At 60.2% G+C, this 110,030-nt stretch carries 110 protein-coding genes and 7 pseudogenes; 51 read left to right on the top strand and 66 right to left on the bottom strand.

What is annotated here, in order from left to right; all coding sequences use genetic code 11:
* Positions 1-166: 166 nt before the first annotated feature.
* The 7 genes and pseudogenes from LRS53_RS24085 to LRS53_RS22815 all read right to left on the bottom strand — a co-directional run bounded on the left by LRS53_RS24085 (position 167) and on the right by LRS53_RS22815 (position 6,314).
* Positions 167-892: a methyl-accepting chemotaxis protein gene (locus LRS53_RS24085; protein WP_442968543.1), complete on the bottom strand. Its 726-nt coding sequence runs from the start codon at positions 890-892 to the stop codon at positions 167-169.
* A 144-nt stretch (positions 893-1,036) separates the two neighbouring features.
* Positions 1,037-1,210 (bottom strand): annotated as a pseudogene (locus LRS53_RS24080) (HAMP domain-containing protein); the annotation flags it as partial.
* Between the two features lie 654 nt (positions 1,211-1,864).
* The gene (locus LRS53_RS22835; RefSeq protein ID WP_143075348.1) at positions 1,865-2,074 is read right to left on the bottom strand and encodes a hypothetical protein; all 210 of its coding nucleotides are present in this window, start codon (positions 2,072-2,074) and stop codon (positions 1,865-1,867) included.
* 367 nt (positions 2,075-2,441) lie between these two features.
* A pseudogene (locus LRS53_RS22830) lies at positions 2,442-3,701 on the bottom strand (DUF1173 family protein).
* 186 nt (positions 3,702-3,887) lie between these two features.
* Positions 3,888-4,457: a hypothetical protein gene (locus LRS53_RS22825; protein ID WP_093257850.1), complete on the bottom strand. Its 570-nt coding sequence runs from the start codon at positions 4,455-4,457 to the stop codon at positions 3,888-3,890.
* 157 nt (positions 4,458-4,614) lie between these two features.
* The gene (locus tag LRS53_RS22820; RefSeq protein ID WP_093257852.1) at positions 4,615-4,872 is read right to left on the bottom strand and encodes a hypothetical protein; all 258 of its coding nucleotides are present in this window, start codon (positions 4,870-4,872) and stop codon (positions 4,615-4,617) included.
* 279 nt (positions 4,873-5,151) lie between these two features.
* Positions 5,152-6,314, bottom strand: a protein-coding gene (locus LRS53_RS22815; RefSeq protein WP_231357418.1) for an IS3 family transposase whose coding sequence is annotated in 2 segments (ribosomal slippage) — positions 5,152-6,059 and positions 6,059-6,314 — 1,164 coding nt in all. Because the reading frame shifts where the segments join, the coding sequence is not laid out codon by codon here.
* A gap of 201 nt (positions 6,315-6,515) precedes the next feature.
* On the opposite strand from LRS53_RS22815, the gene LRS53_RS22810 reads away from it, so the two are divergent.
* Together LRS53_RS22810 and LRS53_RS22805 are read left to right on the top strand one after the other, a co-directional pair.
* Entirely contained in the window at positions 6,516-7,655 is a 1,140-nt protein-coding gene (locus LRS53_RS22810) for a glutathione-independent formaldehyde dehydrogenase (protein ID WP_093257841.1), read from the top strand.
* A 119-nt stretch (positions 7,656-7,774) separates the two neighbouring features.
* A pseudogene (locus tag LRS53_RS22805) lies at positions 7,775-8,052 on the top strand (transposase); the annotation flags it as partial.
* A 367-nt stretch (positions 8,053-8,419) separates the two neighbouring features.
* On the opposite strand, the gene LRS53_RS22800 reads toward LRS53_RS22805, so the two are convergent.
* The 8 genes from LRS53_RS22800 to LRS53_RS22765 all read right to left on the bottom strand — a co-directional run bounded on the left by LRS53_RS22800 (position 8,420) and on the right by LRS53_RS22765 (position 16,809).
* Entirely contained in the window at positions 8,420-9,799 is a 1,380-nt protein-coding gene (locus tag LRS53_RS22800; protein WP_093257838.1) for a heavy metal sensor histidine kinase, read from the bottom strand.
* A complete protein-coding gene (locus tag LRS53_RS22795; protein ID WP_231357417.1) occupies positions 9,796-10,482 on the bottom strand; it encodes a heavy metal response regulator transcription factor in 687 nt (228 codons plus the stop codon). Before LRS53_RS22795 ends, LRS53_RS22800 begins: the two co-directional genes overlap by 4 nt.
* A 55-nt stretch (positions 10,483-10,537) precedes the next feature.
* Entirely contained in the window at positions 10,538-11,470 is a 933-nt protein-coding gene (copD, locus tag LRS53_RS22790; RefSeq protein WP_074585335.1) for a copper homeostasis membrane protein CopD, read from the bottom strand.
* A 2-nt stretch (positions 11,471-11,472) separates the two neighbouring features.
* Positions 11,473-11,850 carry a copper resistance system chaperone CopC gene (gene copC / locus LRS53_RS22785; RefSeq protein WP_007163121.1) on the bottom strand — a complete coding sequence of 126 codons (378 nt, stop codon included), beginning with the start codon at positions 11,848-11,850 and terminating at the stop codon, positions 11,473-11,475.
* 53 nt (positions 11,851-11,903) lie between these two features.
* Positions 11,904-12,914 (bottom strand): copper resistance protein B, encoded by a 1,011-nt coding sequence (locus LRS53_RS22780; protein WP_017641153.1) that lies wholly within the window; start codon positions 12,912-12,914, stop codon positions 11,904-11,906.
* A gap of 5 nt (positions 12,915-12,919) precedes the next feature.
* On the bottom strand, positions 12,920-14,764 hold the full coding sequence (locus LRS53_RS22775) for a copper resistance system multicopper oxidase (protein WP_231357416.1): 1,845 nt from the start codon (positions 14,762-14,764) through the stop codon (positions 12,920-12,922).
* A gap of 94 nt (positions 14,765-14,858) precedes the next feature.
* Positions 14,859-15,086 carry a co-regulatory protein PtrA N-terminal domain-containing protein gene (locus LRS53_RS22770; RefSeq protein ID WP_074585333.1) on the bottom strand — a complete coding sequence of 76 codons (228 nt, stop codon included), beginning with the start codon at positions 15,084-15,086 and terminating at the stop codon, positions 14,859-14,861.
* Positions 15,087-15,402: 316 nt separating this feature from the next.
* Positions 15,403-16,809: an ISNCY family transposase gene (locus LRS53_RS22765; protein ID WP_231357415.1), complete on the bottom strand. Its 1,407-nt coding sequence runs from the start codon at positions 16,807-16,809 to the stop codon at positions 15,403-15,405.
* Positions 16,810-17,027: 218 nt separating this feature from the next.
* Here LRS53_RS22765 and LRS53_RS22760 point away from each other — a divergent pair, with 218 nt between their 5' ends.
* From LRS53_RS22760 to LRS53_RS22740, 5 genes are all read left to right on the top strand, one after another.
* Entirely contained in the window at positions 17,028-17,366 is a 339-nt protein-coding gene (locus LRS53_RS22760) for a hypothetical protein (protein WP_231357414.1), read from the top strand.
* 185 nt (positions 17,367-17,551) lie between these two features.
* The gene (locus LRS53_RS22755) at positions 17,552-18,082 is read left to right on the top strand and encodes a hypothetical protein (RefSeq protein WP_231357413.1); all 531 of its coding nucleotides are present in this window, start codon (positions 17,552-17,554) and stop codon (positions 18,080-18,082) included.
* Positions 18,079-19,140 carry a conjugal transfer protein TraF gene (traF, locus tag LRS53_RS22750; RefSeq protein WP_231357412.1) on the top strand — a complete coding sequence of 354 codons (1,062 nt, stop codon included), beginning with the start codon at positions 18,079-18,081 and terminating at the stop codon, positions 19,138-19,140. The genes LRS53_RS22755 and traF overlap by 4 nt, the downstream gene beginning before the upstream one ends.
* The gene (locus tag LRS53_RS22745) at positions 19,124-20,554 is read left to right on the top strand and encodes a conjugal transfer protein TraH (protein WP_231357411.1); all 1,431 of its coding nucleotides are present in this window, start codon (positions 19,124-19,126) and stop codon (positions 20,552-20,554) included. Before traF ends, LRS53_RS22745 begins: the two co-directional genes overlap by 17 nt.
* A complete protein-coding gene (locus LRS53_RS22740) occupies positions 20,554-23,640 on the top strand; it encodes a conjugal transfer protein TraG N-terminal domain-containing protein (RefSeq protein WP_231357410.1) in 3,087 nt (1,028 codons plus the stop codon). The genes LRS53_RS22745 and LRS53_RS22740 overlap by 1 nt, the downstream gene beginning before the upstream one ends.
* Before the next feature lie 32 nt (positions 23,641-23,672).
* Here the strand turns inward: LRS53_RS22740 and LRS53_RS22735 are convergent, their stop codons facing one another.
* The 3 genes from LRS53_RS22735 to LRS53_RS22725 form a co-directional block, all read right to left on the bottom strand.
* On the bottom strand, positions 23,673-24,467 hold the full coding sequence (locus LRS53_RS22735; RefSeq protein ID WP_231357409.1) for a hypothetical protein: 795 nt from the start codon (positions 24,465-24,467) through the stop codon (positions 23,673-23,675).
* A gap of 114 nt (positions 24,468-24,581) precedes the next feature.
* Positions 24,582-24,878, bottom strand: coding sequence for a hypothetical protein (locus LRS53_RS22730; RefSeq protein WP_231357408.1), 297 nt, complete (start codon positions 24,876-24,878; stop codon positions 24,582-24,584).
* Between the two features lie 338 nt (positions 24,879-25,216).
* Positions 25,217-25,579 (bottom strand): hypothetical protein, encoded by a 363-nt coding sequence (locus LRS53_RS22725; protein WP_231357407.1) that lies wholly within the window; start codon positions 25,577-25,579, stop codon positions 25,217-25,219.
* A gap of 297 nt (positions 25,580-25,876) precedes the next feature.
* Between LRS53_RS22725 and LRS53_RS22720 the strand changes: the two genes are divergently transcribed.
* A complete protein-coding gene (locus tag LRS53_RS22720; RefSeq protein ID WP_231357406.1) occupies positions 25,877-26,476 on the top strand; it encodes a hypothetical protein in 600 nt (199 codons plus the stop codon).
* 225 nt (positions 26,477-26,701) lie between these two features.
* On the top strand, positions 26,702-26,965 hold the full coding sequence (locus tag LRS53_RS22715) for a hypothetical protein (protein ID WP_231357405.1): 264 nt from the start codon (positions 26,702-26,704) through the stop codon (positions 26,963-26,965).
* A 9-nt stretch (positions 26,966-26,974) separates the two neighbouring features.
* On the opposite strand, the gene LRS53_RS22710 is transcribed toward LRS53_RS22715, so the two are convergent.
* Complete coding sequence (locus LRS53_RS22710; RefSeq protein ID WP_231357404.1) at positions 26,975-27,949, bottom strand: DNA replication terminus site-binding protein; 975 nt, start codon at positions 27,947-27,949, stop codon at positions 26,975-26,977.
* A 401-nt stretch (positions 27,950-28,350) separates the two neighbouring features.
* Positions 28,351-29,064, bottom strand: a complete 714-nt coding sequence (locus tag LRS53_RS22705) for a LysR substrate-binding domain-containing protein (RefSeq protein WP_074585321.1) — start codon at positions 29,062-29,064, stop codon at positions 28,351-28,353.
* A 242-nt stretch (positions 29,065-29,306) separates the two neighbouring features.
* Between LRS53_RS22705 and LRS53_RS22700 the strand changes: the two are divergent.
* Positions 29,307-29,779: pseudogene (locus tag LRS53_RS22700) on the top strand (tyrosine-type recombinase/integrase); the annotation flags it as partial.
* Between the two features lie 39 nt (positions 29,780-29,818).
* Here LRS53_RS22700 and LRS53_RS22695 read toward each other — a convergent pair.
* Genes LRS53_RS22695 through LRS53_RS22675 form a run of 5 tightly spaced genes read right to left on the bottom strand, consistent with a single transcriptional unit; the run spans position 29,819 to position 31,580 of the window.
* Complete coding sequence (locus tag LRS53_RS22695; protein WP_023294894.1) at positions 29,819-30,190, bottom strand: hypothetical protein; 372 nt, start codon at positions 30,188-30,190, stop codon at positions 29,819-29,821.
* The gene (locus LRS53_RS22690; protein WP_000091614.1) at positions 30,187-30,513 is read right to left on the bottom strand and encodes a hypothetical protein; all 327 of its coding nucleotides are present in this window, start codon (positions 30,511-30,513) and stop codon (positions 30,187-30,189) included. The genes LRS53_RS22695 and LRS53_RS22690 overlap by 4 nt, the downstream gene beginning before the upstream one ends.
* A gap of 23 nt (positions 30,514-30,536) precedes the next feature.
* Positions 30,537-30,872, bottom strand: a complete 336-nt coding sequence (locus tag LRS53_RS22685; protein WP_000741275.1) for a hypothetical protein — start codon at positions 30,870-30,872, stop codon at positions 30,537-30,539.
* A gap of 14 nt (positions 30,873-30,886) precedes the next feature.
* Entirely contained in the window at positions 30,887-31,222 is a 336-nt protein-coding gene (locus LRS53_RS22680) for a helix-turn-helix domain-containing protein (RefSeq protein ID WP_203788597.1), read from the bottom strand.
* Positions 31,203-31,580: a type II toxin-antitoxin system RelE/ParE family toxin gene (locus LRS53_RS22675; RefSeq protein WP_203788600.1), complete on the bottom strand. Its 378-nt coding sequence runs from the start codon at positions 31,578-31,580 to the stop codon at positions 31,203-31,205. Before LRS53_RS22675 ends, LRS53_RS22680 begins: the two co-directional genes overlap by 20 nt.
* A gap of 191 nt (positions 31,581-31,771) precedes the next feature.
* On the opposite strand from LRS53_RS22675, the gene LRS53_RS22670 reads away from it, so the two are divergent.
* From LRS53_RS22670 to LRS53_RS22655, 4 genes and pseudogenes are all read left to right on the top strand, one after another.
* A complete protein-coding gene (locus tag LRS53_RS22670) occupies positions 31,772-32,374 on the top strand; it encodes a recombinase family protein (protein WP_010465829.1) in 603 nt (200 codons plus the stop codon).
* Complete coding sequence (locus LRS53_RS22665) at positions 32,358-35,387, top strand: Tn3 family transposase (RefSeq protein ID WP_010799689.1); 3,030 nt, start codon at positions 32,358-32,360, stop codon at positions 35,385-35,387. Before LRS53_RS22670 ends, LRS53_RS22665 begins: the two co-directional genes overlap by 17 nt.
* A gap of 32 nt (positions 35,388-35,419) precedes the next feature.
* Positions 35,420-35,602: pseudogene (locus LRS53_RS22660) on the top strand (tyrosine-type recombinase/integrase); the annotation flags it as partial.
* A 104-nt stretch (positions 35,603-35,706) separates the two neighbouring features.
* Positions 35,707-35,958 carry a hypothetical protein gene (locus LRS53_RS22655; RefSeq protein WP_017638774.1) on the top strand — a complete coding sequence of 84 codons (252 nt, stop codon included), beginning with the start codon at positions 35,707-35,709 and terminating at the stop codon, positions 35,956-35,958.
* Positions 35,959-36,009: 51 nt separating this feature from the next.
* Here the strand turns inward: LRS53_RS22655 and LRS53_RS22650 are convergent, their stop codons facing one another.
* Entirely contained in the window at positions 36,010-36,786 is a 777-nt protein-coding gene (locus LRS53_RS22650) for a cation diffusion facilitator family transporter (RefSeq protein ID WP_017638775.1), read from the bottom strand.
* A gap of 68 nt (positions 36,787-36,854) precedes the next feature.
* On the opposite strand from LRS53_RS22650, the gene LRS53_RS22645 reads away from it, so the two are divergent.
* From LRS53_RS22645 to LRS53_RS22635, 3 genes are all read left to right on the top strand, one after another.
* Entirely contained in the window at positions 36,855-37,286 is a 432-nt protein-coding gene (locus tag LRS53_RS22645; protein ID WP_017638776.1) for a MerR family transcriptional regulator, read from the top strand.
* A 360-nt stretch (positions 37,287-37,646) separates the two neighbouring features.
* Entirely contained in the window at positions 37,647-39,053 is a 1,407-nt protein-coding gene (locus tag LRS53_RS22640; RefSeq protein WP_143008583.1) for an AAA family ATPase, read from the top strand.
* Positions 39,037-39,693, top strand: coding sequence for an HNH endonuclease (locus LRS53_RS22635; protein WP_074585320.1), 657 nt, complete (start codon positions 39,037-39,039; stop codon positions 39,691-39,693). The genes LRS53_RS22640 and LRS53_RS22635 overlap by 17 nt, the downstream gene beginning before the upstream one ends.
* A 325-nt stretch (positions 39,694-40,018) precedes the next feature.
* On the opposite strand, the gene LRS53_RS24075 is transcribed toward LRS53_RS22635, so the two are convergent.
* From LRS53_RS24075 to merT, 9 genes are all read right to left on the bottom strand, one after another.
* Entirely contained in the window at positions 40,019-40,189 is a 171-nt protein-coding gene (locus LRS53_RS24075) for a LysR family transcriptional regulator (protein WP_257706770.1), read from the bottom strand.
* Between the two features lie 1,059 nt (positions 40,190-41,248).
* Positions 41,249-44,215 carry a Tn3 family transposase gene (locus LRS53_RS22630; protein ID WP_001138070.1) on the bottom strand — a complete coding sequence of 989 codons (2,967 nt, stop codon included), beginning with the start codon at positions 44,213-44,215 and terminating at the stop codon, positions 41,249-41,251.
* 2 nt (positions 44,216-44,217) lie between these two features.
* On the bottom strand, positions 44,218-44,778 hold the full coding sequence (locus tag LRS53_RS22625) for a recombinase family protein (protein ID WP_003124096.1): 561 nt from the start codon (positions 44,776-44,778) through the stop codon (positions 44,218-44,220).
* 130 nt (positions 44,779-44,908) lie between these two features.
* Positions 44,909-45,898, bottom strand: coding sequence for a DUF3330 domain-containing protein (locus LRS53_RS22620; protein WP_231357403.1), 990 nt, complete (start codon positions 45,896-45,898; stop codon positions 44,909-44,911).
* Positions 45,895-46,131 carry a broad-spectrum mercury transporter MerE gene (merE, locus tag LRS53_RS22615; protein WP_003132004.1) on the bottom strand — a complete coding sequence of 79 codons (237 nt, stop codon included), beginning with the start codon at positions 46,129-46,131 and terminating at the stop codon, positions 45,895-45,897. The genes LRS53_RS22620 and merE overlap by 4 nt, the downstream gene beginning before the upstream one ends.
* Entirely contained in the window at positions 46,128-46,493 is a 366-nt protein-coding gene (gene merD, locus LRS53_RS22610; RefSeq protein WP_000995360.1) for a mercury resistance co-regulator MerD, read from the bottom strand. Before merD ends, merE begins: the two co-directional genes overlap by 4 nt.
* Before the next feature lie 17 nt (positions 46,494-46,510).
* Positions 46,511-48,196 carry a mercury(II) reductase gene (merA, locus tag LRS53_RS22605; protein WP_017518823.1) on the bottom strand — a complete coding sequence of 562 codons (1,686 nt, stop codon included), beginning with the start codon at positions 48,194-48,196 and terminating at the stop codon, positions 46,511-46,513.
* Positions 48,197-48,265: 69 nt separating this feature from the next.
* Positions 48,266-48,541, bottom strand: coding sequence for a mercury resistance system periplasmic binding protein MerP (gene merP / locus LRS53_RS22600; protein WP_003131987.1), 276 nt, complete (start codon positions 48,539-48,541; stop codon positions 48,266-48,268).
* 12 nt (positions 48,542-48,553) lie between these two features.
* Positions 48,554-48,904 (bottom strand): mercuric ion transporter MerT, encoded by a 351-nt coding sequence (gene merT / locus LRS53_RS22595; protein WP_003131974.1) that lies wholly within the window; start codon positions 48,902-48,904, stop codon positions 48,554-48,556.
* 71 nt (positions 48,905-48,975) lie between these two features.
* Here merT and LRS53_RS22590 point away from each other — a divergent pair, with 71 nt between their 5' ends.
* The 3 genes and pseudogenes from LRS53_RS22590 to LRS53_RS22580 all read left to right on the top strand — a co-directional run bounded on the left by LRS53_RS22590 (position 48,976) and on the right by LRS53_RS22580 (position 52,251).
* Complete coding sequence (locus tag LRS53_RS22590; RefSeq protein ID WP_003131969.1) at positions 48,976-49,410, top strand: mercury resistance transcriptional regulator MerR; 435 nt, start codon at positions 48,976-48,978, stop codon at positions 49,408-49,410.
* Between the two features lie 200 nt (positions 49,411-49,610).
* Complete coding sequence (locus tag LRS53_RS22585) at positions 49,611-50,906, top strand: OprD family porin (RefSeq protein ID WP_231357420.1); 1,296 nt, start codon at positions 49,611-49,613, stop codon at positions 50,904-50,906.
* A 196-nt stretch (positions 50,907-51,102) separates the two neighbouring features.
* Positions 51,103-52,251, top strand: a pseudogene (locus LRS53_RS22580) (IS3 family transposase).
* A 516-nt stretch (positions 52,252-52,767) separates the two neighbouring features.
* Here the strand turns inward: LRS53_RS22580 and LRS53_RS22575 are convergent.
* The 4 genes from LRS53_RS22575 to LRS53_RS22560 all read right to left on the bottom strand — a co-directional run bounded on the left by LRS53_RS22575 (position 52,768) and on the right by LRS53_RS22560 (position 58,779).
* Entirely contained in the window at positions 52,768-52,977 is a 210-nt protein-coding gene (locus tag LRS53_RS22575; protein ID WP_017638791.1) for a hypothetical protein, read from the bottom strand.
* 91 nt (positions 52,978-53,068) lie between these two features.
* Positions 53,069-56,206 carry a CusA/CzcA family heavy metal efflux RND transporter gene (locus LRS53_RS22570; RefSeq protein ID WP_017638792.1) on the bottom strand — a complete coding sequence of 1,046 codons (3,138 nt, stop codon included), beginning with the start codon at positions 56,204-56,206 and terminating at the stop codon, positions 53,069-53,071.
* 9 nt (positions 56,207-56,215) lie between these two features.
* Positions 56,216-57,490, bottom strand: a complete 1,275-nt coding sequence (locus LRS53_RS22565; RefSeq protein ID WP_017638793.1) for an efflux RND transporter periplasmic adaptor subunit — start codon at positions 57,488-57,490, stop codon at positions 56,216-56,218.
* Between the two features lie 41 nt (positions 57,491-57,531).
* On the bottom strand, positions 57,532-58,779 hold the full coding sequence (locus LRS53_RS22560) for a TolC family protein (RefSeq protein WP_231357402.1): 1,248 nt from the start codon (positions 58,777-58,779) through the stop codon (positions 57,532-57,534).
* A gap of 220 nt (positions 58,780-58,999) precedes the next feature.
* Here LRS53_RS22560 and LRS53_RS22555 point away from each other — a divergent pair, with 220 nt between their 5' ends.
* The 4 genes and pseudogenes from LRS53_RS22555 to LRS53_RS22540 all read left to right on the top strand — a co-directional run bounded on the left by LRS53_RS22555 (position 59,000) and on the right by LRS53_RS22540 (position 64,039).
* Positions 59,000-59,674 carry a heavy metal response regulator transcription factor gene (locus LRS53_RS22555; protein ID WP_026083573.1) on the top strand — a complete coding sequence of 225 codons (675 nt, stop codon included), beginning with the start codon at positions 59,000-59,002 and terminating at the stop codon, positions 59,672-59,674.
* Between the two features lie 5 nt (positions 59,675-59,679).
* The gene (locus LRS53_RS22550; RefSeq protein ID WP_169854974.1) at positions 59,680-61,086 is read left to right on the top strand and encodes a heavy metal sensor histidine kinase; all 1,407 of its coding nucleotides are present in this window, start codon (positions 59,680-59,682) and stop codon (positions 61,084-61,086) included.
* Positions 61,087-61,691: 605 nt separating this feature from the next.
* Positions 61,692-63,175, top strand: a pseudogene (locus tag LRS53_RS22545) (SulP family inorganic anion transporter).
* 12 nt (positions 63,176-63,187) lie between these two features.
* Positions 63,188-64,039, top strand: a complete 852-nt coding sequence (locus LRS53_RS22540; protein ID WP_017638799.1) for a universal stress protein — start codon at positions 63,188-63,190, stop codon at positions 64,037-64,039.
* A 1-nt stretch (position 64,040) separates the two neighbouring features.
* Here the strand turns inward: LRS53_RS22540 and LRS53_RS22535 are convergent, their stop codons facing one another.
* Positions 64,041-64,448: a hypothetical protein gene (locus LRS53_RS22535; protein WP_132833191.1), complete on the bottom strand. Its 408-nt coding sequence runs from the start codon at positions 64,446-64,448 to the stop codon at positions 64,041-64,043.
* A 60-nt stretch (positions 64,449-64,508) separates the two neighbouring features.
* On the opposite strand from LRS53_RS22535, the gene LRS53_RS22530 reads away from it, so the two are divergent.
* The 4 genes from LRS53_RS22530 (at position 64,509) to LRS53_RS22515 (ending at position 66,456) form a co-directional block, all read left to right on the top strand.
* Complete coding sequence (locus LRS53_RS22530; RefSeq protein ID WP_017638800.1) at positions 64,509-64,739, top strand: hypothetical protein; 231 nt, start codon at positions 64,509-64,511, stop codon at positions 64,737-64,739.
* Positions 64,740-64,766: 27 nt separating this feature from the next.
* Positions 64,767-65,315, top strand: coding sequence for a PBECR2 nuclease fold domain-containing protein (locus LRS53_RS22525; protein WP_017638801.1), 549 nt, complete (start codon positions 64,767-64,769; stop codon positions 65,313-65,315).
* A 545-nt stretch (positions 65,316-65,860) separates the two neighbouring features.
* Positions 65,861-66,115: a type II toxin-antitoxin system Phd/YefM family antitoxin gene (locus LRS53_RS22520; protein ID WP_017638802.1), complete on the top strand. Its 255-nt coding sequence runs from the start codon at positions 65,861-65,863 to the stop codon at positions 66,113-66,115.
* Between the two features lie 107 nt (positions 66,116-66,222).
* Positions 66,223-66,456, top strand: a complete 234-nt coding sequence (locus LRS53_RS22515; RefSeq protein WP_169854975.1) for a hypothetical protein — start codon at positions 66,223-66,225, stop codon at positions 66,454-66,456.
* Positions 66,457-66,613: 157 nt separating this feature from the next.
* Here LRS53_RS22515 and LRS53_RS22510 read toward each other — a convergent pair whose 3' ends face one another.
* From LRS53_RS22510 to LRS53_RS22500, 3 genes are all read right to left on the bottom strand, one after another.
* Positions 66,614-66,907 (bottom strand): hypothetical protein, encoded by a 294-nt coding sequence (locus LRS53_RS22510; RefSeq protein ID WP_132833192.1) that lies wholly within the window; start codon positions 66,905-66,907, stop codon positions 66,614-66,616.
* Positions 66,908-67,268: 361 nt separating this feature from the next.
* Entirely contained in the window at positions 67,269-67,751 is a 483-nt protein-coding gene (locus LRS53_RS22505) for a hypothetical protein (protein WP_017638805.1), read from the bottom strand.
* Complete coding sequence (locus tag LRS53_RS22500; protein WP_145156170.1) at positions 67,748-68,740, bottom strand: DNA-binding protein; 993 nt, start codon at positions 68,738-68,740, stop codon at positions 67,748-67,750. Before LRS53_RS22500 ends, LRS53_RS22505 begins: the two co-directional genes overlap by 4 nt.
* 382 nt (positions 68,741-69,122) lie before the next feature.
* Here LRS53_RS22500 and LRS53_RS22495 point away from each other — a divergent pair, with 382 nt between their 5' ends.
* Positions 69,123-70,355, top strand: coding sequence for a tyrosine-type recombinase/integrase (locus LRS53_RS22495; protein ID WP_231357401.1), 1,233 nt, complete (start codon positions 69,123-69,125; stop codon positions 70,353-70,355).
* A gap of 273 nt (positions 70,356-70,628) precedes the next feature.
* On the opposite strand, the gene LRS53_RS22490 is transcribed toward LRS53_RS22495, so the two are convergent.
* The 3 genes from LRS53_RS22490 to LRS53_RS22480 are packed head-to-tail and all read right to left on the bottom strand — an operon-like array spanning position 70,629 to position 72,318.
* On the bottom strand, positions 70,629-71,411 hold the full coding sequence (locus LRS53_RS22490) for a FlhC family transcriptional regulator (RefSeq protein WP_169854976.1): 783 nt from the start codon (positions 71,409-71,411) through the stop codon (positions 70,629-70,631).
* A 38-nt stretch (positions 71,412-71,449) separates the two neighbouring features.
* A complete protein-coding gene (locus LRS53_RS22485; protein WP_231357400.1) occupies positions 71,450-71,941 on the bottom strand; it encodes a hypothetical protein in 492 nt (163 codons plus the stop codon).
* Complete coding sequence (locus LRS53_RS22480; RefSeq protein WP_231357399.1) at positions 71,938-72,318, bottom strand: lytic transglycosylase domain-containing protein; 381 nt, start codon at positions 72,316-72,318, stop codon at positions 71,938-71,940. The genes LRS53_RS22485 and LRS53_RS22480 overlap by 4 nt, the downstream gene beginning before the upstream one ends.
* 600 nt (positions 72,319-72,918) lie before the next feature.
* On the opposite strand from LRS53_RS22480, the gene LRS53_RS22475 reads away from it, so the two are divergent.
* A complete protein-coding gene (locus LRS53_RS22475) occupies positions 72,919-73,614 on the top strand; it encodes a S24 family peptidase (RefSeq protein WP_169854978.1) in 696 nt (231 codons plus the stop codon).
* A gap of 575 nt (positions 73,615-74,189) precedes the next feature.
* On the opposite strand, the gene LRS53_RS22470 is transcribed toward LRS53_RS22475, so the two are convergent.
* Positions 74,190-75,197 carry a ParM/StbA family protein gene (locus LRS53_RS22470; protein WP_231357398.1) on the bottom strand — a complete coding sequence of 336 codons (1,008 nt, stop codon included), beginning with the start codon at positions 75,195-75,197 and terminating at the stop codon, positions 74,190-74,192.
* Positions 75,198-76,412: 1,215 nt separating this feature from the next.
* Between LRS53_RS22470 and mobI the strand changes: the two genes are divergently transcribed.
* The 6 genes from mobI to LRS53_RS22440 all read left to right on the top strand — a co-directional run bounded on the left by mobI (position 76,413) and on the right by LRS53_RS22440 (position 83,510).
* Entirely contained in the window at positions 76,413-76,886 is a 474-nt protein-coding gene (gene mobI / locus LRS53_RS22465) for a conjugative transfer protein MobI(A/C) (protein WP_017642837.1), read from the top strand.
* A 57-nt stretch (positions 76,887-76,943) separates the two neighbouring features.
* Entirely contained in the window at positions 76,944-77,267 is a 324-nt protein-coding gene (locus LRS53_RS22460) for a hypothetical protein (protein ID WP_026084055.1), read from the top strand.
* Between the two features lie 675 nt (positions 77,268-77,942).
* Positions 77,943-78,386, top strand: coding sequence for a hypothetical protein (locus LRS53_RS22455; protein WP_017642839.1), 444 nt, complete (start codon positions 77,943-77,945; stop codon positions 78,384-78,386).
* Positions 78,379-79,011: a translesion DNA synthesis-associated protein ImuA gene (imuA, locus tag LRS53_RS22450; protein WP_017642840.1), complete on the top strand. Its 633-nt coding sequence runs from the start codon at positions 78,379-78,381 to the stop codon at positions 79,009-79,011. Before LRS53_RS22455 ends, imuA begins: the two co-directional genes overlap by 8 nt.
* A 12-nt stretch (positions 79,012-79,023) precedes the next feature.
* Positions 79,024-80,439, top strand: coding sequence for a Y-family DNA polymerase (locus LRS53_RS22445; RefSeq protein ID WP_017642841.1), 1,416 nt, complete (start codon positions 79,024-79,026; stop codon positions 80,437-80,439).
* Entirely contained in the window at positions 80,436-83,510 is a 3,075-nt protein-coding gene (locus LRS53_RS22440) for an error-prone DNA polymerase (protein ID WP_017642842.1), read from the top strand. The genes LRS53_RS22445 and LRS53_RS22440 overlap by 4 nt, the downstream gene beginning before the upstream one ends.
* A gap of 194 nt (positions 83,511-83,704) precedes the next feature.
* Here LRS53_RS22440 and LRS53_RS22435 read toward each other — a convergent pair whose 3' ends face one another.
* A complete protein-coding gene (locus LRS53_RS22435) occupies positions 83,705-84,154 on the bottom strand; it encodes a hypothetical protein (RefSeq protein WP_017642843.1) in 450 nt (149 codons plus the stop codon).
* A gap of 331 nt (positions 84,155-84,485) precedes the next feature.
* Here LRS53_RS22435 and LRS53_RS22430 point away from each other — a divergent pair, with 331 nt between their 5' ends.
* Positions 84,486-85,418: a hypothetical protein gene (locus LRS53_RS22430; RefSeq protein WP_157225869.1), complete on the top strand. Its 933-nt coding sequence runs from the start codon at positions 84,486-84,488 to the stop codon at positions 85,416-85,418.
* A 333-nt stretch (positions 85,419-85,751) separates the two neighbouring features.
* Here LRS53_RS22430 and LRS53_RS22425 read toward each other — a convergent pair whose 3' ends face one another.
* Positions 85,752-86,018: a hypothetical protein gene (locus LRS53_RS22425; protein WP_017642845.1), complete on the bottom strand. Its 267-nt coding sequence runs from the start codon at positions 86,016-86,018 to the stop codon at positions 85,752-85,754.
* Between the two features lie 171 nt (positions 86,019-86,189).
* Positions 86,190-86,672, bottom strand: a complete 483-nt coding sequence (locus tag LRS53_RS22420; RefSeq protein ID WP_017642846.1) for a hypothetical protein — start codon at positions 86,670-86,672, stop codon at positions 86,190-86,192.
* 121 nt (positions 86,673-86,793) lie between these two features.
* Between LRS53_RS22420 and LRS53_RS22415 the strand changes: the two genes are divergently transcribed.
* Both LRS53_RS22415 and LRS53_RS22410 read left to right on the top strand, forming a co-directional pair.
* A complete protein-coding gene (locus LRS53_RS22415; protein WP_017642847.1) occupies positions 86,794-87,429 on the top strand; it encodes a hypothetical protein in 636 nt (211 codons plus the stop codon).
* Between the two features lie 208 nt (positions 87,430-87,637).
* On the top strand, positions 87,638-88,330 hold the full coding sequence (locus LRS53_RS22410; protein WP_231357397.1) for a thermonuclease family protein: 693 nt from the start codon (positions 87,638-87,640) through the stop codon (positions 88,328-88,330).
* Between the two features lie 7 nt (positions 88,331-88,337).
* On the opposite strand, the gene LRS53_RS22405 is transcribed toward LRS53_RS22410, so the two are convergent.
* Positions 88,338-88,889 (bottom strand): hypothetical protein, encoded by a 552-nt coding sequence (locus tag LRS53_RS22405; RefSeq protein WP_231357396.1) that lies wholly within the window; start codon positions 88,887-88,889, stop codon positions 88,338-88,340.
* Between the two features lie 11 nt (positions 88,890-88,900).
* Positions 88,901-89,134, bottom strand: a complete 234-nt coding sequence (locus tag LRS53_RS22400) for a hypothetical protein (protein WP_231357395.1) — start codon at positions 89,132-89,134, stop codon at positions 88,901-88,903.
* 58 nt (positions 89,135-89,192) lie between these two features.
* On the opposite strand from LRS53_RS22400, the gene LRS53_RS22395 reads away from it, so the two are divergent.
* Positions 89,193-89,576, top strand: a complete 384-nt coding sequence (locus tag LRS53_RS22395; protein WP_231357394.1) for a hypothetical protein — start codon at positions 89,193-89,195, stop codon at positions 89,574-89,576.
* A 71-nt stretch (positions 89,577-89,647) separates the two neighbouring features.
* On the opposite strand, the gene LRS53_RS22390 is transcribed toward LRS53_RS22395, so the two are convergent.
* The 7 genes from LRS53_RS22390 to LRS53_RS22360 all read right to left on the bottom strand — a co-directional run bounded on the left by LRS53_RS22390 (position 89,648) and on the right by LRS53_RS22360 (position 92,312).
* Complete coding sequence (locus LRS53_RS22390; RefSeq protein ID WP_231357393.1) at positions 89,648-90,220, bottom strand: hypothetical protein; 573 nt, start codon at positions 90,218-90,220, stop codon at positions 89,648-89,650.
* 4 nt (positions 90,221-90,224) lie between these two features.
* On the bottom strand, positions 90,225-90,494 hold the full coding sequence (locus tag LRS53_RS22385; protein WP_231357392.1) for a hypothetical protein: 270 nt from the start codon (positions 90,492-90,494) through the stop codon (positions 90,225-90,227).
* Positions 90,495-90,559: 65 nt separating this feature from the next.
* Positions 90,560-90,814: a hypothetical protein gene (locus LRS53_RS22380; protein WP_231357391.1), complete on the bottom strand. Its 255-nt coding sequence runs from the start codon at positions 90,812-90,814 to the stop codon at positions 90,560-90,562.
* 33 nt (positions 90,815-90,847) lie between these two features.
* On the bottom strand, positions 90,848-91,150 hold the full coding sequence (locus tag LRS53_RS22375) for a hypothetical protein (protein ID WP_231357390.1): 303 nt from the start codon (positions 91,148-91,150) through the stop codon (positions 90,848-90,850).
* A 213-nt stretch (positions 91,151-91,363) separates the two neighbouring features.
* A complete protein-coding gene (locus LRS53_RS22370; protein ID WP_231357389.1) occupies positions 91,364-91,525 on the bottom strand; it encodes a hypothetical protein in 162 nt (53 codons plus the stop codon).
* Positions 91,526-91,566: 41 nt separating this feature from the next.
* Entirely contained in the window at positions 91,567-91,854 is a 288-nt protein-coding gene (locus tag LRS53_RS22365) for a hypothetical protein (protein ID WP_231357388.1), read from the bottom strand.
* Between the two features lie 218 nt (positions 91,855-92,072).
* Complete coding sequence (locus LRS53_RS22360) at positions 92,073-92,312, bottom strand: hypothetical protein (protein ID WP_231357387.1); 240 nt, start codon at positions 92,310-92,312, stop codon at positions 92,073-92,075.
* Between the two features lie 451 nt (positions 92,313-92,763).
* On the opposite strand from LRS53_RS22360, the gene LRS53_RS22355 reads away from it, so the two are divergent.
* Complete coding sequence (locus tag LRS53_RS22355) at positions 92,764-93,333, top strand: hypothetical protein (RefSeq protein WP_231357386.1); 570 nt, start codon at positions 92,764-92,766, stop codon at positions 93,331-93,333.
* Positions 93,334-93,519: 186 nt separating this feature from the next.
* Positions 93,520-94,779, top strand: coding sequence for a DUF1173 family protein (locus tag LRS53_RS22350; protein ID WP_231357385.1), 1,260 nt, complete (start codon positions 93,520-93,522; stop codon positions 94,777-94,779).
* A 39-nt stretch (positions 94,780-94,818) separates the two neighbouring features.
* Here the strand turns inward: LRS53_RS22350 and LRS53_RS22345 are convergent, their stop codons facing one another.
* The 7 genes from LRS53_RS22345 to LRS53_RS22315 all read right to left on the bottom strand — a co-directional run bounded on the left by LRS53_RS22345 (position 94,819) and on the right by LRS53_RS22315 (position 98,470).
* The gene (locus LRS53_RS22345) at positions 94,819-94,989 is read right to left on the bottom strand and encodes a hypothetical protein (RefSeq protein ID WP_231357384.1); all 171 of its coding nucleotides are present in this window, start codon (positions 94,987-94,989) and stop codon (positions 94,819-94,821) included.
* Positions 94,990-95,093: 104 nt separating this feature from the next.
* Entirely contained in the window at positions 95,094-95,378 is a 285-nt protein-coding gene (locus LRS53_RS22340) for a hypothetical protein (RefSeq protein WP_231357383.1), read from the bottom strand.
* A 778-nt stretch (positions 95,379-96,156) separates the two neighbouring features.
* Positions 96,157-96,681, bottom strand: a complete 525-nt coding sequence (locus LRS53_RS22335; protein ID WP_231357382.1) for a hypothetical protein — start codon at positions 96,679-96,681, stop codon at positions 96,157-96,159.
* Positions 96,682-97,063: 382 nt separating this feature from the next.
* On the bottom strand, positions 97,064-97,333 hold the full coding sequence (locus LRS53_RS22330; RefSeq protein ID WP_231357381.1) for a hypothetical protein: 270 nt from the start codon (positions 97,331-97,333) through the stop codon (positions 97,064-97,066).
* A 67-nt stretch (positions 97,334-97,400) separates the two neighbouring features.
* Complete coding sequence (locus LRS53_RS22325) at positions 97,401-97,874, bottom strand: hypothetical protein (protein ID WP_231357380.1); 474 nt, start codon at positions 97,872-97,874, stop codon at positions 97,401-97,403.
* 33 nt (positions 97,875-97,907) lie between these two features.
* A complete protein-coding gene (locus LRS53_RS22320; protein ID WP_231357379.1) occupies positions 97,908-98,090 on the bottom strand; it encodes a hypothetical protein in 183 nt (60 codons plus the stop codon).
* Between the two features lie 38 nt (positions 98,091-98,128).
* Positions 98,129-98,470, bottom strand: coding sequence for a hypothetical protein (locus LRS53_RS22315; RefSeq protein WP_231357378.1), 342 nt, complete (start codon positions 98,468-98,470; stop codon positions 98,129-98,131).
* Positions 98,471-99,644: 1,174 nt separating this feature from the next.
* On the opposite strand from LRS53_RS22315, the gene LRS53_RS22310 reads away from it, so the two are divergent.
* The 9 genes from LRS53_RS22310 (at position 99,645) to LRS53_RS22270 (ending at position 109,446) form a co-directional block, all read left to right on the top strand.
* Entirely contained in the window at positions 99,645-101,510 is a 1,866-nt protein-coding gene (locus tag LRS53_RS22310) for a phosphoadenosine phosphosulfate reductase domain-containing protein (RefSeq protein ID WP_231357377.1), read from the top strand.
* Between the two features lie 203 nt (positions 101,511-101,713).
* On the top strand, positions 101,714-102,106 hold the full coding sequence (locus tag LRS53_RS22305) for a hypothetical protein (protein ID WP_231357376.1): 393 nt from the start codon (positions 101,714-101,716) through the stop codon (positions 102,104-102,106).
* 153 nt (positions 102,107-102,259) lie between these two features.
* Positions 102,260-102,502 (top strand): hypothetical protein, encoded by a 243-nt coding sequence (locus tag LRS53_RS22300; RefSeq protein WP_231357375.1) that lies wholly within the window; start codon positions 102,260-102,262, stop codon positions 102,500-102,502.
* Positions 102,503-102,504: 2 nt separating this feature from the next.
* The gene (locus tag LRS53_RS22295; RefSeq protein ID WP_231357374.1) at positions 102,505-103,065 is read left to right on the top strand and encodes a hypothetical protein; all 561 of its coding nucleotides are present in this window, start codon (positions 102,505-102,507) and stop codon (positions 103,063-103,065) included.
* Positions 103,066-103,148: 83 nt separating this feature from the next.
* Positions 103,149-103,412, top strand: a complete 264-nt coding sequence (locus LRS53_RS22290; protein WP_231357373.1) for a hypothetical protein — start codon at positions 103,149-103,151, stop codon at positions 103,410-103,412.
* 41 nt (positions 103,413-103,453) lie between these two features.
* Positions 103,454-104,176, top strand: a complete 723-nt coding sequence (locus tag LRS53_RS22285; RefSeq protein ID WP_231357372.1) for a hypothetical protein — start codon at positions 103,454-103,456, stop codon at positions 104,174-104,176.
* Positions 104,177-104,216: 40 nt separating this feature from the next.
* Positions 104,217-106,880, top strand: coding sequence for a DEAD/DEAH box helicase (locus tag LRS53_RS22280; RefSeq protein ID WP_231357371.1), 2,664 nt, complete (start codon positions 104,217-104,219; stop codon positions 106,878-106,880).
* A gap of 311 nt (positions 106,881-107,191) precedes the next feature.
* On the top strand, positions 107,192-108,421 hold the full coding sequence (locus LRS53_RS22275; protein WP_064306885.1) for an AAA family ATPase: 1,230 nt from the start codon (positions 107,192-107,194) through the stop codon (positions 108,419-108,421).
* Positions 108,422-108,426: 5 nt separating this feature from the next.
* On the top strand, positions 108,427-109,446 hold the full coding sequence (locus tag LRS53_RS22270) for a ParB/RepB/Spo0J family partition protein (RefSeq protein ID WP_231357419.1): 1,020 nt from the start codon (positions 108,427-108,429) through the stop codon (positions 109,444-109,446).
* Positions 109,447-110,030 lie beyond the last annotated feature (584 nt).

Raw genomic sequence — 110,030 nt, 5'->3', positions numbered from 1 at the left:
CACGGGCGGATTTATTCGACTACATCGAGCGGTTTCATAACCCACGAATGCGCCGTAGAGTCGCCCGGCAAGCTCTGAAGTTTTCAGCCCTTTTCAAACCGTCCGTGGAAATGGGGTAGAACCCGTAGAACCCGAGATAACTCCGCCTGTATAGGAGCTTAAGAGTTTAGTCCCGGAGTCGGCCGGCGAGGCTGGAGAGGCCCAGGGAAACGCCCTGTAAGCGCTCGCTGGCGCTCTGGGTCCGCTGCAGGTCCTCCTCATTGTGGCGAGCCACAGTGACAATTTCCACTAGGTTGCGTGCGATGTCCTCGGCCACCGAGGTCTGCTCCTCGGCAGCGGTAGCGATTTGCCGGTTCATGTCGCGGATGGCCTCCACCGCTTTGGTGATGCTTCGCAGGCGCTCGCCAGAAGCCACCACTTGGTCGCGGCCGGCAGTGCTTTCGGCGGCACCCGCTCGCACCGCTTCAGCGGCTTCGTAGGCCGCGCCCTGCAGCGTGGCAATTAGCTGATGGATCTCGCTGATAGAACTAGAGGTGCGCACCGCCAAGTTGCGTACCTCGTCGGCCACCACAGCGAAGCCACGGCCGGCGTCCCCGGCTCGGGCCGCCTCGATCGCGGCGTTGAGCGCCAATAGGTTAGTCTGATCGGCGATGCCGCGGATCACCTCCAGCACACTGCCAATACGATCGCTGTCGCTTTCCAGGCGGGCGATGACCTCTGCGGTGCGGGAGACTTCCCGATGCATCCGCTCGATAGTGGCGACGGTTAGAGTCATGCTCGCTTCGCCCTCCTGCGCAGCGCGATCCGCTTCGTTGGCCGCCGTCGCGGCGCTGCCGGAATGCCGGGCCACCTCTTCCGCCGTAGCACTCATCTCGTGCATGGCAGTGGCCACCTGATCGGTACGGGAGAACTGGTCACGGATGCCCGCGCCACTGCGCTGGGCGATTGCGCCTAGTTCCTGGGTGGTGGCGTCCAGCGCCTCAGTGCCCTGGCGCAGCTGCCCGCCTAGGTCGGTGAAGAAATCCCGCAGGCGGTTGGCGGCGCGAGACAACCGCCCCACTTCGTCGCGGCGCGTCTCGGCCAGCGGCTGACCGAAGCGTCCCTCACTGAGACGAACCAGCTGCTCGGTGACTAGGGCGAGCGGTCCGACGATGCGCCGGTTGACTAGCCAGACGCTTAGCAAGGCGATCAGGATGGCGAAAGCCAGCATGGCACAGACCACCACTAGGACGGTCTGGCGTGCCTCAGCGGCCAAGCGCTGGGCCTGGTCGCTGGCGCGCTGGTGTAGGGACGTGACCAGGCCGGACAGCTGCTCGCTGGTGGCCCGGTCGATGCCTTTAACCGCAGTATCACCCTGGGCGGCGACGAAGTTGGCCGCCACATAAGCTGCCAGTCCTCGGCGATAAGCCTCGCCCAGGTCACGGTGACTCTGGGCCAACTGATGCAGGCGCTGGCCCAATTCAGTGTCACCGGCGCTGCGCTGCAGCTGCGCCAGCAGGTCTTGGACGCCGGTCTCCTCATCCTGGAATTGCCTCCAGTAGCGCTCGCGCTGGTCGGCGGCGCCGCCACGTAGCAGCACGTTCTTCCATTCCTGTACCTGAGATTTGAATGCGAGGTTTGTGGCGTCCACCAGGCGCGCTTCCTCCAGAGGTCCCTGGAGCAACCGTTGATAGCCGTCCAGTTGCTGGGATAGCAAGCCAAAACCGGCTAAGGCGAGAATCAACAACAGCACCAGGCCGCTGCCAATGAGCATTAGCAATTGAACACGTAGGGAACGAGAAGGAGTCATAGGTAGCGCCTTATGGAAGACAGCGCCATAAACGTCTAACCGATTAGTTGTCGCAACACCTACTGGATGACCGCGTCATTCTCTGCAATGAGCGGGCACTCGATAGGCCACATATCGATCAACAAGCCTAACAGCCGAAAAACTTATGCTGATCAATCCTCGCGCCACGGCGATGCCATGCAGATCAGCAACGCCGTGAGCGTTTCTAGTCCCGCCATCCTGGATCGCGGAAAGCTGCATGTAATGAGGCGGCGTGGCTTCAAAGAAATTTTCACTCTCGCTCATGTCTTCAACCCCTGCGAAAGAGTGGGTAGTGGAGAGGGTTCAGCTGCCGCTTGCGGAGTTCAGGCTGCACCGTAGGTTGCAGACCTTGATGGTCAGGAGGCTATAGCCGGTCGGCCACAAGTGCCCCGCTTTGGACGCATAGTGTACCGAACCGAACCAGACGCGTATGCCCTTGTGCTCGACGGGATGTTAGGGCAGACGCTTATAGCAGCCCGCTTGGCCGGTAGCTGCTCACCGCCAGCGTCAGCTTTGGGTCGATTGCTGTCATTGGCTAATTTCCGTTCAATTGTTTCCAGAATTTCGCAGCAATTTCGGAAACCGACAGTGAGCCCGGACGTTTGCGCTGCTAGCCCGGTTTCACGTTGACCTATCTGGAAGACACGTATGCCGCGGGGAACGCCGGTATGTGTTCTCCCCGAGGATCCTGGGTCGCGTCCCAGCGCCACCAGCCCGTCTTGCCGTACTCGCTGCAGTACCAGTGCTCTTTGGTGCCGCGCCGCGCCAGGTACTGCGGCGTGGCCATGCCGAAGACCTCGAGAGCGAAGTCCTGCTGCATGTCGAGCAGCCAGAAGTTTGGGAAGACAGCGCACTCATCGGCGTCGTAGCGCAACGGCTTGTCGAACTTGCGCCCCTCATCCCGCAGCTTCTGCTCGACCTTGCCTTCCAGGTCTGAATCAAGCGGAATCCACTGATCGCTCACCTGCATCAGCGCGACCTCGAGCACATCCGCCTGGAGGGCTTTACCCGGGCGTTGCGCAAGTTGAGCGATAGCGATCACCCGACTTCCCCTGCGCCAGGCGCCCAGCTCCCGCGCAAATCGGCGAGAGGCGGTTTCCCATACGGCAGGGGGCAGGTAGAGCGTTGGCATCCCGAATGGCCCAGTCACCGGCAGTCTCTCCGGCGAGCCGCTGTGCCGCTCCTCGTCGTACCTGGCCAGGGGACTGACGACGACCAGCCGCCAGTTGCGTGAGGCCGCGTTCGTGGCGATCTCGCGGTTAGTGGCCTCGCGCCGCTTCTCTTTCTGAGCGGCCAGCAGCAACACCTGGTCGAGCTTGATGCGAGGGGCTACCGACACCCGCCCGGCGCATTCGTGGAGCAGGTGAGAAATGAGCTCGCCATTACGCTTTCCCGCCATTGCCGGGTATCAGGTGGTGAGCCGGCTTTCCGACCAGAGAAGATGCAGCAGGCCCAGGAGGGTCATGGCCGGCTTCTTCACGCCCGGGGCGGCCGGCGGGGAGGGCGCCGCATCCCCAGCTTCCCCAGGCGCTTGCTGCCGTACGCCCCGGGCGAGCCTCACCTTCATACCCCCGTCGGCGGTTTCTTCCACCACACCGACGGCATAGCCCTGCAGACCAGAGCGCTCGGGCGCTGCTGCATAGAAGCGACAGTCATTGGCATGCTCCGGGCCGCTGTGAGGGTAGCGGGCGAGGTGGTAGCCGTCCGATCCTTCGCGCAGCTTGATCGTCACCTTTCGCTCGCCGCTCCCAGGGCATCCGCACAGACCGTGTTCCCGGCCGTAGGCGCGTTCCAGGACGCGCTTCCAGGCCGCGGCGTACTGAGGATCCGTTTGGAACTCAGGGGAGTATGACTTCCCGCCCAGGGTGATCCGATAGCGGTTGTTGAGCATAGGCGTAGGCCTCCAAGCCAAGGTGGTAGCTATCTCCTCACCGCGGCCCGATAGCGAGTGTCGCCGGCCAGCCGCGCTGAGGGAGAGATCCCTGTCAGTACAGCACGGCAGCCGCCTAGGCAAACGCCGGATTGAGCACGCTCCGGGCGTGAACCCCGTAGATTTGGCCGGCGGCCGGCAGTCGCGCTAGTCCCGGTACTGAAGACCCACGGCGGATCGGCAGTTGCGATGCTCCAGGCTGCCAGCCTTATACGGCCAGCAGACGCGGTCCTTCATGCTTGGCGTCTGGTGCACCACCGTGACCTTCGTCGGCTGCGGGGGCGCCTCTTCTGGCACCAGGCTTCGAGGGGCTTCGCTGAAGCTCACCACGTTATCGGCCCCGCGTGGCGTGAAGTTTCGGTCGTTGAAGACGGTCTGCTTGCCAATCGCCGCTGCCGGCGGCGGGACGTTCGAGGGTGAGGTCGCCGCGGCTACCGCATTTCCTTCCACGGTTGAAGGCGTAGCGCGGCGGACCGTGCCGCGGACGGTATCGACCCGCTCTGGGGCAGGATGAGCTGCAGCCTCGGCGCCAAGGGCGAGGTGGTCAGTACCTACGGATGTCGGTGGACCTGGTAGAGCCCGGCTGACCAGCTGCACGGCAGCAAGTGTCGCGAGGCCGCCGACGGCAAGGCACACGACTAAAGCGACCGGCCGCGCCCTACGCGGCTTCTGCACCAGCCAGTCAGGCGCATCATCAGGCTCGGCACTCATTGCCATGTTCAAAAGTCCTTTTTCCTTCATCCAGGGTGGCCCCAGCGGTGCCGCTCTGCGGTGCTTGATCTCTTGGTGCCAGCGGTAAACTCCGCCGGCGCCTGTCATCGCCAATGAAGGCGATGACTAGGATTCTTCACTGTATTCGTGCTGATCAACTAGCTCACGACGCTTTCGAAGTCGTTCTACTTTCGACCGGTTTGAACAAAAACATCATCACCATAATTGGCAAGAGAACTCCTGGTGCTGCCATAAGCAGCAGCCACCACGGATTATCTTCGAGCGCGGGCACTGCAGCCTGCCAAAGATAATCAGCAGCCGCGTGCCCCATTCGGCCGGTAAAGAAGAGGGCGATCATTGCAATAGGGAAAAGAATGACCGCAAGCGAGAGCCGGGTTGCTGTTTTCAGCGGCCTGATCATGGATGAACTTCAACTCCATATGCTCAATGATTGGCGTCGGCAATCGTCGACTGATACGCCCAAAGTACCAGGCTTGCCCTATGCAGCAAACGCCCCAGACCCGAGCGGCGCAGATCTGGGATCGAGCTGTAGGCTTGAGGAGCTTCCTCACCGTAGGCCGACGAACCCTTCTGGTGCCAGGGTAAACGCAGCTGGCGCCCAGACCTGGCCATCCTTCGATGTGCGGTCCCTGACAAGCGATAAGGTGCCCGGTGTTTGCGTTTTCCAGAAGTGTAGTGGTCAACCCATCCCGGACAGTGGGTTAAGTTTTTCTTCGGCCACCGCAGGCGGTAGCCTATCGTTGAATTGATGCGGCCTGATCCAGTTGTAGCGGTGCATCAGGTAATGACTGATGTCCCGTTGGGCCTCCTGAGCTGTCAGGTAACCGGTCTGTGGAATCCACTCCGATTTCAAACTGCGGAACAATCGCTCCATCGGCGAGTTATCCCAGCAGTTGCCCCGGCGGCTCATGCTCTGTTCCATCCGATATCGCCACAACCGTTGCCGAAACAGGCGGCTAGCGTATTGGCTGCCCTGATCGGAATGAAACAGTACCTGCTGCGGTTTGCCACGCTGTTCGTAGGCCATGTCCAGCGCCTTGATCACCAACTCAGCATCCGGCTTGGCAGAAATCGCCCAGCCGACTACTCGTCTTGTATGCAGATCCAACACCGCCGCTAAGTAATGCCAGCGACCTTGTGCCCAGATGTAGGTGATGTCGCCGCACCACACCTGATTGGGGCGCTCAGTGGTGAACTCGCGGTTCAGCCGGTTCGGGATATCTGGTCGCTCAACCGTAGCCTGCTTGTATGCGTGCGAGCCTGGCTGCTTGCTGACCAAGCCCAACTCACGCATCAACCGACGCACACGAAAACGGCCAATGCTGACGCCATCCTCACGCAGCATACCCAGAATGCTGCGACTGCCAGCCGAGCCTCGACTCTGGTTGAACAGCTGGTTAACCTGACTGCGCAGTGCAACGCGGCATGCATCAACACGGCAGCGTCGAAGCCGATGGGCGTAGTAGCAAGACCGCACCACGCCGAAGGCTGAACAGACCACTTCCACCGACTCCCGCTCACTTAACTGGTCTATCAGCGCGTACGATTGAACTCGTCCGACATCAAGAGAGCGGTAGCCTTTTTTAGGATCGCTTTCTCCCGTTCCAGTCGGTCGATCCTGGCTTCCAGCTCCTGGATTTTCTGCTGTTCGGGCGTCAGTGCTTTGCTCTTCGGGGTAACGCCCACGCGCTCCTCTTGAAGCTGTTTTACCCAACGGCGCAGGGCCGACTCAACCACTCCCAGTGAACGAGCTGCTTCGATATGGCTGTAGCCCTGATCGAGCACCAGGCAGGCGGCCTCTCGTTTGAACTCGGGCGTAAAGGAACGACGTTGCTTGGTCATCAGACACCTCTCTATGGCGAGCATTCTCGCCCTAAATGGGTGTCCGGAATCAGTAGACCACTACAGGGCCGCCACGCGCGGGCGACGGCATCACCACTCGTCTGGTCATAGCTCGATTTGTGGAACATACGTTCGTAGAACTAGACAGATGTCCCGTAAGCAGACGAATTCCCCTCATCGTCGCTTGAACAGGAGAGTCTAATGAAGGCCATCGTTTACAACGGGCCACGCGACGTGAGCGTGCAAAATGTCCCAGACGCCAAGATCGAAAAACCTACCGACGCCGTAGTGCGCATCACCACTACCAATATCTGCGGCTCTGATCTGCATATGTACGAGGGCCGCACCTCGATGGAGACGGGACGTGTTTTCGGTCACGAGAACCTCGGAGAAGTCATCGAAGTCGGCGCCGGCGTAGATCGCATCAAGATAGGTGATCGGGTATGTTTGCCATTTAATATCGGCTGCGGTTTCTGCGAAAACTGTGAAAAAGGTTTGACCGGTTTCTGCCTCACGGCCAACCCCGGCAGTGCTGGTGCTGCTTACGGGTTTGCCGATATGGGCTCATACCAGGGTGGTCAAGCAGAACTGCTGCGTGTGCCATATGCGGACTTCAATTGCCTGGTGCTGCCAGAGGATGCCCAAGAGAAAGAAAACGACTACGTCATGCTGTCAGACATATTCCCCACCGGATGGCATGCCACTGAACTGGCTGGCCTGATGCCGGGTGAAAGCATCGCCATTTACGGTGCAGGGCCAGTGGGCCTGATGGCAGCTCATGCCGCGATGATCAAAGGCGCCTCGCAAGTGTTCGTGGTCGACAACCATCCGGATCGATTGAAATTGGCCGCGCAGATGGGGGCCACGCCAATCAACTCCCTGGAGAAAGAGGCGGTTGATCAGATCCTCAACCTGACACACGGCAAAGGCACTGATCGAGGTTGTGAGTGTGTGGGGTACCAGTGCTGTGACAAACACGGCCATGAGGTCAATCACCTGACGATGAACAACCTGGTAGCTTCCACCAAGGCCACGGGTGGCATCGGCGTCGTCGGGGTGTTTGTTCCTCAGGATCCGGGCGCGAAAAATGAACTGGCGAAGGAAGGCAAAATGGCCTTCGATTTCGGCGCGTTCTGGTTCAAGGGCCAGCAGATACGCACCGGGCAAGCCAACGTCAAAGCCTATAACCGCAGGCTTGCGGAGCTGATCCATCACGACCGCGCCAAGCCTTCGCAGATCATCTCTCACAGCCTGAAATTGGCGGAAGGGCCCGATGCGTACAAGCATTTCGATGCGCGAGATGAGGGTTGGACAAAGGTCATTCTGAAGCCGGCAGCCTGATCGAACGGCTGTATGGATCTGACGCCCTGACGATATCGCCGGGCGTCAGCCCAAAGACCCGCCTACTCGCGCTTACAGTATGGCCGCTATGTATTTACCGACCACATACCACCTGTCGTCCGCTCGAAATGCGAGCGCGGTTGTTGCGCAAGATGATCAAGGGAAAAATGGTAAGCGTACTGACTTCGATGGTCGACCCGCTGCGCTTTCCGGGTAGGGAGATCGTCGACCTTTACAGTCAACGCTGGGAAATTGAGCTGGGCTATCGGGCGATCAAGCAGAGACTGCTGGGCGGCGAATATACCCTGAGAAGCAAGACGCCAGAGATGCGTCGCTCAAGAGCTATGGGGTGTGCTGCTGGGCTACAACCTTTTGCGCTACCAGATGGTACTGATGTCCAGGCAGTGTTCCGATGTGTACCCCTGCGAAATGAGTCTCACTGCCTGCAGTCGGGCCATCTTGGGGTTGCTGCATAGCACGTCACTGAACCATCCCGGCAACTTGCCAGGATTTCTGAGAGATTTGCAGGCATCAGCCGCTCGATATGTTTTACCCCATCGGCGACCTGATCGATGGTTCCCACGCGCAGTCGTTGGACATGCTGTCGAAACGACACATAGACGGCCCCTCGTGCGAATTGAGACTCGCACGGGTCCCCATGTTCATTTGTCAAGGCTAAGTAGAGATGTCGCTCTGGCAGCTAAGTAAAAATGTCATTGATAGTTGGTTCCTGGCTCTGCATTTCTGAGAGTTAGATAAGCGCGTCACGTGCGCAGACTGGTCCGTCGCGTGAAGGTCAGGATGAATGCCGTTCGACCTCTTTGGGATGTACAGTAGATCGTGCCACCATGCGCCGTCATCAGCGACCGGGCTATGGCTAACCCGAGCCCCGCATTGCCATCACCTTCGCGACGTGCTGGATCCACCCGATAGAACCGGTCGAAAATCCTCGACAAGTGCTCCGATGGAATCTCGGGGCCGGGGTTTTCTACCCGAAGCTCTACACGGCTGCCATAGTCCTGGATGTGGACCCCAATCGTCTCCCCGGAAGGGGTATAGCGCAGGGCATTGGACAGCAGGTTCGACACGACACGGTCGACCATCACGCTGTCCGCGAAGATTGATGCCCTTCCCGATGCCCTGAGCTGGATCCCCTTGTCCTCGGCCAGAAGTTCGTAGTACCCGAACAGCTTGCTTATGACCCTACCTAGGTCCAGCTCGACCGGCTCGGGCACGATCAGCCCGTTGTCGGACTTGGCCAGGAACAGCATGCCGTCGATGATTCCCGACAGACGATTGAGCTCTTCCAGGTTGGAGGTCAGGTTCTCCTCGTACACGTCCGAGTCCCGCTTTTTGGCCAGGATCACCTCAGTATGAGTTCGCAGGTTGCTGATCGGAGTTCGTAGCTCATGCGCGATGTCGGCAGAGAAATTCGATAGCCGCATGAACGAATCGTCCAGGCGACCAAGCATTGAATTGAAAGCAATGATGAGCTCGCGCAACTCATCGGGCACGGGCTCCAAAGGAATGCGTTCCTTCAAAGAACCTGCGGACATCGAGGCGGCTGTCTGGGTCACCTTGGCCACCGGCCGCAGCCCACTCTTGGCGACCAGCCAACCGAGTGCGGCACTCAGCACAGTGCTGGCTATCAGTACGCCCCAAAACCAACGCTCCAGCATGGCGAAGAAATGCATATGCGTCGTGACGTCCAAGACCAGCCACAAGGTGAGTGGAGCAGTGGTCTCCGACCACGAGACCGGCGCCTTCAAGGCCCTGAACATGTGTCGGTCGCTTTCCCACTCCCACACGCCATCGTGCTCGGTCGCCTGAGCAAGGGATGGCACCGCTGACCTGGGAGGCTCCGCAAAAAAGATGCTTCCGTCAGCCTGGAGAAACACCGCGCTGAGCTCGGAATGTGCTCCCAGCAGCGTATGCCAGCGAATCTTGAGCTGGTCCGAATTCGCGCCGGGCTCTTGAGCAATCTGGGTGATCGCTTCAAGCTTTTCTTCCAGCACCTGGGCATCCAACGCACGAAAATGGTGGCGACTCAGCTCGTTGAAAGCGATGCCCACGATGATGAGGACAGCGACGACCGCGACCACAAACATGAGGCTCAGGCGGAAGGTAAGTGAACCTGGCTTCATCCTTCGTCCTGCACGTCTAGCCTGTAGCCCATACCACGGCAGGTATGGAGTAATTTCGACTCGAAGTCATCGTCGATCTTGGCCCGCAACCGCCGGATTGCTACCTCGATGACATTAGTGTCGCTCTCGAAGTGCATGTCCCAGACCTGGGCAGCAATGAAGGATTTGGAAAGCACCTCGCCGCGCCGGCGCATCAGCAGCTCCAGCAAGGCAAACTCCTTGGTCGTAAGGTCGATTCGGGTACCGCCTCGTGTAACACGGCGCGTGAGCAGATCGACCTGCAGGTCTCCGATCTGCAGGCTGGTCTGCACTGGCAGGCTGCCGCTTCTGCGCCTTAGCAGCGTTCGAACTCGCGCGAGCAGCTCTGAAAAGGCAAAGGGCTTGACCAGGTAGTCATCGGCGCCCAGCTCTAATCCTTTGACTCGGTCGTCCACGCCATCCCGTGCCGTCAGAAACAGCACCGGTACCGACTGACCGGCAGCACGCAGGCGTGTGACCACCCCCCAACCATCGAGGCCGGGCATCATCACGTCGAGAATCAGCAGGTCATAGGCTTCAGTCTGCATCTGATCGATGGCATCCGTTCCGGTGACCACTCGATCTACCGTGAAGCCAGCCTCTCGGAGGCCCTGCTGCAGATAGATTCCGGTCTTGGGTTCGTCTTCAGCTACCAGCAGCTTCATGCTCCATCCTCGGCTACACGATCTTTTCGGGACGGCACTACGGGGCCAGGCAAACTCACATCCCCGCTTCCATCTCGGGAGATAGCGTACCAAGCCAAGCAATCAACCCAAGCACCAAAATGGCGGAACCCAGTTCTAAGGCCATGCTGTAGCGAATAGACCGTGCCGCACGCGTGTAATCGCCTTGGTGGACTGCTTGCTCCAATGCCGGGCTCAAGAGAAAGCGGTTGGCCGAAGCCAGCCCGATCATCACGCCGAAAAGGCCCAGCTTTCCCAGCAGCAGCAGGCCATAGGTGCTTTGCGCCAGTCCCCTGATTTGGGGTCCGACGATGAGCAGATAGTTCATCACACCTGTGAAGACGATCAGCACCACGATCACCGCCCCGGCTCGCTCGAAGCCGGTAAGCGTGCGCGATAGGATCTGGACTGACGCCCGCGTTTCCACTTTGCTGGGCCGCAGCAATAAGGCAAAAGCCACCAGCGCGCCGAACCAGCCACTGGAGGCCCATAGGTGAAGTATGTCTGCGCTGAAGTGCCAGAAGCGGCGGGAGCCTTCGTCCATGGCGCCGTGCCCGGCCCACGCCAGTGTGGCCAGCGCCACGCCTGCCAGCAGCGAAACCACGGTCAGGCTCGCCATTGGCCAACGAGGATTGAAGGCAATGGCCACAGCAGCGGCCACGAGTGCGGCCATACGGATAAGCCAGGCGGTGCCAAGCTCCGTCTCGGCGATCATCATCTCAACGTGCGGCATGGCCTCGCCCCATTCCGCCACGCCACTCATAGCCTTGGCCATTTGCACCATAGACACGGCGGAGAGCAAGAGACCCGCCACCGCGGTTGTAGCCAGCAAAGGCAGGAAGGGCAACACCATGCCCGAGCGGCGCTCAGGGCCACGCAAACTATAGAGACCGAAGAGCGCCAGCCCGAACAGCATCATCAAATCGGCATACAACGCGAAGCGAAGTCCGATGCTGAACGGATCTTCCATGTCTATTTGACCTTGAACGTCACGCTACCGGTGATGGGGTGGGTATCTGATGACACCGCCCGCCAATCGACCTTGTAGGTGCCGGCCGTCAAAGGCGAGGCAGGTGCGATGACCATGGTCTTAGGATCACTGCCACCCGAAACAGCCGCTTTGACCGCCATCGGCGGATGCTCCATACCCGACATCGCCGTCATGACCAGCTTCGCGCCGGAAAACTGAGTGACCAGGTTTTCAGAAAAGTGCAGCTCGATCTTTGCCGGGGCGGCGCCTTCAGTTCCTTCGGCAGGCGTCGAAGACACCAGCTTGGGATGGGCTTGAGCCAGGGCGCTAAACAGCATTCCAGCGGCAAAGAGCGTGATGAAAGGTGCACGATTGAACATGCGAACTCCTACAGCCCAAGGGGCGTTCGTGGGGAATGAGATTTGGTGTCTGGTTAGAACCACATACGTACGCCCAGGACCAGGCGGGCTTCGCTGCGGTCTTCCCCTTCCTCCCGGGCAAAATCGGCAGTGTTGCCATAGGAGCGGTTCCAGCTAACGCCAATGTACGGGGCGAATTCCCGGTAAATTTCGTACCGCAAGCGCACTCCGACTTCCGTCTCGGACAAGCCTGAGCCGATTCCGCGTTTGGGGTCGTTCTGCCCGTAAAAATTAGCTTCGGCGGTGGGCTGCAAGATCAGGCGATTGGTCAGCAAGATGTCGTAGTCGCCTTCCAGCCTCAACGCAGTTTGGCCACCCTCTCCAAGGAAAGCGGTCGCTTCGGCCTCGAAGTTGTATAAGGCCAGACCCTGGAGACCAAATGCGGCCCACGTCTGAGGCGGCCCTGGTTTGAAGTCCTGCCGTACGCCACCCACCACGTCCCACCACGGGCCGATCGAGTGGCCCCACAACGCTTGTAGCTCGGCGGATTCGGTTTTGCCGTTGGTGCGCTCCCCCTCGGAGCGAATCCACAGCCGATCAATATCCCCCCCTACCCAACCGTTGACGTCCCAACTCAGCACACTGCCGTTATCAGCGTCCTGCCACTCAAGCTGATCGAACAACAGGAAGTAGTTGAGGGCATCGTCATGGACCGTGTGACCTTTGCCGCTTTGATAGACGGCCGCCCGGTTGGCATCCGTGATGGGCGGAATAGGTGTGCGGCTTTGAGCGAGGGCTGCCGGCTTGCTGGGCGCCATGGTGGTCATTCCAGAGTCCATGCCCTGCATCTTGGAATGATCCATCCCCTGCATCTGGCTGTGGTCCATGCCCTGCATCTTGGAATGATCCATTCCCTGCATCTGGCTGTGGTCCATGCCCTGCATCTTGGAATGATCCATCCCCTGCATTTGGCTGTGGTCCAGGTCAGAACTGCCCGCTTCGGCAGCAAAGGCACCAACCGAAGCGATGCTGAAGCTGGTGATGGCAAGCAGCGAACAAACGTGGAGTCGATTCAACGCGGTCACTAGCTTCACTCCTCTACCCGGACTTCGCGGAACATACCCATCTCCATGTGGTACAGCAGATGGCAGTGATAGGCCCATCGCCCCAGGGCGTCGGCGGTGACGCGATAGCTGCGCTTGGATCCGGGTGGCATATCGATGGTGTGCTTGCGAACCAGGAAGTTGCCTTCCTCGTCCTCCAGGTCACTCCACATTCCGTGCAGGTGAATCGGGTGCGTCATCATCGTGTCGTTCACCAGCACAATCCTCACCCGCTCCCCGTATTTCAGAACCAGAGGATGAGCTTCGGAGAACTTGATGCCATCAAAGGACCAAGCGAACTTCTCCATGTGTCCTGTCAGGTGTAGCTCGATAGTACGGCTTGGTTCGCGGCCGTCAGGGTCTTCAAAAGTGCTTCTGAGGTCGGCGTAGGTGAGTACCTTACGTCCGTTGTTACGCAGACCCAGGCCGGGGTCATTCAATTTGGCGGTAGGGGTCATCGCCTGCATGTCGACCAGCGGGTTGTTCTTCTCACTCGCGGGATGACTTTGCATGGTCATTCCGGCCATTCCAGACATCGAACCATGGTCCATCCCCGCCATAGCGCCATGGTCCATGCCCTGCATAGAGGACATCTTGCTGTGGTCCATGGCTGGCATGGGGCTGCCTTCCATGCTGCTCATGGTCTGCATATCATCACCGGCCGCCGAATCCATACCCTTCATGCTGCCGTGGTCCATACCGCCATGGTCCATACCGCCCATACCCATGTCGTCCATCGTGACCAAGGGGCGAGGATCAAGCGCAGGGACTGGAGCCACCAAGCCATCCCGCACGGCAAGGGTGCCACGGGCATAGCCGGTACGATCCATTGACTGGGCGAAGACCGTGTAAGCCTCGCCTGTGGGCTCGACGATGACATCGTAGGTTTCGGCCACGGCGATACGAAGCTCGTCGACCTCAACCGGATTCACGTAAAGGCCATCAGACGCTACGACGGTCATCTTCAGGCCTGGGATACGGATGTCGAAGTACGTCATGGCGGAGCCATTGATGAATCGAAGACGTAGCTTCTCGCCAGGGCGGAACAGGCCAGTCCAATTCGTGTTCGGAGCCTGGCCATTGAGCAGGTAGGTGTAGGTTGCGCCGCTTACATCCGCAAGGTCCGTGGGGTTCATCTTCATCTCAGCCCACATCTTGCGATCCGCCAGCGTCGCGGCCCAGCCCTTGTCAGCCACGTCGTTGACGAAGTCGCCAACGGTGCGCTTGTGGAAGTTGTAGTAGTCGGACTGTTTTTTCAGCGTGCGCATCAGCGAAGCCGGATCTTCATCCGTCCAGTCCGTCAGCATCACCACATGCTCACGATCGTATTTGAACGGCTCCGGCTCCTTAGCCTCGATGACCAAAGGCCCATACACACCGGCCTGCTCTTGGAAGCCGGAGTGGCTGTGGTACCAGTAGGTCCCGTTTTGCTGGAGCTTGAACTGGTAGACATACATGCCGCCTGGCTCGATACCCGCGAAGCTCAGTCCCGGTACCCCGTCCATATTTGGAGGCAGGATGATGCCATGCCAGTGTATGGAGGTAGCCGCATCAAGCCTGTTGCGCACGCGAAGCGTCACCGTGTCGCCCTCCCTCCAACGCAACAGGGGGCCCGGCAATCCGCCATTGATCACCATCGCCGTACGGCGCTTCCCGGTGATGTTCACCGGCATCTCGCCAATCGACAGATCGAACTCTGTACCCGTCAGTGTGCGGGGCGTTGTCGACCCAGCCGCCGCCCAACTGGGCGAACGCCACAGACCCAGCCCACCAAGCATGCCGGCGGCCGTGAGGCCTTTGACGAAGGTACGTCGAGAGGTTCTTGATTCCATACGAGCAGGTCCTGGTAGCGAGGACGGCACCGGTGCCGTGTACAGGAGTTAGAAGATTAGGCGGAAAGATGTCATAGCGCTTTGTAGGGCGCGATTACATTTCTGTAAGCATTGGGTAGGCCGCTTCGCTAGCAGCAAGCCTTGCCGTCTTCATCTTTTTTTCTGCAGACGTGCCAGCTAGCCTCGGCTCGGCTTTCTTGCTTTGCGCTGCTTGTTGGGCGTCCATCATGCGAGTGAAGACGCGATCGGCGCCCCCTTCAGCAAAAGCAGACGAGGAAAGGGTTAAAGCAAGAGCGAGGAACACAGCTTTAGAAACGTTCATGACGAAGCACCTTGGGCAAATACAGCGGCACATGCCGCGGACCACAAGGTAGCGCTGGAAAGCTTTCAGTTGACTGAGCCGAGGATTACAAAAGAGTCAGGTTTCGATCCTGAACCCTCGTATTCCAATACCCTGTGCATACCTATTGAGCGCATCGAGTGACCGAAACACCCTTATTAATTCGCGCCGGGAGCGGAGAGGAAAATGTCGGCTCTCTTTGCTATAACGCACCTGCAATTGCCACCCATGGCCCTCGGGACCTGGAATTGCGCGCACGTCGTATGCGGCCCCGGCCGCTACAAGCGCACTGAGCCCTTCAGCGCTGATTGACTGACGCATGACGGCTACGCTTCGGAGGCCGGCTTTTATCGAGGGCAGCCACGATATCCTCCGGCATGAAATCTTTGGCCTTCTTCTTCGGCGACTCTTGGCGCTGCGCTTTGGTTGGCTTTGGATTGCCAGGTACCGCTTGGGACCGACGGCTATCGCGCTGCTCTTGCATCCGCTGCGCGGCCTGCAAGACGTGGCCCAGCCGCTTGTTTTCCACGATGGTGCCTTGGCTGACCTCAGGCAACTGATCCAACGTCTCGTAGGAAAAGAGAATCCCTGCTGAACGGACCTCAATCCGGCCGTCAGGGTAGTGATAGATCTCTGCGTATCGGCCTGCTAAAGCTCGTGCTTGTAGCGTGTCGTGCAGGACATAGAGACGTCTGTCGTACTGCAGCGTGAGGCTTTTCGATACCCGCCGCGATTCCCGCCATGTGAAGGTTAGAGACAGGTCCTCGTCGTCGCGTACTGGCCGGTGCGCATCGAAATCCGAGCAGGCAATTTTACCGAAGCGGCGATTGTAATCGGCCATGAAAAGCGGCAGATAAGCGTTAGCGGCGTCGACAGTGCTGATGTTTCGTAGTCGCAATTCTTTGACCAGGCGATCCTGCAAGGTGAGATGGGCTCGCTCCACGCGGCCCTTAGCCTGGCTGGAGTTGGCGCAGAAGGTATCGATGTTCAGCTCGAACATGGCCCTGGCGAACTGCGTGTGGCCATCGCCACCCTGAGCATCTTTGCTGTTGACTCTAAACACACTGGCCTTGTCGCTGTAGAGCGCCAAGGGCTTACCGTGGTGCTCCAAGTAGGCCCGGGTAGCCTGGAAGTAGCTGAAGGTCGATTCGCTGCGGGTGAAGGCTAGGTGCATCAGGCGACTGGTGGCGTCGTCGATGTAGACCAGAAGGGTGCATGCCGGTGCTCGGTCCTCGAACCATCGATGATCGCTGCCATCGATCTGGATCAGCTCGCCCAGGCAGGCCCGGCGATTGCGTGGCTGGTACACCTTGGGCAGTCGCTGCCGACGCGGCGTCCATAACCCGGCATCCATCATGATGCGCCGGACGGTTTCCTTGGCCAGGCGTAAGCCGTGACATTCAACGAGCTTTTCGGCCGCAAGCGTGGGACCGAAATCCTGGTAGTGCTGCCGGATTAGAGCGGCGGCACGCTGCTCAAGGCCAGGCCGCAGCTGATGATTGCTGGGCTGGCCGCGCTTACGTGAGGTCAGGCCCGAAACGCCGGCGTCCCGGTAACGTTGCACCAGGCGGTGAACCTGCCGGGAACTCAGCTGCAGGCGCTGGGCGGCGCGTGTTGGCGTAAGGAACCCCTCGGTCACCGCCTGGATGACCTTGAGGCGACCAACTTCACGTAGGCTCATCGTGATCCGCTCGTAGGCTGACATCCTGATCGCTCCGCATCGGCTGCAAAGCCGGTAGGCTAGCTGCAATACGTGATCGGGACATTTCTATCTGGCTGGATCGCGACATTACTATTTGGCCGTAACACGTCCACTTCGCATAATACAACTTATGTTAAATCGACTGGTGCGCATCCGCCCTGTTTGGCCTAGAGTCGCCGGGAAGGTTTTCGAGGTAGAGAGACAGCGGATGGATGAAAACGATGACCCATGACAGCGGCACAGCCAACGGGCTGCGTTTCGGCCATGCCGTATGTATGCGGCACAGCGGTGGCCAGTTGATTACGCTCTGGTTTGCCGACAGCGAAGAAATCGCCGATGAGGCGGTGGTCAAGCTGCAGCAATACCATGCCCGACAGCCACAGCTGGGCAACATTGCTGAAAATGCTAGTGAGGCCTTTAAGCGGCGGGAGGAACTGAGGAAGTGGCGGCTGCTCCATCCGGTAGGCGAAAACCGGTCCTACGATGTGGCCGGCTTCGAGCGGCTATCACTGCCGTTCCTGGATCGTGCAAAGCTAGCCACCCTGGGCAAGCTGCCATGAGCGCCGCCATCGTATTCCTGGTGATCATTAAACGGGACCGGGTGGCTGATCGCTTATAGGTCAGACGGCTTCAATTTTTCCCGCCCCGAGCGCTGTTAGCGCCCTAAAAGGGAGTGAATCGAACGCTTTTGGTCCGCGCAAATCCCTAGCCTAGTGTGCATCTAATCAATACTCCGGATGCGCGCATGTCCTTGTCAGTGGCTACGCCCGAAGCTGTCACGAGCTCGTTCCCACCCACATCCAGCCTATCGGGCCTGCTGGACACCTACGGCGACGTGATGACGCCGGAGCAGATAGCAGAGGCGCTCGAATACAGCGTCGGCTATGTCCGTAAGAAGATCGGCTGCGCCAAATTCCAGCACCTCCCCTGGGTAGCCGCGATCGCGCCACACCGCCGGCGACAAGGCCTCATTTGGGTCTATGGCACGCACGGCGTCGCGTCCTTCTTGGACAGTCAACGTAGCTCGCTAGAGAGCGTTCGCGCCCCATCGAAACACCTTCCCAAGCTTCTCCAGGCGTATGGACCGTTGATGCCGGTCGCACAGGTTGCTGACGCGCTCGGCTACAGCGTTACCTATGTCAGCAAAAAAATTGGCAATGCCGACTATCAACACCTGCCATGGGTCAGTGCGATCGGATCGCACCGGCGCAAGCGAGGCTCGCGCTGGGTGTACTCAACCGTTGCCGTCGCCTTGTACCTGGACGGTAGGAAATGAGGCGCGCGCTCTTGGCTATAGCCGTTGCCGCAGCGCTTTGGCCGGCAGTCTTTTCAGCCCTCGCTAGCGCGGCGGACAGCGCTGCGGACGGCGTGAAAGATTCTTTCGCTGCACCTGGTAGTGAAAGCTTTTACCGCGGCAAGGCAGAGGGCTGGTTTTGGTACAAGGATCCGCCCGATGAGGAGCCTGAGCTGGAGGCAAAGGCGCCGCCCCCTCCTCCGCCCCCGCCTGCGCCCATCCAAAAGGCTGAACCGCCGGCCGCTCCGCCGGCGCCGCCAGGGCCGGAGTTGTTCAGCGTGGCCTGGATCAGGGACAACCTGCCGAAATACCGCGATCGCGCGATCGACAATCCGACCGATGCCAACGTGCAGGCCTATTACTACCTGCAGCGCGTGATGATGGACAAGTCGTCCAAATTCTCCGAGCGCTCCAGCCAGGTGATCATGCGTGATCCCTTCCTCGATGAGGACAGCCGGCGGCCGGTGGCCACCTATGCGGCCAATGCGCTCAATCGGGAGGTCTCGAACAACCGGGACAAGGTGCTCAAAGGCCTGGCCAACAAGGTCGGCCTGTTCTTCTTCTTCAAGGGCAACTGCGTGCTCTGTGCGGAGCAGGCGGCCGTGCTGCAGTCCCTGACCGCGGCCACCGGGATCCGAATCATCCCGGTCTCGCTGGACGGCGCTCCCCTCGACAACGGGCTGTTCCCGAACTACCGCACGGACGATGGCCAGGCCAAAAAGCTCGAGGTCTATCAGGCCCCTGCCCTCGCACTGGCGATCCCGCCGGGCCGCACCGAGATCGTCGGCTACGGCGCCATCACCCTGGACGTGCTGTTCAACCGGGTCCTGATCGCTGCGCGCGAAGCGGCGCTCATCGACCAGAAGACCTTCGCCTCAACGCAGCCGTTCTTCGACAACGGCCTGCTGACCCTGGAGGACAACGATGGGCTCAGCCAGGACCAGATCGACCAAGACCCCGCCGCATTCGTTGAGAGCATGCGCCGCAAGCTCGCCCGCAAGACCATAGATGGAGAGGTGCCCCATGAGGCGCAGCAGTAAGCAGTCGTTGTGCGCAGCCGTGCTGGTTGTGTCTCTCGCCCCCCTGGGCGCCTACGCCAACATCGAGAGCCAGCTGGACTCGATGTTTAACTCGATGTCCAACAGCACCGACCCGGGCATGTTCCAGACGGCGACGCGGGGCGTGGTCAGTGGCGGCTCGATGCGGATCCGCAATCAGATAGCGACGGCACCCGTCGTTTCCTTCCGACCGCCCTCCTTCCAGGCCGGCTGCGGCGGCATCGACATGTTCGCCGGCTCCTTCTCGTTCATCAACGCTCAGCAATTCGTGCAGTCGCTGCGCTCCATTGCCTCCAACTCGGTAGGCGTAGCGTCGGGCTATGCATTCAAGCTGGCGCTCAAGGCGATGGGGCCGACGGTGGAGAACACCATCGCCAACCTGCAGGAGACGATGCAGGACCTGAACGGCCTCATGTCCAATAGCTGCCAGCTCGCCCAGGGCCTGGTCACTGACGCGTTCTCTGCCTTCGAAGGTAAGGAGAACATGCAGACTGCCACCGGTAACACCATCAAGGGATTGGCCGATAGCTTCGGATCGCTGTTCTCGGGTAGCAGCAACTCCAAGTCGCCGATCGAGATGAAGACGGACGCCGGCAACGTAGTGAGCTGCGAGGACACGGGCAACGTCGTCTGGTGCGCGATGAAGCAGTACAACAGCCAGCAGTTCTTCAAATACGGCTCTCAACAAACTGACGAGCTGATCATGTCCTTCACCGGATCCGTGATCATTCCCGGGCTGGAGCAAGCCGAAGATGGAAAGGGCAGGGTTATCGTCACCAAGCCACTCATGCCCACGGGTATCTCGCTGCAGGACATTGTCGAGGGCGTCAAGACCGAGTCGGTGCAGGTTTATTCCTGCAAGGAAGATGCAGTCTGTTTGGAGCCCCAGCTCTCTAACCTGGCCTTCGACGGCCTGGCCCAGAAGATCATCAAGATCTTCAACGGTTCGGGAAACTCGGTTGGCATCGTCACGAAGTGGGCGACGAATACTGGCACCTTTGGTCCCGATGAGACCGGCTTGCTGAACATGATGCAAAAGCCAGGCTTCTCCGCGATGGTGCAACGCCTATCGCAAGGCAGCGAGTCGATGGCGAAGGGTTTTGTTACCGGCCATTCCAAGATGCTGGCGCTCGAGGGCGCCTACTCGCTCGTCAAGTCGTACATCGATACGGCCGAAGCCGTGATCACGAAAGGCAAGATGGTCGACAAGCTCGGCATGCCTGCCGGTGATTTCATCGGTAAGGCGAGGGAACGGCTGATGCAGGAATACCAGGTGCTGCTCACCCGGTATGGCAACGAGAATGACCTGCTGCTCGACTATCAGGCGCGCATGCGATCGCTTCCTCCGCCTGCGGCGTTTATCAACGTCGAGAAACCTGTGCAGGGGGCTGAGTGATGGAGTTCTCTATCTATTCCATTGGCTCCGCTACCTACCTGGAGAGCATCCTCAATGCCGTAGCCATGATCTCCGGGTCGGGCAGCATCGAGTCCCTCGCCAAGGTTGGGTTGTTGATCGGTACCCTGTTCCTGGGATTCCAGGCGGTCTTCAAAAACCAGGCTATTCCCTTCCAACAGGTTGGCGTGGCGCTGATCCTCTACATGGCGCTCTACGGGCCTACCGGGCGCGCCGTCGTAGAGGACGTCTATGACGGTACCGTTGTGGTGGTCGACAACGTGCCTATCGGCCCCCTCTTCGTGGGCTCCGTGGTCTCCAACATCGGCTACAAGCTCACCAAGGAGATGGAGCAGGCCTTCTCAACGCCGGCGATGACTACCTATGGATTTGCTGACCCCCTCACCACCCTGATGAAGGTCCGCGGCGCGACGCGCAATGTGTTGGCTATGCCGTCTGTGATGGGCGATAGCAACGCAGGCGGCGACTTCGTCCGCTCATGGACGAACTACATCAAGGAGTGCACCCTTGTCGGTGTTGGGCGCAACATGACTGCCTATGGCGCCCTCATGCGCAGCAATAGCCCGATCGACGCTATGCGCTTCGATAGCGAGGTTTACGGTACCGAGATTTACGAGGGCAAGACGGGCACAGGCACCTACTACAACTGTTCCCAGGCCCATACCCGCCTCAAGGCGCTCAGCGTCTCGGCTCAGCCGGGCGTCATGGATGATGTCTCGAAACTAGCGTTCCAGAAGCCTGGCAAAGTCGTTACAGGTGACGATCTGACCGCCCGCGTGGACGATGCGCTGCGCGGCCTGAATCTCCAGGTGGCGGATGCACGTGCCTTTACCATGGCGTCCATTCTGCTGCCGATTTTCGAGCGTGCACCCGCCCAGAAAGCGCTGGAAGACCAGCAGAGTGCCTACGCGATCATGCTCGCCCAGGCTCAGGCGCAGCAGGCCACGCAGTGGGCCGCAGAGGGCTCGATGTTCACCCGGTACGTTCGCCCGTTCCTGACCTTCTTCGAAGGCCTCATTTATGCGATCACCCCGCTCATGGCCTTCCTGCTCGTAATGGGCACGTTCGGCATGAATCTCATCACCAAGTACATCACCATGCTGTGCTGGATGATGCTGTGGCAGCCGATGCTCGCGATCGTCAACCTGTACACGAACTGGTACACGGGCACGGTCATGGAAGGTCTGCTCGCGACGACCAGCACGGTGACAGATGGCAACGCCCTGTCATTCGAGATGCTGAAGCAGATGCTGCCGGCCTTGGACAGCGCGATCGGAGTTGCGGGCCTGATGGCCTCCTCGGTACCAGTGATTAGCATGTTCCTGGTTTCCGGCAGCGCATTTGCGTTGACGAGCATGGCCCAGCGCCTCGGCGGCACGGATCAGATCAACGAGAAGATCGTTACGCCTGACGTCGTGAAGCCCACCGAAGGCTTGGCGACTACGCCCTACATGACGAACGACTTCGTCAATGGGACCCGCCAGACCGGTTCTGAGACTACCCGTGGCTCGATCAATATCGGCCAATCGCTGAGCAATGCCGCACAGTCGCAAAAGGCAACTGCAGAGAGCGCTTCTGAGAACTTCGCCAAGAGCCTAACTTCGTCCTATGGGCGCCAGATGGAACAGGCCAAAACACTGGGAGAGCAGGCTACTGTCGGTTCATCCTTCGCAAATTCCTTCGGTCTAACAAACAATGCCAGCTACGAAAAAGCGGTCGGCAACATGCGCAATATGGGGTATTCGCAGGCGCAGACTGACGCTGTCGTTGCCTCTCTGGCTACTGGAGGAAATGTAAGCGCAGGATTGGGCCTTGGCAAACTTGGGGCTGCCACTGGTGAAGACGGCAAATCCAAGGGTGGGGTCGAATTAGGCGGATCTGCAAACATCGGCGCTAATATGCAAAGTTCGTCAACGAGGAACGACAGCAAGACTGCTAGTGACGTGATGAACGATGCTCGGTCGGCTGGACTTTCCGAAGTTGTTTCGAATGCTCTGCGCAAAGAGAACTCTTCTTCGGTTGCACAGAATTTCCAGAATTCCGAGAAGTTAGGCGTATCACAAGCTGACCAACAGAGCCTTTCCAAATCTGCCCAAGAAGCAATATCCGCACAGAAACAGTATTCAGAGACCTCAAGCTATCTTCAATCCACCGGTATGCAGCTATCTATGTCCCCAGATGCTTGGGCAGGAAAGTTGCAAAGAGAAGGTAAAGCCGACGCCGTCGTTGCCGAGGCTATGAACAACTATGGGCAGGAATTCCAAGAAGCAAAGCGGATGTTCGATACGGTCGATCCTTCACGGCGAGATACTGCGGCGGCGTTGCATACGCTGGCCAAGCACAATGATCTAGGCGTGTTGACGGGCGGGACAGTAGATCGAGACATGTACAGCAATCCCCGTTCCGGTGGCGAGCTTGGTGCTAGCCCAACGTCGCTGGCGCACAACGAATTTGAAGGCCTCAAGGGCCCTCAGGTTGGTGACCTCCGCTCGGAAACGCGTGGTGCAGGCCACTCCGTGTCTTCCGGATCGTTTGAGAGCCGATACGACGCTGGAAATGCCGCAGCAAGGGATCACGGCAAGATCGCTGCGGAGCACGCGCGTCGAGGTGAGATCGTTGCCGGTGATGGCCAGGTATACGCCAACCGCGCTACCAGCGAGGCTGGTGAGCGTGCGGAGGGTCGTTTGGCCGACAAAGGCAAAAGGGTCAACGATATGGGAGAGTCGGTGTTAGGAGGCATACCGCAGAAAGCGATGAACCGGGCGGGGTCAGTCTTCAACGCCGGCGGTACGCATGCCGACTATGTCAACGAGGGTAAGCGGCTGAATCTCAACGATGCTCAAGCAGAAGTATTTGCTGCGGCGAGAATGGGCACAGTCGACAACAATACTTGGGGCATCTTCCGAGAAAGCGAAAGCAAAAGAGGTTATAGCGACGAAGTTGCCAGAGGATCGTTTGATAATCTTGTCCAGGCAGGGCTCTACGATAATGGATCTGGGGCTACCCTCGCTGACGTTGTTACGTTGAATCAACGTGACGATCACGGAGAAGGTTTCAAGCTGAGATAATTGCAAAAAAGGCCCGCATTGCGGGCCTTTTTTTAGTGGTAGCGGTTTGGGTCGCTGATGCTGTGATTACCCTCTAGGTTTCTCATAACTTCTTGAGGGGTGTGATACACGCTTATTTTGAATGGGTCCGCTGAATCTAATGGATCAGGATGTTGGGATGATAGGTCTTTGAATTTTGGATCGATAAGTACCGAGTGAACGGATGAACTCGACGAGTTTGACATTTGAAGCTGCGATACAAGCATTACCAGCGAAAGCAAGAAGTAAAGCATAAAAACTGCCGCTGGTGGCTGGAAGACCAGAAGGGTTTCCACTCCAATAATTGTCATTACCGGTATTGACACTAACGTCACTACACTTTGGACTCGGTGGGTTAAATGCATAGTCAGTGATGCAATCAGCAATGAAGTTAACGTGTAGAAGTAAACTAGCTGCGGGCCTGCTAAAACGTCTGCATTGCAATAGGTAATGCCGTAGAAAGAAAGGCCTATCAGTCCTAAGTGCCGGCATAGATTGGCAGCGGGGCGATTGATGATTGCGTTTTCTAGAGAGCAAAGTGGGCGAAAGGCCGGAGGAATGCGAGGCTTTTGTACTTCCTGCTCAATATAATCTGAAGCGTTGACTGCGAATGCAATATCTTCCTGGCTTACATTGGTCAGCGATGCTACGAACTTCACGCGCTCGACGGTTCTACGAATCGATGGGGCGACGCTGCTAAATCTATCGATCTGAAAGGTATATAGATCGATAGTGTCTGCTGGAAGGCCAAGATAGCCTTCTAGTAAAGCTTCGATCTTTCTGACTTCGCCAGCAATAATGGGGTGCATAGTGCGCCTCCTTGATTGATAGGCTAATGGTAACGCACAGTTCAAGAACGCAAGGGTCGCTTAGCCGCCGTTCGCGCCGCTGATGCGCCCTTCCCTCCGTGCTCTGAGCCGCCGCTAATGGGAGCCAGGCTCTGCGCCAGGCGTGGCGACTTGATCGCGTGCGAGAGGGTTCGCCTCGAAATGGCCGATAGCCACGCGTGTCGCTTCAGCAAAGCTTGCGATGGACAGCGCGATCCACTGAAGATGTGGCTCGACCTCGTCATCCAGATGATCGACTGACACCGCATAGCCGCCGCCCCAGCTAGAAGAGTCCTGGATCTGGATGCGTGTCGGCGCCCCGCAGTGCTGGAGCACGAACTCAGGGTCGCTGGCATCGGTCCCGATTCGCTTCTTGAAGCTGTACTTGGTCATGTGGTCGTCCGCTGGTTGGGGTGACTGTGTGCCTCAGCAGAACGTAGCCGACGTGGTGGAAATGCAACCCCGGCCGCGGCGCTAATCCTCCATGCGAGCGCCTAGCTCGCCCAGGGCCTCATAGGCGACGCCGCCGTGCCGATAGGTTGAGCGCAGTTCGCTCGCTGGCCTGCGGCCGCTGGCGTAGAGGTTGCGCTCTGTCCAGACTTCAGCCGCGCCTTCACATCGCCGCGCTGGCGGCCGCGCGCGGCACGATCACAGTTGTGAAGCGCGGATACCTTGGACTCCGCCTCGCCGGCGAGCAGGAACACCGACAGGTTGGCCTTGATGATGGCGTCTCACTTCTCGCCGCGCTCACCGAGCCAGAGCGTGCAGCGTGGATGTGGCGCCACGACCTGATGCTTAATCAGCACCTGGTCGTCCGCGAGGTTTGCGATCGTGCGCAGATCCTCGTACTCGGGCGTCTGCTTGATCGGTATCCCTTGCTGGTGCGCCCTACTTCCGGCCTGCTCCTGCAGCTGCGCACGCACGGTGGCCACCGGCACTCGCTGATTGCTAGTGGTGTGGTCAGTCCAGTTGAATAAGGTCCGCCGCAGCGCGTCATTGAATGCGTGGATGGTGCGCTGCAGCTGCTTGGTGATGACGCCGGCGCCCAGGGCGCGCCGGAGCAACCGCGGCCGCATCTCGGACGTGTAGCCCAATGCGCTTCAGATCGCTTCATTCGAGGCAGTGACCGCCTGCTTGGTGGCCCTTGCGCCCGCCGTTCGACCATCGATACTGGATTTAAAGGGGCTTTTGCATAGCGTTAGCGAGGTCCATCGCCTTTGTCGGGACATCCAACCAATCGAGTAAAAAAAACGCGCTTTATGATTCAATACATACGTGATACTGGTCGAAAGATCAGTCGTATGAAGCACTCAAGGGCAATAGCAACATCTAGAAGATTCGCGATTTTTGAGCAACTGCCCCTATTGAAAATCGCGCGAAAGGGATTCCATATGACCTTTAGACTGCTTTTGACAGCCGTCACCATCGCTTCAACCAGCCTGGCCTTTGCCGACTCAACCTTGTGGGTTGCGAGCGATCGCGCCGCCCGTCATACCTGCCCATCGGAAAAGTGCGGTACCGCCGGCGTGTTGATGTTTAGGGAAGGGGTAGAGGTCTTTGAGCGTAAGGGGGATTGGGTTCGGATCACCAAGCCATATTCGGCCTCTTGCTACTCAGGCGTCAGTGAATACGTGAAGAGTGGCAACAGCGCCTGCACACCTTCTAATGGCATAGTAAATGGGCAGTTCGCGGAGTGGGTCAACACGAAGGCACTTACTGCGAACCGTCCAGCCGATCCTGCCGAGGGTACCGAAGGTGATGACAAGTTGGTTAGTGGTTCTGACGACTATCGACGCTACGGTGAACAGTTCAGGAAGGCAGCGCGCGAGCTAATAGACCAGGGGACTTGCACTACATCTGACTTTCAAGAAACCGGCGGCTGGATGGCATCGAACTCGAAAGGTCAGAGCGTCTATTTCACCTATTGCGGGGGAATGACCGTAGCGAACCGTCTTTATCTTGATGCCAAGACCGGGCGGGTCTTCCGATAACCCTGATCAATAAAAAGGCTAGGGGTGTGCGGCGGCAGCTTCATCTGCACCTCCACCTGCATTGCTCGGTCGTCAGCTGGACGATGCGGTCTAAGGGCAGCCTCGTCCCCGTAGAGGGCACGCTGTGCTAAAGGAGCGCTCGCCAGTCACGCTGGGGCGTGAAGGATTTCTATTGCAGCGCTGCCCGCTGTCAGCGTCGTGTGGAAGCCGCAAAAGGATGCCCGCATGCTAACGAATCAAGAGATCAAACGGGCCGCGTTGCTCGTAGTGGTCGTGAGCGTTGCGAGGGCGCAGTTGCGAAAGCGGTGGCCTGATCAGGTGCGACGGTGGGAGCACCTGGTCGATCTCTCGATCTTCGTGATGGTGATCTTTTTGATGATGGCAGCCCTTTCCAATCTAGGCAGGGAGCCGGGCCGACCGATGCCTGCAGGGCCGACCCGGATTGCCTCCGTGGCGGTGACGGATATCTTGCTCGGGAGCCACGGCTGACCGCAGGCGCTAGGCCGGTGACTCGTAGGTGATGCCGCCCAGCCGATAGGTCGAAGGCGTCCTGAGTGGCACCCGATTACCCTCCACCACCTCCATCTTCTGGCCACCGGTGGGCAGATAGAGGTTGCGCTCCGCCCAGACCTCCGCCCGGGCCTTCACATCGCCGCGCTGCCGGCCGCGGGCGGCGCGATCAAAGTCCCGCAGTGCGGAGACCCTGGGCTCAGTCTCGCCGGCGAGCACGAACACTGGCAGGTTGGCCTTGATGATGGCGTCCCACTTCTCGCCGCGCTCACCGAACCAGAGCGTGCAGCGCGGGTGCGGCGCCACGACCTTGTGCTTGATCAGGACCTGGTCGTCCGCCAGGTTCGCGATCGTGCGCAGATCCTGGTACTCGGGCGTGTGCTCGATCGGTATTCCCTGGTGCTGCGCCCTGCTTTCGGCCTCCGCCTGCAGCTGCTCGCGGACGGTGGCCACCGGTACCCGCTGGTTGCTGGTGGTGTGGCCAGCCCAGGTGAACGAGATCCGGCGCGGCGCGCCGTCGAAGGCATGAATGGTGCGCTGCAGCTGCTTGGTGGTAATGCCGGCGCCCAGGGCTCGCCGCAAGAGCCGCGGCCGCATCTCGGGGGTGTAGCCTAGGGCGACGCGAAGCGCCTCGATCTCGTCGGTGACAACCTGCTTGCTCGCATTAATGGCCAACACCTGTGGCAGCACGCTCGCCTGCAGGCGGAAGTAGCCCGGCAGGCGCATGACGGTGCCGGCGGCTTGGCCAACGTCGCGCTGGTGGCTGGCCAAGGCCGCGGTGGCCAGCGCGATCGCAGCCTGGCCGTCGACCTCCTGGACCTCGAGGACGTCAGGCGTCTTCTGCTCATTCAGCAGCGGCACCTGCCACACGCGGCCGTCGACCACCAACCCTGGCCAGGTCGAATTGAAGCTGGCCAGCTGCTCGACGAGCACCTGGTGCGCACGCTGGATCCCTTCGTACATGGCGGTGCCCTCCTCACGGGCGACGTTTCCAACCACAGAAATATACCACCCCTGTACAACGCAAGCCCCTATCCAACCTCTCCCCCTTCCACCCCAGACCGCTCTGCCCCCTTTCCTTCCTTCTTTTCCTTCTCTTTCTTCCTTCCCTTTCCCTTCTATCGCGCGCGGGGCGCGGGCCGATAATGGGGGGAGCCCGGGTGGAGGGGGTGCAGGGGGGATTGGAGTAAGGGGCACGTGCAGGGGTGGTATATTTTCGGAAGCGAATCCGGTGCTTAGCTGTAGCTGCGCTGGTTACCTTAGAGAGGTACTGCCAACGAATAACGGGCGCGCTTCCTGTAGATTCACAAGAAAGGACTATCAGCTGTTACCGCTCCTATCACCCTCTTCATCCAGTGAGATATCTATAGATATCGCTTCACGAGCTTCAGGTCCCTCGCCAACTGGACCCGCATGAAAGCCAGCAGCTTTTTAGCCGACTCCGCGAGTGGTTTCCCTGGACGAAATAGGAGAAGGCTTCGCGTTCGAATATCGAGATCGAACGCCTTGACCACTACCCCGCGATCAATAAAATCCACCGCAGCCAAAGGTTTGATGAAGGCGATACCAATACCCTGCGAAACCGTACTGCAGATCGTGTGTGCATCGGCCGTCTCGACACGGACGTTGAGCGAAACGTTTTCCAGGTCGAGTGCCACTTCTAAGCAACGCCGGCCACTGTCCTCCGGATTGAGGGCGATAAAGTCGTAGCCACTCAGGTCCTTGGCACAAATCGAAGACTTGTCAATCAGCGGGTGCCCCTTAGGCAAAGCGATCACACCAGGTTCATTGATGAGTTCGGAATGTTCGAGCCTAACCACAGGCATTTCATCCGCCATCACCCCGAAGTCGCAAAGACCGGCGGATACCTCTTGATGTACCTCTCGCGAGCTTTGCACACGTAAGGACACGCGAATATCCCGCTCCGCTAGATCAAATTCCGCCAGCGCCCGAGGCGTGAAGGTATTGCCGACCACGGGATGCACCGCAATGGCCAGCCTTCCAGTACCGGATTGCTTCAGGCTCTTGATCCGGTGCTCGATGGCATCCATGCCCACGAACAGCTTATCGTCCACCATCAGGGCGTGCGCTTCCTCGGTTGCGACCAGCCGGCCACCCGTTCGGTGAAAGAGCTGGATTCAGTCGCTCCGACCATTCCCTTGTTTCTGGTTGCCCCAAGTGGTACTAAAAACAGCCTCAAAAGCCCGCCCAGTGCGGGCTTTGTTGTTTCTGGTGGTTCCATGTAGTCTCTGGTCATTCCACCGCACCGTGTATGCCGATGTGTATGCCGCGGGAAAATTCGAACCAAAGGCATACAAGGATGAAGCGCCAGGACATCAAGCGTCGCTCCCTCTCCGATACCACCCTCTCCAGCCTCGAGCCTGAAGCCGCTGTCTACCGCGAGCAGGATGGCAACGGCCTGTACTTCCGCGTCAAACCCAACGGCCAGAAAAGCTGGGAGCTTCGCTACAACAAGCCCGACGGCAAATGGTCTTGGCTTGGCCTGGGCGCCTACCCTGCCGTGACCGGTGCCGCCGCCGCACCAAGGCTGCGGAGCTGAAAGCCGAGGCCGCCAGCGGCAAGAGCCCTATGGTGACCAAACGTGAGCGCAAGGCCGCCGAGGCGCTGGCCGCAACCAACACCTTCGAGAAGCTGGCTCGCGAGTGGTATGACGCTCGCAAGCCGCGCTGGGAGGAAGGCACCGCCCGACGAATCATCGGCGCCCTCGAGCTGCATGTCTTCCCGGCCTACGGGCCGCGTCCCTTCACCGACATCATGCCCATCGAGTGGATGGGGTTGTAAGCCGGAAACCCAGAAATTTCCGTCAGCCGATCAACATGGCTTGTCTCGCGCTTGGTCGATGAGTTCCTGCATCGCCCGCATGACTTCTTCGTGGGTGTACGACTTGGCGTTGGGGTCGTCGGCCTCTCGGAGAGCTTCCTCGACCTCGCGGGTCATCCGCGCATATTCTTCCGGCCACAGCGCTTGCTCCATGCGCAGCGACGCCTGCCCAAGCAGGTGCAGCAGGCCGAACAGCCGCATGTCATTGGTGGCGACGACGTGCTCTCGAATCCGCTCCTGGATCACCTCGCAGGCCCGATGCGCCTCTGGCGTCGCCGTGCCCTCGTAGCCGGCTGGGAGTTCTGCTTCTTCAGCGATTCGCGCCCAAGCGATAGCCAGCGCCTCGATGGTGGACAGGTTCATTTGCTCATCCACTTGCGCAGCAGACGCTTTTTCAGGGAGGCGCGCTCTTGCGGATTGCGTCCCTTGTGGTTGGCAATGCGATCCGCCGTGGCGGCCTGGCGCTTGATGGGCCAGTAGGAGCGGCCATCCTTACCCATCGACCAGACGTTGCTGACCTGGTTTTCCAGTAGAGGCAGATGGGCGCATAGAGCTTCCGGCGACGCGCTGGCCAGCGCGGTGCGCTCGTGGGTTCGCCAGCGCTGATGCCAGAGTTTCTTGTCCTCGCGCTCGCTACGGCAGGTCGTGTGCCCAACGATGGGCGTTTTGCGGCGGCTGCGGCTCATGATGTGGTTGTCTCCAAGAACATTCAGGACAGGCTTTCTGGGTAGAGCGCCGTCAACCGGGACAGGGTTTCTTGCACTTGTTCCAGCGAGGTCATCAGATGATCAACCTGATCCTGAAGATCCACGGCGAGATCAAATAGCTCAGCCACTCGGCTGCGTGATCCCTCGTTGAACGCGGCCATTGCCAGTTGATGCAGCTTCAACAGGTCGGTGCGCAGTTGCGGAGGTGCGCCGTCTGCGCTGTCATTCAAATCGCCGCGCAGCACGTCCACGGCATCGACTGCACGCAGCAGTGCCGTGGTATCGAAATTCTCGGGAGTCAGTTCGTCCCATTCGTCGTCGGTGATGCGGGCTGCCATCAGGAGAGCTCCGATTAAGCGGTTGCGAGCGTTAGATGCCCGATCGGCTCGGCTGCTGGCCGTACCTTGATTTCGATGTCGTAGCCGAGGCGATTCAGACAATCCATCAGCTTGCGTTCGGATAGATTGGTGAAGTCGCCGCGCATCATGCCCGACACCTTCGGTTGCGGGATGCCCATGCGTTTGGCCGCCGCTTGTTGAGTCAGCCCAAGGGCGCGCATGGCCCTCCTGATCTCGACCACCAGGCCGGTCTTGATCTTGAGCTTTTCAGCGTCAGGCAGTCCAAGGTCGGCAAAGACGTTGCCCGAGCTGCGCTGAACCTCGACGCCTTCAATGATTCCTTTTTGCATTTCGTAGCTCCTGTGCCAATACCTCGGCCACCTTCAGCCGAGCGCGGATGATGTCCATGTCGGCCTTTGGCGTGGCGATTCCGCTCTTGCTCTTCTTCTGGAAGCAGTGCAGGACGAACATCGCTTCCGCAAACTTGACCGTGTATACCGCTCGATAGGTGCCGCCGGCATCGTCTTCGACGACCTCCAGCACGCCGGCACCACCGAACCCCTTGAGCACCTTTGCTGCGTCATCCTGATCGCCTATCTGCGCCAACGAGAGCGCGTAACCGAAACGGCGACGCACGTCGGACGGCAACGCCATCAAATCCTTGTGGCTGCTCGCGATCCATTCGAGCGGTTTTTCTTTGTTTGTCATGACGGAATTTTATACCTGTTCAGGTAATGATGTAAACGCGGCAACCTCAAGGAGGTGTCGTAAAACATTTGTTTTGCGACAGGCTGTCAGCCGCCGCTGTGCTACCTGTGCAACACCCCCTCAAAAATGTACGGAAAACTCTATCGCTATTCACTATTATGCGGAAACCTGTTTTTGATGGTTATCCGCCTATGTTGGTTGGCTACATGCGCGTGTCGTCGGACTCCGACCGCCAGAGCACGGACTTGCAGCGCGACGCGCTGCTCGCCGCCGGCGTCGATCCGCGTCACCTGTTTGAGGATCGTGCCTCTGGCGCGAAGGATGACCGTGCCGGCTTGGCGCGGGCGCTTGAGTTCGTTCGAGCCGGCGATGTGCTGGTGGTGTGGAAACTCGACCGGCTCGGTCGCTCGCTGTCGCACCTGCTCGCCATTGTGACTTCGCTCAAGGACAAGCGGGTGGCGTTCCGCTCGCTGACAGAGAACCTGGACACTACGACGCCCTCGGGCGAATTCCTGTTCCAGGTGTTCGGTGCGCTCGCGCAGTACGAGCGCGCCTTGATTCAGGAGCGCGTCGTCGCGGGCTTGGCCGCCGCACGCAAACGCGGCCGGATCGGCGGCCGGCCGCAGGCGATCACTGGTGAGAAGCTGGACGCCATCGTCGCCGCGCTCGATGGCGGCATGTCTAAGGCGGCGGTGTGCCGCAACTTCAATGTCAAGCGCACTACGTTGATCGAAACATTGACGCGAGCAGGTTGGCGTGGTGCGGGAAGGACGGTCGATGAGCAACAAGAATAAGCTACTCACCGTCTTTTCTGACGCAGAGCAGGAAGCCTTGTACGGCCTACCGGACTTCGACGATGCTCAGCGGCTGGAATACCTGGCGTTGACCGAATCTGAACTGGCGTTCGCCAGCAGCCGGCCTAGCCTGCAGGCCCAAGTCTATTGCGTCTTGCAGATCGGCTACTTCAAGGCCAAGCATGCTTTCTTCCGCTTCGATTGGCATGAGGTCGAGGACGATTGCGCCTTCGTGCTGAGTCGCTATTTCCACGGCGAAGCGTTCGAACGCAAGGCGATCACCAAGCATGAGCACTACAGCCAGAGGGGTCAGATCGCCGAACTGTTCGGCTACCGGTCGTGGGCGGCTAGCTTCCTGCCGCAACTGGCACAGCAGGCTGAACAGATCGTGCGGCGCGACGTAATGCCAGGATTCGTGGCCGCCGAACTGATCGTTTGGCTCAGCGAGCACAAAATCATCCGGCCCGGCCACACCACCTTACAAGAGCTGGTCAGTGAAGCCCTGTCCACCGAACGCAGGCGCTTGGGCGGCTTGCTGGCAGAAGTGTTGGACGAATCGGCCAAAGCTGCGCTGGGCCAGCTCCTGGTGCGTGACGACACCCTGTCTCAACTGGCAGCGCTCAAGCAGGACGCTAAAGATTTTGGCTGGCGTCAGATGGCAGGGGAGCGCGAGAAGCGCGCCACGCTGAAGTCCTTGCACGGGATCGCCAAGGCGCTGCTGCCCAAGCTCGGCATCTCGCAGCAGAACCTGCTGTACTACGCGAGCCTGGCGAACTTCTATACCGTCCATGACCTGCGCCACCTGAAGGCGGAGCAGACCCGGCTCTACCTGCTGTGCTATGCCTGGGTACGTTACCGGCAGCTCACCGACAACCTGGTCGACGCGATGGCCTTCCACATGAAAAAACTTGAGGACGAGAGCCGCACGGGTGCGAAACAGTCCTTTGTCGCCGAACAGCTGCGACGCCATCAGGAAACGCCGCAGGTTGGCCGCCTGCTGTCGCTGTACGTGGACGACAGCGTGGCCGATCCGACGCCGTTCGGCGAGGTGCGCCAACGCGCCTACAAAATCATGTCCAGGGAATTGCTGCAAAACACGGCGCAGCGCATGAGCGTCAAGCCACTGAACAAACTGGCGCTGCACTGGCAGGCGGTGGACGGCCTGGCCGAACGCATTCGACGCCATCTACGGCCGCTGTACGTCGCGCTCGACTTCGCCGGCACGGCCCCCGATAACCCATGGCTCGCGGCGCTGACTTGGGCCAAGAGCGTGTTCGCCAAGCAGCAGCGCCTATCACAACGGCCACTCGACGAATGTCCGGCGGCAACGCTGCCGAAACGCTTGCGTCCGTACCTGCTGATGTTCGATGCCGAAGGCACGCCGACAGGCCTGCATGCCGATCGTTACGAATTCTGGCTTTACCGTCAGGTCAGGAAACGCTTCCAGGCGGGCGAGCTCTACATTGACGACAGCTTGCAGCACCGGCATTTGTCCGACGAGTTGGTTTCGATGGACGAGAAAGCCGCTGTGCTCGCGCAGATGGACATCCCCTTCCTGCGGCAGCCGGTCAGTGCCCAGCTCGATGCACTGGCGGCCGAGTTGCGTGCGCAATGGGTGGCGTTCAATCGCGAGCTGAAACAGGGCAAGCTGACGCACCTGGAATACGACAAGGACACGCAGAGACTGACCTGGCGCAAGCCCAAGGGGGAGAACCAGAAGGCGCGCGAGCAAGCTCTCTACGAGCAACTGCCATACTGCGATGTCGCCGACGTGTTTCGCTTCGTCAACGGCCAGTGCCAGTTCCTGTCGGCGCTGACACCATTGCAGCCACGCTATGCGAAGAAGGTAGCCGACGCCGACAGTCTGATGGCGGTGATCATTGCCCAAGCCATGAACCACGGCAACCAGGTTATGGCACGTACCAGCGACATCCCGTACCACGTCCTGGAGAGTACCTACCAGCAGTACCTGCGCCAGGCGACGCTACATGTGGCCAACGATTGCATCAGCAACGCCATCGCCGCACTGCCGATCTTCCCGCATTACTCGTTCGACCTCGATTCGTTGTACGGTGCCGTTGATGGGCAGAAATTCGGCGTCGAGCGACCAACTGTGAAGGCGCGCTACTCGCGCAAATATTTCGGCCGCGGCAAGGGCGTCGTCGCCTACACGCTGCTGTGCAATCACGTGCCGTTGAACGGCTACCTGATAGGCGCACACGAGTACGAGGCTCACCACGTGTTCGACATCTGGTACCGCAACACGTCGGACATCGTGCCGAGCGCGATCACCGGCGACATGCACAGCATCAACAAGGCCAACTTCGCCATCCTGCACTGGTTCGGACTTCGTTTCGAGCCGCGCTTCACCGACCTCGACGACCAGTTGCAAGAGCTGTATTGCGCCGATGATCTGGCATTGTACGAGAAATGCCTGATCCGGCCGGCTGGCCAGATCGACCGGCAACTCATCGTCGGTGAGAAGGCGAACATCGACCGAATCGTCGCCACACTGGGCCTGAAGGAAATGACGCAGGGCACGCTGATCCGCAAGCTGTGCACCTATACGGCGCCGAACCCGACGCGGCGCGCAATCTTCGAGTTCGACAAGCTCATCCGCAGTATCTACACACTGCGCTACCTGCGCGACCCGCAACTGGAGCGTAATGTTCACCGCTCGCAGAACCGCATTGAGTCCTATCACCAGCTACGCTCGACCATCGCCCAAGTCGGTGGGAAGAAGGAATTGACCGGCCGCACCGACATCGAAATCGAGATCAGCAACCAGTGCGCCAGGCTGATCGGCAACGCGATCATCTTCTACAACTCGGCGATCCTGTCCCTGCTGCTGACGAAGTACGAGGCAGCTGGCAATGCCAAGGCGCTGGCGTTGATCACGCAGATGTCGCCAGCGGCCTGGCGGCACATCCTGCTGAACGGGCATTACACCTTCCAGACTGACGGCAAGTTCATCGACCTGGATGCGCTCGTGGCGGGACTGGAGCTGGGCTGACGGAAATTTCTGGGATTCCGGCGTACAACCCCTGGATGGAGTTTTTAAGGGGCATGGAGCGCAAAGGCATCATCGACCAGATGGGCAACGTGCGCCGCTTCTGCAAGGAGATCTACGACCTTGCCAGGGTCACCGGGCGGGCCACGCACAACCCGCTTGAAGGGCTGCACCGGTTCTTGCAGACCAAGCCGGCCAAGAACTACGCCCACGTCTCGCCGCCGCGTCCGCTGCGATGTTCGCAAGCGACGAGGGCCGCGCCTGGCTACAGCTGGCAGGACGTCAGCAGGCACGGCACCTCCGCGCAGTCCTAGGCGAAGGGATGGTCGCTAGCAGCGATTGCGAGCAAGCGGCCCGAGGACGCTTCGAACGTTTGCTGGCAAAGCTGGTGGACGCGGCTGGGATCGGGCTCGAGCCGGCCGACACAGATCCGCACGAACAGGCGCTGCAGGTGCTTCCCGCCGTAGCCTACGAACTCACGGGCCAGGAAGCATCGAGTCCCACAATGCTCGCCCGGAAGCGGGCCAACCTACTTGTGCTGCTCGAGGAGAAAGGCCAGCAGCGCACCGCCTAGCTCTTCCTGGCCAGCGACAGGCCGCCTACGGGCGGCCTTTCTCATTCGACGTCATTCGCCACACCTGCCATTGGAGGAGCAGCAAGCAGCTACCGAAGCGCGATGTTCAGGCTCAGCGATGACAGCTAGCGCCTTACTTCCGCAGCATGAAGGCGCAGGGTTATCTTGCATTGAAGCGGGTCGTGCCTCCTGTGGCCGTGCAACCTGCCCTTCCGCACCACGGCGCCATGCGCCGTAGGCTTCACGACTAACCTGCCAAGCCGAGTGCAGGAACAGCGCGGCGATGGCAAGGCCGACCAGGACGTCTGGCCAGAGGCTGCCAGTGACAGCCACCAGGACGGCGGCCAGCACCACGCTGGTATTGGCGACCAGATCGTTCCGTGAGCAGATCCAGGTGGACCTCATGTTGAGATCGTCCGCCCGATGGCTGTACAGCAGATAGAAGCAGTAGGTGTTGGCCAAGAGTGCAACAAGTCCGACAGTGCCCATCCAGTCAGCCTGGGGCACCTCCTGCAAGATCACCTTGCGCACCGCGTCCGCAATCACCAGCACGCCGAACAGCAGCATGAAGCCACCTTTCACCAGGGCAGCACCAGCGCGTGCTCTATCGCTCCGATGCAACACGAACAGCGTCAGGGCATAGACCGAGGCATCGCCGAACATGTCCAGGGAATCCGCTAGCAGCGCCGTCGAGCCGGCCAGCCAACCGGCAGTGAACTCCACCCCGAACATGACAGCATTGACCGTCAGCACGATGTAGAGGACTCGACTCTGCCGACTCCGCAGCTGAGCCAGCTCACCAGCCTTGTTTTCGCAGCAACTGTCCATGGCAACCTCTCTGCAACACTCAGGATTTGGCTTAGGCTGAGGGTTATAGTCACTATAAGGTCAATGCCATGAACGCTTCTGCCTACACCATCGGTCAGCTAGCGAAGGCCACGGATACCAAGACCGTCACCATCCGCTACTACGAAAAAGAAGGCTTGCTGCCGACCTCGATGCGCTCAGCATCTGGCTACCGGCTGTACGGCCCGGCCGAACGGGATCGGCTGCTCTTCGTCAGACGTGCCCGCACCCTGGGCTTCAGCCTTGAAGAAGTCCGTGAGCTACTCGGCCTGGCGGATCGGCAGCAGGCGCCTTGCGATGCCGTGGATAGTCTGGTTGCAGAACACCTACGACAGGTGCGGCAGCGCCTTGCCGACCTGCAAGCCCTAGAGGGCGAATTGCAACGTCTATTGGCGTGCTGCCACGGCGGGACCATATCGGAATGCCGGATCATCGAATCCTTGGCTGGCGTCTCGAAAGCAGAGGGTTTGGCGGTGCCCTGACGGCGGCCGACAAGCGTTGCGTTCCCAGGTGAACGCCACCGGCCACCACAGCCTTATCACCTGGCGCGCGCTGTTGTCCTCCCGCCACACCTGCGGGCTAAATGTGTCGGTTTTTCTGCACCCCTGCAGGACGAACGTTTCCACATGGGACGTGGCTTAGACTATTGTTTGATAGGCAACGAAAAACCTGCAAAACCCTGCACCACCATGGGATTTTCCGTCGCCGCTCACCAAAGCGGATTCAATCTGCACGATGATGAGCGCCTCGATGAAGCAACCGTATAGGCAGCTATCTAGGATAGACCTAACAGTTATCGAGAGGTACCAACGGCCCTAATATTGGCATAGCAAGGAATCAGAATGGGACGCATCATCGAATTCCCCTTTGAAGATAGGTTTATACCGCTAGCAGAGAAGAGCCTATTTGAAGATGAAAACTGCTTTTCAATTATTATTGGAAGAAATGGTACAGGAAAAAGCAGACTCTTAAGCGAAATCGTCTCTAATTACTCAAAAATGATTGACGAGAAAAGCACTTATTTTTTTCGTGCCAATGACTTTATTCCATCAAAGATTTTGGCCGTATCAACTAGCCCTTTTGATAAATTCCCCAGCGTACCCAGGAGCAAAACTACTAGCTTCCGCTCAATATATTCTTATATTGGCATGCGCAGCTCCGGCATGTATGCGACGAATGCCATGGCCTTGATGTCATCAGCCACCAAAGGACTAATAAACAAGTATCTAGAGTCTGAGAGACACGAAAATTTAAACGAAATATTCAGACTATTGAAAATTGAGGCAAAACTAAGCTTTGTTTTCAAATTAAACATAAACAGAAAAATTGCTATAAAGGATCCCGAAAACCCGGATCAAAGATACTTTGTCGACTACGAAGATGTAGGGATATTGCTTACGGACACCCGTGGCAACGCAATAGACGATAGTTTTGAAGAAATACTTGAAGATCGCATATTTGAAAACTTTAGATCTTTACCGCAAGAGATAAAAAACGACATAGCACATGCTCTGAATTACACAATGGAAAGGCTGGACACCAAGAGAGACAGCCTATTCAAACTAGACTTTGACTATATAAGCAGATACCGAGAAGGATTTATTGACAAGCATTTCGCTATGGCTGTGCTAACTTTGCTAAATCACAACATAGTAAAACTTTTTGATTTAAAAATCTGGAAAGAACACGAGCCCGGTGACACTCGAGAATTGTCCCTAAGAAGGGCCAGCTCCGGCGAACAATGCATGCTCGTAATGACACTAGGCATTGCCGGACAGATCGAACATCGATCCTTGATATTAATAGATGAGCCGGAGATCAGCTTACATCCAGCTTGGCAGGAACAGTTCATAAAAACTCTAACGACTGTTTTCTCTCAATACAAAGAGTGCCATTTCATAATAGCAACGCATTCACCCCAGATTGTTTCTCGACTTTCTGCCGAAAACTGCTTCATAACAGTGATTGACGAAAACAAACTCCATCGATCAAATGATTACCTAGAAAAATCCGCAGATTATCAGCTGGCAGAGCTTTTTGACGCACCTGGGATAATGAACGAGTACATCACCAGATTAGCGTTTTCATTGCTCACAAAAATCAGATCGGAAAAAACCATATCCGACCAGATAAAAGCCGAGATGAGAAAGCTACAGACAATGCAGCGCAAACTGGAAGCAGCGGATCCAAATTTTGAGCTGATCAACACTGTTGTGGATGTGTGCCAATACTATGCCACTGATAAATAACCATTATATTTTAGACGATGAGGATAAACAGATAATTAGCGATTTAGTCGCACAAGAGGGACACAACCATAAAGACTGGTCTAAAGATGAGCTAATGAAGTTACGCAGTAAAGTCCGTGAATTTTACCGTCTTGAGCAGAAAGGAGTATGTCCTTACTGCAAGGGAACTTTGTCCGTAACTGCCGCAGGAAACGCGACTGTGGAGCACATATTGCCAAAATCGAAGCATGTAGCGTTTCTATTTGAACCCAAAAATCTATGTGTTATCTGCGCAGACTGCAATCTTGCAAAAAATGATAAAGCCATTCTAAACGAGGAAGAAACGGAAACTCTTAACGGGGATGCTACAAATTATCCAAAATCCTCTGAGCGTTTCAAAATTGTTCATCCGTCGATAGACGAATACGACGAGCATATAAAGGTACATCGAAACAAGCTTTACTCCGACAAAACTGACAAGGGCTGGTTTACAATCGGCATCTGTAAGCTTAACAGATACACCAGAAAATTCGGGTTTGAGCCTGAAGCATTATCAGACTACGCACTATTCGAGCAACTACAAAAGTTCAAGGATGGAAGTGAGGCGGAACGCGATGAAGTAATGAGAAAGCTCAGAGCATTAATCCCCACAAACACGTAAGCCCTGTAAAATTGAATGACCATAACAGACAATGAGGATTGTGATATTTAGCAAATTCTTATTAATCAGCAATCATACTGCGGAGTTACTCCCGACGCTCATTTCAAATTAAGCCACCAAAGAGTCACACAGAAATTCTCTAGCTTATAATAAACTTAATTAATTATTAAAATTTGTCTTTAGTCGTTGTGGACCACAGAAGCAATGGCTGTCACTCGAATAGACCGCAAGCAGCCACGTTCTAACAAAGATTCGGTTCCTTCCACGAAAAGAAAAGACCTTGGAACCATCAGATCCAGCTCAGCTTATCAGCAACCGTGTATGCCTACTTGTATGCCTCGCCACCCGACGCCCAGCCAAGAGCAGTCATTAAGCGGCCTTCAAGGTTAAGTGTTGACGTAGTCGCTGTTTCTAACTTGCGAATCGCCTGGCTGACAGCGGGCTGGCTTACGCTCAATACCCGTGCCGCCTTGCTGGTGCTGCCAGCGTTCTCGATTAACTTTATTACACCTATCTAAACCTCTTATATTAAAGCCATAGTGTCAGTATAACTTAATCTCAAGCGACACTCGTATCACATAGTCACCAGCTATTCGATGCTACTTCATAGCTTTCTGAATACATGCCACAGCTATCTATACAACTTTAAGAGACCGTACTGAGCATGTGATACTTATAGAAAATGCCGACATTAGTCCGATGACCGTACCCATAGTATGATCGAGACGATGGATCAGTATCAGCTAATAGGCAATCTTTAGACACCCTATTTCATCTGCCTCCGAAGAATCAAAAGATGTGCAGATTGATAACCGAAGCCACTCAATTATCAGTTTTTTTGTCAAGCTTTGTATTCTCTTTTTCTGTTAATGCTCGATGATAAGCACGATCTCTATCAACCCTACCTTGGTCCGCGCGGAATTGCTCGTTTCGTTGTATCGACCGCTCTGCGCCATCAGCAGCGTACAGCAAGCTAGATACGGAAAAAAGGAGCGTTACAAAAGCCATTTTTGCTAAAATCATAATTTAAGCCCTTAGGTTTTAACTCTGAAAACCAAACCACTTCAACTGACTCTAGGTTAAGTTGAGGGAGAATTTACAAGATTATCAGCCTTCGACAGGCTAATTAATAACCAGAGGCACAGCCAGCAAAACTGGCTGTAGCCGTCAACGAATCAATGACCTCAACTTTTTAAATATCTAATTCGTATTATCCTGAAACCGCGCATCAACAACATGAAACCTTTCAGACTTGAATGGCACCCGAACCCTCCCATCGGCCCCACTACTAAGTAAACGATTTACACGCTCGGCATCAGCGGGAATGCTTGGATAGCGACTACTAGCAACGTTAGCCGCCGAGACAAAAGAAGAAAAAATAAGCAAAGAACCTAAGACCGCCTGTTTATATCTCACAACGGCACCTCTATCATTTGAGTTAGTCGAAATCCAAAACCTTGACCTTACTTTACCTAGAACGCATATCGAGAGAATGACGTTGCAATTACAAAACTGTTATGAAGGGGTCGCCTCAGAAAACGGAAAATAAAGCACGCTAAGCCGGTTGCAGCGGTCGTAGCGGCCTGAACTTGCCCGCGCCGATCTTGGCGCTGCTGCGCCAGAGGTAATCGCCGGTGAGGTTGATGTGCTCCCAACCGAGCGGCGACAGGTACTGCAACAGCGCGTCATCAACGGCATGGCCGTTGCCACGCAGCGCGTGCGCAGCCCGTTCCAGATAGACCGTGTTCCACAACACGACGGCAGCCGTTACCAGATTGAGGCCGCTAGCCCGGTAGCGCTGCTGCTCGAAACTGCGGTCGCGGATTTCACCCAGGCGGTTGAAAAACACTGCCCTGGCCAGCGCATTGCGCGCCTCGCCCTTGTTCAGGCCGGCATGCACGCGGCGGCGCAGTTCCACGCTTTGCAGCCAGTCCAGGATGAACAGCGTGCGCTCGATGCGGCCCAGCTCGCGGAGCGCCACGGCCAGGCCGTTCTGGCGTGGGTAGCTGCCGAGCTTTCGGAGCATCAGGGAGGCCGTCACCGTGCCCTGCTTGATCGAGGTGGCCAGCCGCAGGATTTCGTCCCAATGGGCGCGGACGTGCTTGATGTTGAGCGTGCCGCCGATCATGGGTTTCAGCGCGTCATAGGCGGCGTCGCCCTTCGGGATGTAGAGCTTGGTGTCGCCCAGGTCGCGGATGCGCGGCGCGAAGCGGAAGCCCAGGAGGTGCATCAGGGCGAAGACGTGATCGGTGAAGCCCGCCGTGTCGGTGTAATGCTCCTCGATCCGCAAGTCGGACTCGTGGTACAGCAGGCCGTCGAGCACGTAGGTCGAATCGCGCACGCCGACGTTCACGACCTTGGTGTGAAATGGCGCGTACTGGTCAGAAATGTGGGTGTAGAACGTCCGCCCTGGGCTGCTCCCGTATTTCGGGTTGATGTGGCCGGTGCTCTCGGCCTTGCTGCCGGTGCGGAAGTTCTGGCCGTCCGACGATGAGGTGGTGCCGTCGCCCCAGTGCTCGGCGAAGGGATGGCGGAACTGTGCGTTGACCAGATCGGCCAGCGCCGCCCCGTAGGTTTCGTCGCGGATGTGCCAGGCTTGCAGCCAAGCCAGCTTGGCGTAGGTCGTGCCGGGGCAAGACTCCGCCATCTTGGTCAGGCCCAGGTTGATCGCGTCGGCGAGGATCGTGGTCAGCAACAGGTTCTTGTCTTTGGCCGGGTCGCCCGATTTCAGATGCGCGAAATGCCGAGTGAAGCCCGTCCATTCGTCCACCTCCAGCAGCAGTTCGGTGATCTTGACGTGCGGCAGGATCATTGCCGTCTGGTCGATCAGCGCTTGGGCGGTGTCGGGTACCGCCGCGTCGAGCGGCGTGATCTTCAAGCCTGACTCGGTGATGATGGCGTCCGGCAGCTCGTTGGCCGTCGCCATACGGTTGACGGTGGCAAGCTGTGTTTCCAGCAGCGTCAGCCGGTCGTTCAGGTACCGGTTGCAGTCGGTGGCCACGGCCAGCGGCAATTCGCTGGCCTGCTTGAGGCTGGCGAATTTCGCGGGCGGCACCAGGTAGTCCTCGAAGTCCTTGAACTGGCGCGACCCCTGCACCCAGATGTCGCCGGAACGCAACGCGTTCTTCATCTCCGACAGCGCGCACAGTTCGTAGTAGCGCCGGTCGATGCCGGTGTCGGTCATGACCAGCTTCTGCCAGCGCGGCTTGATGAACTCGGTCGGCGCGTCGGCGGGCACCTTGCGGGCGTTGTCGCTGTTCATGCCGCGCAGCACCTCGATGGCGTCGAGCACGTCCTTCGCGGCGGGAGCGGCCCGCAGCTTGAGCACGGCAAGGAATTCCGGCGCGTAGCGGCGCAGCGTGGCGTAGCTTTCGCCGATGCGGTGCAGGAAATCGAAGTCCTCGGGCTGCGCAAGCTTCTGCGCTTCGGTGACGCTCTCGGCGAAGGCATCCCAGGACATGACGGCCTCGATGGCGGCGAACGGATCGCGGCCCGCCTGCTTGGCCTCGATCAGCGCCTGGCCGATGCGGCCGAACAACCGCACCTTGGCGTTGATCGCCTTGCCGGACGCCTGGAATTGCTGCTGATGCTTGTTCTTGGCGGCGTTGAACAGCTTGCCCAGGATGCGGTCGTGCAGGTCGATGATTTCGTCGGTGACGGTGGCCATGCCCTCGATGGCAAGCGCCACCAGGGTGGCATAGCGTCGCTGCGCCTCGAACTTGGCCAGGTCGGCGGGCGTCATCTGGCCACCCTCACGGGCGATCTTGAGCAGGCGGTTCTGGTGCACCGACCGCTCGATGCCAGAAGGCAGGTCGAGCGCCTGCCACGCTTTGAGGCGTTCGATGTGTTCCAGCATGTGCCGCGAATTCGGTTTGACGGGCGATTGGCGCAGCCAGGCCAGCCAGGTCGTTTTGCCGTTGTCCCGACGCTTGAGCAGATCGTCGAGGCGGCGGCGATGCGCGTCCGACAGCGGTTCGGCCAAGGCATCGTAGATGCGCCGGTTGGCGCGGGTGATTGCTTCGGCGCTCGCCCGCTCGACGGCGTTGAGGGCAGGCAGAATGACCGACTGCTGCCGCAGGTGCTCGATCAAGGTGCTGGCCAGCACGATGCCCTTGTCGGTCTGCAAGGCCATCTCGGTCAGCAACTGGACGGCCTGCCGGTAGTGGCCCATGGTAAAGGGCTGGAAGCCGAACACCGTTTGCAGTTCGACCAGGTGCTCGCGCCGGGTCTGCTCCCGCTGCCCGTATTCGTCCCAGCTTTCGACGCTGACCTTGAGCTGGTCGGCGACCAGTTTCAACAAGGGCGGAAACGGCGGCTCATCGACGCCCAGGATGACACCAGGAAAGCGCAGGTAACAGAGCTGCACGGCGAAGCCCAGCCGGTTGGCCGGGCCGCGCCGCTGCCGGATGATGGAGAGGTCGGTTTCGCTGAACGTGTAGTGACGGATCAACTCATCCTTGGTGTCCGGCAACGCCAGCAGGCTTTCGCGCTCGGCGGCGGACAGGATTGAACGACGTGGCATATTTACTGATCCGTTCTCAAGTATTGATACAGGGTTTCGCGACTGATTCCGAATTCACGAGCCAGCTTGGTCTTTTGCTCGCCAGCCTCGACACGTTGGCGCAGTTCGGCAATACGCTCAGACGACAGGGATTTCTTCCTGCCACGGTAGGCCCCGCGCTGCTTGGCGAGCGCGATGCCCTCGCGCTGCCGCTCGCGGATCAAGGCGCGTTCGAACTCGGCGAACGCGCCCATTACCGACAGCATCAGGTTCGCCATCGGCGAGTCCTCGCCGGTGAAGGTCAAATGCTCCTTAAGGAACTCGATGCGTACGCCGCGCTGGGTGAGGCCCTGCACCAGGCGGCGCAGGTCGTCGAGGTTGCGCGCCAGACGATCCATGCTGTGCACCACGACCGTGTCGCCTTCGCGCACGAAGGCGAGCAGCCGTTCCAGTTCGGGCCGCCGTGTGTCCTTGCCCGACGCCTTGTCGGTGAACACTTTATCCACCTGGATCTGTTCGAGCTGCCGTTCTGGGTTCTGGTCGAAGCTGCTGACGCGGACGTAACCGATGCGCTGACCGTGCAAGGTATCCTCCTGAGGGAAATGTGTCAGGAAGAAATCTATGACCCTTGACGGCGTATGTCAATCAATTCGGAAGGCAACTCTATTCTGACGATTTAGCGCCGGATGGTCTGACGCCAAGTTAGGGTATGCCTCAATCTGACGGTAGCGAGTCGCAGGCGTTCGGATCGGCATCGGTTTCGTTCCCTGTCTTGGCACGCGCTTCGAAGCGTTGATAACACTCCAACCCGCAGAAGTGCTCGACGTATTCCGCGCCTTCCGGGGTGAAGGCGGCATCGAGCGGGATTTCCTTGCAGCACACGCAGCAACTGGTGGTGGTCGAGTCACTTGCATTCACGGTGGCACCCCTCCATTGACTGACGAAGACGGCGAATGCCGCCGCCGGCATTGGCTTCGCGAACAGGAAGCCTTGTCCTGTGTCGCAGTCCGCTTGTCGCAATAGATCAAGACTCGCCGATGTTTCCACGCCTTCAGCCACCACATCCATGCCCAGCCCGTGCGCAAGCTGAATCACGGTGTGCACGATGGTTTGGTCGCGGCGGTCGTTGGCGAGCCCGGCGACAAACGATTGGTCGATCTTGAGCGTGCTGATTGGGCAGCACTTCAGATGTTGCAGACAGGAATACCCCGTCCCGAAGTCATCGGCGGCGAAGCGCACACCGATCTGCCGCAAGGCGTCCAGGGCGGGGAAGATCGCCGGATCACCAAACGCGACCGATTCGGTCAGCTCGATTTCGAGATACTCGGCGGGCAACTCGGCATCAGCCAGCACGCCCTTTACCCACCCGTCGAAGTCCGGTCCCACTTGGCTCGCCGAAACATTGACGGCCAGCCGGAACGGTCGCCATGCCAGCATTCGCCAGTCACGCATCTGGCGGCAGGCTTCGCCCAGCACCCAAGCGCCGATTTCAGGCATCAGGCCGGACGATTCGACCACGGGCAGAAACTGGCCCGGTGGCAATAGTCCAAGCGTCGGATGACGCCAGCGCAACAGGGCTTCCGCGCCGACAATCCCACCACTGCGCAGATCGACGACGGGCTGGTAGTGCAGTTCAAGCTGCCCGCGCTCGACCGCTTGGGCCAGTTCCGGCGTCGTCCATCCATCCGGCCGGAAAGCGCTCATTCTCTTTCCCTGAATGCCCGCAACGCCCGCGACAGGGACAGAAGGAACAGGCCGGTCAAACCGAGCGCCGCGATGACCCAATGCTCGCCGAGGAAAGCACCGGCGGTTGTGCCGGCCAGCACGACAGCGAGGATGGGCAGGTGGCAGGGGCAAGTCAGCACAGCCAGTCCGCCCCACAGGTAGCCGGTGATCGGTTTGTGCGTCTCGGACGGCAAGCGCTCGGGGTTGTTCATGGCAGACTCTCCGCGTGCTGTGCCGGCTCGGTCGGCAGGGTGGCCAACTGCACTTCCAGATCGGCCAACGCTTCGCGCCGACGCTCGACGAACTGACGCAGCAGGGCAAGCTGCGCGGCCGCTTCGTCGCCGTCCGCCGCATCCAGCGCCCGGCACAGCCGCGCCAGCGCGTCGAGGCCGATGCCCGCCTCGAAGGCCGCCCGCACGAAGCACAGCCGTTGCAAGGCGGCGTCATCGAACAAGCCGTAGCCGCCTGGTGTGCACGCCACCGGGCGCAGCAATCCGCGCAGCAGGTAGTCGCGCACGATATGCACGCTCACCCCGGCATCAAGAGCCAGCCGGGACACCGTGTAGGCGTTCATTGAACACCTCCTTTTTCTCACCCGGCGCAGCAGGAAAGCTGCTTCACATCCTTGTTGAAGGTCTGCGCCGCGAGCTTCAACCCCTCGACCATCGTCAGGTAGGGGAACAACTGGTCGGCCAGTTCCTGCACCGTCATGCGGTTGCGAATGGCCAGAGCCGCCGTCTGGATCAGTTCACCCGCTTCCGGCGCGACCGCCTGTACGCCGATCAGCCGATGGCTGCCTTCCTCGATAACCAACTTGATGAAGCCGCGTGTGTCGAAGTTGGCGAGCGCACGCGGCACGTTGTCCAAGGTCAAGGTGCGGCTGTCGGTCTCGATCCCGTCGTGGTGGGCTTCCGCCTCGCTGTAGCCCACGGTCGCCACTTGCGGATCGGTGAACACCACGGCCGGCATTGCGGTCAGGTCGAGCGCCGCATCGCCGCCGGTCATGTTGATCGCGGCACGGGTGCCGGCCGCTGCCGCCACATAGACGAACTGCGGCTGGTCGGTGCAGTCGCCGGCCGCGTAGATGTTCGGGTTGCTCGTGCGCATGCTTTGGTCGATGGCGATGGCACCTTGCGCATTGACAGTGACCCCCGCTGCGTCCAGCGCGAGGCTGCGCGTGTTCGGTGTCCGACCGGTGGCAACCAGCAGTTTGTCGGCGCGCAATTCACCGTGCGTGGTGGTCAGCACGAATTCACCGTCCATATGGGCGACCTGGCTGGCTTGCGTGTGCTCCAGCACCTCGATGCCCTCGGCACGGAAAGCGGCTGTCACCGCCTCGCCGATGGCCGGGTCTTCACGGAAGAACAAGGTATTGCGCGCCAGGACCGTGACCTTGCTGCCCAGCCGGGCAAAGGCTTGCGCCAGCTCCAGCGCCACCACCGACGAGCCGATTACGGCAAGGCGTTCGGGAATGGTGTCGCTCGCCAGGGCCTCGGTGGAAGTCCAGTAGGGTGACTCTTTCAAGCCCGGAATCGGCGGGACCGCCGGGCTGGCACCCGTGGCGACCAGGCAGCGGTCGAACATCACGACGCGCTCGCCACCCTCGTTCAAACGGACGGTAAGGCTCTGGTCGTCCTTGAAGCGCGCCTCACCGTGCACAACGGTGATGGCCGGATTACCGCCCAGGATGCCTTCGTACTTGGCGTGCCGCAGTTCGTCGACGCGGGCCTGCTGCTGGGCCAGCAGCTTACTGCGGTCAATCGTAGGCACAGTTGCCGCAATACCGCCATCGAACGGGCTTTCCCGGCGCAGATGGGCGATGTGGGCGGCGCGGATCATGATCTTGGACGGCACACAGCCGACATTGACGCAGGTGCCGCCGATGGTGCCGCGCTCGATCAGCGTGACCTGCGCGCCTTGCTCGACGGCTTTCAGCGCCGCCGCCATCGCGGCTCCACCGCTGCCAATGACCGCTACCTGCACCGGGGGCTCGTTGCCACTGTGCTTTTCGGCGGCGGCCATCCATCCCCGCACCTTGTCGAGCAGTCCGACGCGGTTGTCCGCCAGTGGCGCATCGGCTAGCGTTGCCTTGTAGCCCAGTCCGGCCACGGCGGCAGTCAGCGCGTCCGGCGATGTGCCCGGCACGATGGCGAGTTGCGCTGTGCCCTTCGGATAGGACACCAGCGCCGACTGCACGCCTGGCACTTTTTCCAGCGCTTCCTTGACGTGCGCCGCGCACGAGTCGCAAGTCATGCCGGTGATTTTTAGATGGGTCATGACAGATCCTTTATCGTTTGTGGCGCCAGACAATGACGTCCGTTGTGCTGCGGTGCCGTTTTCAGTGACTCACTGCTTGACGCTGGACGGATAGCCCGCGTCTGCGGTTGCCTTGGTCAGCTTCTGCACGCTGGTCTTGGCATCGTCGAAGGTGACGACCGCTTGGCGTGTCTCGAAAGTCACGTCAACTTTGCTGACGCCTTCGACCTTGGAAATCGCCTTCTTGACAGTGATCGGGCAGGCGGAGCAGGTCATGCCCGGTACGGACAGCGTGACGGTCTGGGTGGCGGCCCAGACGGGGGCAACAACGGCGGCGAGGGCGAGGGAGGCAAACAGTTTCTTCATGGTGAACTCCGATCAGTAGAAAAATGGCATGACGTAGGGAAATCCGAGCGCGACCAGAACCAGCGCGGCCACGATCCAGAAAATGAGCTTGTAAGTAGCTCGCACTTGGGGAATCGCGCAGACCTCACCCGGTTTGCAGGCCGCTGCCTGCCGGTAGATGCGCCGCCAGGCGAAGAACAACGCCACCAGCGCCACGCCGATAAAGATGGGGCGATAGGGTTCCAACACCGCCAAGTTGCCGATCCAAGCGCCGCTGAACCCCAAGGCGATCAGAACCAACGGCCCGAGGCAGCAAGCCGAGGCGAGGATGGCGGCAAGCCCTCCAGTGAAGAGCGCGCCGCGCCCGGTTTTTGGTTCAGACATGCGCTTGTCCTTTCGAATTGAAATTGGATAGCGTAACCTTACTTCCGTACTCATGTACGGAGTCAAGCGATATGGAAAACAATTTGGAGAACCTGACCATTGGCGTTTTCGCCAAGGCGGCCGGGGTCAATGTGGAGACCATCCGTTTCTATCAGCGCAAGGGCTTGTTGCTGGAGCCTGACAAGCCCTATGGCAGCATCCGCCGCTATGGCGAGGCGGATGTAACGCGGGTGCGCTTCGTGAAATCAGCCCAGCGGCTGGGCTTCAGCCTGGATGAGATCGCCGAGCTGCTGCGGCTGGAGGATGGCACCCATTGCGAGGAAGCCAGCAGTCTGGCCGAGCACAAGCTCAAGGACGTGCGCGAGAAAATGGCTGACCTGGCGCGCATGGAGGCCGTGCTGTCTGAGTTGGTGTGCGCCTGCCATGCGCGAAGGGGGAACGTTTCCTGCCCGCTGATCGCGTCACTACAGGGTGGAGCAAGCTTGGCAGGTTCGGCTATGCCTTAGCGTGCTTTATTTTCCGTTTTCTGAGACGACCCCATGAATGAGAACTCGATATTAAGATTACAAAATTGTAATTTAGCAGCAATCGTCCTGAAAGGATTACTCTTTGAAAATCACAGGACTAACAAAAAATACATCAGTATCGACCTGCCTCACCCCAAAGGAGCACCGTCTTGCAAACCAACGTTATAAAGACCTTAATAATTCCATTTATTTTTATACCGCAGGTAGTGAGTGCGAATTCAGCTTCAGAAAACTCTGGAGGCTTCTTAGAAGATAGCTCACTTTCAATTATGAATCGGAACTATTACTTCAATAGGGATTTTAGAAAGGGCCAAGCAAACTCTGCAGGCAACGGCTACTCTGAAACTTGGGCGCATGGTCTATTAGCCTTTTATAGATCAGGATATACACAAGGTACCGTAGGCGTTGGGGTAGACGCAGTTGGGCTTCTTGGCCTACGTTTAGACAGCGGAAGGGGCCGAACGGGCCAGGGCGGTAGCGTTAACTTGCTTCCCGCAGACGCGAACGGTGATCCCACGACCGAGTACTCCAAATTACTTGGCGCCGTAAAGTTGAAATTCTTAGATACTGAGGTAAAGCTTGGCGACGTATTCCCTACTACACCTGTTGTGCATTTTGGCGACTCACGCCTACTTCCACAAAGCTTTAAAGGCATTACCGCAACGAACAACAGCTTCGACGCCATAACTATTAATGGCGGGCGTTTACACGCCATGAGCCAGCCGCAGCAAAGCGAGACGGGAAGTGATTTTGTAACCTTCTATGCTGGTCAAGTGAAGTCGTCTTACCTTTCTTACCTCGGCGGTGAGTACAAGATAAATGAGTACCTCACAAGCAGCCTCTATACAAGCAAGTTAGATAATTCCTGGCGCCAATACTATTTTGGATCCATCGCCAGCTATCCTATTAACGATAATCTAGCTCTAACAGCGGGGTTAAACTTCTATAGATCGGTCGACGACGGTAGAAAGTTTCTTGGGGAGTTTTCCACAAATATCTGGAGTGTTAGCAGTGGCATTGTAGCGGGTGCGCACTCTATAACCATGAGCTACCAGCAAAACAACGGGGACAACGATTTCGACTACCTGAGACAATCTGACTCAATTTACCTTAACAACTCCATTCAGTATAGTGACTTCAACTCCCCGAAAGAGCAGTCAGTTCTTTTACGCTATGATATAAACCTTGCGCAGTATGGGATTCCTGGGCTAACTCTGATGGCCCGATATGGGAAGGGCTGGAATGCGGACTACTCGAACGCAAACTCCGTATATATGCGGCGTGACGAGAATGGTCTACCATTACAAAACCAACATCGCTGGGAGCGTGATATAGAGGCGCGCTATGTAGTGCAGAGCGGACCTGCGAAAGATCTATCATTCCGGTTGAGACAAGCTACCACGCGCGCAAGCAAGTTTGAGTCAGACCTAGATGAAATCAGGATCATTACCGAATACCCCCTCTCCCTGCTTTAATTGAAATTTATTTACGTACATCTTTGTTCTCCTTTGGTTAGGGTGTACGTCTTAGGGTGCCAATTGGCACCCTTTTTTTGGGTCTAATTTCTGGGAATAGCCGCGCAGCTATGATAGTTAACCTATCGCCCAACTGAATCGCCTCTAGTTTCGTAGACACCTCCAAGCTTCATAATGACGCCCATTAGGAGGTGCTATGAGCGACCAACGTTACCCCGAAGAATTCAAAATCGAAGCGGTCAAGCTAGTGACCGAGCGTGGCCTCCCCGTTACTGAGGTAGCGGCGCGGTTGGGCATGTCGGTGCATAGCCTGTATGCCTGGATCATGCGCTACGGCAAGCCCTAAGAACAGCGGCAGCAAAAAGACGATCAGCATGCCGAATTGCGTCGTTTGCGCGCCGAACTCAAGCGGGTGACCGAAGAGCGAGACATTTTTAAAAGGCCGCCGCGTACTTTGCCAAGGAGTCCGGCTGGAGTAGGCCTTCATCAGCTAGCTGTCGGTGGAGTACCCGGTGCGACGTCTCTGCCAGACGCTCCAGGTGCATCCCAGCGGTTACTACGCCAGGCTGGCCGAGCCGAAATCCGTACGCGCCAAGGAAGATCAGCTCCTGCGCGGATTGATCAAGCATGCCTGGTTGGAAAACGGTGGAGTTTACGGCTACCGCAGGGTCCACAACGATCTGCGTGAGCTGGGGGAGTCCTGTTGCCGGCACTGTGTGGCTCGCCTGATACGGGAAGAAGGGCTGCGCTCGCAGACCGGCTATCGTCAGCGCCCCGGCTACTACGGCGGCAGGCCGACGGTGGCCTCGCCCAATCGCCTGGAGCGGCAGTTCGACGTCGGTGAACCGAACAAAGTCTGGGTCACCGACATCATCTACATCCGTACCTATGAGGGTTGGTTGTACTTGGCGGTGGTGCTGGATCTGCTTTCACGCCAGGTAATTGGCTGGTCGATGAAACCACAGATGTGCAGCGACTTGGCCATTGATGCGTTGCTAATGGCGGTGTGGCGGCGCAAGCCCAAGCAGGAAGTGATGATTCACTCTGACCTTGGCAGCCAGTTCAGCAGTTCGGACTGGCAGATTTTCCTCAAGGCCAACAGCCTGATCAGCAGCATGAGTCGACGCGGCAACTGCCACGACAACGCGGTGGAGGAAAGCTTTTTCCAGTTGCTGAAGCGCCAACGCATCCGACGAGAAACCTACGGCACCCGCGAAGAAGCCCGTAGTAATGTGTACGATTACATCGAGATGTCTTATAACCCTAAACGATGGCACGGCAGCGCTAGGCAGCTATCGCCATAGAGTTTGAGAAACGCTATTTCCAGAGCTTGGAGAGTGTCTAGGAAAGCGGGGCCGATTCACATCGGCGCCATCGATGCAGCCGGTGCCTAACTGCCGCTACTCATGTCGATTAAAATTTTTGGTTCGCCAAGCCTGTACAATCGAATTTTTATGCGCATCGCCCCCCTTGTGATGATGGAGATCTGCTTCGTGTCTTCACGCGGCTCAAGCCGCGGCAGATATCAAAAATCTGACGCTACACTTCGATGGGTGCTTCTATGTCCTAATTAATACGACGCGAGCGCGGCACTAGCAGGTCAGTACGTTGGGGCCTATTGACCAACCAGACGGACGGAACGAAGTGAGATCGGAGATGCTTCCTTGCCGTTTAGCATTCTTGATCAGCTGCAACACTGTGCCTCTCATGCTCGTATGTCCCTAGCGCTATCTAGTTGGCCACCCTGCCTGTCCTTGAGCCTAGGCATTCGAGTACGGTACTTCTGCTTAAAAACTTACCATACCCTCAGTCAGAGCCTAAAAAGCCACAAGCGACAAAATGCCAATTTTGGCTGTTAAAATTAGTCGGTCTTTTTAATTGTATCTTGCTTACCTGACTGATTGACCTCCTCCGCCACCATCTCATGCGTCTCTCGATGCTGCTGGAGCGCCGCTTGGCGCTCTCGAAAATTTTCGTTGTGCGAGATCGAGCGCTCGCTGCCGTCTGCGGCATAGCTGAGGTTCGCAACAACGAGGGTGGCGGCAAACAGGGCAGTTTTAAGGAACGTCATGGTGTTTCTCCTTCTAGGGTGCAGTGTGGGTATGAGAGCCACTCTAGAGGGGCGCGGCTAACGCCAGGATGAGCCGCGCATTACAATCCTGTCATCCTTCCCCGGGCTGTTCGCGACGGCGCAGGACACTGTGGTAGAGCGCGGGCAGGACCAGCAACGTCAGGGCGGTGGAAGACAGGATGCCGCCGATCACCACGGTCGCCAGCGGCCGTTGTACCTCTGCGCCGGTGCCCGTCGCCAGGGCCATGGGAATGAAGCCCAGCGAGGCCACCAGCGCAGTCATCAGCACCGGCCGCAGGCGGACCAGCGCCCCCTCGCGCACGGCGATGTCCAGCGGCTTGCCCTCCTCCAGCAGGCCACGGATGAAGGAGATCATCACCAGGCCATTGAGCACCGCGACGCCCGACAGCGCGATGAAACCCACGCCTGCCGAGATCGACAGGGGAATGTCCCGCAACCACAACGCCAGCACTCCGCCCGTCAAGGCGAAGGGAATACCGGTAAAGACCACGAGGCCGTCGCGCAGATTGCCGAACATCATGAACAGCAGCACGAACACCAGCAGCAAGGCCACCGGCACCACGAGTTGCAGGCGGGCGGCGGCAGCCTGCAACTGCTCGAATTGGCCACCCCAACTGGTCCAGTAGCCTGCGGGAATCCGTACCTGGTCCGTAATGGCGGCGGTGGCATCCGCCACGAAGCTACCCAGGTCCCGATCGCGAACATTGGCACTGACGATCACCAGGCGCTTGCCGTCTTCACGGCTGATCTGATTCGGCCCCAGCACCGTTTCCAGGCGCGCCACATCGGCCAGGGGAATGAACTCGACGCGGCCTTCCACCGCTGGCAATGGAATGGGCAGGCGCGCCAGCACCGCCGGATCGCTGCGCAGCGTTTCCGGGAGGCGGATCATCAGATCGAAGCGGCGATCACCCTCGAAAAGCGTGCCGGCCTTGCGTCCGCCGAGCGCCGTGGCAATCACATCCTGGATGTCACCGACATTGAGGCCATAACGCGCGGCTCGCTCACGATCGATCTGCACGCTCAGCAGCGGCAACCCCCCGGTCTGCTCCACCTTCACCTCGGCGGCGCCGGTGACCTTCTGCAACACCCTGGCAATCTCCGCAGCGGTCTTGTTCAGCACCGCCATGTCGTCGCCGAAGACCTTGACCGCCACATCGCTGCGCACGCCGGAAATCAGCTCGTTGAATCTCAGCTGGATCGGTTGCGACAACTCGTAATTGCTACCGGGTACACGCGCCGCCGCTGCTTCCAGCTCGGCCATCAGCTGCTCGCGGGACTTGCCTGGATCAGGCCACTGTGCCTGCGGCTTGAGCATCACGTAGCTGTCGGAGATGTTCGGCGGCATCGGATCTGCGGCGATCTCCGCGGTCCCGGTCCTCGCGAATACCCGCTCCACCTCGGGTACCTGATCCAGGATGGAGCGCTCCAGGCGTTGCTGCATGTCCACCGATTGCCCCAGGCCGGTACCGGGCACCCTGAGCGCCTGCAGCGCGAAATCACCCTCGCTCAAGCTAGGTACGAATTCACTGCCCAGGCGCAGCGCCAGCAGCACCGTCAGCACCACGCTCAGGCCAGCGCCGGCGAACACCAGTGGCCGCCGACGCATGGCTGCATCCAACGCGACGGCATAGCCGCGCCGCGCCGCGCTCATCAGTCGATTGTCCTTTTCCTGCACGCGACCCGTGACGAACAGCGCCACGGCCGCCGGGACGAAGGTGATGGACAGCAGCATGGCACCCAGCAAGGCGATCACCACGGTAAAGGCCATGGGATGGAACATCTTGCCTTCCACACCCGTCAGGGCGAACACCGGCAGATAGACCACCATGATGATCAGCTGCCCGAAGATCAGCGGTCTGCGCGCCTCGCGGGCGGCGGCGAACACTTCCTGGAAGCGCTCCCTTCGATCGAGTACCCGACCGTGCCGTTCCTGGGCATGAGCCAGCCGGCGAATGGCATTCTCCACGATCACCACGGCGCCATCGACGATGATGCCGAAGTCGAGCGCACCCAGACTCATCAGGTTGGCGCTGACCCGATTCGCGGCCATGCCGCTGAAGGTGAAGAGCATCGACAGCGGGATCACCAGCGCGGTGATCAGCGCCGCGCGCAGATTGCCGAGGAAGACGAAGAGCACGGCGATGACCAGCAGCGCACCCTCCACCAGATTCTTGCGTACCGTGGCGATCGCCTTGTCCACCAGCGTGGTGCGGTCGTACACGGCGACCGCCTGCACGCCTTCCGGCAGGTTGCGGTTGATCTGCGCCAGGCGCCCAGCCACCGCCAGGGCCACCTCGCGGCTGTTCTCGCCCACCCGCATGAAGACGGTGCCGAGCACCGCCTCTTCGCCATTCTCGGTAGCCGCCCCGGACCGCAACTCCTGCCCTACCCCGACCGTGGCCACATCCCGGACCCGTACCGGGGTACCGTCCACCGTCGCCAGCACGATGGTGGCGATGTCCTCGACGGAGGCGAGCTGCCCCGGTACCCGAATCACCAGCTGCTCCCCGGCGCGCTCGATGAAACCGGCGCCGACATTGGCGTTGTTCCGCTCCAGCGCCACCGCCAGTTGTTCCAGGGTGATGCGATAGCCGGCCAGGCGCTTGGGATCGGGCGCGATCTGATACTCCTTGGCGTAGCCGCCAATGGTGTTGACTTCCGCCACCCCGGGTACGGTACGCAACTGGGGTTTGACGATCCAGTCCTGGATCTCGCGCAGATCGGTGAGCGTATAGGCTTCGCCGTCAGCCCGGCGCGCCTGAGGCGCGGCCTTCACTGTCCAGAGGAAGATTTCCCCGAGCCCGGTGGACAGCGGCCCCAGATTGACCTCCACGCCCTCCGGCAGGGCTTCGCGCGCCCCCTGGAGGCGCTCGCTCACCTGCTGGCGAGCGAAGAACAGATCCGTCCCATCGGCGAAAATGACGCTGATCTGAGCAAAGCCCGAGCGCGACAACGACCGGGTCCGCTCCAGCCCGGGCAGGCCGGCCATGGCCGTTTCCAGCGGATAGGTAACCCGCTGTTCGACCTCCAGCGGCGAAGCGCCCGGTACTTCCGCGTTGATCTGTACCTGGACGTTGGTGATGTCCGGCACCGCATCGATGGGCAGGTGGCGATAGCTGTAGATCCCCAGGGCGGCGATGCCGAGCGTGGCGAGCAGCACCAGCCAGCGCTGCTCGATGGCGAAGCGAAGAATACGTTCGAACATGATGCGCCCTTAGTGGGAGTGCTCGGCCGAGCCCTTGCCCAGTTCCGACTTGAGAATGAAGCTGCCGCGGTCGGCCACTACCTGGCCGGCGCTCAAGCCCTGACGAATCTCGGTGCGCTCACCGTCCCGCACCCCGGTGACCACGGGGGTCGCCTGAAATCCGTCCGCCGTCCGGACGAACACCACGGGGCGATCCTCCACGACATGCACGGCGCCACTGGGCACGCCGAGTACCTTGGCCTTGCGCTCGTCAGCGAGCCGTACCGTGACGAACAGACCCGGGCGCCAGGCGCCGGCCGGATTGGCCAGGGTGACGCGGGCGGTCGCCGCCCGGGTCTGCTCGCCCAGCAGATTGCCGACATGCGCCACGGTGCCCTCGGTGCGACTGTCCAGCTCTCCTGCAACCACCTCCACCTGTCGGCCAACGGTCACTCGATCGAGGTCACGCGCCGGAACGGCGAACGTCGCCCACACGCGGGACAGGTCGGTGAGCGTGAACAGGTTGCTGGCTTCGTCCACTCGCTCGCCGAGGACCAGGTGCTTCTCCACCACCACGCCGTCGAAGGGTGCGCGCAACTCATAGCGACTACCGCCCTGAGCGGAGGCCGCGCCACCCAGAGCCTGAGCTTTCTGGCGGGCGTTGCGGACGGCGATCTCGGCTTCCTGCAGCGTCTGCCGCGCCTGCAGCAGATCCTGCTCAGCACTGATCCGCTCCTGCCAGAGGCTCTGCTCGCGGGCATAGAGGGTGCGCGCCAGCTGCAAACGCTGCTGTGCGGTCGCCAACTCGCTGCGCACCTCGGACAGCTGCTCGCTGGCGATGACCGCCAGCACCTGTCCCTTGCGCACCCGGTCCCCGAGATTGGCCTTCACCTCCTCGACGATGCCGGGGGTGCGAGACACCACGTGAGCGGTACGATCCTCATCGAAGCGAATTTCTCCGGGGAGACTCAAGGACGCGCCCACGCTGACCGGTGTGACCACCTGGGTCTCGATACCGGCCGCGCGAATCTGCTCCGCGCTCAGCTCGATCTCGCCTTCGGCATGCGTCTCTTCGCCCTCGCCATGGGCGCCCTCGTCTGCTGCCTGGCCGTCCTTTTCTGCGGCCAGAGCCGCGTGCGACGGGGCCGTTACCGCCTTGGCAGCGGCCGCCTTCGCCGGGGGTGCAGCGGATTCGGGATGGTCGTGGCCGGCACCCGCCTGCAGCGTACCGAACGGCAGCCCACTGCCGATTACCGCGATCAGCAGCGGCCGCAGCAGTCTCGGCCTGAATGAAATCATGGTCATGCAAGAACTCCGCACCCGGTTCGTTACCGGGATCTGTAGCGTCATGGGGAGGTGAAGAGCGGGCCATGGAGGCGTTCGAGGCGAGCCCAGGCAGCGATCTGCGCCCGCTGGGCGAGCAGGTACTGCCCCCGCGCCGCAATGAGGGCGCGCTGGGCTTCCAGCACATCCAACTGGGCGAAACGTCCCAGCGAGAAGCCGCGCGTGAGGTCATCGACCGTGCGCTGGCCCGCCGGCATCACCCGGTTGCGCAAGTCGTCGACGTCCGCTGCCGCGCTACGCCAGTCGCGCAGCGCCTGAAGGGTCTCGGCCTGAATCTGCAGCTCGGTCGCTCGCTGTAGATCCCGGGCCTGGTCGGCGCGGCTGGAGGCGGCGAGCAGGTTGCCCTGGTTGCGATCGAAGAGCGGTAGCGGGAGCGAGAAGCCCACCAGATTCACCCGCTCCCCCTCGAGCTCGTCGTATTGGCTGCCCAGGCTCACCCGCACGTCCGGATAGCGCTGGCTGCGCTGCAGATCGACGTCGGCATCCCCGGCGGCTACCTGCTGCCGCGCCTTGAGCATCGCCGGTGTCTGGCGGATCGCCTGCAGCAGCCGGGCTTCGCCGGGAGGTTCGGGCAGACGATCCAGGTCACCGACCGGCTCACCGAGTTCGATCACTGAGACACCCAGTTGGCGGGCAAGACTTACCCGCGCGTTGTCACGCTGCTGCAGTGCGCGTCTCAGCTCCAGCCGCTGGGTGACCTGTTCCACCTCCGCGCGGGTACCCGATACCGGTGAAAGCTTGCCCGCTCGAATCTGCGCCCCCGAGCTGTCCAGGCTGCGCTGGGCCAGCGCCTGCGATTGCTTGGCGAGCCGCACCGCTTCTTCTGCCAAGAGCAACTCGTAAAAGCCCTGGATGATGTCCGCACGGAGGGCATAACGGCGCGCCTCGAGGTCCGCGTCGACCACGCCAGCGTTGGCCTCGGCCACCGCCACCCGTGCGGCGCGCTTGCCGCCCAGCTCAAAGGGCTGGGTGAGCGTGATGCTACGGGTCTGACTGGCAGAGCGAGTGTCCTCGACCTCGAAGGCGAGTTCCGGGTTGGGCAGGAGGCCTGCCTGCTGCCGTGCACCTGCGGCCGCGGCGGTCTCCTGGCGGGCCGCCAGGTAGTCGGGATTGTCGCGCAGGGCCTGGGCCAGCGCCTGCTCCAGGGTCAGCGCTGAGGCCTGGGCCGATCCGCCGGCGAGCAGCAGGCCCAGCCCCAGCACCATCAGGTGCCATAGGGCGGGATGTCGACAAGAAAAGAATAGCGGCACGACAGCGGCTCCTGTGCAGAAGGCGCGACGCTCGAAGGGAGCGACGCTCGATAGCGAAGCCGACTCTAGGGAGCGCCACCTATCGCTCCGGTGACACCAACATTACAAAGCTGCAAGGAAGTTGCCGCCGGGCAAGGATAGCGGCAGGCTTGGTCGCTTGACCCTCTACTGGCTACAGGCTGCAGCCTGCGTCGCCCTCTCGACACGACCGACACCGACGATGCGCTTACTGATAGTGGAAGACGAAGCCCGGGCTGCGGATTATCTGCAGCAGGGCCTCACGGAGAATGGCTATGTGGTCGATCGGGCCGCGACCGGAATCGATGGCTTGCATCTGGCCCTCCAGCAGGACTACGACCTGATCCTGCTGGACATCAATCTGCCGACGATGGATGGCCTGGAAGTCCTGGAATTGCTGCGCCGACGCAAGCAGACCCGGGTGATGCTGCTGACGGGGCAGAGCCGCACCAGCGAACGCGTCCGTGGACTGGACGCCGGCGCTGACGACTATCTGACCAAGCCTTTCGAATTTCCGGAGTTGCTCGCCCGCATCCGCGCGCTGCTCAGGCGCGGCGAGACGCGAGTGCTCAGCGAGACCCTGCAACTGGCCGACCTCGAACTGCATCCCTTTCGCCATCGGGCCTTTCGCGGCGACCAACGCATCGACCTGACCAGCAAGGAATTTGCGCTGCTTCATCTGCTCATGCAGCGCCAGGGCGAAGTGCTCTCCCGCACCGAGATCATCTCGCGGGTCTGGGACATGAATTTCGACTGCGACACCAACGTGGTGGAGGTTGCGATTCGACGCTTGCGGATGAAGGTCGATGAGCCCTTCGGGGAAGCCCTTATCCATACCGTAAGAGGCGTTGGCTACGTGATGGAGCGTCGTTCGTGAGGCCCATGAGCCTGGCCCTGCGCCTGGGGCTGATGGTCACGGGCGTGGGCTTGCTGTTGGCCATCCTGCTGGTCGTCATGGTGTACAGCGTTCTGGATCGAGAGCTGGGCAGGCGCGCTGCCGACCAGCTGCAAGCCAAATTGGGTCAGATCCAGCACAGCCTGGAAGAGCGTCCCACGGATCCCAAGGCGCCCTGGCAGCACAGCTTGGCTGATACGCTGCTCGGCCACGAGGAGCTGTCAGTCACGGTGCTGTCGGCCACCGGGGACACTCCCCTGTACGGGCTGGGCTCCCATGCCTATGCCGACGAGCTCCGGCCAGAACGCTGGCCGGATGCCCAGACCTTGGCCTGGCACTCCGATGACGGTCATGACCTTTTGACTGCCCGAGCCAACCTGACCATTCCAGGGCTACCGCCACTGCAGCTACTGCTGAGCCAGGATCGCAGCAACGACAGCTTCCTCCTGGACGCCTTCCTCCGCGCGGCCCTAATCAGTCTGCCGATTCTGCTGCTGCTGATCGGCGCCGCAGCGTGGTGGACGGGCTATCAGGGCCTTGCACCCTTGCGGCGCTTCCGCCGTACCGCACGGTCGATCACTACCCGACAGCTCACCTTGCGGGTCGACGACACCAACCTGCCTGCAGAAGTGGCTGAGCTGGCCACTGCGCTGAATACCATGCTGGAGCGCCTCAACGCCGGGGTGCAGTTGCTCGACCGCTTCGCCGACGACGTTGCCCACGAGTTGCGTACGCCGCTCGGGATCCTCATTGGGCGTACGCAGATGATACTCAGCCGGAAGCGTGACGAGACCGCGTATCAACAGGCCCTGGAGGAATCCCTGGACGAGTTGGATCGCCTGAGCCGAATCGTCACGGACATGCTGCTGCTGGCCCGCCTGGACAGTCACGAACCGCTGAGTTCATTGGGCAAGGTGGCTGTCGAGCACGAGGCGCTCAGGGTCTGCAGCCTGTTCGAAGCCTATGCCGAGGCGCGCGAACTCGAGCTGGCCGTCGAGGGGCAGCTGCTGGTCGAGGGCGACACGCTAATGATCCAGCGTGCCATCTCGAACGTGCTATCGAACGCCATTCGACATGCTTATCCCGGGACTGAGGTGACGGTGACGTTGTTTAGGCGAGAAGACGGCGTCGGGTGCGTGGCGGTTACCAACCAAGGCCCCCCGATCGCTACCGAGGAGCTGCCCAGGCTCTTCGAGCGCTTCTACCGTGGCAGTGACCGCCATACCGCCGGCAATGGGTTGGGGCTGGCGATCGTACGCGCGATCATGGCTTATCATGGAGGTGGGGCATGCGTGGAATGTTCAGAAGGGCAGACACGCTTTCTACTAAAGTTTCCACCTTCGTCTTATCTGCTGCCGCCATTGGCAGTCAACGGCAGTAACGGTGCTCAATAGCTCAAGTAGATTAGGTTTGTAGTGCGTAAAGTAGTGCTCAGCGGCACAAAATAGCAGAGCGCGGTAGAAATTTGTCAATGTCGCAGTAGACGAAATGAGCAAGGCTTTTTTCTCACTATATTCCCCTTCCCTTCTGCCGCGCTGAGGTGGACGTCAGTTCAAATATGGGGCTAGTAGCTCGCTCCCTTCCTGCTTTTCCTTCTATCGCGCGCGGGGCGCGGGTGATCGGTAGGCGAGCCCGGGCTGAGGGGGTGCAGGGGTGATTTGGAGTTCAGGGTGTGTGTAGGGGTGGTATATTTAAATGGCTTGGCTGGACCTCTTTAATACATCGGGGTCTCGTCAGGATCATTTTCCAACGTGCTCAACCGCCCAGTTGTCCTCCCAAGGCCGTCGCCGCGGTATGTGTTACGATTGCAGGCATGCAATACCCATCTCTCGACTGGCAACCCAGTCCCCCATAGCTCGCGCCTTCCTCGTCCTTGCCTGTTGCAAGGACGCTTGCCGTCCTGTCGCGCCCGTGACGTGGCGGCTGCCCACCCTGACATTCACGCCTGATCCGGCGTTTGCCACCTGCTCGACGGGTCAGGCACAGGTGCGAGTTATCTATGCTGCATACCCTCAAGACGCATTGGTTCTCCAATGTGAAGAACGACGTGCTGTCCGGCCTGGTGGTCGCCCTGGCGCTCATCCCGGAAGCCATCGCCTTTTCCATCATCGCCGGGCTCGATCCCAAGGTGGGGCTCTACGCCTCCTTCTGCATCGCCGTGGTGATCGCCTTCGTCGGCGGTAGGCCGGGGATGATCTCGGCGGCCACGGGCGCCATGGCGCTGCTGATGGTGACCCTGGTCAAGGAACACGGCCTGCAGTACCTGCTGGCCGCCACCCTGTTGACCGGGGTGCTGCAGATCGCCGCCGGCTATCTGCGCCTGGGCGCGCTGATGCGCTTCGTATCCCGCTCCGTGGTGACGGGATTCGTCAACGCCCTGGCGATCCTGATCTTTCTTGCCCAGTTGCCCGAGCTGACCCATGTCGGCTGGGAGGTCTACGCCATGACCGCCGCCGGGTTGGGCATCATCTATCTGTTCCCCTTGTTGCCGGTGGTAGGCCGGCTGCTGCCGTCGCCGCTGGTCTGCATCCTGGTGCTGACCGCCGTCTCCCTGGCCCTGGGCCTGGACATTCGCACGGTGGGCGACATGGGTCAGCTGCCCGATACCCTGCCGGTACTGCTCTGGCCGCAGGTGCCCCTGACCCTCGACACCCTGCTGATCATCCTGCCCTATTCGCTGGCACTGGCCGTGGTCGGCCTGCTGGAGTCGCTGATGACCGCCACCATCGTCGATGACATCACCGATACGCCCAGCGACAAGAATCGCGAGTGCAAGGGCCAGGGGATCGCCAACATCGCCGCGGGTCTGCTGGGGGCATGGCGGGCTGCGCCATGATCGGCCAGTCGGTGATCAACATGAAGTCCGGGGGCCGTACGCGGCTGTCCACCCTCTGTGCAGGCGTCTTCCTGCTGCTGATGGTGGTGTTCCTGGGCGACTGGCTCGCGCGCATCCCCATGGCGGCCCTGGTCGCGGTGATGATCATGGTTTCCATCGGCACCTTCAGCTGGGATTCGATCCGCAATCTGCGGCGCCATCCGCTTTCCACCAATCTGGTGATGGTGACCACCGTGGTGGTCGTGGTCGCTACCCACAACCTGGCGCTCGGCGTGCTGGTCGGGGTCTTGCTGGCCTCGCTGTTCTTTGCCAACAAGGTGGGGCACCAGCTGACCATCACCTCCCGCCTGGAGGCGCCCGGCGTACGCCGCTACGAGGTGCAGGGCCAGGTGTTCTTCTCGTCCACCGCGGCCTTCCTCGCCTCCTTCGATTTCAAGGAGGTGCTCGACGAGGTGCGCATCGACCTCAAGGCGGCCCAATTCTGGGACATCACCGCCGTCGCCGCCCTGGACAAGGTCGTGCTCAGGTATCGCCGGGAAGGCGTGACCGTGCAGGTGCTCGACCTCGACCAGGCCAGCGCGACTCTGGTCGATCGCTTCGGCATTCACGACAAGCCGGGGGCCGGCAGCGAACTGCTGGGCCACTGAGGAGAGACACCCATGAGCAAGATCATCGCCTGTATCGACGGCTCGCCCCTGGCGGGCAGTGTCTGCGACCACAGTGCCTGGCTGGCCCACCGCCTGGCGCTGCCCATCACCCTGCTGCACGTCCTGGAACGCAGCCTCTATCCGACCTCACCTGACACCAGCGGCGCCATCGGCCTCGGCTCGCGCGAGCACCTGCTCGAAGCGCTGGCCCGGCTGGACGAGCAGCGTGCCCGCCTGGCGCGGGCCGACGGCGAGGCGCTGCTGGCCGGAGCCCTGCAGCGGTTGCACGCGCGGGGGGTGGCGACGGCTCCGACGACGCTTCAGCGCCATGACTATCTGGCGGATACCCTGCGCGAACTGGAGGCCGAGCTGGGCGTGCTGGTGATCGGCAAGCGCGGTGAGCACTCCGGCAGCCGTGGGATCGGCAGCCAGCTGGAAACGGTGGTGCGGATGCTGCACAAGCCCATCCTGGTCTGCGCTGCCGATTTCATCGAGCCCCGGCGCTTTCTGGTCGCCTACGATGGCAGCGAAACCACTCACCAGGGTCTGTTGCGCGTCGCCAAGAGTCTGCTGCTGTCGGGGCTCGAGGGCGAGATCCTGCAGGTCGGCGACACCACCCCGGCCCGGCTGGCCGGACTGGAAGCCGCTGCGGATCTCTTGAGGTCCTGTGGCAGCACGGTGACGACGCATCTCGTCGCCGGGCATCCGGAGGAGGCGATTCCCGACCGGGTGCATGCCACTCGGGCCGACCTGCTGGTGATGGGCGCCTACAGCCATTCTGCCGCCAGGCGCTTCCTGCTGGGCAGCCAGACCTCTCACATGCTGCGTCACACCGACATCACCACCCTGGTACTTCGCGCGTGACTTACCACGAAGCTGCTTGATAGCTACGATCCGCCGCATCCATTACTTCGGATCGGCGGATGGCGAGACTTGCTAGCCAATGGTGATTGAGGTCGATCAAGGTCTGCAGCTGCACCTTGCGCTTCCGGCCATGCCCAGCCAAGCCGGGCCGCGCAGCGGCGCCGGCTGTAGCTGGTAATAGGGGCAGACCAGGATCTGCAGCCGCGCCAGGTCCCGCCGGCCATTCCAGACCGCGCAGCGGCGCCAGCTGCAGTGGATGATCGGGGGCAGCAAGAATCTGCATCTGCGCCAGGTCCTGCGGTCCAGCGCGGCGGATCTTGCGCCACCCGGTGATCAAGCCCCGCGAGCTATTACGCGTGAAAGTAGTCTTTCTGAATACCTTTTTGCTATCAAAAACGTTAAAATGCAATCAATACTCCCCACCAGATCCGCATTGATACGCGACTTTGCTATCAGGATATATTGAGTCATGGCGCTGACTATTCGTAACGTTACCGATGAGGAAATCGAGGCCTTTTCTGCTCTGACCGGAGAGAAAACAGCCTCTAAGGCAATCATCCAGGCTGCCAACTTAGGGGTTCGTAATACAGCCCGGCTAGAGGTCGCCAACCAGAAAATTGCCGAACTAGAGGCCCTAATCAGACGCATCGTCGGTCCCTGTGAAGCTATTGTCGAGGCGATCAATAGGCCAACCGAATGATGCCGTCATTGAAGTTTGGAGCTGGCAATGTCGGCTGAAACGCCCCGGATGATGATCCGTGAGGCTTCAGGCCAGCAGACTTGGAAGGAGCACCAGCTACCGGACCTTCGCTCCCTTACCCGCGAGCTTAGGGCGCTAGCTCCTGAGCTAGTAGCGCCAGCAGCAACTGTTGACGATGCGGTTGAGTGCATAGCTACTCAATTTGGGTTTACTGGCGGAGTCACCTCTGTGGATGTAACTACGCCTGTAGGTGCTGTGCGGATTCTACGGGACAGCCTTCCCCACATCGTCGAGAAGCGCGCGGATGCCAGGGAGAGGTATGTTGGCTATGCCCTGGATACCCTCACCGGCCCGTTCGAGGTCTGGAAGGTGCTCTATACCAATGACGACTACCGGCTGGCCTTCATCGGGGCATATGAGGCCAAGAATCAGATGCTTGTGGTCGTGACTGTGAAAGATGGGCTGTTGCTCTGGAACTTCATGCATAGCGACGCCAGGTCGATGAACAAGCATCGTCATGGTGAGCTCTTGTTCCGCCGATATGAAATCGAGAGCAAAGAAAAAGGGCAGCTATGAGCTGCCCTAAGAGTGTTTGCCTGATATTTGCATCCTCAGACCAGGATGAAGAGGTCTCACCTGACGCTGATACCGCAACTATCAACGAGGTTCCTACGCCAGCTATAGCCGCTGCGGGGCAGCTGGTTTCGCGCTCTTGTGAATCATATTACGCATCAATGACCCCCTCGTCAAACAGTCGTGATGGACGCCTTTGATTGCAATCTGCTCCCCAGATTATGACAGTCAACGCGAGAATGCATCACCGCACTACGCGGTCTAGGCACCGGAGACGTCTGGTGATCGAGGTTGAACTGGGTCTGCAGCTGCACCAGGTCCTGTCGGTCGGCCTGCGCCGCGCGGCGGCGCGGGCGGCAACTGACGATCGAGGTCGACGCAGCAGCACCAAGTTCTGCCGGCCAGCGCAGGGCTGCGCAGCGGTGCCGGAAATGCCTCCAGCCCTGACACAAGAATGCATCGCCGAAAGAATAGGACCATATTTGGTTCTAATTTGGGCCGATAAACGATAGAGTGGGCCGCATTGCAGTGAACATTGGGATCTATCAATGCGAGTCGAAACAATCAGCTACCTGAAAAAGAATGCGGCCGATCTTGAGCTCACTGAGCCAATGATTGTTACCCAGAATGGCAAGCCAGCCTATGTGATCGAGGCCTATGCGGATCGTGTCCGCCGCGATGAGTCCATCGCCCTGGTCAAGCTGTTGGCGTTGGGATCCAAGGAGTACGAGGGTGGCAAGCACATATCATCCGAGCAGCTGAAAGAAGGCCTGCAACAGCGGTTCGGGGGCGATAGCAAATGACAGCCAGGGCTTTCCAGGTCCGGTTCAGCGCTTCGGCGAGGACCTGCGCGCATGACCAGGTGCACCACCTCGCAAAATCGGTTTCTCGCCCCGACGCAGTTGCAAAGATGACCAGCGTCGTTGACGAGGTCGCCATCGAGCTCCGGAAGTCCCCTCTCGCTCACCCGATTGCCGCCGCCGGTGCCGAGTTTGGTATCACCAGGTATCGCGAGATCTCCAAGTCTGGCTATCGAGCGGGATATCTGGTCGACGAGGCGCGGCGCGAAACCGTCGTGCTCGCCATCTTCCGTGATGGGCAGGACATCCAAGAGCTGCTGTATCGGCACCTGCTCACAGGTTGAGACGTACCGATACTCGCCACTCGCGGCGATCCGTAGTCGGCCAGCAGTGCCCCGCAACTGGGGGTACCGGTGATCCACAGGGGGGCCGGTGGCGCCGTGCAAGAGGCTGACACACCTGCCAGCGCTCAGCAGGTCGGAGCCGTCCCGTCATCTCCATTTAGCCGGCGAAAAAGCACATCCAGACAATGGCCACGCCTACGCCGCCGATGGCAAGGCGGCTGATCACCCGGGCGGACGCAGTATCAGTTGCTCGCGCCTCGAGCGCACATAGGCCAAGCAGCTCAGCAACTACGAAGCCATACCAGCCTGGATGCACCTCAACAACCGGTGCAGGATCGAGGCCGCGTGTGAACCAACCGAACGTGCAGATGAATAGGACCAACAGCAGCAGGCCGAGCCACGGCCAGTTACGGACGACGTAGCTCTCTCGCTTCATAGGTATGGGTTTCAAGAGACCACTCCATAGTGCAGAGCCCAGGCATGTCTACCCGAGACGGGGCGAACGCCGCTCGCTTGACGGCCATTGTCTCTGCCACCAGCGCTCTGATATGAGCAGTTCATGCCTGGAAAGGGCGGAAACCTCGCGTAGAACGTGGCCAAGAAGCGCTCGTCGATGAACACCGGTTCGGCTCAGCCCCAAAGCCACAGGAAAGTGCCGACTACTGCCGATCCAGCTGTCATGGCCAGGGTGATGCTATGACGCTGGATCTGGATAGCCAGCGCCCAGCGAAGCGGACCGTTCGACGCCTCGCGTAAATCGCGGTTGAGGTGCTTTTCTGCAGCAGATGCTACGTGCAGCTCGAGCTGGTGGATTACTCGCGTCCTGGCGCTACCAGCAATCGCCCCGCCGTGCCCCGCAACATCGCCAGGCATGTCGGTACGTCCAGATGAACTTGTTTGGCCAGCACACGGATGCCCAGGGCACCAAGATGGAAGACCTTGTCCGGGGTGATCGGCACGTTGATCGATTGGCGTTGCTGGAGCAGGCGAAGGTAGAGCACACCGCGCTCAGGCTGGTTAACCAGGGTCAGCCCTTTGTCGCCGGCGGCGCCGTGATTGCGCGCTTCGAACGTTGCCGTAATTCCCAGGACGCAACACATGAACGCCGGCATTTCGCGAGGCGTAATCTGGAGCGTCAGCTTCTCGGACCAGTCGAATTTTTCGCTGGATCCTTTGCGCCCGGCGCCGTCCACTGCGAGCACGGTTTCCTGCGCCTGATTCAGCACCACCTCGAACTTCAGCGCGGCAGATCCGCCGTAAACGTGGAAGCCCTCGAACTGCTCGGCCACGGTCATTCCCCGGAAGCAGGGCTAGCTGCCCGGGGTGCCCTACCGGTGCCCCTTGAAGCCGGCTTCGAAGCCGCTTTGGCAAGCTGGCGCTCCAATGCTGCGATTCGAGTACTGCTGTCTTTCTGCACGCGCTCCAAGTAACGTTCCGCGGCTTCCCGGCCGGCGTCGGCCCGAGCAAGCTTGTCACCCAGGGCGCGATTCTCCACCCGCAGCTCTGCGAGGATCTCTAGATCCTGGGCGCGCGTGCGCTCCATTTCCTGGATTTGCCCCGCGGCGCTATCAGCCTCGGAGCGAGCGATGGCAAGCCGATTGCGCATTTCGCGGAGCTCGACCTGGGTATCAGCAAGGCGCTCCTCAGCTGCGGAAGCAGAACGCTGATGCTCTGCGCTCGCCGCTTCTACGGAAGCCTTCTGGGCGAGCGCCAGGCTCAGCTCAGCCTGGCTCTCGGCGAGCTGGTCCCGAGCTAGTTGCGCCTGCCCTTCTGCCTCGGCAAGCCGCTCGGCGAGACTGGCGTTCTCCTCAGCCATAGCACTGAGCTGGCTGTCCTTCAGCTGAAGCTCGCTGGCCAACCCGTCCATCTGCTGCTGACTGCGCTCCTGATCGGCCTCGAGGCCTTCGAGCACGCCGCTGGCATCGTCTTGCTCAGCCTCCAGGCGGGCGATCTCCTGCCGCGCCTGCTCGAGCTCCAGCACAACCTCTTTGCGCGCCGCAGCCGCTACCAAGTCAAGGGCACCGGCCAGAGCGTCCTGCATTGCCTTGGTCTGCTTGGCGACTGCGGTTTCGATAATGGCCGTAGCTTCCTCCGGCAGCGGCCTGGTTGGAATGGCCCCACCCGGTACCCCAGTGTGGTGTCGCTGCCAGACGCTGAGGAGCGTTTCGGGGCGGCCTCCGCCGAGGGTAGTCCGTAACGCCCAGCCATTGACCTTGCGCCCACCTGCCAGCAGCTGCTCGCCGGCGGCGATGACCTCTGCGTCTGTAAATTTACGTTCAGCCATGGCCGCCTCCGGGTAATGGAAAACAGCATAGTAATGCCAAACACAACTAACAAACAATAAGGTTAGGTATGTTCGGTTAGTTCCTAACGTTAGCTAACGTTTGCGAGCGTTTGTCGCTTTTGAGCGTCGGTAGCCCGTGAGAGATGCGCGGATCAACACTGGTCAGAAGCTGAACCTGGAATCGCGGCCGCCTCAGCCGTGTGGGGCTCATTGTGGGCTCTGACCAATATAAACAAGACACATCTCAGCTATGACGCGGCTTCCGTAGACCTAGTACGGGGATATAATATCCCCGTACTGTACGACTCAGTTTTTAGAGGTTCGGGTAGTTGCATACGCAGGATTGGGTGATAGCCTTCGGCGGTCGATGTGGAGAGTTACCGTGGGCCAGTTGCTACCGAAGCAGGTGAAAGAGCTATCCGAACCAGGCGTCTACCAGGACGGCCGCGGCCTCATCCTGCGTGTGGCCAAGACCGGGGCCAAACGCTGGATCTTCAGATTTTCCTTCCGAGGTCAGCGGTATGACGTAGGGCTGGGTGGCTATCCGGCGGTATCGTTGAAGCAGGCCCGGCTTGAAGCGGACCGGCGCCGACTGAAGATCGCGGAGGGGACGCCTGAGTTACCGGGCCGGCGATCGCCTGCGGCTCAATCGCCGGCCGCGGGACCCGACCTCTTCGAGACCCTGGCCAGGCAGTACATCACCACCCACGGTGCTTCGTGGAGCCATGACCACCATCGTCAATGGGTCAGCTCCATGGAACGCTATGTCTTCCCGGTACTCGGTCGCCGGCCGGTCGCCGAGATCGATACCGACCTGGTGCTGCAGGTGCTCCGCCCGATCTGGGACAAGATCGAGGTCACCGCCGCGCGCATCCGCAACCGCATCGAGTCGGTGCTCGATGCCGCCCAGGCACTGGGGTTTCGCGAAGGCGCCAATCCGGCTCGGTGGCGTGGCCACCTCGACAAGCTGCTGCCGCGCCACGATCGCAATGTCACGCACCATCCAGCGGCGCCGGCGGAAAGCTGTCCATCCGTGCTGCATCGCCTGGATTCCCTGGACGGTCCAGCCGCCCGTGCGGCGGAGCTGCTGATCCTCACGTCACTGCGCAATGCCGAGGTTCGCGAGGCACGGTGGGCGGAGTTCGACTTCGACGCAAGACGCTGGACCATCCCGGCGGAACGCATGAAGCGAGACAAGGAGCATATCGTGCCCCTGACGAACCGGATGCTGGAGGTGCTAGAGCAGCAGAAGGGTCAGCACGATACCTGGGTGTTCCCCAACGCCCGCGGTAAGAAACCACTGCCGGGCAACGCTATAGGCCGGGCGCTGCGGAAGATCAAGCTTGAGGGAGCGGTCCCGCACGGCTTCCGCTCGACGTTTCGTACCTGGGCAGCGGAGACCACCTCACACCCGAGGGAAATCTGCGAGAAGGCGCTGGCCCACAGGATTGGCTCCAAGACTGAGGCTGCCTACAACCGAGGCCCCCTGCTCGAGAAGCGGCGCGCACTGATGAGCGACTGGGAGACATTCTTGGCGATGCCGGAGTTGCCAGGCTCGGAGGACGTTGCATCAGGCGTCCTGCAGGACGCCTGCAGGACGCCTAGCGTGATCTAGGAAGGCGGTGCGATCCCGTAGCGTGGGAGCTGGGACGCCTGCAGGACGCCTGCAGGACGTCTAGCGTGTTCTAGGAAGGCGGAGCGATTCCGTAGCGTGGGATCTGGAACGCCTGCAGGACGCCGGCGAAAAGGCGCCTGATCAGCCAGGTGCCGCGCAAGACGCCTATGGGATGCATCATCTCGGCGGTGATTGATCGCGCCTGCGTGACCTGGAAACAAAAAGCCGGCGAAGGCGCCGGCTTTTGGGAAGTTGTGTTTACGCCAGTTTGCTTTATGCCAGGCGTCTTTCAGCCACACCTCTGTTGCTACGTGTCAGCGCCCTTACAAGGGCGCTGCCCGTCGAGTAGCGCTTGGCAATTGCCTGCCTTGCCGGCTCGCCATAGGCGTTGAGACGTCGCGTGGCAAGAAACTCTACGTTAGACAAGCCCAGCTCCTTAACCACCTCATGGTCCGCCAACCCCCAGCCGGCCAGGTCCTGAACACGAGCTGCCAGCTCCAACAGCTCGGCGACCGGACGCTCGGTGAGTACTGCGTCATTCACGTCGCAATGGAAGCGATCGCGCTCAGCGACCGCGCTGCAGAACGGGCAGGACGACCGATGACCCATGGAGCTCGACACCAGGTAAGGAAGGCGGCACCGGCGTGAGGAGCAGATACGGACCACGATCTCTTTGGAGCGGTACTCACGTGCGATCACCCAAGCGCGATCGATATGAAGCGCCTCGGTCGAAGTCGCCAGCGCTACCTCGCCTGCGGACCGGTATCCGGTGTAAACGCGATAGGCGGCCATGACTGCCTGGACATCGACATCAACGAACGGGTTTTTTGCGGCCCGAAGGTACGCGCACATGAACAATGTTGCTTCAACGACCTGGCCGGAGTTCGACAGCAGGCAGGCGCCACTTGGGAGGGGGCCGCTAGCCCCTTTGTACTCGACCCCAATCTGCTTACGCAGACGATTGACCTGCTTGGAGGTGTGATCGGTGTGCACGGTGATGATGCTGCAGCGAAAGCCTGCCTGCACCATCTGCTGGGTCAAGGTTGCGTTGTCCATGTCTGCGGATCTCAAAGGGTATTATCGGATTCCCAGGTTCAATAGCTGGGATTCATGACGCGAAGCAGTAGCTGAAGGGTGTCGCTGCGCTCACCCGCGGATTCGCGCACCAGGCCGTCTCGCGCGGTGAACTTCACACGGCCCAGGGCGGCAATTTGGTTGCGCTGGCCGAAGGAGCTCTCTTTGAGCCAGCCGGCGTCTTTCTCGGATAGTCCCCAGAAGATTCGGCTTTCCAGCTCCGAGGTACGCAGATCCTCGCGGATCTCGCTAAGCACATTGGTTACGAGGCTGACGCTGTAGCTGTTCAACATGGCCCGGGGGGCACTTCCACCATCGCCATGTACCAGGCTGATCTTGAAGACCGAAGCGGGCAGGCAGGCCAGCCGCTCAATGTCGGCTTCAGCTGCGGAGAGCAGCCACTTTCCGTCCTCAGTGCTGATATCGAAGAAGCGGTAGAACGCGCTGTCATTCGACTCGATCCACTCTTGAGCGGTCTCCAGCAAGCAACCTACTGGCGTCGCGGTGATCATCCCTGCTCTCCTTCCTGCTTGAGCAAAACGAGACGTCTCCACACGCGGAGGACGTCCTCTCCATAAGCCCTTGCGACACTGACCAGCTCTGGATTAGGGGTGTGATAACGCCCAATCAACAGCGCTAGGTCACCCCCTTGCTTTTGAAAACCGCAGAAGACTTTGGTGGCGGTCCGCACGTTGGTGCGTAGATCGAGCAGGTCCGCCGGGTCGCTGACCTCGCCCCCATTCCACCGTAGGCTGATCTGCATCGCTCCCACGGCAATTGCCCGTGTTCTGGGCAACGCTTCTCGGAGCAGTTTTTCTGCTTCTTCGCGGGTTCCCGGATGAAATCCCTTGCCGTCGATATTGAGAGCATAGGGATTGGGGGTGACCATCCGGCCCGCGTATTTTTTCGATTCAACCAGCGCAATTGCGTAAAGAAGCTCAGGTGACGGCCGACACCCTTGAGTCGAAGGCCTATCCCAGACAGTGCCAGTCAGGTCGAAGGCAGCTACCTGGCCGGGGGCTGCACTGACAGCACAAAGCAGCGCTGCTGCTAGCCTCCCGAAAATAGCTCCTTTATTCGCCACACCAGCCACCCTGCAAACTACACCTCTAATGTGTGCATATTTTGTGCTCTGGTTCTCACTGTTTCAAGAGAGCAAGCTATCAATCGCCTCCCGAGGGGCGTAACTGGCCCCATTTCCGGGATGAACGGCATATAGGCTTAAGGAACTCCTAATATTCGGTGATTCACTTCACACAATAAGCGTTTTTTCCCGTCACTCTATTGACGGATAGCGCGGAGGACGATGCCGTTTACACTGAAGGTGTCGTAAATACGACACCATTCTGTGCGCATTTTCTCGTTCAGCTTTTGTACAGGGAATGGTGTAAATAAAATGCGCGTAAATGGCCGATAATTGGACGGCTGTTCCGCGCATCACCAAGCCACGTAGGCGACCGCAATCGCCTCGTACCAGGAAGGGACCACCATGCACTACACACCCGAAGCCACTTCGCACGAAGCGTTCGTCACACGGGTTAAAGACCTCATGGATGCTCGAGGTCTGTCCGTTCAAAAGCTGGCCCTTGCTTTGAACGAAAACGAAGGGACTACGAAAAATATGCTCTACCGAGGTACGAGCTGTAACAGGGAGCGCCTTGTAGCGCTTGCCGGCGCGTTGGGCAGCACCGTCGAATACCTGGCGACCGGTGTCGGCGAGCCTGACCAGACTTCGGAATCGGTCACCCTTATAGTCAGGTCGCTGCGCGAGCTGGCCTATGAGAAAGGCCTGCTTGGAGAGAAGCCGGACTTCGCCTCCGAAGGGACATTTCTTCGCACGTTTCCACTGCCGCTCCAGCTGCTTCAGCGGTACGGCATCAGCCCGGGCAACGCCAGGGCTGCAAGAGTCGACACTGACGCCATGGAGCCGTACATCAAGCCGGACGAGATCGTGGTCGTCGATATCGCAGACACCACGTTGACGGAGGGGAATTTCATCCTGACCCATCATGGGTCCGTCATTGTGCGCAGTGTCAGCCCAGTGAGTGATTTGATGAGCTTCAACGTCGCCAACGTCCGTTATTCCGGTATGGCGTTTTCTCCTGAGGAGCTTGCCAGCGGCGAGGCCAGGGTGCCCAAGGTTGTAGGTCGGGTGAGGTTCAAGATCTCTACGACATCGCTCTGAGCAGGGCCTGAGCTCTTTCGTCGATCGGATCGCCTGGCGCGTGAAGGAAATGCGAGAACCTGAATGCGTGGCCAGATCGCATTCGTTCATGTTCCCGCACCAATTCCTCAACCAACTGCCCCCTAACCGGTTAGGTCGACGTTAAAGCTAGGACGCCTTCGGTGGCGCGGTGACGCACTCGAGAGTTCTTCACCGCGCTGAAGGTCTGGTAATGCGCCTGCCTCTCCAGTCTCCACTACTACCGCGACGGGGATCCTGCCCACCTCTTGAGAAGGCAATGGTGGCTTCGGCAGATCCTCGGCAGGTAGATCACCTGGCGCTTCGCCGGCTCGCAAAGGGCCGGCGTCCAGCTTAGGCGCTATCAACCCGGCGGATGGCCTGGCAAAGCTCTCTACCGACATACCACGCTCGGCCATGAGTCCCAGGCTCGCCAACTCCAACAGGCGCTTCACCCGTTGCCGGCCCGGGAGCCGCATCAGCTCGGCTTGAAGCATTGGAGCCGTACCGTCCCGAAATTTGACGTTCAGCCTCAGCGCAAGATCGTCCGGCGCATCGCTCATCTCCTGGCTCCCTTATCAGTGATTGAGCCAATACCCGAAGGCGTTGGAGATAACCGGCTCACTGGCGGCGAGAATCTTGGACAACGGGAAGATCTCCTTCGCTGCGGCGCTATAGCAGGTGCCGCCGCCGCCACCGATCAAAACGAAGTCGATCGCCTCGCCATCGAGGAAGCGCATCTGCTGCTTCATGTTCGATAGCGCCTTGGGCACAACAGTCATGACCGCCTGATCCACGAATGGCTGCAGGTCCACCTTGCTGCCATACAGCTGGATGTATGGCTTACCCCGCTGCAAGGCAATCTCGATTTTGTCGCGACCAGGGCCCGGTCCACCAAACTCTCGGGCGATCAGGAGATTGATAGCCTCAAGCAGAGCGCTCATTGCCTCCATGGACGAATCGCTGGAATCGCGAACGATATCCCCACGGCGGAAGACCACCCAATCAACCGAGAAGAACCCTGGGTCCAGGACCAGGATTACGCCCTCATCGAGGTCGTCCGGGCTTTCGTAGGTGCTGTAGATATAGTTGAGGGTCCCAACCGGCTGCGGCAACACAGTGACCTTCTGGACAGTGATCTCACGCTGCGGCGCTACCTGATGAACACCCGTCAGTTGTGCGGTCAGCCGCTCGACCAGCTGCGAATTGCGCATCTGGCTGACCGGAAGGCCGGTGATGAGGTGGTCGATCTCCGTTCGACCGTCCCGGCACGCGTCGCTGATCGACGCGTTGAACAGCGCTCGGTAGCTCTTCGAGGCGGGATAGTCTGCATGCAATTCCCGCGTGACCCCGGCTCGGCCGGCGCTTAGAAACGCCGCCCAGGGTTCGCCATCGAGAGTGACATAGTGCTCCCCCTCCTTGAGTACCGCGTTGCCGTTGAGGCTTCCTAACGGCGCTGCCTGAGCAGGGGAGATGAATTGGCGTGGCGAGGCCTCGTCGGCATAGCCTTCGACCCGCTTGACGTTGGAGTAACCGATATCGAGGCCCACTACGTACGGAGCGGCGTTCTGGGATTTCTTACTCATGCATGCACTCGCTTGAAAGGGTTCGCAACGCGTCACGTCCCGCAATGGTCAGCCAGGCGTCCTGGAGGACGCCTGGCGCAAGCACGCCCTGGCAGGGCATTCGCCAACCCCAAACCGCCGCGCAGGCGTCCTGTAGGACGCCTACTGGTCAATTCGGGAGCACCTCGCTTCGCCCTCCTCTCTGTAGGCGTCCTGCAGGACGCCTACAGAGCACGTTGACCATTGCGGTGGGCAACGAGGCGTCCTACAGGACGCCTCGGACAAGAGTGCCTATTGCTTCTTTCCTTCTTTTCCCAATTCACGCCCTCAGTGGGCGCGAATTCGCTAAAGCCATGCTGATTGGGGTGCTTGAATGGCGGTATGCCCTATTGCAAGACATTCGTATGGGTTGTTTGTAAAGATCGGAGTTAACCAAACCGGACTTTTCCATACTTAATGACTATACAAACGGATGTATTGTTTTTTCACTGGTCTCGGCGTGATATCTCATCCAGCCATACTTAATGACAATACAAACGGATGTATTGGCTTCTTGAAATGTAGCAAAGCAGGTAACAAATCAGCCCTCCGAAGGCCTCTCAAAATGGTAGCTAAACGCAAGAAATTTCAGATCTCCACCGACATTGTCAATAGTATTGCCAATCTCAATGCTTCCCCAAAAAAACAGCTCAGGGCTTTCCGTGGGAAGACTGGAAACGGTCATATTTCCCATACTTATTTACAACCTAAACGGATGTATTGTCTTGCTTCTCCTTATTGACAACCCAAACGGATGTATTGGCTTCGCCGATTCCATCCGCTAGACCAGGACGCTCCCATAGTTATTGACAATACAAACGGTTGTATTGGATTCCAAGAATAAGGCGGGATTGCTAATGGATTCGCCATACTTAATGACAATACAAACGGATGAATGGGTCTCGCGACTTAGTGCTCTTCAAAGTCAGATGTGCGCAGAAACCGCTTAAACCACCGTTCCGCCGATCCGCATGCTGAGTGACATCCGCCGAGTTTTTTACATACTTAATGACAATACAAATGGATGTAGTGTGATTCCTGTGGCCCGAACTCAGCTAAACGAGAAAAACCATATTTAATGACAATCTATACGTCCATATTGGTTCTCGTTAAAAAGCCGCTTTTATGACCCCCTTTTTCCAGTCGTTCGCTAATGACAACCCGAACGTCCTCCTTGTAAATAGATAGGATATGACAATGACCCCTTCAATCGACCCCCAAACCAGCAACGGCCTAATTTCCCGTCTTTATGGGCAGGCTATAACCTCATTGGATGAGGCCCATGAAGCCCTGCGTGATGAGGCTTTGCGGCTAAGGGACGAATACTTCCAAGCGGCCAAAGCCAGAGCCGATGGAAAAATCATCTATCGACTGATCGACGTGCGTGGCAATGGCAAGGGATCTGTGTCGATTGCCTGGTGCAAGGTCTATTTCTTCAACGGCGAGGGGGGGAAGAAAAAGCATGCACGCTCCCCAATCGCTAAGGGGTTGAGCCATTCCTATGCCGCCAGCACAGTCACGTTCGGAATGGAGACGTGGTTCGTCGAACTGTTCCATCTGTATGAGCCCAAGCTGGCCATAATCAGGGAGCAGCTCCTGAACCTTGGCAAGGTGCGAAAGCAATTGCTGATGCAGCAGCGCAAGGTGAACGCCAACCCGCCGGTTGCCTAGTTGCGTTTCCAGAAGTACCGGTACGGTGATCCTTTTCCAGACAGCAAGGACCGGTTTATGAAACGTCCACCAGAAATGGATCACCCCGTCATCGTCGATCGTGTCGACCTGGACATGTGGGCCGACCTCTACTTTCAAGCCTATTGCGGCCAGCCGAACGCGGTGGCGCTATCAGACTTTCTCAAGCAGCCCTACGCCTACCTGCACGAGGCCGGCCTCCTACAGGTAGATCAGCAAGAGCCGGAGTATCCAGTCTTGCTGCCGGTCCGCACGAACATCGCCCGGCAGATCCAGGATGAGTGGGCAGCGGAGCAAGAGACGAAGCTGGCGCGCAGCTCGGCGAGGCGCCATCTCACACTCATACGCGGTTCGATGCGCTGACACCGTGGTCGCCAGGGAGGTAACTGGAAAGGGGCCGGCAGCTTGCTGCCGGTAGCGGGGCCCCGGCGTCTGCCCATGTGAACGGTTCAACTCTGCCGGGCTGTGCGATCGACGACCGGCATCGGGTGTGAATTAACATCCAGTCAGCAGCCGCGAGTGCCATCCTCTCTCTCTCAGAGTTGGGGGAAGACAGATGGCGGTACGGTCCGTAGCGCGAACGACGGTGGGCACTGGCCTCGTGGCGGTGGCATTTGCCATTGTCTGCGAAGGTGCCCGATGGCTTCATGCAGCCAGAAATGGACTGCTACCTGCTGACCTCCCTGCGCCGTTTGATTCGGACCCTGTGATCGCCCTTCTCACCGCAGCCAGTTCCATCGCGACGCTGCTGCCTGGCTGCATACTCATTGCTCGCCACACCGGTTAGCTGAAATCAGGCACCAGCGTGCGATCACCTTCCTGAACGAAAGAATCTTTCGCTTCGTCTTCCCTGCCGTCCGTCGCTGTCAAGCTTGCTGGATCGTTCCTCCCTGATTACTGTCTATTTATACAGTACCCCTAAAGGAGGCCATCCCATGTCCATTTCTCCCCGTATCCCTCGTCTCTGTCACCGCTGTCCCGATCGCTCTGTTGAGTACCAGAAGGTCATGGCTTCAGGGATTGAGCAGGTGGGCCGCTATGGACATGCTTGGTGATGAGCAGGACAGCTTCGAACAGCAGCAGTCCCTGTTCCGTCCCACGGAGCTGACGTACTGCCGTAACCTCGTTGATCTGCTGACTGAAGAACTGGACCAGGTACGTCAGTGCCTGGGGCAAGCCCAACGCGCCAATCGCGTTCTGGTCGCTGAGCGGGATGTCCTGACGGCGGAGGTACAGCGCCACCGACTGCGCTACGTCCAATTCGTCCAAGAGGAAAACCAGCGCCACGTGCCCCGGGGTGACCGGCTCATTCCGGACGACCGCGACGATCCCCTCTCGCGTGCCCAGCGTCATATCCTGCGGCTAGAGTCGATGAACTCCGTCCTGCATGCAGATCTGTTCAAATTGCGTGCGCAGCTGCAGGTCATGCTCACCGAGCGCGGCAGCTCGCCGTCGGCGCCGACGGGGGTGCAGCATGGATAACGCGGCCACCAATGTCGTTGCGCTCGACTCTCTGCTCGACAGTCGCCGTGTGTGGCGCGGGCAAAGTCCGCATGTGGACGACGCCAGCACGCAGCCAACCGGACACTCGGCGCTCGATGCCCAACTGCCGCTCGGCGGGTGGCCTGATGCAGCGCTTACCGAAATCCTGAGCGCTCGACCGGGCCTAGGTGAGCTCACGCTCGTGTGGCCGACATTGGCACGCCTCACTGCCGCCGGCGAACGCGTCGTGCTGATCTCTCCCCCGTATCTGCTCTACCCGCACGCCTGGCTGCAGGCCGGCGTCGACCTCGGCCGGCTGAGCGTCATCCAGGTCCAGGGCAAGGACGTGCTGTGGGCCGCTGAGCAGTGCCTGCGCTCCGGTAGCTGTGGTGCGGTGCTCTGCTGGCCCAGCCGGGCGGACGATCGCGCGCTGCGCCGGCTGCAGGTGGCTGCCGAGACCGGACAGACCCTTGCCTTCGCGTTCCGCCACCAGCGGGAAGCGGTCAACGCGTCACCTGCAGCGCTGCGCCTGGTGCTTGAGGGTTCACCTCAGCAGTTGCGAGTGCTCAAGTGCCGCGGCGGCAATCCACCGGCAACGGCGCTTGCGCATCGGGTCTGGCATTGAGGGACGACTGCCATGAAATGGGCCTGCATTTTTTTCCCCCAGTTCGCGCTGGACGGTGTGCTGCGCAATTGTCCTGACCCGGACGAACCCCTGGTACTGCTCCACGGGCCGATACAACGCCGGATCATCAAGGCGGCGAACCCGGCGGCGTTGGCGCTCGGCCTCCGGCCGGAGATGACCTACACCGCTGCTCAGGCGATCTGCCCGCAGTTTGCGACGGTGGAGTACGACGAAGCGGCGCTACGGCGCCAGCACGAGCTGCTGGCGGCCTGGGCCTATGGGTTCAGCTCGCAGGTGAGCCTGCATTTCGCCGACGCCCTGGTGCTCGAGGTGCAGTCGAGCCTGCCGCTCTTCGGGCCCTGGCCAAGATTTGAAGCGCGCCTGCGCCAGGAGCTCACGGCGCTGGGCTTCGGCCACCGGATCACCCTTGCGCCCAATCCAGCCGCCGCCCGGGTACTGGCCAACGCCGGCGACAGCCTGGCAGTTCGGGATGAAGCAGGCCTTGCCAGCGCTATGCGCACGCTGCCGGTGGCGCTTCTGGGCTTCGAGCCGGAGATCGTCCAGGCCTTGAGTCGCATGGGGCTTCGGCAGCTCAGCCAGGTGTTGGCGCTGCCCCGGGCGCAGCTCGCCCGGCGCTTTCCGCTGAGTCTGCTCAATCACCTCGATCAGATGCTGGGCAGCAAGGTCCTGCCCCTGGAGTTTTTCCTGCCTCCGACCACCTTCAGGCTGCGGATCGAGCTCAACTTCGAAGTCGAGTCGACCCAGGCCCTGCTATTTCCCCTGCGTCGCTTGACCTCGGATCTGGCCACCTACCTCGCCGGCCGGGACATGGGCGCCCAACGCTTCACCCTGCGTCTCGAACACCGTGAGGCGCCGACAACCGAGATTGTCGTGGGTCTGCTGGCACCCGAGCGGGACCCTGCGCTGCTGTTCGAATTCGCCCGGGGGCGCCTGGAGCCTACCCAGGTGGTTGAACCGGTACTCGCGATCGGCCTGGTCGCTGACGAACTGCCCTCGTTCGTCCCTCAGCACCGCGGCCTGTTCGATGAACGTCCGCAACAGACCGTGAGTTGGGAGCAGCTGCGCGAGCGGCTTCGCTCTCGCCTGGGCGACGACGCGGTCTATGCGGTGGGCGCCCAAGGCGATCACCGGCCGGAGCGGGCCTGGCGGCGAGACACGCCTTCGCTGGCGCTCCAGGCATTGGGACCGAATCGGCGGCCAGGGTGGCTGCTACCGGCGCCGGAGCCCCTGGATGTCGATCAGTCACGGGTCCTGAGCGGGCCCGAGCGGATCGAGAGCGGGTGGTGGGACGGTGAGGATGCCCGTCGGGACTACTACGTGCTCGAGCTCGCCGACGGGCGTACGGCCTGGGCCTTCCAGTCGCCTGCGGAGGGGCCGGGCTGGTGGGTGCAGGGGTGGTTTGCGTGACACCCGGCTATGCGGAGCTGCACTGCCTGTCGAACTTCAGCTTCCAGCGCGGTGCTTCCAGCGTCGATCAGCTATTCGAGCGTGCCAGGGTCATGGGCTATGAGGCGTTGGCCATAACCGACGAATGCACTCTCGCCGGCATCGTCCGCGCCTGGCAGGCATCGGAGAAGCATGGCGTCCGGCTGATCGTGGGCGCGGAGTTCCAGGTCGCCCAGGGCCCCAAGCTCGTGCTGCTGGTGCAAGACCTGCAGGGCTACCAGCAGCTGTGCCGGCTGATCACCCTGGCCCGTCGGCGCGCGGACAAAGGCAGCTACCGCCTGCTGCGCGAGGACCTCGACCAGGTCGCCGGCCTTATCGCGCTCTGGGTACCGGAGCGCGACGCCGAGGCAGAGTCAGCGCGCTGGCTCTTGGAGGTGTTCCCCGGCCGGCTGTGGATTGCCGCCGAGCTCCACTTCGATCAAGACGACCAGGTGCGGCTGCAGCAGCTCCAGAGTCTGGGTGCGACCTTGGGCGTAGGGCTGGTGGCCGCCGGCGACGTGCACATGCACTGCCGCGGGCGCCGGGCCCTGCAGGACACCATCACCGCCATCCGCCATCACGTCCCGGTGGCGGAAGCTGGCCAGCTGCTCTTCCCGAACGGGGAGCGCCACCTACGAACCCGTGAGGCCTTGGCTAGGTGCTATCCGTCCGAGCTGCTGGAGGAGACCCTGCACATTGCCGAGCGCTGCACCTTCAACTTGGCGGAGCTCCGTTACCAATACCCCAGTGAGGTGGTACCCGAAGGACACACCGCCACCAGCTGGTTGCGTGTGCTCACTGAGGAGGGCTGCGCCTGGCGCTGGCCGGAAGGTCTGTCGCCTCGGCTACGTGCCCAGATCGAAAAAGAGCTGCAGCTGATCGCCGATAAGTCGTACGAGAGCTACTTCCTGACGGTGCACGACATCGTCCGCTTCGCACGGCAGCAGGGAATCCTCTGCCAAGGGCGCGGCTCGGCCGCGAACTCTGCCGTCTGTTTCGCCCTGGGCATCACCGAGCTGGATCCGACCCGGATCAACCTCCTGTTCGAGCGCTTCATCAGCCACGAGCGCGATGAGCCGCCGGACATCGACGTCGACTTCGAGCATGACCGCCGGGAAGAAGTCATCCAATACATCTTCCGCCGTTACGGCCGGCAGCGCGCCGCGCTCACCGCGGTGGTGTCCACCTATCACGCCGCAGGCGCTGTGCGGGACGTGGCCAAGGCCCTGGGCCTGCCTCCGGATCAAATCACCGCGCTGGCGGACTGCTGCGGCCGCTGGACGGACAACCTGCCGCCACCAGAGAGACTGCGCGAATCGGGCTTCGACCCTAATAGCCCCCTGCTCCACCGGATCCTGGTGCTCACCGGCGAGCTAATCGGTTTCCCGCGGCACCTGTCCCAGCACCCGGGCGGTTTCGTCATCGCCGACCAGACACTGGACACCCTGGTGCCGGTCGAGAACGCTGCCATGGAGGGCAGGACGGTGATTCAGTGGGACAAAGACGATCTCGACGCGATGGGCCTGCTCAAGGTCGACATCCTCGCCCTGGGCATGCTCAGCGCCCTACGCCGCTGCTTCGACCTGGTCAAAGGCTACCGAGGTGAGGAGCTGACCCTGGCTACCGTGCCTCAAGAGGACAAGCCGACCTACGCGATGATTAGTCGGGCCGATACGCTCGGGGTGTTCCAGATCGAGTCACGTGCCCAGATGGCCATGCTGCCGCGGCTGAAGCCACAGACCTTTTACGACCTGGTGATCGAGGTGGCCATCGTCCGCCCGGGCCCCATCCAGGGTGGCATGGTCCACCCGTACCTGCGCCGGCGGACCGGTCAGGAGGAGATCAGCTACCCGCCGGAGCTGGAGCGCGTCTTCGGCCGGACCCTGGGTGTCCCCTTGTTCCAGGAGCAGGTGATGGAGCTCGCCATCCTTGCCGCCGACTACACGCCGGGGGAAGCCGATCAGCTGCGCCGCAGCATGGCGGCCTGGAAGCGCCACGGCGGGCTTGAGCCGCACCGGCAGCGGCTCACCTCGCGCATGCTCGCCAACGGCTATACCGCGGAGTACGCCGCGGACATCTTTCGGCAGATCGAGGGGTTCGGCAGTTACGGCTTTCCCGAGTCCCACGCGGCCAGCTTCGCCCTGCTCACCTACGCCAGCTGCTGGCTCAAATGCCATGAGCCGGCAGCGTTCGCCGCGGCGCTGATCAACTCTTATCCCATGGGTTTCTACAGCCCCGACCAGATCCTACAGGACGCCCGGCGGCACCGGTTGCAGACCCTGCCGGTGGACGTGACCTGCAGCGACTGGGATTGCAGCCTCGAGCCTGTTGCTGAAAGCCCGCAGCCGGCGATCCGGATGGGCCTGCGGATGGTGCGAGGCCTCGCTGAGAAAGCCGGGCGCGCGGTTGAGCAGGCCCGCCGGCAGCGACCATTCCGCGACGTCACCGACCTGTGCCTGCGCGCAGGCCTCGATGCCAAGGCCCGGGAGTGCCTGGCGGATGCAGGTGCACTGAAGGGCTTAGCCGGGCACCGGTTCCAAGCACGCTGGGCGATGGCCGCAATCGAGCCGCAGCTGCCCCTATTCGCTGAGGGCGCTGTCGTTGAGGAGGAGATCCAGGAGCTAGTCGCCCCGACCGTGGGTGAGGACCTCTATTCGGACTATGCCTCCCTGGGTACCACCCTGGGGCCGCACCCGCTCACCTTGCTGCGGCCGGAGCTGTCGGCCCGGCGGCTGATGAGCTCGCATGAGCTGAAGGAGCGGCGTCATGGGCAGCCGGCCCGGGTTGCTGGCCTGGTGGTCGGCCGGCAGCGTCCAGGCACTGCCAGCGGCGTGACTTTCGTAACGCTTGAGGACGAGTACGGGATGGTGAACGTGGTGGTGTGGCGAACCCTGGCGGAGCGCCAGCGGCGGGAGCTGGTGGCGTCACAGTTGCTGCGAGTGGATGGAACGGTAGAGACGCGCGATGGCGTGCTGCACATTGTGGCCGGCCGCTTGGAGGACATCAGCGAGCTGCTGCAGGGTCTCGATACGCGAAGCCGAGATTTTCATTGACCGCATCTTCGATGCGGACAGGTCTCGAATAGGCAGAATGCGCGAGTGACGTGGAGCCGTAGGCGATGCTTCAAGGGCGGAAGTATACCGCCTGGGATACTTCCGCTATACCGCCTGGCGCGGGGTGTCTCCAGGGCATGTGAATCTTGCTTGCCCTGGTGGACTGCCAGGCGTGAAGCCTTGCTACTGAAGGCCTATAGGGTCTCGCCCGACCATCGCCATTCACGTGGCGCTTCCGCCTCCCCGTAGTTAGCAGCGAGCACGTCTGCGAGGTGAGACGGGGTGCAGGGCGTGTCGTACGTTGGCGCAGCCATCCAGCGCTCCAAGGCACTCTGCAGTTCGGCAAATTCATCGGCGCCGATGCCGTCGAAATCCTCAGGCCGGAAGATGTTGCCATCGACGGCCGTTGGGGTGAGGTCTGCGGACAGGAACATCGCCAGAGCACCATCCACCGGCGCAACGAACAGAGACTCGCTGTCGACTTTGGCAATGGTGCCGGCCGGCGCCGCAGCGAGGATCGGCGCCACCTGGTTCCAAACCACAAGTAGCTGCTGGAAGGCTGGGTCTTCGGCTCTGGAGTAATAGCGGTGGACGCACAGCTGTAGCGGCAGAGCCGGAGTCGAGGAGGTGTTGGGGGTCTGCATGGGAAGCTCCGTCAGCATCGTTGAATAATGCTGGCCAACGTCCCATAGGTCTTCAGATACGCAAGCCGCGTCGGGCCGCCGGCTCGGTTTGCGGATTCGGTGCTACATTCTGGAAGTACCCAGACCGAGATTAGTCTGGGAGCAACCAACCTAGAGCCTTTGCTGAAATGCAGCTGATAGCCAGAAGCCAAAGAAACTCTCGGACCTTAAATAAAGATCCACGACGCAAAGCAGAGCGATGCCACTCAGGGAAAGTAAACCCCTAAATCTGAATTACTCACTTTGATTACGCACCCACTCACTACTTAAGCAAAGTACCTAAGGAGCTTCCATGGCAGGATTACAGCCTTTACTTATTTTTAAGTCAGAAGTTGCTCGCGTGAATGAGCTTTATTGGTCGTCCGCCTATGCATATAATCGCACATCCAAAATTTTAAGTTTCCTGGAAAACAGCGGCAATTGCGGCTCCTCCGACCCTTTGGTCAAAGAAATTTGGGGTGCAAAAGAGTACGCACTGGATCGCGTGTCGAAAAAAAATCTGTCAGATTTTTCTGACATCTTGTTGGTAAAAAACCTCGAAGCATTGAGGACAAACTCAATTCTTCACTTATGTTCCGCCTTCGAGAATGCACTCTCTGGATATTATTTCTTGTGCTCTTTATACGACGGGCGTAAAGGTGATCCGAGCTATACTGGTGATGATGTCCCCGCACTCCTAAAAAACACCCCAATATTTGAAAGCCGCAAAAGGCAAATCTTAAAGATCCTGGATTCGCCGAGCTCTCCACTTAAAGGAAGGTACAAACAAAGATTAACGTTATTTAGCAGTACTTGGGGAGTCACGCTGTTCTCCGGCGTAAGCTCCACAAGGCTCCACGGGTATTATCAAACTCGTAATAAGATTGCGCATGATCAAGGACTAGGATCGCCGGACAATCCAGAGCACAGTGCTGCAGAGGTATTGAGTAACCGCGTTTTACTTACCGAGGCAAAATGGAAACGGATGATTCATGATTTCCAGGAAGTACTGGAATTCTTGGACGATCAGGTTTCACTCGGAGTTGTCAAAGACAAAGGGTTAGCACTAGCGGTTTATAGAACATTGCACCGAGATGGTCCTATGATGACTACAGATCTTATGAAAAAGCTATCTACGGAATGGCGTCTTGGGCAGATCCGAAAAGATCGGCTCAAGAAAATTGTTGAGGACCTCGGCGGAAAGTTTACTCAAGTGAGCGGAAACAATTTCCAAGCCTCCTTGTGAGTTTTTACAAATAACAGCCAGACGCAGTGGACTCGGTGTCGGCTTATGGTCGATAGCTGCCATCCGCTAAGGCCTGTTTTGGATCAATAGCAGCCCCTAGGCTGTGCCCATACCTTAGGGGCCATTCATGAGTTTTTCCGGAAGGTTCTGCAAGCGGTTGTAGCTATTTCAAACAGAAATCGGCATGGTCGCGTGAATCGCAACCAATAAGCGCAAAGTTATTGAAGTCTATAGCTGACGATTAAGGCATTCGCCGGCTTAGGGTCACCATTGTCGCGGCAACCGATACCCGCCAGATTCATTGACACCCTCCACGCCTCGTTGCAGCAGACTTCAGATCCCGTCGTATCCTGCGGTACCGGACCTGAACGGCTTCCACTCTTCCTCCGGCGCGCCGAGCTTGCAGATAGCCACGGTGACCTTCTGGCCAATGGCTGGGTCCGGCGGTTTGACGGCGAGGTGGCGGTAGGGGGTGTAGTCGGGCACCCACATACTGGAGCTCTGGCTCCGGTGGTATTCCCAGATGCCGTACCCGTTGACGGTACTCACCGAGCGCTCCAGGTTGATTACTCGACCACTTTCAAGATGGATCACCAGCATTGCGCACGCCTCACGAATTGAGGCGTGATGATACCGCGCGGTGCCGGGATGGCCGGTAGCAGGTCGTCAGGTGACGTAGAGTACGACTACAGATTACGGCTCGCCGCGCGTTGGGGTACCGTGCCGTCCGGCGCTGGCCGGTATCTGCCAGGCAGCAGGCGTGGCAGACGACTACAGATTCTGGCCGGCGGGACAGGCGTAGGAAATGAACTCGCCGCCCACCCACTCCTTGCCCATCTCGCCCGGTACCAAGGGGATGCCCAGCGTCGCGAAAACCGGCCGAGCACCGACACATTCCTGGACGTACAGGACGGTGTACGCATAGCCCTTGGCATCCGCGATTTCCGCCAGTTCGTTGATGGACACGAAGTGGTCAGACTGGAACGAGTAGTCGAGGCAGGAACAGCCATGGCCATCGATCTTTCGCGGCCGGGCGTCTGGGGCAGCAAAGCGTTTGAAGGCGGTGGCCAAGGTGTTGTCCCGGGCGACCCTGTCCTTGAAGTCGAGGTAGCACAGGAGCGAACAATTCCCGTACCAGAGCGCCTTGATCTGGAAACCCTGGCGCCAGTTGACCCAGCCTACCTGGCTGGTGATCTGCGGGCTCCACTTCGGAAGTTGTTCCACCGCGGCTTTGAGCTGTTCAACCGGTACCATGTTCGGGTCTCCATCAGGTGATGGCCTACCCTCTCACCGATCCGGAAAACGCAAGGCCTGCCGTGGTCCGGCTGGTGCCATGCCGCTAGACTGGCATGTGCTGCAGATGCTGTGAGTTGCGATGAAGATCTGGACGGATGAGATGATTGCCCTGCTCGGCACCGAGAGCGATACCGCCCTGGGCGACCGGTGGGGTATGTCGCGCATGACCGTGGCGCGCAAGCGGCAGACGCTGGCCATCGCGCCCTACGACCTGAAGCAGGGCGGCTTCCAGCGCGAGACGCTGTTCCGGTGGAGCCCGGAGAACCTCGCCCTCCTTGGACAGGAACCCGATGCGACCGTCGCCAGGCGGCTCGGCATCAGCCGGCGCGCGGTCTACCTGATGCGCCTGCGCCAGGGCCTGGCCCCGGCGAAGCGGGCACCGCGGGTGCACAGTCTGCCCCCGGAGGCCGTGCCGCTACTGGGCAAGTTGCGAGACGCCGAGCTGGCTCACCGGTTCGGGATTCCTGACGATTTGGTGTACCGCGAACGCAAACGGCGCGGCATTCCAAAGCTGCACGTCGAACAGCCTCTGAGCGAAGCGCTACTGGCTGAGCTGGGCACCGATAGCGACCGGGCAATTGGCTTGAGGCACGGCCTGCACTACAGCAAGGTGAGAGAGCTGCGCCTGAAGCGCCAGATTCCTGCGTATAAGCGACCCAACCGCAAGAAGATGGCCGCCGGCGGTAGCGCCACTGTCGGTGGCCACCGTCGCTAGCCCGCCGCCGCTTATAGCCGCCTTTCGCTCCTCTGTCCGCTTCTGCCCCGCATAGACCCTGCCCCTCATCCGCACCGCCGCTACACTCCCGCGTCGGCGTCACCGGCAGTACGGAAACGCAACAGCGCCCGCCCGGTGATACCGGACCTTCCCCCTTACAACGGATCTGAGACCTCATATGCTTCGGCAGCTAGCAGTAGCCCTTGCGTTGACCCTCCCTACCCTCTCCTTCGCTGAAACGATCGACTGCCGCGTGGTGGGCGTGCACGACGGTGACACCCTGACGTGCCTGACCACCGCCAAGCAGCAGATCAAGGTTCGGCTTGCGGAGATCGACACCCCTGAGAGCAAACAGCCCTACGGCAACCGCGCCCAGCAATCCTTGGCGGCCATGGTCTTTTCGAAGGATGTTAGCCTGGACGTCCAGGACACTGACCGATACGGCCGCCGGGTGGCGCGCGTGTACCAGGGCAATACGGACGTGAATGCCGAGCAGGTGCGCCAGGGCGCCGCATGGGTCTATCGCCAATACCTGAAGGATCGATCGCTGCTGGACCTGGAAGCGCAGGCCAAGGCGCAGAAACGTGGTCTGTGGGCGCTACCGGAGGCGGAGCGGGTACCGCCGTGGGAGTGGCGCCGCGCCGCGCGTGATCAGCGACAAGATGCGCAAGCTGGAGAGGGCGAGCCGCCGGCGGCAGTACCGCCGAAGCGACCCGCGTCCTTTTCTCAATTTGGCGGATCGGAGGGCGCCAGCGCCGCGGGATCCTTCAGCTGCACACCACTCAAAGCCTGCAGGCAGATGACGAGCTGTGCGGAGGCGAAGTATCAGCTGCAGCACTGTGGCAATAGCCGGATCGATGGCGACCACGACGGGATACCGTGCGAAGCCATCTGCCGGTAGTTGGTGACTAGCGGCCGCGGATGGGGCCTTCTGCCGGATGCTTCGCGGTATGGGCCGCGATCAGCTGGTCGAGGAGGGCGACGACGTCCGGACGACCGAGCAGCTCACGCCCCACGACCGCTGCCGGCTTGAACACGCGGCCGGCCTTGCGGGTGTTCCAATCGCCGATCACCACGTGGATGCCCTGCACCTGGCCTACCGGGGGGAGCATGCCCCAGGTCTTGGTGTGGCTGGCATAGGTCAGCAGGGCGCCAGCAAGCTCTTCGTGCAGCGCCAGGCGCGCTGCGTGATCCTTCGCCGCCTCGTAGTTGGTCAGAGCGTATTGCAGCACGTCCCACGCCTGGATGCCGTTTGGCAGCGGCAGGCCACCGCGCTGGCATGCGGCGCGGTAGCCCTCGACCGAGAGCTGTGTGACCAACCGGGCGCCGTGCTCCGGATTCACCGAGTAGATCCAGACCGGCACCGTGTTGGTGGGATTGCCCTGCACCACCGCGTTCCAGTCCGCCTGCTGGGTGGCCGCTTCGAAGCGCTTTCTCTCCGCTTTCTTGATGTCGTCCATTACCAGGCCCCCTACTCGTCCAATCCAGTATCGCCGACGCCTTTCCACAGCCGCTCAGCGACCTGGCGGATCAGCACGAGATCGTCCTGTGTGCTTGCCGAGTCGGGTAGGTGACCGATGAACGCCAGCTGCGCAATTTCGCGGCAGAAGTCCGGGCGCGAATAACCGGATGCCAGCAGGCCCTGGTAGGCCGTTTTGCCGAGCAGCCGCTCGGCCGCGGCGTCGAAGTGTTTCTGGGTAGCCATGTTCCGAATGCCTCGAGCGTTGTGGGAGATCCGTTCCACGCTATCGAGCATTTGAAAAATGCAACTCGGTACCGGCTGCGGCTCGATGCAAGCCGCGCAGGTCGTCGGTTGCCACTCCCGGCAGCACGGGAATGAGCTTGAACACGTTCCCCTTGACGAGGCGCCCCAGTTACATACCATGCGGCCGCTCTTGCAAGAGCTCCCTCCTATGAACCAACAAAAGGGCAAAATTATGGCTACCTACATCCTGACCCGAGACGGCTACCCACCCATCTATCGAGAGGCAGATAGCGCTCCGGATGATTTGATGGGAATTGCCGAAAGGAGCGCGCACCTAGGTGCCCAGCTGTTCGTACAGGACGACTACCTGACGAAAGAGATCTATCCCGGCTGGCGCAAAAAATACCTCTGGAGGAACTGGAACAGCGCGATGACTGCGTAACTCAGCTGATCAGTTGGTATTTAGGCATCGTGTTGCCACGTAGACTCATCTTCCGCATCACCCAAGGTGCCTTACCGTTCGAGCCCGTCCCAAACTTCCTCATCCCAGCCCCTGGCGTGCGCGAGCACGTAGGACTCCACTTCGCTCGGGTGGGGCATTTGCTGATCGAGAATCATGGCGTCGGCCTCGGCGTTGAAGGCCCTATAAGGGTCGTCGGGATCACCTGGTAGCAGCGGCAGACCTTCGGGGTGCAGCACGCCGCCATAGCACCGCGGACAGAAGCGCCCGAACGGTACCGCCGGCCGGCCGCAACGGGGGTTGCTGCAGGGCCTGGCCGGGCTGGGCGCGCTCCACAGCTCGTCGCTGCCGGCATCCAGCTGGCCGGGCTTGATGCCTGCCAGGTGCGCATGCCAGTCCGCCACGGCCATGCCCGCCGGCTGCAGGCTGTCCAGCCGGTTGCGATAGGCCCGCGACAGGGCGAAGGTGAGCCGAGCAGCTTGTGACCAGTCCAGTTCCTCGCGGCCCACTACGCCCGCCAGCTGGTCGCGGGCCTCATCGTAGGCCGCCACCAGCTCAGCCGGCGTGGCGAGTGCCTGCAGGCGACGGAGCAAGGCCGCGGCCAGGTCGAAAATCGGCGTCACCATCGCGTTAGTGCTGCACGGTTCGCAGCTGCTGCCGGGTCGACTCGGCCGCGTGATCGAACATTGCCTGGAGCGCGTCGTGCTGCTCCAGGGTGATAGCGTTGCCGATCTTCAAGCCGGCCACCAAGCCGTGGCCTCGGGCGCGCTCAACGTCGACTTCTGCCTCATCAACGGCCAGCCGCAGATTGTTGCTCATCAGCACCATATGCAGGCAAATCCCTGGCTCCAGGTCCAGCCGCAGAAGTTCGTCGTCCGTATCGTAAGGAGTTGTGCTCATCGTATCGTTCTCATTGTGAAGGGTAAGGAAGCGCAGAGCAGTCCCCCAGCTCACGCCAGCGGCCCCTAATGGTTGAAGTCGGTCAGCAACTCGTAATCCTCATAGCTAACCTGGCCGAGCTGCCAGGCATAGTTCAGCGCACCGAACAGCATCCACTCCCGCCGCCGGCGCTCGTTGAGGTCGCGTTCGGCGAGCAGCGCGGCGAACGCTCGCGCCAACGTCTTTCTCCCCTTTGGCCCCCGGACGCGTGCCAGGGCGGCGCGCAGGCCGTCGGGCAACGGCGCCGGGGCGGACCCGGCCTCAACGTCTTGGGTACCCATCGTTCGATTCTCCATAGGAACGGTCCCCTTGGCTCACTTGCGCAGTGTCGCGACGTACGCGTTCACGATCTCTAAACCCCCGTAGGTCAAATCTCCGACCCGGCAGGCATAGTTCATTGAGCCCAGCAGCATCATTCGCCACTCTGCGCTATCAGCGCGCTCCCTGGTACGAAGCACATTCGCCAGCCCATCGACAATAGTGTCACGCCCCTCGCTGTTCGCCATGGCGTCAAGGACGGCGCGAACCTCGTCGGGCAGCCGGGCCAGTGTGGCGGCCTGCTGGGCTTCGTACTCGGCAATAACACGGTCCCTCGGTGATTGTGTCTGTGTCGCCATGGTCTATCTGTCCGTCACGGTCCGTTTCGCTCTCGGCCAACCCCACGGGGTCTGGCAGTCCAGGCCCTGGGCCTTCGGTGGCCATGCCCCAGAGCCTGGCCACCAGGTCCCGCCCAGGTATCGGGGCCGATTTACCAAAATGCCTACTTATCGGAAGTCGGCGGCCTCTGGCACCCGCGCCGCCTCTGGCACGGCGGCCACAATGCCACCGGCTCAAGCCATCTCGTTCAGACCGTAGGCGATGAGGCGTGCCTCTTTATAGGCCGACACCGACACGCCAGCGGCTTTGCACGCGGCATAGGCGCTACTGTATTCATCCGCTTCACGCGCGGCTTCCACGGCGGTGACAATCTGGTCAGCTTCTTCGCGGGTCATGGCTCGTCCTTGCTCGGGATTGGGTGGGTGGTGGGGAGGGTTCAGCCTTCGCGCAGGGGGAGCATCAGCTGGACCTCCTGACTCTCGATGCCGAGCAGCAACATGCGGGTCTCGGTGGTCATTCCGGAATCGTTGTCGTAGGCCAATTTCACCAACGTCTCCAGGGCCACGGAATTGTCCACGAACGTCTCCGCATCCTCGTCCGTAGCGGTGCCCTGCAGGCGCTTATTGCGGTACTGCTCGGCGACGGTCAGACAGGCCTGGGCCATCTGCAGGATGGTTTTTTCGAGCTGTGGAATATCCACGATTGCGGCGGTAGTGGTGCCCATGGCTAGATCCTCGCCGGCAGCGCCGGGGTGGTAGTGGGGAGGGTTCTTAAATCTGGTCAGCCGCGTTCGGCGCTTACCAGGTGGGCAAATCGCTTTAAGACGTGCGCGCTCTCTATTTCCAGATACCCGCTACCCGCGCGCGCTCGGCTTCCTCGGCCTTGTTCAGGCCGCCGCCGGGCAGGGCCTTGTGGTAGCACTTTGCATCTCCTGGATTACGCTCACTCGTAGGATTTTAGCAGTCGGGACAAGCCCTCGGGTTCTATCCCCCATCCCTCTCCCAGCGTGAAAGTCGGGCGACCATGAAAACGATCGACTTTGCCCATGCTGACACTCATGGCTTCACCGATGACTCCATGGAAATCGCTACAGTCGTCATAGTCGACGGAGATCTCCGCGTCGTATCGCTGGAGGAGGTCTCGTAGCTCGGTGAGAAATGCGATCCGTGTCGTGTGATCCATCAGTTCGACTCCTGAAGGCGTGCGCAGGAAGCGACGAAATGATGGGTGTCACCGAGCAGCGCGCTCCGCGCAGACGCGTCACACAGGTGCCAGTGCTCGTTCGCCACCCGGAACCGGCCCAAGTAATCCAGTCTCTCGAGATCTGCGGCGGCAATCTGCTCTCCGTCGCCCAAGGCGGCAACCGCACGCTCCCGCTCTGCATACAGTTCCTGTAGGACTTTGGGGTGCCTGTTCATCTTGCGCTCGCTCAATACTGATGGAATCGCCTCCTAGGCTAGCGGCCTTCTGGAAAACGCAAACACCGGGCACCTTATCGCTTGTCAGGGACCGCACATCGAAGGATGGCGAGGTCTGGGCGCCAGCTGCGTTTACCCTGGCACCAGTAGGTCAGGCACCGCAAAGTGACACCGCCGGGGCCGCCCTGGATGTAAAGCAAAAAGGACTTTTGAACATGGCAATGAGTGCTGAGCCTGATGATGCGCCTGACTGGCTGGTGCAGAAACCGCGTAGGACGCGGCCGGTCGCTTTAGTCGTGTGCCTTGCCGTCGGCGGCCTCGCGACATTCGCTGCCCTGGAGCTGGCCAGCCGGGCGCTGCCGGGTTCACCGCCATCCGTAGGTACTGACCACCCCGCCCTTCGCGCCGAGGCTGCAGCTCATCCTGCCCCAGAGCCGGCCGATACCGTCCGCGGCACGGTCCGCCGCGCCGCGCCTTCACCCGTGGACGAAAATGCGGCAGCCGCGGCGACCTCACCCTCTAAGGTCCAGCCGCCGGCAGCGGCGGTCGGCAAGCAGACCGTCTTCAACGACCGGAACTTCACGCCACGCGGCGCCGAGAACGTGGTGAGCTTCAGCGAAGCCCCTCGAAGCCTAACGCCAGAAGAGGCGCCCCCGCAGCCGACGAAGGTCACAGTGGTGCGCCAGACGCCAAGCATGAAGGACCGCGCCTGCTGGCCGTATAAGGCTGGCAGCCTGGAGCATCGCAACTGCCGATCCGCCGTGGGCCTCCAGTACCGAGACTAGCGCGACGGCCGGCCGCCGGCAAAATCTACGGGGTTCACGCCCGGAGCGTGCTCAATCCGGCGTTTGCCTAGGCGGCTGCCGTGCTGTACTGACAGGGATCTCTCCCTCAGCGCGGCTGGCCGGCGACACTCGCTATCGGGCCGCGTTGAGGAGATAGCTACCACCTTGGCTTGGAGGCCTACGCCTATGCTCAACAACCGCTATCGGATCACTCTGGGCGGGAAGTCATACTCCCCTGAGTTCCAAACGGATCCTCAGTATGCCGCGGCCTGGAAGCGCGTCTTGGAACGCGCCTACGGCCGGGAGCACGGTCTGTGCGGATGCCCTGGGAGTGGCGAGCGCAAGGTGACGATCAAGCTGCGCGAAGGATCGGACGGCTACCACCTTGCCCGTTACCCTCACAGCGGCCCGGAGCACGCCAATGACTGTCGCTTCTATGCAGCAGCGCCGCAGCGCTCCGGTCTGCAGGGCTATGCAGTGGGCGTGGTGGAAGAAACCGCTGACGGGGGTATGAAGGTGAGGCTCGCCCGGGGCGTACGGCAGCAAGCGCCTGGGGAAGCTGCGGATGCGACCCCCTCCCCGCCGGCCGCCCCGGGCGTGAAGAAGCCGGCCATGACGCTCCTGGGCCTGCTACATCTTCTCTGGTCGGAAAGCCGGCTCACCACCTGGTACCCGGCAATGGCGGGAAAGCGTAATGGAGAGCTGGTTTCTCACCTGCTTCACGAATGCGCTGGGCGGGTGTCGGTAGCGCCTCGCATCAAGCTCGACCAGGTGCTGCTGCTGGCTGCTCAGAAAGAGAAGCGGCGCGAGGCCACTAACCGCGAGATCGCCACGAACGCGGCCTCACGCAACTGGCGGCTGGTCGTCGTCAGTCCCCTGGCCAGGTACGACGAGGAGCGGCACAGCGGCTCGCCGGAGAGATTGCCGGTGACTGGGCCATTCGGGATGCCAACGCTCTACCTGCCCCCTGCCGTATGGGAAACCGCCTCTCGCCGATTCGGACGGGAGCTGGGCGCCTGGCGCAGGGGAAGCCGGGTGATCGCTATCGCTCAAATCGCGCAGCGGCCGGGTAAAGCCCACCAGGCGGATGTGCTCGAGGTCGCGCTGATGCAGGTGAGCGAGCAGTGGATCCCGCTTGATTCAGACCTGGAAGGCAAGGTCGAGCAGAAGCTGCGGGATGAGGGGCGCAAGTTCGACAAGCCGCTGCGTTACGACTCCGATGAGTGCGCAGTCTTCCCAGACTTCTGGCTGCTCGACATGCAGCAGGACTTCGCGCTCGAAGTTTTCGGCATGGCCACACCGCAGTACCTGGAACGGCGCGGCACGAAAGAACAGTGGTACTGCAGCGAGTATGGCGAGACGGGCTGGTGGCGCTGGGACGCGACCCAGGACCCTCGGGGAGAACACATACCAGCGTTCCCCGCGGCATACGGGTCTTCCAGGTAGGTCGACGTGAACCCGCACAGGCAGCGTAACCGTCCGGGCTCAGTCTTCGGCTTGGTCCGGACAGTGGTCGATGGTATCGCCGCCGGCGATCAGCGGGGTCACCCAACGCCCGAACCCAGGCATGCCGGTGAACTCTTCTGCCGGCCACAATTCGACGGCGCCGCTTTCAAACTCAACGCGCCAAGCGATCACCTTTGCTTGCTCCGCCATTACGCTCTCCAAGGTTGGGTACCAATCAGCGATAGCCTATACAGCATTTGCTGAGATGCTACTTGAGCGGTGAGTCTGCGATCCAAGCGATCTCGCCGTAGAAGCTAGGACGTCTTCTGTGCTGGAGCTTCAGGCTCGACCGGGAAGAGCAGATAGTTAAGGCGATCGTCGTTGATCCAATCGAACTCCGGCCAAGCGCCGCCGGCGTCGATAAAGGCCTTTTGCCTTTCCAGGGGGACAACCATTTTCACTTTGGTGGTCGAGTTTCGGCAGGTCTTCTGGGTGATGTCGACGACTTTCGCGTCATTCGCAACACCGGAGAACACGCATCCACCTGGCCGTTTAAATGCCAGCTGCGTGCCTGCAACGGTCGTCTTGAGCTCGGTCACCAATACTACCCGCGTTGCGTAATTCAGATCAGGCGCCGCACGCGCCCCGGTAGTTATTAGCATCGCTAATATCGTGCACATCTTTCGCACAGAACACCTCAGAGAGTAGCGCATAAAAACTATGATCGATAAACAGTGCTAAGCACTAATGGACACTGACTGATTGACTTCGGCATCGCCATCCTCAACTAGCTCGAAGATTGGATCTATGAAATGGTTCTCGACTATTTCCATTATGCGGTCGGCCTCTACCTCGGCAAGGGTTAACTCGCCCGTGTGAAGTCGCACGTGGACGGACTCTCGCCGATACATAAACCGTCCTTTACTAACAGCTGGCCGGTTAGCCACCTCCGTGATCAGTTTGTTGAAGGCAGCGGGATCGCCTAGGAAGTGAGTACGCGTGGAGAACCACTGATGGAAGACCGGACTGTCAACTATTTGGGCGGAGTTCGGCCGAATGTCCAAGCGAAGGCGGTTGGCTATCACCTTGCGACGCGTGTACCAACAATAGAGGGCGCCGCCCCAGCCGCCAGCCGTTAGCAGGGCAGTGTAAACAGGGCTATATCCCAGCTCCAAGTCGTTTGAATAAAGCAACCAGACGCTCCCGATACTAAATATTGGCGCCATAATCAAAACTATGTAGGGTGGCTGTTTCATATTTCATTCCGTCGTCGAAGCCGCTAACAGCAACGACCTAAATTGTACTGGCTTTTCGGCCGCATTCAGTCGTGTCGTCATAGAAAAACTGCCTTAACTACGAGGCGCTGTACTAGAACGATTAACCGACTTTAAGACCGGCAAATATGCCCTCATACTTAAAATTGACCAACGCATGCAGATCGCGCTTTACCCGGTCACTGCAGTTGTCTCGACAGCTCTCGTAGAAATACAGCGCATCTGACTGCAAGTCATTTACAACGTCGATCCAGCACACGTCGTACCAAGTTCGGTCTTCACCTGGATCAGCGTCATATTGAGCTTGCAATTTGAACCGAGGGATCGCGGTCCACTTATACACGCCGGCATTAGGCTCAAACTGATAAAGAAGCTCCAGCTTATCGTTCAGTTTCTGCGACGCATCTTGAGGCGTTTTGCCTGTCGCTGATGGGAATAATGGATTTTCATTGAGGAAGCTCTGCGCTTCGGTACCGTCGAAATCGCCGCCTTCGAGCTTGTCGAAAAGAAAATTGACAGCCGATCGGTGCGCGACGATTGCTCGGAAACCACCGCCATAGCGTTGGTCCTCGACACCCAAATGGTCTTGGGTGGCCTCTAGGTATTTATTCAGCGCGTCCAACTTCATGGTGGGGTCCTAAATCAGCCAGCAGGCATCGGTTAGCAGGTCAGGCCGGTGCAGATGATCGCCTAATGCCTGATGGTGCCCGAGGCGGCCGCCAGACAATGGCCAATTTGCGCCCATCGAAGGGGCGAACCTCAGCGGTGGTAGTGATGGGAACCCTCACGCCTAGGCAACACCCGCTTACCGTCTAGGCGCTCACTGCAGCAGCTGATCGAGATGGCGGGAAGCATGCGGCTACGACCTGGTATGGCAGCCGCTTCCCCGGCGCGCTCTCGGACCAGTCGCCCGATCTGGGTAGGGCCGCCGGCACGAGGTGGCGTATATCAATGCTCGACACCTGCAGGCGCCGTGCACGGTGGATTCAGCGCGGCAGCGTTTCAGAGGGTCAGGCTCGGGGAAGGGAGCAGTGCTGAGCGCTGGATGCCTTGCCAGCCAGGTGGAGCAGCCCAAGAGCGATAACAACGGCGGGACAGATCCAGGAGATGCCGGCCAGCAGCCATCCGAAAAAATCGTTCCAGCCAGGCACAGGCGCCTCGTAGAACAGGTGGGAGGGAGACCAGCTGATCTTGCCGTACCAGTAGAGGCCGGCGAGTGCGTACCCGGCCAATAAAACCGCAGTCGCTAGGGCGGCGAGGCCGCGTTTTGCTCGATTCATAGAGAATGTCCCATAGGTCAGAATAATCAGTGCCTAGCACCACACTGCGTTGGCATGACGCCTTCTCCTAAAAATGCTCGATGTTGAAGCGCGCCGAATAATCGGATTGCTCGTCGCCCTTGGTCACAACGTCGTGTGGGTCAGGGAGGCGAGGCTGCCCCTCCTCGCCAAACCAGCCGGGAGCCGCGCGGTACCGGCGAAGATGCTCAAGAAACGCTCCGCGATCGAAGCGCAGGCCCCGCCCAGGTTGTCCCGCGAGCTCAAGGTCGAGGCATGCGCTATGCAGCTCGAGAAAGCCATTGTGCAGTCTCGGGCAATCTTCGATGACGCCGATGTAGAGGCAGTGATCGAAGCTGGCCCAATCGGCATACGTGTACCACTCGAACCATTCCCCAGGTCCACCGGTAGCGATGCCAGATAGTACAGCTGACGACTCCTGGCCCATTCGCTCAAGCGAAACACTGAAAGCTAGCGCTTCATCGAGATAGGCCTTCAACGACACCGGATCTTCGGTGCGAAGAAAAAATTGCATGGACGACACGGGTTTTTCCCTATCAGGTCGTAACTTGCCAGGTCACTTCAATCCGAAATGGCGCTTCAGCTCGTGGATACGAATGGCGCGGTGACGATGTGCGTCGGCAGTATCTGCATCAGGCTGGACTGCACCATGTGCAACAGCTGCCGTGTACTGTTCGTCCTGCTTGACCAGATCCACCAGCTCCTGCAACAGACTTTGCATCTCTTCGTAGATGGCCATATCGCTCTTCCGATCCGAACTAAACTGTGTTGGGAGGGCTATTCGTCGTCATCGTCTGAAAAGTATTCGGACAGATCCTTGCTCGCCAGATCCGGATACACCTGCTTGATGCAAGTAAAGGCGAACTCCCGAGCTTCTGATTCGGATTGGAAGAACGCCGGCGCGGTATAAGGTGTCAACGTCGGCCTGGAAACACCTGCGATGTCGTCGAAAGCCCGCCCGTGGTCGACCTCAACGAACCATTGGCCGTCCGCGCACTCGACGAGATTCAAGCCAGCGTCAGGAAATTCACCGGTGGCCCAAGAGACAAGACTATCCAGATGCTCATGGTTGATCGTGTCGTACAACCTGTGAGTATCGACTACTTCGCTGTTACTCATCGAGCTTTCCTTGGATTCAAAGGTTTATCGAAGACCAAGCTGACCACAGCAGAAAGCCGGAGAGCGCCGTCATCAGGACGCACTCTGCCAAGGGTGCCCAGGGGCTCAGCTGGGCCTCCTCGAGCATCTGCCGCATCAGCGGGTCCGATATGTCGGCATGACCTGTCCGGTTGCCGTGCCACCGGTACCAGGCCATCTGGCCCGCACCAAAGGCGCGGAGAAGCGTGAACGCGCACACCAGTAGGGCTATCCATCCGAATGGTTGGACCAGGGATGCCGCTGGCGAAATGACCTGTTCAGTAAAGGTTGTCATGGGTAAAGCTCACGTGGACCAACCATCACCCTAACAAACTTGACGCCGACACGTCGCGCCCGTCTCGCCTGCAAGCTTGAGCGCATTACAGCTCGATACACTTAGTTTTAACGCGAGTCTCGAATGTATTTGGTTCCCGATCATGGCGGCCATTCGCATCGATGAATCGGGTATTCATATACTGACTTGCTACAATCTTTTGAGACGCTTTACAGTCTTCAATTGACTCAAACCCAGGGATCGTATAGCCGGTAGCACTATTAGGTCCTGTGGTAATAGAAAGGAGCATGATAACTTTCAACATATAGTTCTTCCTTATAGCCTTGGGATATCGCTCCGAAGCCTACGGCGTCGTTTTGGACCGCCATCCCTACGCTCGCCGAGCCGAGCGATGTGATTCGTTCAGATCGCTCAAACAGTCCTTTTGGTGTCCTGTGATTACCTAACGCGCTTTCCCAAAAAAATTGGCGAGTCTAAAAGCGCGCGGCCCTTATCGACCTTTCCTGGCGCGGGCGAGGAGCAAATCGTCGCGTCCCTAGAACGCACTTCCGGCAGCCGTTGAGTTGCCTCTCGCGATTGTCTGTCGTTGCGCCGAGCGCGGGTGGCCGATTCACGCCCTAGCTGGGGGTGAACCCACCGGCCTTCAGAGAACCAGGAGACGCCCGCACTGGCGGTAAGGAACAACGCCAGACCTGCGCCCGCTGGCGCAGGTCGGCTACCGGCAGCTGAGTGAACCGGCCTCCTCGCTCACGGGCCCGCCGGCCCGGGTGGGTCCGCCCACTGACGCCTGCTGGTGCCCGGACTTGCATTCTGGAGATCGCCTGTAGCTTGAAGGTACCTCAAGACTTTCGAGCTACCGCCATGCAGCACGTCGCCCCTACCCTCTTTCACCCCGCTGACAGCCAGGCCATCAGCCTCCTGGACATCACGGCGCCGGCGCGGCTAATTGAGCCCTCCTTGGCAGAGAAGGTGCGGGCAGCGGTCGCGGTGGTGAAAGATCTGCTGCGTGCCCGCAAGCACCTGGTGGCCGCATCGTCCTTCGGCAAGGACAGCAGCGTCATGGTCGCGCTTGCCCTGCGAGCGATGGAGGAGCTGCAGGCCGAGGGGTTCGCCGTCCCCGAGCTGCACGTCATGAACAGCGACACCCTGATGGAAAACCCGGTGGTGCACGCCTATGCCCAGGGCGAGATCAAGGCCCTTCGCGCCTATGCCAAGGCCAAGGCGCTGCCGGTACGGGTGTGGATCTGCCGGCCGAACCTCACCGAAAACTGGCTGGTGTCGATGATCGGCGGCCGTACGGTGGCCAGCCTCCCGGGCAACAGCGCCAAATGCCAGCAGCAGTTGAAGAAGGCGCCGCTGGAGCGCACCAAGCGCCAGATCCGCGCCAAGATCAAGGCCGAGCTGGGCAAAGCTTTCCGGGACGAGGACCTGGTCCTGCTGATTGGCACCCGCCGGGACGAATCGGCGGCCCGCGAGCGGAACATGGAAGCGCGCGGCGAGCGCGCCGATGTCCCTGTCAACACGGCCAAGCCTGGCGAGACCCCGACCTGGGTGCTGAGTCCGATTGCCGACTTCACCACCGAGGACATCTTCTGCTTCCTGGCTGAAGTCACCAACGAGCGCTTTCAAACCTATTCCGATTTCAAGCGCCTCACTGACGTTTACCGGGACGCGGCCGGCGAATGCATGATCAACGTGTTCATCCGTGACGGCGGCACCGAGCGCAAGACCTCGTGCGGAAGCCGTCATGGGTGCTGGGGCTGCCTGCGCGTGAGCACCGATCGCAGCATGGAGAACATGCTGGCCGAGGAGTCGGGCAAGCATCGTTGGATGAAGCCCCTGAACGACTTCCGCAACTACCTCAAGGCCCGGCACTACGATCCGGCGGCCCGCAACTGGGCGTCGCGCACTGTCGACCCGGACACCGGCTACCTGACGATCGCCGCCAACGCCTATTCGCCGGACTTCTGCCTGGAGCTCTTGCGCTATGCGCTGACGATCGATGCCGAAGAGGCCGACTGGGCCATGGCCAACCGCAAGCCGCGGCGCTTCACGCTGCTGGGCATGAAGGAGATCCTGACGATCGACCTGTACTGGGGGCGCTACGCCTACCAGCGCCCGTTCACCGCGCTCAACGAATACCGCGAGATCTTTGAGCGCGGCCGCCGGTACGCGATTCCTGAGGCCTACGAGGAGCACCCGCGGTCTGCGCTGAAGGTCGGCCAGTCGATCCAGGTTCCTTTCGCGGATCGCCACTTCAACGGCTTCCACGAGGGTCTACGTTCGGTAAGCGCTGCGGCCGCCGGCGCCGAGCATGTGATCAACAAGGGCGGGGTCTACTACACCCACGTCAACGAGACCCAGGAATTCGATATCGACGACGAGGGGGTGGAGCTGTTCTACGAATTCGAGCTCGACCGTGCGCTCCAGTATTACGGTCCGCACACGGACGTCTATCCCTCCGAGGTCGTGCACTATCTGGCGCGCTTCGGCGTGATCTCTTTCAAAAAGGGTGGCCACTCTTCCTGGGATCGCATGTTGCGGATTGGCAACCAGCTGCATCGCGCCGGCGTGCGCGACGTGCTCAACGATCCAGAAGCGCTGGCTGCGCGGCTGCGTGCGTATGCTGCGTCCGCCGAACGCCCTGCTGCAGCTGCTCGGCCGCAGGCGGCGGAACGGCCGGCGCCTGCGGTGACAGACTCCGGCCAGTACCTGATGGCCTTCTGAGCCGTGGAGTCTCAGGGCATGCAAGATGCCGCCGGCGCTGGCATCCCGGATGCCCCCGGCGCATCGACGTATAATGGAGTGCATGGATTGCACCAAGACGTACTAGGTAGCAGAGCGTTTACCGGGTAGGCGCCACTGGGCCTGGCGCCCCCAGCCGAGCAGTTGACCGAGGTTGCGCTGCTTTATCGGACCGAGGATTTGATATGCGTTTTCTCCTGAGCATCGTCTGGACGGCCATGTGCCTCGCCTTCTTCATGAGGCTCGGCTTCGCCCTGCAGATCATGGATCCGGTGGATGTGTTTCTGGACAAGGAACGCTGCGCGGTCGTGAAGTCGTACGGTGCGTCGAGCTGCAAGGTCAGAGGCAGAGCCGAGGGCAACCTCGACGGTACCTGGACCATCGCGCTGCCCGAGCCGCCACTGACGATCCAGATGCCAGACGGACCGATGGCTTATCAGCAGCCGCATTGGCGTCTGCAGGGGGGCAACCTGACCGGTGTCGGGCTGTTCGCTGGTCTGGTGATCTCTTCCCTGGCTGGGAGCTACCTGATCACCCGGCGCCGCCCTGAGCGCCAGGCTGGTGAATCGCTGGGCTGAGGTCGCGCGACATCCCGGCGATGAAATAGCGCAATGCAAGGATGCCTGCTTGGGCGGCTCACTGTGCGCCAGGCGACTTAGTGGGTTGTTCGGACGTTTCGACTCCCAAGCCAGCTCCTAACACGAAAACCAGCGATGGTGAACGAGGTACCAATGCTCAATTCAGTGCAGAAAAGACATGTAGCCAAGGTGTTCCCGGAGTCTCGCGAGCAGATGGCTCAATACCTGCTCGCTGGCGTCGATGTGGTGATCTATCACCAGACCGAATGCACGCCTGATGTTCCTGCGTTTGCAGTCGCGCCAAAGGAGGACATCGAATTCTGGATAGGCTGCTGGGACAGTGCGGAAGTGGCGCAGCGCGAAGCTGAGGCCCTTGGCTTGCACGTCGTGCAGTAACGATGACCTCCCTTTCGGTTGGGTGCCCCTACGTTCTGAAGGCCGCTGAGTTCCTGGCAGATATCGGCCTGACCGTTCTGTGGCGCTCGGGCGCATCGGGCTTCATCGACCATATCGAGGTCGTTACCGGGGCGCTGCACCTGGATCCGCGGTGCTCGATCTCGGCACTGCTGCACGAGGCTGGCCACCTGGCGCTGGTGCCGACACGCTACCGCGCGATGCTGTCCGGAGACGTCCACCGCGCGATCGGCAAGGTGTTCGACGATCCGTCGGTATCGGAGCTGCCTCCGGATCACCCGACTCTTCGAGCGCTTCTGCAGGCGAGCGACCCAGAAGCCACCGCCTGGGCCTGGGCTGCCGGCCGCCATCTGGGCGTACCGGATGAGCTCATCATCCTGGATGGGGAATACAGCGGTGGCGGCCGCGACATCCGTCTTGCGTTGGCGGCACGTCGCTACATCGGCATCCATGGCTTGATGCACGCCGGTTTCTGCGTCGTCCGCGCTACCCCTTACCGTCCGTTGCCTACCTACCCCGACCTCGCGTTTTGGCTCCAACCATGAAGTAAGTACCTACCACCGGCCTTGATGGGCCGTTGACCCTATCAGGATGCAAATCCGCAATTTCAGACGTAATAGAGAGTTAAATGGGCATTGAAGGGTTTAAAGCTACTTGGGAAGCTCAGATTCCCGAGCTAAGTGATCGTATCAAGGCAAACTGGTACCGCCAGCTTGCCGCGGTATCGGCGAGCCCAACGCCAGCCGCAGCCACTGAGGCTGCGCTAATCGCCAAAGGCTATCTGGTTGGCTTGCTGGATGCAGAGGCCATTGATGAGCCCGCGGCAAGCCTGCTGGGTGGGTATCTCGTGCATATAGAACAGGATGTCATGGCACGCCTCGGCTCTTCGTGAAGCCGGCCGAGCGTTCTCCTTCCAATGCTGAAGGCCACGCAATGTTGACCTGGAAAGAGAAGCGCGATGGCCCGCCCGCCGAGGTGGCCGAGCTTCTCGGAACGCTACCCGATGCCGAGTTGGCCAAGAGACTGGGGGTCAACCGACGCTTGATCTGGAAATGGCGCACGGAGCGTGAGATCCCGTCACCTCCACGCGCTACCGTGGCGCCGGCGGTCTTGAGCCCCGACCAGGTAGCGCAACTCGGCAAACGCTCGGATGGCGAGCTGGCGCGCGAATTCGGGTTCAGCGACTTCCAGATCCAACAGGTACGCACGCGGCTCGGCATCCCTCGGCACATGCCAGACCGATCAGAGATGGACGCCATGCTGGGCACCGTCACGGACCTGGCGATCGGCTCGACGCTCGGCATCGCCCAACCCGTGGTCAGCAAGTTGCGTCGGGAGCGTGGCATTCCGGCGACCCGCGACGCCCTGAACTGGACGGCCGAGTTGCAGGCGCTGTTACCCCTCCTATCTGACGAGGCCTTAGCCGCCCGCGCCGGCTGCGGCTTGGTGCAGATCCAGGCCATCCGCCGCGGGGAGCAGGTGCTCACGAACAAGACGCCGCTCAGGGAAATTACCGGCCTGCTGGGCGTCTGGTCCGATGAAGACCTGGCGGCGCAGCACGGCGGCACCCCAGCCCGGTACGCCAGCGCCCGTCAGCGACGCGGCATCTCTGTGCGCAGGCGAGCGCCTGAAGCGCACGCCCATTCGGTGCGATAATCACCACCCTCCCCCACTACCCCAGCACCGCCGACCACCGATGCAGTTTTCCTCCAGCCTCCTCGCCCCTCACCAGCTCGAAGCACGCGCCCGTATCCTGGACGGATTCAAGCGGCGCGCCCGGCTGCAGGTGCATATGGCGTGCGGGACCGGCAAGACTCGCCTCGCTCAAGGGGTGGCCGCGGCGCTTGGTGCCCGCAGCATCGTCATCTTCCTACCGTCGCTTGCCCTGGTCAGTCAGACGCTGCAGGCCTGGGTGAGCAACGCCGAGTTGGATCTGGAGCGCGTGCTGTGCGTCTGCAGCGACGAGAGCGTGGCCACGCTCGACGATGAGCATGAGGTGCTCGAGGATCTACCGGTGGCGGTTACCACCTCGCCTGAGGAGATCGCGCTGAAGGTCGCTACCCTGGGTCGAGACCTGATCGTGCTGTGCACCTACGCCAGCGGACCCACCCTCGCCCATGGCCTGCCGCCCGGCTTTGCCTTTGACCTGGGGATCCTCGACGAGGCGCACAAGACAGCCGGCGCCGCCGGCCGGCGGAACAGCTTCGCGCTGAGTGACCACCCTACCCTGCGCATCGACAGACGCCTTTTCCTCACCGCGACGCCGTTGGCCATCGCCGAGGAGGAAGGTCCGGCCGGGACCGGGCCCACCTACTCCATGACGGACGAGGCCGTCTTCGGTCCCGTCGCCTACGAGCTCAGCTACTCCGCCGCTGTCGCGGCGGGGATCATCTGCGATTTCCGCGTCATCATCTCCGTGGAGGAAGCGGACGACGAGCAGCTCGCCGAAGCGCTGGACGATGAGGAGCGCCGCTACGCGGTGCATGCCCAGGAGCTGCTGCGGGCGATGACCGACGTCGGCGCCCGAAAGGCCTTCGCCTTCTACTCGCGAATCTCGCAGTCGAAGCGCTTCGCCATCGCGCTACGGGAGGCCGTCGGCGACGGTGAGTTCTGGGCGCGCCACATCGATGGCTCTTTCCCCTCGTGGCAGCGCACACGCCTGCTGCACCAGTATGGCCGGGCCCCTCGTGCGGCGCTGTCTTGCGCACGCTGCCTGGCTGAAGGGGTGGACGTGCCGGATACCGATCTGGTCGCCTTCATGCACCGGCGGGAAAGCCACGTCGACATCGTCCAGGCGCTCGGCCGCGCCGTGCGCAAGGCGCCGGGCAAGCGCTTCGGCTACGTGCTGATACCCCTGCGCCTGAAGCGGAGCTCCGGCGAGTCTCTCATCCAGGCCGTAGCGCGCAGCGACATGTCCACGGTCTGGCGGACCCTGGCGGCGCTTGCCGAGCAGGACGACGCCATGCTCAACGAGGTGCAGCGCGCCGCAGTAGACCAGGGCGAAACCGGACAGCCCGCGTCGCCCGGCTGGTTCAACAAGCTGCACCTCATCGCGCCTACTGGCCGTCCCGACGCCGACGCCTGGGCCGCCAGCCTCAAGGCTGTGCTTTCAACGGAGCTCGTGGGGCGGATCGCCGGCAGCTGGCCACACTATTACGGTCTCCTGCGTGCTTTCGTGACCGACCGGGGCCACGCCCGGGTCGCCCGCAGCTATCGCACACCGGGTGGGCATACCCTGGGCGCCTGGTGCTCTCGCCAGCGCGCGCTCCACCGGCTAGGCCGGCTTGCACCTAACCGTGCCGAGCAGCTGGAGGCCATCGGCTTCGAGTTCGATCCGCGAGAGCATGCCTGGGAGCGGGGGTACGAAGCCTTGCGCAGCTATCTGGCAGACACGGGATCGCCCTCCCCCGCCGTCGACGTCGTCACCGCAGACGGGCTCGCCCTGGGCCACTGGTGCAGCGAGCAGCGCAAGGCCTATCGCCTCGGCCGGCTGGCGCCGCGGAAAAAGCAGCTGCTTGAGGCCCTGGGCTTCATCCTGAGCCCCTTCGACGACGCCTGGGAGAAACGGTATCAGGCGCTGGTGGCGTTTAAGGAGCAGCACGGTCACCTCCGCATCGCCCAGCGCCAGGTGCTGGTAGACGGTAGCGATCTGGCGGACTGGTGTCGGAACCAGCGCAGCCGTCAGATCGACCTGTCCAGGCGTGATCGGCTGGCCGCCCTGGGCTTCGACTTCGACGCTGGCGTGTTGGACGCTCGCTGGGAAGCCGCCTACGCCGCGCTGCAGGAGTTCGGTACACGGCATGGCCATGTGAATGTGCCGCTCGACTTCGTGCTGCCTGATGGGACAGCGCTTGGTACCTGGGTCGGGAACCAGCGCGCGCGCTACCGCGACGGCCAAATGGACGCGCAGCGCATTGAGCTGCTGAATCAGCTGGGTTTCGTGTGGGAGATGTTCGGTGCGGCCTTCGACCAGGGCCTGCAGCACCTCGAGCAGTTCAAGGCCGCGCATGGCCACTGCGATGTGCCGATCGCCTACGTGACTGGCGATGGTTACAAGCTCGGCAGGTGGTGCTCGAATCAACGCACGCGGCTGAAGGACAAACCGGAGGATCCGGACCACGGCCGGCTGCTGGCCGCTGGGTTTTCCTTCGATCCTGCGGAAGCTGCATGGCAACAGCACTACGCAGCGCTCCAGGAATACCTATCGGCCGGCGGCGGCGCCTCGGTACCGGTGAAACACGTGACCGCTGCCGGCCTTCGGCTGGGTTCATGGGTGTCGCGGCAAAAAACTCTCCTGAAGGCCGGCAAGCTCGCCGATACGAAGCAAGCGGCCCTACGCCGATTGGGCGTTTTGTCGTAGCAGCCAACGCGGTACGGTGAAGCCTACGCGTCGCCTATATTTCGCAGTTCACGCCCTTGGAGGGAGTGAACCTCCCACCTAACGCCTTGAAACTCCTCTCTAATTCGATAGCCGAGACTGCGCTCCGCCCGTTTGATGGCATTTTGCCGCTGGAAAGGGGGGCTCTCTGTGCAATTGCGCGCGGCTCGTCCTTCGATGTCAAGACGAGCGTACGGACGTTCGCACCCCGCAAAAGATGCTGAATGCACTATTGCGGACTGAACGCTCAAAGAGCATTATTAGGCCGTTGACCATTCAAAGCGGAGTGTGGGATGAATAAGCTGTTCGAGCACGTACCGAGTCAGTTGGGCGCAAAAAACGCTGGCGCTTTGCTCCGAAGCTTCTCTGAAAAGGGAAACGCGGAGCTGGCCATGCTGCGCACCGATGTCATCAAGCCGGACGAGCAGAAACGTGCCCGCACCTGGTCCCTGGCTGAAGCCGCTCAGCTGATCGACAAGTCGCCCAATACGATACGCGCCGCCGAAGCTGAGATCGTGGCGGCCTTCGAGGCAGGCGACTCCTCTGCCAAGCCGATCCCGAAGGACGAGCGCGGTAAGTGGTCATTTACCCTGGACGACATCAACCGCTACCGCGATCGGTTCGGCTCGCGCTACCTCCGACCGGCCGGCTCCAGCTCGATCATCATCGCCGTATCGAACTTCAAGGGCGGCGTCGCCAAGACGACCACTGTCGTCCATCTGGCTCAGAAGGCAGCTATCGAAGGCCTCAGAGTGCTGGTGGTCGATCTTGACCCGCAAGCATCTAGCACGGTCAACCTCGGCCCTTATATCCCGGATATCGAGCTCAGCAGCGAAGATATCATCAACCAGGCGCTGTTGTTGGATCCCCAGGCAATTCGACGCTGCACTTTCGAATCCTATTTTCCAGGTATCCATCTGATACCGGCGAATTTGAGTTTGCAGGAGCTGGATATCCAGTTGCCTAACCCCGAGATGAACAACTCGGAAAATCTTGGCAGCCCGGTGTTCCGCCTTCGTAATGCACTCGATGTTGTCAGAGACGAATATGACCTCATTCTTCTCGACTGCGGCCCTAACATGGCGAGCGTATCGCTGAACGCCATGATGGCGGCAAATGGCCTTATTGTGCCAATCCCGCCAGGCACCTATGATTACGCATCCTTCGTGATGCTCTGCTCCGCTCTGGCCAGCCTGTTTGAGGCGGCAGAAAAGGAATTTGATTACTTGCGCCTGATGATCACCCGTCATCCAGGACCCAAGTTTCAAGCGGCGATGAAGATAGAACAGCGTATTCGCCATCTTTACGGTGACTACGTGTTAAGCAACGTAGTCAATCTTACGGCCGCCATTGAGCGCGCCAACGCGGAACTTTCTTCTGTGTACGACCAAGTTCCGTCGAGATCCACTCGCGACTCTTATCGCCGCGCTGTCGAAATTCTCGATGGCGTCAACGATGAGATTCTTAAAGATTTGAAAACTATCTGGGAACAGCAGGCGCAAGCTGCGGGGAGAGATAAGTGAGTGACATGCCTCGAGCGCCCGGTGTAGCAGGACTGTTCACCGCGCAGCTTGTCGAAGAAAAACAAAAGCAGGCTGCCGCAGGCCCCCGACGTGTTCATCCTGATGCCCAGAGCGTAGGTGGTGACAGCCTGCTTGCGCGGTTTCCTGAAAAGCCCAAAGTGCCGCAGCAACCCGAGAGTTCTGATGCCGAAGGGCACGGAAATCTCATTCAGCAGATCGACCCGTCTCTTATAGAGCCGTGGGCCTTCGCTGATCGCCCCGAAGATGAAATGGGCGATCTGGACCAGCTCACCCAAGCGATTCGCGCAGCAGGCCAGGCCGTTCCTGGGCTCGTTCGTCCTCATCATGAAAAGCCAGGTCGATACGAGCTGATCTTCGGCCTGCGACGTTGGCTGGTGGCCAAGGATCTCGAACGGCCCTTCTCGTGCGTGGTCAAGGACTTGGACGACAAGTCCGCCTTCGCCGCCATGGAGCACGAGAACAACAACCGCGAGAATCTGTCGAGCTGGGCCAAGGCCAAGTCGTATCAGCGAGCCCTGGACCAAGGCGTCTACAAGAATCAGACGTCGTTGGCTGCGGAGCTGGGCCTGCAACGGCAAACGCTTAATAACCTGCTGACCTTCTTCCGGATTCCGCGTGAGCTGATGGATGCGATCGGACCCATGGGCAAGGTCAGTGTATTGACCGCTAAGACCATCGTGGCTCTGGTCAACGACGAGAATCACGGGGAGCGCTACAAGCGCACCCTTATAGAGCTGGCCCCACGGATCAGGTCGGGTGCCATGAGTGACAAGGTCCTGCAGCGCATGGTCCGCAGTAACCAAGGTTCTGCGGGCGCCGCTAGTGCGATCGACGTCTTAGGTAAGGGCGGTGAGAAGCTGGGCAGCATTCGTCGCACGGAGCGTGGGTCGGTGCAGATTACCCTGTCTTCAAAGCTCAATAGCGACCTGTCCCTGGATGACTTGTCGAAGCGGCTTGCTGCTTTGCTCGATCAACAAGGAGATGCTCCCGCCAGTGAAGACTAGACCGTCGGGCAGCTGTGCATGTGGGCGAGCACCTTTTAGGTTGCTCGCCTTTCGTGCTTATAGCCCGCCGATAAGTTGCGTCGTTCAGTGCCGGTTCAATGCTGGGCGGTTGGCTGCGGGTTCTACGGATGAGCCCTCGGAGACCGGGCAGCGTACACCGAGACTTCGCCCTCCCCTACTGAAGCACGGGGCGCTTATCTCGCGCTCCCTCGATTCGAGGGTGGTAAGGATTGCATTTGCTCCATCCTCTGTGAATTTGTCGTATGCATACGACAAATCTGATTTCGTCCTTCGTCAACGCCGCGTAAATGAGCGAAGCGTGGACAGTCAGCCGTATGCATACGACAGCTTCGCCCTACAACAGGGGCCTCGGGCAAGGCCTGTTTCAGCACGCACGAATTTGTCGTATGCATACGACAAGATGGCCGGTGCCTCGGCCCGGTGCCTAGTGCCCGATTTGGGTAGCTCGATATTGTCGTATGCATACGACAAGACGGTCCGGTGCTCCCCGGCGCAGGCCGCCTCGACCCTGGTCGCTCAGGATTTGTCGTATGCATACGACAAAGTCGACGAGGCTTCGGACC

The organism is Pseudomonas sp. PLB05 (assembly GCF_021106615.1).
Classification (GTDB): Bacteria; Pseudomonadota; Gammaproteobacteria; order Pseudomonadales; family Pseudomonadaceae; genus Chryseomonas; species Chryseomonas benzopyrenica.
Note: the sequence above shows the minus strand (reverse complement) of the source record. Positions and strands in the feature narration are given on the sequence as shown.

Excerpts from the sequence above, each read along its gene's own strand:
- LRS53_RS22835 (WP_143075348.1), bottom strand. The coding sequence starts at position 2,074 with ATGAGCGAGAGTGAAAATTTCTTTGAAGCCACGCCGCCTCATTACATG.
- LRS53_RS22825 (WP_093257850.1), bottom strand. The coding sequence starts at position 4,457 with ATGGCAATGAGTGCCGAGCCTGATGATGCGCCTGACTGGCTGGTGCAG.
- LRS53_RS22820 (WP_093257852.1), bottom strand. The coding sequence starts at position 4,872 with ATGATCAGGCCGCTGAAAACAGCAACCCGGCTCTCGCTTGCGGTCATT.
- LRS53_RS22810 (WP_093257841.1), top strand. The coding sequence starts at position 6,516 with ATGAAGGCCATCGTTTACAACGGGCCACGCGACGTGAGCGTGCAAAAT.
- LRS53_RS22800 (WP_093257838.1), bottom strand. The coding sequence starts at position 9,799 with ATGAAGCCAGGTTCACTTACCTTCCGCCTGAGCCTCATGTTTGTGGTC.
- LRS53_RS22795 (WP_231357417.1), bottom strand. The coding sequence starts at position 10,482 with ATGAAGCTGCTGGTAGCTGAAGACGAACCCAAGACCGGAATCTATCTG.
- copD (WP_074585335.1), bottom strand. The coding sequence starts at position 11,470 with ATGGAAGATCCGTTCAGCATCGGACTTCGCTTCGCGTTGTATGCCGAT.
- copC (WP_007163121.1), bottom strand. The coding sequence starts at position 11,850 with ATGTTCAATCGTGCACCTTTCATCACGCTCTTTGCCGCTGGAATGCTG.
- LRS53_RS22775 (WP_231357416.1), bottom strand. The coding sequence starts at position 14,764 with ATGGAATCAAGAACCTCTCGACGTACCTTCGTCAAAGGCCTCACGGCC.
- LRS53_RS22770 (WP_074585333.1), bottom strand. The coding sequence starts at position 15,086 with ATGAACGTTTCTAAAGCTGTGTTCCTCGCTCTTGCTTTAACCCTTTCC.
- LRS53_RS22765 (WP_231357415.1), bottom strand. The coding sequence starts at position 16,809 with ATGTCAGCCTACGAGCGGATCACGATGAGCCTACGTGAAGTTGGTCGC.
- LRS53_RS22760 (WP_231357414.1), top strand. The coding sequence starts at position 17,028 with ATGACCCATGACAGCGGCACAGCCAACGGGCTGCGTTTCGGCCATGCC.
- LRS53_RS22755 (WP_231357413.1), top strand. The coding sequence starts at position 17,552 with ATGTCCTTGTCAGTGGCTACGCCCGAAGCTGTCACGAGCTCGTTCCCA.
- traF (WP_231357412.1), top strand. The coding sequence starts at position 18,079 with ATGAGGCGCGCGCTCTTGGCTATAGCCGTTGCCGCAGCGCTTTGGCCG.
- LRS53_RS22745 (WP_231357411.1), top strand. The coding sequence starts at position 19,124 with ATGAGGCGCAGCAGTAAGCAGTCGTTGTGCGCAGCCGTGCTGGTTGTG.
- LRS53_RS22740 (WP_231357410.1), top strand. The coding sequence starts at position 20,554 with ATGGAGTTCTCTATCTATTCCATTGGCTCCGCTACCTACCTGGAGAGC.
- LRS53_RS22735 (WP_231357409.1), bottom strand. The coding sequence starts at position 24,467 with ATGCACCCCATTATTGCTGGCGAAGTCAGAAAGATCGAAGCTTTACTA.
- LRS53_RS22730 (WP_231357408.1), bottom strand. The coding sequence starts at position 24,878 with ATGACCAAGTACAGCTTCAAGAAGCGAATCGGGACCGATGCCAGCGAC.
- LRS53_RS22720 (WP_231357406.1), top strand. The coding sequence starts at position 25,877 with ATGACCTTTAGACTGCTTTTGACAGCCGTCACCATCGCTTCAACCAGC.
- LRS53_RS22715 (WP_231357405.1), top strand. The coding sequence starts at position 26,702 with ATGCTAACGAATCAAGAGATCAAACGGGCCGCGTTGCTCGTAGTGGTC.
- LRS53_RS22710 (WP_231357404.1), bottom strand. The coding sequence starts at position 27,949 with ATGTACGAAGGGATCCAGCGTGCGCACCAGGTGCTCGTCGAGCAGCTG.
- LRS53_RS22705 (WP_074585321.1), bottom strand. The coding sequence starts at position 29,064 with ATGGTGGACGATAAGCTGTTCGTGGGCATGGATGCCATCGAGCACCGG.
- LRS53_RS22695 (WP_023294894.1), bottom strand. The coding sequence starts at position 30,190 with ATGAACCTGTCCACCATCGAGGCGCTGGCTATCGCTTGGGCGCGAATC.
- LRS53_RS22690 (WP_000091614.1), bottom strand. The coding sequence starts at position 30,513 with ATGAGCCGCAGCCGCCGCAAAACGCCCATCGTTGGGCACACGACCTGC.
- LRS53_RS22685 (WP_000741275.1), bottom strand. The coding sequence starts at position 30,872 with ATGGCAGCCCGCATCACCGACGACGAATGGGACGAACTGACTCCCGAG.
- LRS53_RS22680 (WP_203788597.1), bottom strand. The coding sequence starts at position 31,222 with ATGCAAAAAGGAATCATTGAAGGCGTCGAGGTTCAGCGCAGCTCGGGC.
- LRS53_RS22675 (WP_203788600.1), bottom strand. The coding sequence starts at position 31,580 with ATGACAAACAAAGAAAAACCGCTCGAATGGATCGCGAGCAGCCACAAG.
- LRS53_RS22670 (WP_010465829.1), top strand. The coding sequence starts at position 31,772 with ATGTTGGTTGGCTACATGCGCGTGTCGTCGGACTCCGACCGCCAGAGC.
- LRS53_RS22665 (WP_010799689.1), top strand. The coding sequence starts at position 32,358 with ATGAGCAACAAGAATAAGCTACTCACCGTCTTTTCTGACGCAGAGCAG.
- LRS53_RS22655 (WP_017638774.1), top strand. The coding sequence starts at position 35,707 with ATGGTCGCTAGCAGCGATTGCGAGCAAGCGGCCCGAGGACGCTTCGAA.
- LRS53_RS22650 (WP_017638775.1), bottom strand. The coding sequence starts at position 36,786 with ATGGACAGTTGCTGCGAAAACAAGGCTGGTGAGCTGGCTCAGCTGCGG.
- LRS53_RS22645 (WP_017638776.1), top strand. The coding sequence starts at position 36,855 with ATGAACGCTTCTGCCTACACCATCGGTCAGCTAGCGAAGGCCACGGAT.
- LRS53_RS22640 (WP_143008583.1), top strand. The coding sequence starts at position 37,647 with ATGGGACGCATCATCGAATTCCCCTTTGAAGATAGGTTTATACCGCTA.
- LRS53_RS22635 (WP_074585320.1), top strand. The coding sequence starts at position 39,037 with ATGCCACTGATAAATAACCATTATATTTTAGACGATGAGGATAAACAG.
- LRS53_RS22630 (WP_001138070.1), bottom strand. The coding sequence starts at position 44,215 with ATGCCACGTCGTTCAATCCTGTCCGCCGCCGAGCGCGAAAGCCTGCTG.
- LRS53_RS22620 (WP_231357403.1), bottom strand. The coding sequence starts at position 45,898 with ATGAGCGCTTTCCGGCCGGATGGATGGACGACGCCGGAACTGGCCCAA.
- merE (WP_003132004.1), bottom strand. The coding sequence starts at position 46,131 with ATGAACAACCCCGAGCGCTTGCCGTCCGAGACGCACAAACCGATCACC.
- merD (WP_000995360.1), bottom strand. The coding sequence starts at position 46,493 with ATGAACGCCTACACGGTGTCCCGGCTGGCTCTTGATGCCGGGGTGAGC.
- merA (WP_017518823.1), bottom strand. The coding sequence starts at position 48,196 with ATGACCCATCTAAAAATCACCGGCATGACTTGCGACTCGTGCGCGGCG.
- merP (WP_003131987.1), bottom strand. The coding sequence starts at position 48,541 with ATGAAGAAACTGTTTGCCTCCCTCGCCCTCGCCGCCGTTGTTGCCCCC.
- merT (WP_003131974.1), bottom strand. The coding sequence starts at position 48,904 with ATGTCTGAACCAAAAACCGGGCGCGGCGCGCTCTTCACTGGAGGGCTT.
- LRS53_RS22590 (WP_003131969.1), top strand. The coding sequence starts at position 48,976 with ATGGAAAACAATTTGGAGAACCTGACCATTGGCGTTTTCGCCAAGGCG.
- LRS53_RS22575 (WP_017638791.1), bottom strand. The coding sequence starts at position 52,977 with ATGACGTTCCTTAAAACTGCCCTGTTTGCCGCCACCCTCGTTGTTGCG.
- LRS53_RS22570 (WP_017638792.1), bottom strand. The coding sequence starts at position 56,206 with ATGTTCGAACGTATTCTTCGCTTCGCCATCGAGCAGCGCTGGCTGGTG.
- LRS53_RS22565 (WP_017638793.1), bottom strand. The coding sequence starts at position 57,490 with ATGACCATGATTTCATTCAGGCCGAGACTGCTGCGGCCGCTGCTGATC.
- LRS53_RS22555 (WP_026083573.1), top strand. The coding sequence starts at position 59,000 with ATGCGCTTACTGATAGTGGAAGACGAAGCCCGGGCTGCGGATTATCTG.
- LRS53_RS22550 (WP_169854974.1), top strand. The coding sequence starts at position 59,680 with ATGAGCCTGGCCCTGCGCCTGGGGCTGATGGTCACGGGCGTGGGCTTG.
- LRS53_RS22540 (WP_017638799.1), top strand. The coding sequence starts at position 63,188 with ATGAGCAAGATCATCGCCTGTATCGACGGCTCGCCCCTGGCGGGCAGT.
- LRS53_RS22530 (WP_017638800.1), top strand. The coding sequence starts at position 64,509 with ATGGCGCTGACTATTCGTAACGTTACCGATGAGGAAATCGAGGCCTTT.
- LRS53_RS22525 (WP_017638801.1), top strand. The coding sequence starts at position 64,767 with ATGTCGGCTGAAACGCCCCGGATGATGATCCGTGAGGCTTCAGGCCAG.
- LRS53_RS22520 (WP_017638802.1), top strand. The coding sequence starts at position 65,861 with ATGCGAGTCGAAACAATCAGCTACCTGAAAAAGAATGCGGCCGATCTT.
- LRS53_RS22515 (WP_169854975.1), top strand. The coding sequence starts at position 66,223 with ATGACCAGCGTCGTTGACGAGGTCGCCATCGAGCTCCGGAAGTCCCCT.
- LRS53_RS22505 (WP_017638805.1), bottom strand. The coding sequence starts at position 67,751 with ATGACCGTGGCCGAGCAGTTCGAGGGCTTCCACGTTTACGGCGGATCT.
- LRS53_RS22500 (WP_145156170.1), bottom strand. The coding sequence starts at position 68,740 with ATGGCTGAACGTAAATTTACAGACGCAGAGGTCATCGCCGCCGGCGAG.
- LRS53_RS22490 (WP_169854976.1), bottom strand. The coding sequence starts at position 71,411 with ATGGACAACGCAACCTTGACCCAGCAGATGGTGCAGGCAGGCTTTCGC.
- LRS53_RS22485 (WP_231357400.1), bottom strand. The coding sequence starts at position 71,941 with ATGATCACCGCGACGCCAGTAGGTTGCTTGCTGGAGACCGCTCAAGAG.
- LRS53_RS22480 (WP_231357399.1), bottom strand. The coding sequence starts at position 72,318 with ATGGTCACCCCCAATCCCTATGCTCTCAATATCGACGGCAAGGGATTT.
- LRS53_RS22475 (WP_169854978.1), top strand. The coding sequence starts at position 72,919 with ATGCACTACACACCCGAAGCCACTTCGCACGAAGCGTTCGTCACACGG.
- LRS53_RS22470 (WP_231357398.1), bottom strand. The coding sequence starts at position 75,197 with ATGAGTAAGAAATCCCAGAACGCCGCTCCGTACGTAGTGGGCCTCGAT.
- mobI (WP_017642837.1), top strand. The coding sequence starts at position 76,413 with ATGACCCCTTCAATCGACCCCCAAACCAGCAACGGCCTAATTTCCCGT.
- LRS53_RS22460 (WP_026084055.1), top strand. The coding sequence starts at position 76,944 with ATGAAACGTCCACCAGAAATGGATCACCCCGTCATCGTCGATCGTGTC.
- LRS53_RS22455 (WP_017642839.1), top strand. The coding sequence starts at position 77,943 with ATGGACATGCTTGGTGATGAGCAGGACAGCTTCGAACAGCAGCAGTCC.
- imuA (WP_017642840.1), top strand. The coding sequence starts at position 78,379 with ATGGATAACGCGGCCACCAATGTCGTTGCGCTCGACTCTCTGCTCGAC.
- LRS53_RS22445 (WP_017642841.1), top strand. The coding sequence starts at position 79,024 with ATGAAATGGGCCTGCATTTTTTTCCCCCAGTTCGCGCTGGACGGTGTG.
- LRS53_RS22435 (WP_017642843.1), bottom strand. The coding sequence starts at position 84,154 with ATGCAGACCCCCAACACCTCCTCGACTCCGGCTCTGCCGCTACAGCTG.
- LRS53_RS22430 (WP_157225869.1), top strand. The coding sequence starts at position 84,486 with ATGGCAGGATTACAGCCTTTACTTATTTTTAAGTCAGAAGTTGCTCGC.
- LRS53_RS22425 (WP_017642845.1), bottom strand. The coding sequence starts at position 86,018 with ATGCTGGTGATCCATCTTGAAAGTGGTCGAGTAATCAACCTGGAGCGC.
- LRS53_RS22420 (WP_017642846.1), bottom strand. The coding sequence starts at position 86,672 with ATGGTACCGGTTGAACAGCTCAAAGCCGCGGTGGAACAACTTCCGAAG.
- LRS53_RS22415 (WP_017642847.1), top strand. The coding sequence starts at position 86,794 with ATGAAGATCTGGACGGATGAGATGATTGCCCTGCTCGGCACCGAGAGC.
- LRS53_RS22405 (WP_231357396.1), bottom strand. The coding sequence starts at position 88,889 with ATGGACGACATCAAGAAAGCGGAGAGAAAGCGCTTCGAAGCGGCCACC.
- LRS53_RS22400 (WP_231357395.1), bottom strand. The coding sequence starts at position 89,134 with ATGGCTACCCAGAAACACTTCGACGCCGCGGCCGAGCGGCTGCTCGGC.
- LRS53_RS22395 (WP_231357394.1), top strand. The coding sequence starts at position 89,193 with ATGCAACTCGGTACCGGCTGCGGCTCGATGCAAGCCGCGCAGGTCGTC.
- LRS53_RS22390 (WP_231357393.1), bottom strand. The coding sequence starts at position 90,220 with ATGGTGACGCCGATTTTCGACCTGGCCGCGGCCTTGCTCCGTCGCCTG.
- LRS53_RS22385 (WP_231357392.1), bottom strand. The coding sequence starts at position 90,494 with ATGAGCACAACTCCTTACGATACGGACGACGAACTTCTGCGGCTGGAC.
- LRS53_RS22380 (WP_231357391.1), bottom strand. The coding sequence starts at position 90,814 with ATGGGTACCCAAGACGTTGAGGCCGGGTCCGCCCCGGCGCCGTTGCCC.
- LRS53_RS22375 (WP_231357390.1), bottom strand. The coding sequence starts at position 91,150 with ATGGCGACACAGACACAATCACCGAGGGACCGTGTTATTGCCGAGTAC.
- LRS53_RS22370 (WP_231357389.1), bottom strand. The coding sequence starts at position 91,525 with ATGACCCGCGAAGAAGCTGACCAGATTGTCACCGCCGTGGAAGCCGCG.
- LRS53_RS22365 (WP_231357388.1), bottom strand. The coding sequence starts at position 91,854 with ATGGGCACCACTACCGCCGCAATCGTGGATATTCCACAGCTCGAAAAA.
- LRS53_RS22360 (WP_231357387.1), bottom strand. The coding sequence starts at position 92,312 with ATGGATCACACGACACGGATCGCATTTCTCACCGAGCTACGAGACCTC.
- LRS53_RS22355 (WP_231357386.1), top strand. The coding sequence starts at position 92,764 with ATGGCAATGAGTGCTGAGCCTGATGATGCGCCTGACTGGCTGGTGCAG.
- LRS53_RS22350 (WP_231357385.1), top strand. The coding sequence starts at position 93,520 with ATGCTCAACAACCGCTATCGGATCACTCTGGGCGGGAAGTCATACTCC.
- LRS53_RS22345 (WP_231357384.1), bottom strand. The coding sequence starts at position 94,989 with ATGGCGGAGCAAGCAAAGGTGATCGCTTGGCGCGTTGAGTTTGAAAGC.
- LRS53_RS22335 (WP_231357382.1), bottom strand. The coding sequence starts at position 96,681 with ATGAAGTTGGACGCGCTGAATAAATACCTAGAGGCCACCCAAGACCAT.
- LRS53_RS22330 (WP_231357381.1), bottom strand. The coding sequence starts at position 97,333 with ATGAATCGAGCAAAACGCGGCCTCGCCGCCCTAGCGACTGCGGTTTTA.
- LRS53_RS22320 (WP_231357379.1), bottom strand. The coding sequence starts at position 98,090 with ATGGCCATCTACGAAGAGATGCAAAGTCTGTTGCAGGAGCTGGTGGAT.
- LRS53_RS22315 (WP_231357378.1), bottom strand. The coding sequence starts at position 98,470 with ATGAGTAACAGCGAAGTAGTCGATACTCACAGGTTGTACGACACGATC.
- LRS53_RS22310 (WP_231357377.1), top strand. The coding sequence starts at position 99,645 with ATGCAGCACGTCGCCCCTACCCTCTTTCACCCCGCTGACAGCCAGGCC.
- LRS53_RS22305 (WP_231357376.1), top strand. The coding sequence starts at position 101,714 with ATGCGTTTTCTCCTGAGCATCGTCTGGACGGCCATGTGCCTCGCCTTC.
- LRS53_RS22300 (WP_231357375.1), top strand. The coding sequence starts at position 102,260 with ATGCTCAATTCAGTGCAGAAAAGACATGTAGCCAAGGTGTTCCCGGAG.
- LRS53_RS22295 (WP_231357374.1), top strand. The coding sequence starts at position 102,505 with ATGACCTCCCTTTCGGTTGGGTGCCCCTACGTTCTGAAGGCCGCTGAG.
- LRS53_RS22290 (WP_231357373.1), top strand. The coding sequence starts at position 103,149 with ATGGGCATTGAAGGGTTTAAAGCTACTTGGGAAGCTCAGATTCCCGAG.
- LRS53_RS22285 (WP_231357372.1), top strand. The coding sequence starts at position 103,454 with ATGTTGACCTGGAAAGAGAAGCGCGATGGCCCGCCCGCCGAGGTGGCC.
- LRS53_RS22280 (WP_231357371.1), top strand. The coding sequence starts at position 104,217 with ATGCAGTTTTCCTCCAGCCTCCTCGCCCCTCACCAGCTCGAAGCACGC.
- LRS53_RS22275 (WP_064306885.1), top strand. The coding sequence starts at position 107,192 with ATGAATAAGCTGTTCGAGCACGTACCGAGTCAGTTGGGCGCAAAAAAC.
- LRS53_RS22270 (WP_231357419.1), top strand. The coding sequence starts at position 108,427 with ATGCCTCGAGCGCCCGGTGTAGCAGGACTGTTCACCGCGCAGCTTGTC.